This window comes from Gracilimonas sp. B-17, from assembly GCF_056857935.1.
On the sequence record NZ_JBSXOA010000009.1, the window covers coordinates 57,672 to 173,014 of the forward strand.

The 115,343-nt window shown below is 42.2% G+C and carries 87 protein-coding genes, 1 tRNA gene, 1 pseudogene and 1 riboswitch (2 of these 90 cut by a window edge); of the genes and pseudogenes, 44 read left to right on the forward strand and 45 right to left on the reverse strand.

Going from position 1 to position 115,343, the window contains the following annotated elements:
* Window positions 1–779, reverse strand: the beginning of a protein-coding gene (locus AC13FX_RS01980; RefSeq protein WP_482878741.1) for a TonB-dependent receptor. The gene continues 1,525 nt to the left of window position 1, outside the view; only the first 779 of its 2,304 coding nucleotides appear in the window; the start codon lies at window positions 777–779; its stop codon lies beyond the left edge, outside the window.
* Window positions 776–1,555 carry a hypothetical protein gene (locus AC13FX_RS01985; RefSeq protein WP_482878742.1) on the reverse strand — a complete coding sequence of 260 codons (780 nt, stop codon included), beginning with the start codon at window positions 1,553–1,555 and terminating at the stop codon, window positions 776–778. Before AC13FX_RS01985 ends, AC13FX_RS01980 begins: the two co-directional genes overlap by 4 nt.
* Window positions 1,556–1,779: 224 nt before the next feature.
* On the opposite strand from AC13FX_RS01985, the gene AC13FX_RS01990 reads away from it, so the two are divergent.
* Window positions 1,780–2,235 (forward strand): energy transducer TonB, encoded by a 456-nt coding sequence (locus AC13FX_RS01990; RefSeq protein ID WP_482878743.1) that lies wholly within the window; start codon window positions 1,780–1,782, stop codon window positions 2,233–2,235.
* Window positions 2,236–2,291: 56 nt separating this feature from the next.
* On the opposite strand, the gene AC13FX_RS01995 is transcribed toward AC13FX_RS01990, so the two are convergent.
* Complete coding sequence (locus AC13FX_RS01995) at window positions 2,292–3,749, reverse strand: glycine--tRNA ligase (RefSeq protein WP_482878744.1); 1,458 nt, start codon at window positions 3,747–3,749, stop codon at window positions 2,292–2,294.
* Between the two features lie 199 nt (window positions 3,750–3,948).
* Between AC13FX_RS01995 and nth the strand changes: the two genes are divergently transcribed.
* Complete coding sequence (nth, locus tag AC13FX_RS02000; protein WP_482878745.1) at window positions 3,949–4,653, forward strand: endonuclease III; 705 nt, start codon at window positions 3,949–3,951, stop codon at window positions 4,651–4,653.
* A 112-nt stretch (window positions 4,654–4,765) separates the two neighbouring features.
* Here the strand turns inward: nth and AC13FX_RS02005 are convergent, their stop codons facing one another.
* Entirely contained in the window at window positions 4,766–5,122 is a 357-nt protein-coding gene (locus AC13FX_RS02005) for a transposase (protein ID WP_482878746.1), read from the reverse strand.
* Between the two features lie 288 nt (window positions 5,123–5,410).
* Here AC13FX_RS02005 and amrB point away from each other — a divergent pair, with 288 nt between their 5' ends.
* Window positions 5,411–6,667, forward strand: a complete 1,257-nt coding sequence (amrB, locus tag AC13FX_RS02010) for an AmmeMemoRadiSam system protein B (protein WP_482878747.1) — start codon at window positions 5,411–5,413, stop codon at window positions 6,665–6,667.
* A 72-nt stretch (window positions 6,668–6,739) separates the two neighbouring features.
* A complete protein-coding gene (locus AC13FX_RS02015) occupies window positions 6,740–8,083 on the forward strand; it encodes a YfcC family protein (RefSeq protein ID WP_482878749.1) in 1,344 nt (447 codons plus the stop codon).
* A gap of 43 nt (window positions 8,084–8,126) precedes the next feature.
* Here AC13FX_RS02015 and gldC read toward each other — a convergent pair whose 3' ends face one another.
* Complete coding sequence (gene gldC, locus AC13FX_RS02020; protein ID WP_482878750.1) at window positions 8,127–8,456, reverse strand: gliding motility protein GldC; 330 nt, start codon at window positions 8,454–8,456, stop codon at window positions 8,127–8,129.
* 485 nt (window positions 8,457–8,941) lie between these two features.
* Between gldC and AC13FX_RS02025 the strand changes: the two genes are divergently transcribed.
* Both AC13FX_RS02025 and AC13FX_RS02030 read left to right on the forward strand, forming a co-directional pair.
* Entirely contained in the window at window positions 8,942–10,903 is a 1,962-nt protein-coding gene (locus AC13FX_RS02025) for an ABC-F family ATP-binding cassette domain-containing protein (RefSeq protein WP_482878752.1), read from the forward strand.
* Window positions 10,904–10,928: 25 nt separating this feature from the next.
* Window positions 10,929–11,468 carry a hypothetical protein gene (locus AC13FX_RS02030; RefSeq protein ID WP_482878753.1) on the forward strand — a complete coding sequence of 180 codons (540 nt, stop codon included), beginning with the start codon at window positions 10,929–10,931 and terminating at the stop codon, window positions 11,466–11,468.
* Between the two features lie 211 nt (window positions 11,469–11,679).
* Here AC13FX_RS02030 and AC13FX_RS02035 read toward each other — a convergent pair whose 3' ends face one another.
* Complete coding sequence (locus AC13FX_RS02035) at window positions 11,680–12,102, reverse strand: VOC family protein (protein ID WP_482878754.1); 423 nt, start codon at window positions 12,100–12,102, stop codon at window positions 11,680–11,682.
* 302 nt (window positions 12,103–12,404) lie between these two features.
* Between AC13FX_RS02035 and AC13FX_RS02040 the strand changes: the two genes are divergently transcribed.
* Genes AC13FX_RS02040 through AC13FX_RS02050 form a run of 3 tightly spaced genes read left to right on the forward strand, consistent with a single transcriptional unit; the run spans window position 12,405 to window position 15,182 of the window.
* Window positions 12,405–13,331 (forward strand): bile acid:sodium symporter family protein, encoded by a 927-nt coding sequence (locus tag AC13FX_RS02040; RefSeq protein ID WP_482878755.1) that lies wholly within the window; start codon window positions 12,405–12,407, stop codon window positions 13,329–13,331.
* Window positions 13,324–14,592 carry a lysophospholipid acyltransferase family protein gene (locus AC13FX_RS02045; protein ID WP_482878756.1) on the forward strand — a complete coding sequence of 423 codons (1,269 nt, stop codon included), beginning with the start codon at window positions 13,324–13,326 and terminating at the stop codon, window positions 14,590–14,592. Before AC13FX_RS02040 ends, AC13FX_RS02045 begins: the two co-directional genes overlap by 8 nt.
* Window positions 14,593–14,645: 53 nt before the next feature.
* The gene (locus tag AC13FX_RS02050; RefSeq protein WP_482878757.1) at window positions 14,646–15,182 is read left to right on the forward strand and encodes a superoxide dismutase family protein; all 537 of its coding nucleotides are present in this window, start codon (window positions 14,646–14,648) and stop codon (window positions 15,180–15,182) included.
* Between the two features lie 16 nt (window positions 15,183–15,198).
* Here AC13FX_RS02050 and ptsP read toward each other — a convergent pair whose 3' ends face one another.
* Window positions 15,199–16,926: a phosphoenolpyruvate--protein phosphotransferase gene (gene ptsP / locus AC13FX_RS02055; RefSeq protein WP_482878758.1), complete on the reverse strand. Its 1,728-nt coding sequence runs from the start codon at window positions 16,924–16,926 to the stop codon at window positions 15,199–15,201.
* A complete protein-coding gene (locus tag AC13FX_RS02060; RefSeq protein ID WP_482878759.1) occupies window positions 16,923–17,195 on the reverse strand; it encodes an HPr family phosphocarrier protein in 273 nt (90 codons plus the stop codon). Before AC13FX_RS02060 ends, ptsP begins: the two co-directional genes overlap by 4 nt.
* A gap of 181 nt (window positions 17,196–17,376) precedes the next feature.
* Here AC13FX_RS02060 and gatC point away from each other — a divergent pair, with 181 nt between their 5' ends.
* Both gatC and AC13FX_RS02070 read left to right on the forward strand, forming a co-directional pair.
* Window positions 17,377–17,664 carry an Asp-tRNA(Asn)/Glu-tRNA(Gln) amidotransferase subunit GatC gene (gene gatC / locus AC13FX_RS02065; protein ID WP_482878760.1) on the forward strand — a complete coding sequence of 96 codons (288 nt, stop codon included), beginning with the start codon at window positions 17,377–17,379 and terminating at the stop codon, window positions 17,662–17,664.
* A gap of 21 nt (window positions 17,665–17,685) precedes the next feature.
* Window positions 17,686–20,142, forward strand: coding sequence for a YfhO family protein (locus tag AC13FX_RS02070; protein WP_482878761.1), 2,457 nt, complete (start codon window positions 17,686–17,688; stop codon window positions 20,140–20,142).
* Window positions 20,143–20,149: 7 nt separating this feature from the next.
* On the opposite strand, the gene AC13FX_RS02075 is transcribed toward AC13FX_RS02070, so the two are convergent.
* Window positions 20,150–20,980 (reverse strand): glycosyltransferase, encoded by an 831-nt coding sequence (locus tag AC13FX_RS02075; protein ID WP_482878762.1) that lies wholly within the window; start codon window positions 20,978–20,980, stop codon window positions 20,150–20,152.
* Window positions 20,981–21,061: 81 nt separating this feature from the next.
* Here AC13FX_RS02075 and AC13FX_RS02080 point away from each other — a divergent pair, with 81 nt between their 5' ends.
* Both AC13FX_RS02080 and AC13FX_RS02085 read left to right on the forward strand, forming a co-directional pair.
* Window positions 21,062–21,994, forward strand: a complete 933-nt coding sequence (locus AC13FX_RS02080) for a glycosyltransferase family 2 protein (protein WP_482878763.1) — start codon at window positions 21,062–21,064, stop codon at window positions 21,992–21,994.
* A gap of 9 nt (window positions 21,995–22,003) precedes the next feature.
* Window positions 22,004–22,885: an ATP-grasp fold amidoligase family protein gene (locus AC13FX_RS02085; RefSeq protein ID WP_482878764.1), complete on the forward strand. Its 882-nt coding sequence runs from the start codon at window positions 22,004–22,006 to the stop codon at window positions 22,883–22,885.
* A gap of 12 nt (window positions 22,886–22,897) precedes the next feature.
* On the opposite strand, the gene AC13FX_RS02090 is transcribed toward AC13FX_RS02085, so the two are convergent.
* Complete coding sequence (locus tag AC13FX_RS02090; RefSeq protein ID WP_482878765.1) at window positions 22,898–23,569, reverse strand: O-methyltransferase; 672 nt, start codon at window positions 23,567–23,569, stop codon at window positions 22,898–22,900.
* A gap of 169 nt (window positions 23,570–23,738) precedes the next feature.
* Between AC13FX_RS02090 and AC13FX_RS02095 the strand changes: the two genes are divergently transcribed.
* Both AC13FX_RS02095 and hisS read left to right on the forward strand, forming a co-directional pair.
* Entirely contained in the window at window positions 23,739–25,211 is a 1,473-nt protein-coding gene (locus AC13FX_RS02095; protein WP_482878766.1) for a lipopolysaccharide biosynthesis protein, read from the forward strand.
* A gap of 65 nt (window positions 25,212–25,276) precedes the next feature.
* Window positions 25,277–26,533, forward strand: coding sequence for a histidine--tRNA ligase (hisS, locus tag AC13FX_RS02100; RefSeq protein WP_482878767.1), 1,257 nt, complete (start codon window positions 25,277–25,279; stop codon window positions 26,531–26,533).
* Window positions 26,534–26,723: 190 nt separating this feature from the next.
* On the opposite strand, the gene AC13FX_RS02105 is transcribed toward hisS, so the two are convergent.
* Both AC13FX_RS02105 and AC13FX_RS02110 read right to left on the reverse strand, forming a co-directional pair.
* Complete coding sequence (locus AC13FX_RS02105) at window positions 26,724–28,823, reverse strand: amino acid permease (protein WP_482878768.1); 2,100 nt, start codon at window positions 28,821–28,823, stop codon at window positions 26,724–26,726.
* Window positions 28,824–28,900: 77 nt separating this feature from the next.
* A complete protein-coding gene (locus AC13FX_RS02110) occupies window positions 28,901–29,149 on the reverse strand; it encodes a hypothetical protein (RefSeq protein WP_482878769.1) in 249 nt (82 codons plus the stop codon).
* A gap of 202 nt (window positions 29,150–29,351) precedes the next feature.
* Between AC13FX_RS02110 and AC13FX_RS02115 the strand changes: the two genes are divergently transcribed.
* Window positions 29,352–31,199, forward strand: coding sequence for a cation:proton antiporter (locus tag AC13FX_RS02115; protein WP_482878770.1), 1,848 nt, complete (start codon window positions 29,352–29,354; stop codon window positions 31,197–31,199).
* Window positions 31,200–31,216: 17 nt separating this feature from the next.
* Here the strand turns inward: AC13FX_RS02115 and AC13FX_RS02120 are convergent, their stop codons facing one another.
* Entirely contained in the window at window positions 31,217–33,694 is a 2,478-nt protein-coding gene (locus AC13FX_RS02120) for a cation:proton antiporter domain-containing protein (protein WP_482878771.1), read from the reverse strand.
* Between the two features lie 59 nt (window positions 33,695–33,753).
* Window positions 33,754–34,416: a hydrolase gene (locus AC13FX_RS02125; protein WP_482878772.1), complete on the reverse strand. Its 663-nt coding sequence runs from the start codon at window positions 34,414–34,416 to the stop codon at window positions 33,754–33,756.
* 61 nt (window positions 34,417–34,477) lie between these two features.
* Window positions 34,478–34,608, reverse strand: a riboswitch (cyclic di-AMP (ydaO/yuaA leader).
* A 170-nt stretch (window positions 34,609–34,778) separates the two neighbouring features.
* Here AC13FX_RS02125 and lysA point away from each other — a divergent pair.
* A complete protein-coding gene (gene lysA / locus AC13FX_RS02130) occupies window positions 34,779–35,936 on the forward strand; it encodes a diaminopimelate decarboxylase (RefSeq protein WP_482878773.1) in 1,158 nt (385 codons plus the stop codon).
* 14 nt (window positions 35,937–35,950) lie between these two features.
* Here lysA and AC13FX_RS02135 read toward each other — a convergent pair whose 3' ends face one another.
* A complete protein-coding gene (locus tag AC13FX_RS02135) occupies window positions 35,951–37,174 on the reverse strand; it encodes a BaiN/RdsA family NAD(P)/FAD-dependent oxidoreductase (RefSeq protein ID WP_482878774.1) in 1,224 nt (407 codons plus the stop codon).
* Between the two features lie 273 nt (window positions 37,175–37,447).
* Here AC13FX_RS02135 and AC13FX_RS02140 point away from each other — a divergent pair, with 273 nt between their 5' ends.
* Entirely contained in the window at window positions 37,448–38,812 is a 1,365-nt protein-coding gene (locus AC13FX_RS02140) for an aspartate kinase (protein WP_482878776.1), read from the forward strand.
* Here AC13FX_RS02140 and AC13FX_RS02145 read toward each other — a convergent pair.
* Together AC13FX_RS02145 and AC13FX_RS02150 are read right to left on the reverse strand one after the other, a co-directional pair.
* On the reverse strand, window positions 38,801–39,895 hold the full coding sequence (locus AC13FX_RS02145) for a CNNM domain-containing protein (protein ID WP_482878777.1): 1,095 nt from the start codon (window positions 39,893–39,895) through the stop codon (window positions 38,801–38,803). The genes AC13FX_RS02140 and AC13FX_RS02145 overlap by 12 nt on opposite strands.
* Window positions 39,896–39,950: 55 nt before the next feature.
* On the reverse strand, window positions 39,951–40,967 hold the full coding sequence (locus AC13FX_RS02150) for an RluA family pseudouridine synthase (protein WP_482878778.1): 1,017 nt from the start codon (window positions 40,965–40,967) through the stop codon (window positions 39,951–39,953).
* Window positions 40,968–41,090: 123 nt separating this feature from the next.
* On the opposite strand from AC13FX_RS02150, the gene AC13FX_RS02155 reads away from it, so the two are divergent.
* Window positions 41,091–41,441 (forward strand): four helix bundle protein, encoded by a 351-nt coding sequence (locus AC13FX_RS02155; protein WP_482878779.1) that lies wholly within the window; start codon window positions 41,091–41,093, stop codon window positions 41,439–41,441.
* Between the two features lie 35 nt (window positions 41,442–41,476).
* Window positions 41,477–43,183, forward strand: a complete 1,707-nt coding sequence (gene recN, locus AC13FX_RS02160; protein ID WP_482878780.1) for a DNA repair protein RecN — start codon at window positions 41,477–41,479, stop codon at window positions 43,181–43,183.
* Between the two features lie 97 nt (window positions 43,184–43,280).
* On the opposite strand, the gene AC13FX_RS02165 is transcribed toward recN, so the two are convergent.
* The 3 genes from AC13FX_RS02165 to lhgO all read right to left on the reverse strand — a co-directional run bounded on the left by AC13FX_RS02165 (window position 43,281) and on the right by lhgO (window position 48,233).
* Window positions 43,281–44,006, reverse strand: a complete 726-nt coding sequence (locus tag AC13FX_RS02165; protein ID WP_482878781.1) for a hypothetical protein — start codon at window positions 44,004–44,006, stop codon at window positions 43,281–43,283.
* Window positions 44,007–44,167: 161 nt separating this feature from the next.
* Window positions 44,168–47,023, reverse strand: a complete 2,856-nt coding sequence (locus tag AC13FX_RS02170; protein WP_482878782.1) for an FAD-binding and (Fe-S)-binding domain-containing protein — start codon at window positions 47,021–47,023, stop codon at window positions 44,168–44,170.
* Between the two features lies 1 nt (window position 47,024).
* The gene (gene lhgO, locus AC13FX_RS02175; protein WP_482878783.1) at window positions 47,025–48,233 is read right to left on the reverse strand and encodes an L-2-hydroxyglutarate oxidase; all 1,209 of its coding nucleotides are present in this window, start codon (window positions 48,231–48,233) and stop codon (window positions 47,025–47,027) included.
* Between the two features lie 154 nt (window positions 48,234–48,387).
* Here lhgO and AC13FX_RS02180 point away from each other — a divergent pair, with 154 nt between their 5' ends.
* Window positions 48,388–48,915 carry a TlpA family protein disulfide reductase gene (locus tag AC13FX_RS02180; RefSeq protein WP_482878784.1) on the forward strand — a complete coding sequence of 176 codons (528 nt, stop codon included), beginning with the start codon at window positions 48,388–48,390 and terminating at the stop codon, window positions 48,913–48,915.
* Window positions 48,916–48,920: 5 nt separating this feature from the next.
* Window positions 48,921–50,234, forward strand: a complete 1,314-nt coding sequence (ahcY, locus tag AC13FX_RS02185; RefSeq protein ID WP_482878785.1) for an adenosylhomocysteinase — start codon at window positions 48,921–48,923, stop codon at window positions 50,232–50,234.
* A gap of 102 nt (window positions 50,235–50,336) precedes the next feature.
* Here the strand turns inward: ahcY and AC13FX_RS02190 are convergent, their stop codons facing one another.
* Both AC13FX_RS02190 and AC13FX_RS02195 read right to left on the reverse strand, forming a co-directional pair.
* Window positions 50,337–50,681, reverse strand: coding sequence for an STAS domain-containing protein (locus AC13FX_RS02190; RefSeq protein ID WP_482878786.1), 345 nt, complete (start codon window positions 50,679–50,681; stop codon window positions 50,337–50,339).
* Window positions 50,682–50,850: 169 nt separating this feature from the next.
* On the reverse strand, window positions 50,851–52,407 hold the full coding sequence (locus tag AC13FX_RS02195; RefSeq protein ID WP_482878787.1) for a sugar porter family MFS transporter: 1,557 nt from the start codon (window positions 52,405–52,407) through the stop codon (window positions 50,851–50,853).
* A 647-nt stretch (window positions 52,408–53,054) separates the two neighbouring features.
* On the opposite strand from AC13FX_RS02195, the gene AC13FX_RS02200 reads away from it, so the two are divergent.
* From AC13FX_RS02200 to AC13FX_RS02245, 10 genes and pseudogenes are all read left to right on the forward strand, one after another.
* The gene (locus AC13FX_RS02200; protein WP_482878789.1) at window positions 53,055–56,540 is read left to right on the forward strand and encodes a GAF domain-containing protein; all 3,486 of its coding nucleotides are present in this window, start codon (window positions 53,055–53,057) and stop codon (window positions 56,538–56,540) included.
* A gap of 1 nt (window position 56,541) precedes the next feature.
* Window positions 56,542–59,961 carry a sensor histidine kinase gene (locus tag AC13FX_RS02205; RefSeq protein WP_482878790.1) on the forward strand — a complete coding sequence of 1,140 codons (3,420 nt, stop codon included), beginning with the start codon at window positions 56,542–56,544 and terminating at the stop codon, window positions 59,959–59,961.
* A gap of 72 nt (window positions 59,962–60,033) precedes the next feature.
* Window positions 60,034–64,173, forward strand: coding sequence for a two-component regulator propeller domain-containing protein (locus tag AC13FX_RS02210; RefSeq protein ID WP_482878792.1), 4,140 nt, complete (start codon window positions 60,034–60,036; stop codon window positions 64,171–64,173).
* 319 nt (window positions 64,174–64,492) lie between these two features.
* A complete protein-coding gene (locus AC13FX_RS02215; protein WP_482878793.1) occupies window positions 64,493–65,746 on the forward strand; it encodes a hypothetical protein in 1,254 nt (417 codons plus the stop codon).
* A gap of 352 nt (window positions 65,747–66,098) precedes the next feature.
* Window positions 66,099–66,617: a hypothetical protein gene (locus AC13FX_RS02220; RefSeq protein ID WP_482878795.1), complete on the forward strand. Its 519-nt coding sequence runs from the start codon at window positions 66,099–66,101 to the stop codon at window positions 66,615–66,617.
* A gap of 323 nt (window positions 66,618–66,940) precedes the next feature.
* Window positions 66,941–67,051, forward strand: a pseudogene (locus AC13FX_RS02225) (ATP-binding protein); the annotation flags it as partial.
* Window positions 67,052–67,063: 12 nt separating this feature from the next.
* Window positions 67,064–71,047, forward strand: coding sequence for a sensor histidine kinase (locus AC13FX_RS02230; RefSeq protein WP_482878796.1), 3,984 nt, complete (start codon window positions 67,064–67,066; stop codon window positions 71,045–71,047).
* A gap of 16 nt (window positions 71,048–71,063) precedes the next feature.
* Window positions 71,064–71,441, forward strand: coding sequence for a response regulator (locus AC13FX_RS02235; RefSeq protein WP_482878797.1), 378 nt, complete (start codon window positions 71,064–71,066; stop codon window positions 71,439–71,441).
* Window positions 71,442–71,465: 24 nt separating this feature from the next.
* On the forward strand, window positions 71,466–72,632 hold the full coding sequence (locus AC13FX_RS02240; protein WP_482878798.1) for a PP2C family protein-serine/threonine phosphatase: 1,167 nt from the start codon (window positions 71,466–71,468) through the stop codon (window positions 72,630–72,632).
* A gap of 153 nt (window positions 72,633–72,785) precedes the next feature.
* A complete protein-coding gene (locus tag AC13FX_RS02245) occupies window positions 72,786–73,877 on the forward strand; it encodes a PAS domain-containing sensor histidine kinase (RefSeq protein ID WP_482878799.1) in 1,092 nt (363 codons plus the stop codon).
* Window positions 73,878–73,946: 69 nt separating this feature from the next.
* Here AC13FX_RS02245 and AC13FX_RS02250 read toward each other — a convergent pair whose 3' ends face one another.
* The gene (locus AC13FX_RS02250) at window positions 73,947–76,547 is read right to left on the reverse strand and encodes a zinc-dependent metalloprotease (RefSeq protein WP_482878800.1); all 2,601 of its coding nucleotides are present in this window, start codon (window positions 76,545–76,547) and stop codon (window positions 73,947–73,949) included.
* Window positions 76,548–76,749: 202 nt separating this feature from the next.
* On the opposite strand from AC13FX_RS02250, the gene AC13FX_RS02255 reads away from it, so the two are divergent.
* The 6 genes from AC13FX_RS02255 to AC13FX_RS02280 all read left to right on the forward strand — a co-directional run bounded on the left by AC13FX_RS02255 (window position 76,750) and on the right by AC13FX_RS02280 (window position 86,403).
* A tRNA-Arg gene (locus tag AC13FX_RS02255) sits at window positions 76,750–76,823 on the forward strand.
* Between the two features lie 432 nt (window positions 76,824–77,255).
* On the forward strand, window positions 77,256–80,735 hold the full coding sequence (locus AC13FX_RS02260; protein WP_482878801.1) for a sensor histidine kinase: 3,480 nt from the start codon (window positions 77,256–77,258) through the stop codon (window positions 80,733–80,735).
* 16 nt (window positions 80,736–80,751) lie between these two features.
* A complete protein-coding gene (locus tag AC13FX_RS02265; RefSeq protein ID WP_482878802.1) occupies window positions 80,752–81,411 on the forward strand; it encodes a response regulator in 660 nt (219 codons plus the stop codon).
* A gap of 216 nt (window positions 81,412–81,627) precedes the next feature.
* The gene (locus AC13FX_RS02270) at window positions 81,628–82,020 is read left to right on the forward strand and encodes a hypothetical protein (protein ID WP_482878804.1); all 393 of its coding nucleotides are present in this window, start codon (window positions 81,628–81,630) and stop codon (window positions 82,018–82,020) included.
* Window positions 82,021–82,161: 141 nt separating this feature from the next.
* Window positions 82,162–85,146 carry a PAS domain S-box protein gene (locus tag AC13FX_RS02275; RefSeq protein WP_482878805.1) on the forward strand — a complete coding sequence of 995 codons (2,985 nt, stop codon included), beginning with the start codon at window positions 82,162–82,164 and terminating at the stop codon, window positions 85,144–85,146.
* 9 nt (window positions 85,147–85,155) lie between these two features.
* Window positions 85,156–86,403, forward strand: coding sequence for a GAF domain-containing sensor histidine kinase (locus AC13FX_RS02280; protein ID WP_482878806.1), 1,248 nt, complete (start codon window positions 85,156–85,158; stop codon window positions 86,401–86,403).
* A gap of 76 nt (window positions 86,404–86,479) precedes the next feature.
* Here the strand turns inward: AC13FX_RS02280 and AC13FX_RS02285 are convergent, their stop codons facing one another.
* The 3 genes from AC13FX_RS02285 to AC13FX_RS02295 form a co-directional block, all read right to left on the reverse strand.
* Window positions 86,480–88,321, reverse strand: coding sequence for a response regulator (locus AC13FX_RS02285; RefSeq protein ID WP_482878807.1), 1,842 nt, complete (start codon window positions 88,319–88,321; stop codon window positions 86,480–86,482).
* A 61-nt stretch (window positions 88,322–88,382) separates the two neighbouring features.
* Window positions 88,383–88,811: a SufE family protein gene (locus AC13FX_RS02290; RefSeq protein WP_482878808.1), complete on the reverse strand. Its 429-nt coding sequence runs from the start codon at window positions 88,809–88,811 to the stop codon at window positions 88,383–88,385.
* Window positions 88,812–88,902: 91 nt separating this feature from the next.
* Window positions 88,903–90,180, reverse strand: coding sequence for a PAS domain-containing protein (locus tag AC13FX_RS02295; RefSeq protein ID WP_482878809.1), 1,278 nt, complete (start codon window positions 90,178–90,180; stop codon window positions 88,903–88,905).
* Window positions 90,181–90,333: 153 nt separating this feature from the next.
* On the opposite strand from AC13FX_RS02295, the gene AC13FX_RS02300 reads away from it, so the two are divergent.
* The gene (locus AC13FX_RS02300; RefSeq protein WP_482878810.1) at window positions 90,334–91,077 is read left to right on the forward strand and encodes a formylglycine-generating enzyme family protein; all 744 of its coding nucleotides are present in this window, start codon (window positions 90,334–90,336) and stop codon (window positions 91,075–91,077) included.
* A 38-nt stretch (window positions 91,078–91,115) separates the two neighbouring features.
* Here AC13FX_RS02300 and AC13FX_RS02305 read toward each other — a convergent pair whose 3' ends face one another.
* Window positions 91,116–92,273, reverse strand: a complete 1,158-nt coding sequence (locus AC13FX_RS02305) for an acyl-CoA dehydrogenase (RefSeq protein ID WP_482878811.1) — start codon at window positions 92,271–92,273, stop codon at window positions 91,116–91,118.
* A 172-nt stretch (window positions 92,274–92,445) separates the two neighbouring features.
* Here AC13FX_RS02305 and AC13FX_RS02310 point away from each other — a divergent pair, with 172 nt between their 5' ends.
* Genes AC13FX_RS02310 through AC13FX_RS02325 form a run of 4 tightly spaced genes read left to right on the forward strand, consistent with a single transcriptional unit; the run spans window position 92,446 to window position 97,990 of the window.
* On the forward strand, window positions 92,446–93,852 hold the full coding sequence (locus AC13FX_RS02310; protein WP_482878812.1) for a methylmalonyl-CoA mutase family protein: 1,407 nt from the start codon (window positions 92,446–92,448) through the stop codon (window positions 93,850–93,852).
* The gene (scpA, locus tag AC13FX_RS02315) at window positions 93,852–95,996 is read left to right on the forward strand and encodes a methylmalonyl-CoA mutase (protein ID WP_482878813.1); all 2,145 of its coding nucleotides are present in this window, start codon (window positions 93,852–93,854) and stop codon (window positions 95,994–95,996) included. The genes AC13FX_RS02310 and scpA overlap by 1 nt, the downstream gene beginning before the upstream one ends.
* Entirely contained in the window at window positions 95,993–96,985 is a 993-nt protein-coding gene (gene meaB, locus AC13FX_RS02320) for a methylmalonyl Co-A mutase-associated GTPase MeaB (RefSeq protein WP_482878814.1), read from the forward strand. The genes scpA and meaB overlap by 4 nt, the downstream gene beginning before the upstream one ends.
* A 24-nt stretch (window positions 96,986–97,009) precedes the next feature.
* Window positions 97,010–97,990 carry an endonuclease/exonuclease/phosphatase family protein gene (locus AC13FX_RS02325; protein WP_482878815.1) on the forward strand — a complete coding sequence of 327 codons (981 nt, stop codon included), beginning with the start codon at window positions 97,010–97,012 and terminating at the stop codon, window positions 97,988–97,990.
* A gap of 27 nt (window positions 97,991–98,017) precedes the next feature.
* Here the strand turns inward: AC13FX_RS02325 and cdaA are convergent, their stop codons facing one another.
* From cdaA to AC13FX_RS02370, 9 genes are all read right to left on the reverse strand, one after another.
* Window positions 98,018–98,830: a diadenylate cyclase CdaA gene (gene cdaA, locus AC13FX_RS02330; protein ID WP_482878816.1), complete on the reverse strand. Its 813-nt coding sequence runs from the start codon at window positions 98,828–98,830 to the stop codon at window positions 98,018–98,020.
* 15 nt (window positions 98,831–98,845) lie between these two features.
* The gene (folP, locus tag AC13FX_RS02335; protein ID WP_482878817.1) at window positions 98,846–99,628 is read right to left on the reverse strand and encodes a dihydropteroate synthase; all 783 of its coding nucleotides are present in this window, start codon (window positions 99,626–99,628) and stop codon (window positions 98,846–98,848) included.
* 74 nt (window positions 99,629–99,702) lie between these two features.
* On the reverse strand, window positions 99,703–100,038 hold the full coding sequence (locus AC13FX_RS02340; RefSeq protein ID WP_482878818.1) for a ferredoxin family protein: 336 nt from the start codon (window positions 100,036–100,038) through the stop codon (window positions 99,703–99,705).
* A gap of 125 nt (window positions 100,039–100,163) precedes the next feature.
* Entirely contained in the window at window positions 100,164–101,393 is a 1,230-nt protein-coding gene (locus AC13FX_RS02345; RefSeq protein WP_482878820.1) for an alkaline phosphatase family protein, read from the reverse strand.
* An 81-nt stretch (window positions 101,394–101,474) separates the two neighbouring features.
* Window positions 101,475–104,141 carry a TonB-dependent receptor gene (locus AC13FX_RS02350; RefSeq protein WP_482878821.1) on the reverse strand — a complete coding sequence of 889 codons (2,667 nt, stop codon included), beginning with the start codon at window positions 104,139–104,141 and terminating at the stop codon, window positions 101,475–101,477.
* A gap of 194 nt (window positions 104,142–104,335) precedes the next feature.
* Window positions 104,336–105,031, reverse strand: coding sequence for a TIGR04283 family arsenosugar biosynthesis glycosyltransferase (locus tag AC13FX_RS02355; protein WP_482878822.1), 696 nt, complete (start codon window positions 105,029–105,031; stop codon window positions 104,336–104,338).
* On the reverse strand, window positions 105,024–105,644 hold the full coding sequence (locus AC13FX_RS02360; protein WP_482878823.1) for a TIGR04282 family arsenosugar biosynthesis glycosyltransferase: 621 nt from the start codon (window positions 105,642–105,644) through the stop codon (window positions 105,024–105,026). The genes AC13FX_RS02355 and AC13FX_RS02360 overlap by 8 nt, the downstream gene beginning before the upstream one ends.
* 141 nt (window positions 105,645–105,785) lie before the next feature.
* Window positions 105,786–106,832, reverse strand: a complete 1,047-nt coding sequence (gene arsS, locus AC13FX_RS02365) for an arsenosugar biosynthesis radical SAM (seleno)protein ArsS (RefSeq protein WP_482878825.1) — start codon at window positions 106,830–106,832, stop codon at window positions 105,786–105,788.
* Between the two features lie 43 nt (window positions 106,833–106,875).
* Window positions 106,876–107,211 (reverse strand): arsenosugar biosynthesis-associated peroxidase-like protein, encoded by a 336-nt coding sequence (locus tag AC13FX_RS02370; RefSeq protein WP_482878826.1) that lies wholly within the window; start codon window positions 107,209–107,211, stop codon window positions 106,876–106,878.
* Between the two features lie 177 nt (window positions 107,212–107,388).
* Here AC13FX_RS02370 and AC13FX_RS02375 point away from each other — a divergent pair, with 177 nt between their 5' ends.
* A complete protein-coding gene (locus tag AC13FX_RS02375) occupies window positions 107,389–107,868 on the forward strand; it encodes a hypothetical protein (RefSeq protein ID WP_482878827.1) in 480 nt (159 codons plus the stop codon).
* On the opposite strand, the gene AC13FX_RS02380 is transcribed toward AC13FX_RS02375, so the two are convergent.
* The 9 genes from AC13FX_RS02380 to AC13FX_RS02420 form a co-directional block, all read right to left on the reverse strand.
* Complete coding sequence (locus tag AC13FX_RS02380) at window positions 107,859–108,683, reverse strand: MBL fold metallo-hydrolase (RefSeq protein ID WP_482878829.1); 825 nt, start codon at window positions 108,681–108,683, stop codon at window positions 107,859–107,861. The two genes, AC13FX_RS02375 and AC13FX_RS02380, sit on opposite strands and share 10 nt — an antisense overlap.
* A gap of 178 nt (window positions 108,684–108,861) precedes the next feature.
* Window positions 108,862–110,871, reverse strand: coding sequence for a DUF349 domain-containing protein (locus AC13FX_RS02385; RefSeq protein WP_482878830.1), 2,010 nt, complete (start codon window positions 110,869–110,871; stop codon window positions 108,862–108,864).
* 222 nt (window positions 110,872–111,093) lie between these two features.
* A complete protein-coding gene (locus AC13FX_RS02390; RefSeq protein ID WP_482878831.1) occupies window positions 111,094–111,912 on the reverse strand; it encodes a mechanosensitive ion channel family protein in 819 nt (272 codons plus the stop codon).
* Window positions 111,913–112,030: 118 nt separating this feature from the next.
* Window positions 112,031–112,216 (reverse strand): CsbD family protein, encoded by a 186-nt coding sequence (locus tag AC13FX_RS02395; RefSeq protein WP_482878832.1) that lies wholly within the window; start codon window positions 112,214–112,216, stop codon window positions 112,031–112,033.
* Between the two features lie 83 nt (window positions 112,217–112,299).
* Complete coding sequence (locus AC13FX_RS02400; RefSeq protein ID WP_482878833.1) at window positions 112,300–112,803, reverse strand: Dps family protein; 504 nt, start codon at window positions 112,801–112,803, stop codon at window positions 112,300–112,302.
* 172 nt (window positions 112,804–112,975) lie between these two features.
* Complete coding sequence (locus tag AC13FX_RS02405; RefSeq protein ID WP_482878835.1) at window positions 112,976–113,326, reverse strand: hypothetical protein; 351 nt, start codon at window positions 113,324–113,326, stop codon at window positions 112,976–112,978.
* Between the two features lie 159 nt (window positions 113,327–113,485).
* The gene (locus AC13FX_RS02410; RefSeq protein ID WP_482878836.1) at window positions 113,486–113,992 is read right to left on the reverse strand and encodes a SixA phosphatase family protein; all 507 of its coding nucleotides are present in this window, start codon (window positions 113,990–113,992) and stop codon (window positions 113,486–113,488) included.
* A 9-nt stretch (window positions 113,993–114,001) separates the two neighbouring features.
* Window positions 114,002–114,910, reverse strand: a complete 909-nt coding sequence (locus AC13FX_RS02415) for a YihY/virulence factor BrkB family protein (protein ID WP_482878837.1) — start codon at window positions 114,908–114,910, stop codon at window positions 114,002–114,004.
* On the reverse strand, window positions 114,903–115,343 hold the 3' end of the coding sequence (locus AC13FX_RS02420; RefSeq protein ID WP_482878839.1) for an MATE family efflux transporter. Its footprint extends 873 nt past the window's final position; the window shows 441 of its 1,314 coding nt (coding positions 874–1,314); the start codon falls outside the window, past its right edge — the gene reads right to left on this strand; the stop codon is at window positions 114,903–114,905. The genes AC13FX_RS02415 and AC13FX_RS02420 overlap by 8 nt, the downstream gene beginning before the upstream one ends.

Here is a 115,343-nt window from a genome sequence, read left to right on the forward strand (position 1 = left end):
CTCAGGTTTCCGGGCCTCAGACTTATATCGATGACGGCAGACATGGCATTGGAATACTCAGCCCCGTAACCTCCGGCATAAACATCCGCGTTCTGTATGACTTCCTCTGAAAAGGCAGAGAACAGATTTGAAACGTGGAAGGGTTTTACAACCGGCAGATTATCCACCAGAACTAGGTTTTGATCCGGTGTACCTCCCCTGATGTATAGATCCCCGCCACGATCTCCTGTGGTCACGATCCCGGGTTCGGTTTGCAGGAATGAAACCAGGTCCCCATCCACCCCGGGCGTTGGAATTCGTGCGATATCATCTGAACTGACCCGCTGGACGCCGGCCCGTCCGGTTGTTACCACACGATCACCTATCACCACCGCTTCATCCTGCAGTGCACCAACTTCCGTGTCCAGTTCCACGCGAATGGTCCTTCTTTCTTCCGGTTCCAAAACAAATCGTTCAGCATGAGCCGCAAAACCCACATATGAAATTCGAAGTTCAAATTCTGTCTCGGGGGTAATACCTCGGATCTCACAAAAGCCCGTTGGATTGGTCACACAGTTGTAGAGCAGTTCACTTTCATCATCTACGGAGTATATCAGAACATTGGCTCCAACCATGGGGCTGCCGTCTTCTGAAGAGATCACCACGGTTCGGATCAGAGCGTCCTGAGCAAAGGATTTGATTGGCAGACCATTGAATAAAATTATTAGTGTCAATAAAAACACTCCTCTGAATTTTCTCAGGTGACCCAAACTATGATATTTGATTAATGTGGTTATCATGGTTTCGCCCTTATGCAATCCGGAGGACACACTCTGGAGGTATCTACAGGAACTATGAGCGTATCACGGTAAAACGATCCGAATCGCTGTGTACTTTCAAATGCATCAAAAGAGGATGCATTTAATTCCTCGTAAAACCCCTCTGCATAGTGGGTAAAGTAAAATTCAAAATAGGGCCGAATCAAATCCGAACATCTGCTCTGACCTGAAGATCCAAAGGCCATCTTAGTGAGATCCACAGGCATAAAGGTGAACTGTGCTCTCGAATCCGATTCTGAATTTTTCCTGATGACATAGGGACCTAATCTAGTTTTGAAACCACCTGCCTGGAATTCAATATAAAACTCAATAGTGCTTTCATAAACCGGATCAAAGGTTATGGTAACGGGGGTATAACATTTCTCATTCAAAGGTTCGGCAATGGGATCAGGTTTGGTTGGTGTTAAGGTTTTTACAGAAATATTTTCACCATCAGACCGGGTAACTGTAACCCTGTAATTTGTATTAGGTTCAATTGAATCAGGTACTATATAATTATGGTGTGTAACACCAGACTCCGTCAGTAATTGAAAATCCAATAGCCGCTGCATGCCTGAATCGACATTCTCAAACAATACCCGGGCATCTATTTGCTGAGTGGCCTCTGATGTAAAGGGAACATTGAGATCACGAACTCTGACATAATTCGTAGCTTTATTCAGATCCAAAGCACTGTAAACAGAATAAATTCCGGTATCATAATCCACCGGCTCCAACGTGTTATCACACGAATACACCAAACCTGTTAAAAAAAGAACAAGAAATATTCTGACGAATATGTTGTTGAGCCTCAATGAAACCTCATATTAGATAGCGTTCATCACATATATTTACGCCATAAAAATAGGCGAAATCTTCAAAAAAACAACAACATAACTGAAATATATTAACACCTTTTCCGGTTTTATTTGTACTATTATTATATATAATAATGACTCTGACAACAAACCCTCCCAGGTCTATGAATACTAAATTTTATACTCTGTTATTCCTTGTGTGTTTAATTTCAACATCATGTGCAGGGCCTAAAGTAGTTTTAGAATATCAGGGATCCTCACCCTATCCAAGAGTAGATTCTACCACAAGTGAATCACACAGTCCAAAAACTTCTCTGGATTCATCTGATGAAAACTACGTCATCATCTCTGCTTTCCCCGAAATAAGAGGCGGTAACAGAGCCCTGCGCAAGAAGATCGAATACCCTGAAGAAGCTATTGAGAACCGAATTGAGGGTACAGTTTCTGTTCAATTTTTTGTTGAGGAAAATGGGGAAACTTCAGGGTTTAAAATTATTGAAGGGATTGGACATGGATGTGACGAAGCTGTTATTTCAGCTATAGAGGAGATCAAATTTGATATGAACGGGCAAAATGATGCTCGCTTTCTTTGGTTGGCAACAGTTAATTTTGAACTATAAAAAAGGGCAGACCATTGGCCCGCCCTAATATCTGTCATTAACTTTGGAGTCCGATTTTATTCCGGCTTCCAGTCCTTCACTCCGTCACGGATAACCTCGGCTAATCTTGAAACCGGGACCCGATCCTGACTCATATCATCTCTGTACCGGATGGTAACAGTATCCTCACCTTCAGATTCCACCCCATCAAAATCAACGGTTACACAGAAAGGCGTTCCAGCCTCGTCTTGCCGGCGATAGCGTTTTCCAATAGAACCGGATTCATCATACAGCACCGAAAATTCTTCTCTAAGTTCTTCCTCTATCTTATGAGCCAGATCCTGCAGTTTATCCTTTTTGATGAGCGGGAAGATACCAACCTGAGTTGGGGCTAATTTCGGGTTCATTTTCAGTACGGTTCTGGTATCACCATCCACTTCTTCCTCACGGTAGGCATCACAAAGAACCATCAGAGTGAGTCGATCAAGACCCACTGAAGTTTCGATCACATAGGGCACAAAGCGCTCCTGATTTTTCTGATCATAGTAGTCCAGTTTCTTCCCGGAGAATTCAGCATGCTGAGTCAGATCAAAATCTGTTCGGTTGTGGATACCTTCCACTTCCTGCCAGCCGATGGGATATTTGTACTGAATATCGGCAGCAGCTCTTGCATAGTGAGCCAGTTTATCCTCAGGATGTGGAGCCGTTCGCAGGTTCTCCTCACGGATACCCATTCTCTTATGCCATTCCAGGCGTTTTTCCAGCCATTTTTCGTACTCACCTTCATCTGTTCCGGGCTTCACGAAATATTGCATTTCCATTTGCTCAAATTCCCGCATTCGGAATACAAACTGACGAGCCACCACTTCATTACGGAAGGCTTTACCGGTTTGGGCGATCCCAAAAGGAATCGTTACGCGAGCCGTATCCAGTACGTTCTTATAATTCACAAAAATACCCTGAGCGGTTTCAGGTCGCAGGTACACGCCATCCTCTTCTGACGATGTAGCCCCAAACTGTGTCTTAAACATCAGGTTGAATTGTCGCACTTCGGTCCAGTCAAAAGCACCGGATTCAGGGGCACGGATCTCATTTTCCATGATGATCTCATACAGATCTTCAGTCAGGCTTTTACGTGAACCGCAGGTATCCAGTTTTTCCTGAATAGCGTTAGCTTCTTCATGCTTCTCATCTTTACGCAGCTTTTCAATGTGCTGCTCGATGATCATATCCGCGCGGTAGCGTTTCTTGGACTGTTTGTCATCGATCATTGGGTCGTTGAATCCACCCACGTGACCACTCGCTTCCCACACTTTTGGATGCATGAAAATCGCAGCATCCACACCCACAATATTATCGTGGCGGCGGGTCATCTCTTTCCACCAGGCATCACGGATATTACGTTTGAGTTCTACACCGAGGGGTCCGTAATCATAAACGGCACTAAGACCGCCATAGATCTCTGATGATTGAAAGATGAAGCCCCGCGCTTTCGCCAGCGATACAATTTTATCCAGATTGTCCAAATTCGACATATGTGAGTGTGATGTTTACAATTCTAAATTTATTGAATACCAAAGATAAGGAAAATTTTAAGTGAGATAATTTTAAATGTTAAATGCATGAGAAGACCTTTTCCACTTAAAATTGATCCTTATTCCTGTATGCGTATCTACTCACAAAATCATACCTTCAAGCCCACTTATAACTGTTTACTGCTAACTGATCACTGTAATGTCAAAAGACAAGAATAAACTCCCTAAGCTTCCCAGAAAAACCAAAGCCCAAAAAGAACGGGCACTTGAGATTCTGAATGAGCTTTATAAGTATTACCCCAACCCACATTGTGAGCTCGATCACCGAAACCCTTTTGAGCTTTTGATCGCTACTATTTTGAGTGCACAGTGTACGGATGTGAGAGTCAACAAAACCACTCCGGCTCTTTTCGAAACTTACCCCACCCCTGAGTTGATGAAAGACGCTCCGCTGGAGGAATTGGAGGAATTGGTGAGATCCACCGGCTTTTATCGCAACAAAGCCAAATCTCTAAAAGAAACCTCCCAAATTTTGGTGGAGGAATTTGACGGGGAAGTTCCTCAAAACATGAAGGACTTGTTAAAGCTGCGTGGAGCCGCCCGCAAGACTGCGAATGTGGTATTGGGAAATGCCTTTGGGATCAATGTTGGGGTAGTTGTGGATACGCACGTCAAGCGATTTTCAAATCGATTCGGCCTCACCAAAGAAAAAAAGAACACCAATAAAATTGAAAAGGACCTGATGGCCTTATTCCCCCGAGAAAGCTGGACGGATCTCTCACACCTGATGATACACCACGGACGAGGCCCCTGCAAAGCCCGGATATCTGAAGCGCCGGATCATCCGTTATGCAAGAATTATGGTATCAAATGTAAGTGCCAGAAAATGCGGGATAACGGTTAATTTTAAATTATGAAATGTTGAATGTTAAATGATCATCATGCCATTTAACATCTTCAGGCGGGCGTATGGGCGAATCGCATTCGCCTTTTGTTCTAAATCAACAATATAGGTTTTACCTGTAATACCTGTCCTTATTCCACAACTGCGGATTCATTTCAATGTATTCCGTGATCTTATTTAAAGATCTCTGATCTCGAATGATATGTTCATGGTAATTTCGTTGCCATATTTTTGATCCAAAATTTCCCCGAATTCGATTGATCTGTTTTGTAACTGTCGATTTATAACCTCTAACGATCGCACCAACAGAATTCGACGGAGACTTGAAACCCCGAGGTAGGGGCGTATCGCGATACGCCCCTACTACGTTTTTTTCGGTAGCGACAATCTGAAATATGGCATGCATATGATTGGGCATGATCACAAAATTACCCAATTTAACATTTGGTCGAATATTCTGTGTATTCATCCAATTTCTTTTCGCCACCAAACCATAATGGTTTAAAATCATATGGCCATTAAAAACCTCACCGAAAATATGACGCTTCTTATGGGTGCAAATAGTAATGAAATAGTAACCGGGCTGTTTATAATCATAACATTGCAGACGAATAGATTTTCGTTTACGTTTGAAGGGATTCATTTTTTTGATCATTAAATACATTGGGCGAATGCGATTCGCCCTTACGATTAATATTTTGCTAGTTCGTATAGTTAGAGCCTCCACAAACCAACTCCTTACATTTAATTTTCTGACGTGACTGATAAACCTGATTCCATTTTTTCATCTTACACTGATCCCATCCCCCCGATTAGGTTTGACGTGCAGATCATACCGATCGACCAAGACGGGGAGACTTTTCTATATTTTCAGGACCAATATGGGTATGCCCCGGATAATTTTGCGGTTCCGTATTCAGCACGGAACATTTTTTCGATGTTTGATGGTCAGCGCAGTATTCAAGACCTGATGGAATTTACGGGCAATGGGGTTACCAAAGATCAGATCCTGGAATACGTTCAGTTTCTGGATGGGAATGCCCTGCTCCACTCTCCTTACTTCAGGGAATTTGCGGAAAAGACGGAGGCGGAGTACGAGAACTCGAAGGTTCATGAGTCCATCACGGCCGGACTGGCCTACCCGGATGATGCTGAAGAGATGTCTCATTTCCTGAATGAAGCGTTTAAAAAATTGCCTGCCTCAGATCCGGTTCAAACCGCAAAAGCCCTATATGCACCACATATCGATATTCGGGTGGGGATGAACAGCTATGTCAAAGCCTTTTCAGCCATTAAAGACCTGAAACCAAAACGGGTGGTAATACTGGCTACTTCTCATTATTCCGGCATGCACCCTGATATTTATGAGGAATCTCCGTTTGTGATATCAACCAAAGATTTCAAAATGGTAAACGGTACCGTTACAACGGATCACACCTCTATTCAGAAAATCAAAGAGCACGTTGAGGGCACTGAAGAGCATTATGGAGTCACCTTCAGGGACCGTGCGCACCGTGTTGAGCACAGTATTGAACAGCACCTGATCTTCCTCAATCATCTGTGGGATCATGATTTTTCGATGATCCCGATCCTTGTTGGCGGACTGGATGAACTCTTTTACAAAGCCGATGGATTTCAGGGGCAACAGGTGGAGAACTTCACCGGGTTACTGGCTGATCTGTTTGCAGAAGATATTGATACCTTTTTCCTGATCAGTGGCGACCTGGCCCATGTTGGTAAAAAATTCGGGGATGAAAAACCGGCTAAAGAGATGTTTGAAGACGTCCGAAACTTTGATGACTCCTTCCTGAGCCATGGCGCTTCCGGTTCACACCAACAATTACTGGATCTGATAAGTGAAAAATATGACCCTTACCGCATTTGCGGATATCCTCCCCTTTACTCCTTTCTTAAAACAAAACCTGATCTAAAAGGTGAGGTTCTGACCTACGATATCTGGGATGAATCGGAGCGGGAAAGCGGGGTGAGTTTTGGTTCGATTATATACCGCTGATCATAAGCCCAAAATTCTAATTTAATTCACCAACTGATTATTAGATATTCTGAGCCAACCTACCTACGGACTATGAAAAAATTTAATTTCCCGCACCCTTTAACGATCCTGTTATTCTTTATCGGCCTTTCAGCGGTTCTGACTCACCTCATACCGGCAGGGAGTTACGACCGTGTGACCGACCCGGAGACCGGCCGTGAGGTAGTGGTGAGTAACAGCTACGAACAAGTGGAGGCTGAACCGATCGGGGTCTTTGATGCCGTTATCAAGGTACCGGAGGGAATCATTTTTGGCGCTGACCTGGTCGTATTGATCCTCATTATCGGTGGTGCTTTCATTGTGGTGGATAAAACCGGGGCCTTCAATGATGGCATTTCGGCTCTCATACATCGATTTCAACATGCCAAATCCCGTGTTATGATCCTGGTCGGGATCGTGTTTGCAACTGCTGGGGCTTTGAATCATACCTTTGAGGAGATCATCGCAATGATCCCATTCCTGGTTGTAATGGCCGGTCGGCTTGGGTATACCAAGATCTCTGCCATTGCGATCAGTGCCGGGTGTGCCTCTATCGGGGCTGCTTTCAGCCCGATCAATCCGTTTGGAGTTTTAATAGCTCAGAAGATCTCAGAAGTCACTCCTTTCAGCGGCTCATGGTTCAGGATCATCGTCCTGCTGATCGTCCTTACTTTCTGGATCTGGTGGGTACTCCAGAATGGCCGGGATGAGCGGTCAGAACATGAGGTCAAAACGGAGGATCATTCAACTGAAAAACTGCCAACCCGCTCTGCGATCATCCTTTATCTGATCCTTTTTACCTTCGCATTTATGGTGTATGGCATCATGACCTGGGACTGGGGCTACAATGAAATGTCGGCCTTGTTTCTGGTAACCGGGTTTGCGGCGGGACTGATCGGCCAGCTTGGCCTTAACGGAACATCCAAAGCCTATGCCTTTGGCATCAATGAGATGGCCTTTGCAGCCATCATTGTTGGGCTTGCCCGAAGTATTTACCTGGTTCTTCAGGATGGGATGATCATAGACACCATCGTATATGGGTTATTCAATCCACTTCAGGACCTACCGGTTTATTTATCTGCCGCAGGGATGATGATCTCCCACCTTCTCATTCACATCCCGATACCGAGCAGCTCAGGTCACGCGGTGCTTACCATGCCACTGCTTACCCCCTTGTCTGACCTTATTGGCATGTCTCGGCAAGTGATGATCCTGTGCTATCAGTACGGTGGCATTATCATGGATATGATCACGCCAACCAATGGAGCTTTACTTGCCATTTTAACAGCCGCAGGGGTTTCCTACAAAGACTGGCTTCTTTACTGCTGGAGGCCATTCGGCATCATCCTGGGCATCTCTCTTACTTCCATCATGATCGCCATTTTTATAGGATTGTAGATGCGTTTTTTCTTCTTTTTTCTTTACTGAATATTCGAGGCTCTTACTCTTTGATCTCCATCTTCTCGGCAAAGTAGTGGCAGAAATCACGCATGTCGCCGGCAATGCGTTCGTCGTCAATGGAACTTTCAAGGGTATTTGCCATAGTGACCAGCGTTTGGTGGAAAAAGATCTTCATTTCGTCTACGGTCATGTCGCGTGTCCACAGATCCAGTTTAAGCGTGTCCTTGTTCTTGGCATCCCAGAAGGAAAGCAGCATGGCGCGGCAGTTCACGGTATCCACGTTCGGCATGTCATCGGCCTTGAAGGCAATATTGGATGCGATGTTCTGATCGTCTAATTCTACGGTAATGTTGATTTTTTTCTTTGGCATGAGATCGATTGTGTTGAATTTCTTTTCAAATTAAGGTTTTCTGCACTGAATTTGTGAAGGAATTGAAGCTGAAATATACAGCCGGTTTCATATTCTCTGTATAGAAAAAGTGAAATACTCGATGTGTGGTTTTTGATATGTTTTCCTTCGCTAACTCTTTGGACCGGAGGTCCGGGCAGGCATTCCGAACGGGACGTTCGGAACGAGCAGTACTGAGTTTGTGAAGGAATTGGGGTGCCAAAATGATCTTTGAGATTCCCGCCTTTGCGGGAATGACCTTTGGGGAGTTAGGAGATTATGACAAACTACAGAGCAACAACTATCCACTACCTCGTCATCCTCGTGAAAACGGGGATTTTATGGTTACCCACACCACCACCATTGCATAAAAGAGGTAAACAGCCCCAGGATTAATTTCATACCGCAGCAATTAATCCATATTTTCATCCCTCACTTTTACTTCTCATTCAGATAGTCATCACACATTGTTAGCACTCGAAAACATTACATTACACCTGGGCGACCGTGAACTGCTTGACGGCGTCAGTACTTTCATCAACCCCGGTGAGCGGATCGGGTTAGTGGGTCCTAATGGGGCGGGAAAATCCACTCTGCTTAAGATCATTATGGGGATACAGGAATCGGATGAAGGAACGGTCTCGCTGGCAAATGAAGAAACCCTTGGTTACCTGCCTCAGGATGGCGTTGACCCGGATTTCACACTGACCGTTCTGGAGGAAGTGGAAACAGCCTTTGCAGAACTTTTCGAGCTTGAAATGAAAGTGAAAGGCATTCAGGAAAAACTCTCACAGGTAGATCCTCAAAGTGATGAGTACGAAAAACTGATGGAGCGTTACGGCCTCCTGCAAACGGAACTTGAATCGTCCGGCCTTTATGAGTTGCGTTCACAAGTGGAAAAAGTATTGATGGGACTTGGGTTCACTGAGGAAGACTTTCACCGCAATACCTCCGAATTCAGCGGGGGCTGGCTGATGCGTATTGCCCTGGCCAAACTGTTACTTCGCTGCCCCACCTACCTCCTTCTGGATGAGCCCACCAACCACCTGGATATTGAATCGCTACAGTGGATGGAGAATTTCCTTAACAGTTATGAAGGGGCCGTAGTAGTGGTTTCTCACGATAAGGCCTTTCTGGATACCATTACCAACCGCACCCTTGCTCTCAGAAGCGGAGACATCTCTGATTATGCCGGTAACTACTCATTTTATGAAAAGAAGTGGGAAGAAGAACGGGAATTGCTCCTGAATGCCAAGAAGAATCAGGAAAAACAGATCAAGGAAACCCAGGAATTCATTGACCGCTTCCGTTACAAGGCCTCGAAAGCCAGGCAGGTGCAAAGCCGCGTAAAGCAGCTGGAAAAAATGGAGCAGATCGAGCTCGAGGATGAGCAAAGTAAGGTCTCATTCCGTTTTCCGGAACCTGAACGCAGCGGTCAGGTGGTCATGAAGCTGGAGGATCTCCATAAAAGTTATGATGATAATGTAGTGTTTGACGGGATCGATTACGAGATCGAACGAGGCGATAAGATCGCGGTAGTAGGTCCCAATGGTGCCGGAAAATCCACATTGATCCGTATTCTGGCCGGTAACGAACCTTATCAGAATGGTAAACGCATTGTAGGTCATAACGTAACCGTTAATTATTTCGCACAGCATCAGGCTGAAGAACTGGATCCCAAAAAAGATGCCCTGGAGTCCATGCATGATGCCGGCTCCGGAGAAAAAGAAAGTCGCCTCAGGACCATTCTGGGCTGCTTCCTTTTTCAGGGCGATGATGTCTTCAAGAAAGTGAAGGTCCTTTCAGGCGGAGAGAAAAGTAGGCTGGCGCTGGCAAAAATGCTTTTATCACCTGCTAATCTGCTGATCTTTGATGAGCCTACAAACCACCTGGATATGAGCAGTAAGAACATCCTGCAGCAAGCCATTCAGCAATATGAAGGCACCTGCCTCATCGTATCTCACGATCGTGATTTTCTCGATCCTATTGTCAACAAAGTTCTGGATGTGCAGCCCGGTTATATCAAGACCTATCTGGGTAATGTGTCTTATTATCTCGACAAAAAGAAAGAAGAGGCAGAACAGGAAGCTGCTTCAGAAACAGCTCTGCAATCCGAAGAAGAAAATTCACAACTATCCCGAAAAGAACAGCGCCGCATAGAAGCAGAACGACGCAATGAACGAAACCGGCGAACCAAACCGGTCCGTGACAACATTCAGGCGGTCGAGAAAGAGATCGAACAGATGGAAACCCGCAAAGGTGAGATCGAAGAGACCATGGCCCAGCCTGATTTTTATGACGATGCCGACAAGGTAAAGGAATTCTCATTGGAATATGATCAGCTCAAAGCCGACCTTACAGACCGATATTCGAAATGGGAAGAATATCAGCAACGCCTTGAAGCGATCGAACAAGAGTTTGATGACTGAGCTCGCATCTCTTAAGTAAACCTGTATGAAATCATATTTAGCGCCAATTGTCCTACTATTCTCACTTGTTATTTTAATAGCCGGTTGTTCGTCAACGAAGCATGCGAATGATTCCAATTCTACGGCTCAAACCGATGATACAGCAGAAGAATGGATCAAGGTGAATATCAATGAGGCGATCTATTTCCATTTTCAGAAGGAAAATTCTGAGTGGACAGGTACCTTCAGGACCTATACGCTGAATGCTGAAAATGAAAAGGTAGTGGATCAACAGTATGTGTCAGCCAATGACAGCAGCTGGTCTGATTTTCAGCAGTTCGTGGATTTTTTGAACATTTACGAGATCGGTCCACAGTATGAGATCGAAGACTGGGTTCCCGATTCCGGTACCCTGCCCCGGCGGGTGTATAATTTTGAAGTGTTTGACGGAGAAACCACTCACTTTTTCTCCTATCAGGACCCCATTGATGGGATTCGCGATTACTGGCAGGCTCAGAACCTGTTAACTTTCATGACCCTTGTTGAAAGTGACCTTCAATGGGTAGAATCCACCAGTGAACCTTAAGCTTCGCTCCAACGCTGAGCGTGTGGAGCGAGTCCGTATTAGGTTACAGATTCCCTATCCCAGCTTTCCTTCGCACCACCCATCTAAGATGTTGAACTCTAAGCTACAATGAGGATCTTCCCATAAGCTAACTGCCTTAGTAATTTCTCGAAGATCCAGTATTTAATAGCCCCGTTCCTACGCTCTGCGTCGGAACGGATCGCCACCGGCTCTACTTTGCAAAGATCTGGCTCTTATCCCCAAAGGCCTTGAATTCCAGGGCGTTTCCACTTGGATCGAGGAAGAACATGGTCGCTTGCTCTCCCGGTTCCCCCTTAAAACGAATATAAGGCTCGATCACAAATTCTATGCCTTCATTCTCCAGTTTTTCCGCAAGCGCTTTCCACTCGTCCATCTCAAGGATCACCCCAAAATGCCGAACCGGCACCCCTTTTCCATCCACCGCATTCATGGCCGATTCCTTGGCCTCATCCGGACTCAAATGCGCCACCACCTGATGTCCCCACATATTAAAGTCGATCCACGAATCTGAACTTCGTCCCGTTTCGCAGCCCAACAGATCATGGTAAAATTTATAGGCTTCATCCAGGTCTTTTACAGGAAAGGCCAGGTGGAATGGATTGATATCGCTCATGATAAATTGCTAGTATTAAGTTCAAATTTCATTCAAAAGTAACGGAAGTCAGGATTAGAAACCACCTCTCGACATTAGTTTTACAGCTTTAAAAACCAGCAACTTTATTCTAAATATTAAGACTCTTGCCATCATGTATTATTAGATCCCCGCGAAAGTGGGGATCAATATGTTCTCCTAAACTTCTGCCCATTTTCTAAAATGTAATCTCAAAAAATCTCTTATTCGAGTATCTAAAAGATTTTGTATCCTTGAGCACGCAATAAATATCATACACAGTCACTTACTTCATTAACTGAACTATGGGCGAATCGATAGATACGCTACAATTAAACCTGGATAGTGGCGGGCTTCATATCATGAATGTCTCGCTGGCTATTATCATGTTCGGTGTAGCCCTTGAACTCACCGTTGATGATTTCAAAAAAGTGGCAAAAAATCCAAAAAGCACACTGATCGGACTGGCTTCCCAGTTCTTCATGCTGCCCGCCTTAACCTATGTGATGGTGATCATCATGGAGCCTCATCCCAGTTTTGCGTTGGGAATGATGATGGTAGCTGCCTGCCCGGGCGGTAATATTTCTAACTTTTTTTCATTACTTGCACGTGGGAATGCTGCACTTTCAGTAAGCATGACGGCTTTTGCAACATTACTGTCCATATTCATGACACCTTTCAATTTTGCATTCTGGGCAAGTATGTATGGGCCAACCAATGCGATCTTAACAGAGATCCACCTTGACCTGTTTGAAGTATTTCGCATCATTATACTCATTTTGGGCATCCCCCTTCTGCTGGGTATGGTACTCAGGCACTTCAGAGATGCCCTTTCCCAAACAATTTCTCCTTATATAAAGAACTTTGGGATCCTCTTCTTTGCAGGATTTGTGATCGTTGCCTTCAGTATGAACTTTGAGAATTTTATCAGTTATGTACATCTTGTCATAGTATTGGTATTCATCCACAATGCGGTGGCTTTGGGCAGCGGATATGCCCTTGGAGTTATCTTCAAACTTCCCCGGAAAGATCGTAAATCAATATCCATTGAAACCGGAATTCAGAATTCAGGTTTGGGCTTATTACTGATCTTCAACTTCTTTGATGGTCTCGGAGGCATGGCTTTAGTAGCAGCCTGGTGGGGTATCTGGCATATTGTTGCCGGCTTAAGTATTGGATGGTATTGGTCAATAGGAAAATCAACTTTACACCGCGTTTTCAGCAATGCGTAGAAAAAACTATCTCTGGTATCGGTTTTGGCGACATACCATAGTCGCCAATGGGCTCAAATTCTTTTATAAAGAGATAAAAGCCGTAGGCAAAGAACATATTCCCAAAGATAAACCGGTCCTTTATATACCCAACCATCAAAACTCTTTCATGGACGCCCTCCATGTGGCCGTAACTACCAGGCCGGTGATCTATTTCCTCACTCGTGCACAGGCTTTTAATCCCGATATAGTCGGAAAGTTTCTATGGTCCATCAATATGATGCCGGTATACAGAGTCCGGGATGGTTTCAGTTCCATTCAAAAGAACAATGAAATATTTGAACTGTGTATCAGCTACCTGAAGAACAAGGATACGATTCTGGTATTTGCTGAAGCAAATCACAACCTAAAACGCAGAATTCGACCTTTGAGCAAGGGGTTTACCCGTATCGCATTTGGTGCGGAGGAGAAATATGACTGGAATCTTGATCTGCAGATCGTACCCGTGGGGGTAAATTATGCAAGACATCGAAAAGCAGGCAATACCGTTCAGGTGAATTATGGTAAACCCATTCCGGTAAAAACCTACCGCGAAACATATCTTGAGGATGAGCGGAAAGGAGTGGAATCGATGAAACGTGATGTTTCAGATGCCATGAAAGAACTTGTATTTCATGTTGATAACCTGAATGAATATACAATTCAAAAGATTCTTTGGGATGACCTTGAGCCAGATGAACACAAAACCATAGATCCCGAAATTGCCAATGCCCGTATCGCCAAGACAAAACCATACTTATCTGAGGATCTCATTGAAAGAGCAAAAGCATTAAATGAAAAAGCTGAAAAGGCAGGTATTGAACTACAAGACCTGATATCAGAAAATAAATTTGGATTCAAGAAGATCCTGTTATCTCCATTGTATCTGTTTTCATATATCAATAATGTGATCCCTTACCAACCAATCAGGCATATGATTGACAATGCCATTAAGGATCGTGCGTTTGATGCTTCCATCAAGTTTCTGCTATCTTTGATCACATTCCCTGTATTCTATATTATTGTTTCTGTTATACTCAGCCTATTTGGATTGGGTTGGAAATTCATTTTGGGCTACCTCCTGATAAGTATTTTAACTTCTCCACTTTTTGTACAAGCTAAGGACCTCTTTACCGGTTCAGTGAAAAAGAAATTCAAAAAGAATAACCCTCAATTGTATGCCGAAATTGAATCGGAGCTAAAAGAATTCATTCGTTTACGTGAAACCATATTAAATGAATGAAGCTCAGATATTTACTGTTTTAACCCTGAATCAACAAAAACCAATAAATACATATGAAGCTTACTAGTTTATTTACCGCTTTAATCTTAATAACCGTTGGATGTACACAAACGGTGGAAGAAGAAGTTATAACTACAAATTTTGAACATGAAGAACTTGTTGCTACTGTAATGCCGGTTGGTGACAGCGGTGTTGCCGGTTCTGTTACTTTTATGGAAGACAGTTCAGGCGTTCTTGTTGAAGGTGAATTTACAGGCCTGGAATCAGGAAAACATGGCTTTCATATTCACGAATTCGGTGATTGCCGTGCTGCTGACGGAACCAGCGCCGGGGGACATTTCAACCCTTCAGGCAGCGATCATGGTGCTCCAACCGACGAAATGCGTCATATGGGAGACATGGGTAACATTGAAGCCAACGAAGAAGGTGTAGCAGCTGTCAGTTATGTTGACGGCACTATTACTCTTGAAGAGATCATAGGCCGCGGTATTATTATTCACGCCGGCGAAGATGACCTGACTTCTCAGCCTACCGGAGCTGCCGGTGGCCGTATTGCCTGCGGAGTGATCGGCATAGCCCAAACTCAGTAATTATGAAAAGCAATTTTTAAGCTGTTCGACCTTTCCATTCTCTGAAGAGCTGTTCAAGTTCTTCGGAGGATGACAGGTCAACTGCTTTTTCAGCAAGCTCTTCAAAATCTTTCTTGTTCCTGTTGCTTATCAGATCATAAATGGCAGGCAATGAATTGGGAACCATACTCAACTCGTTGATCCCAAATCCTATCAGGCATGCGGCACCGATCTCATCTCCCGCAAGCTCTCCGCAAACACTTACATCCACCTCCGCTTTTTCTGCTCCCTTTATCGTCATTTTTATCAGTTTTAAAACAGCCGGATGATAATGTTGAAACAGGTTATGGATCTTTTCATTCCCCCGGTCAACAGCCAGAGTGTACTGCGTCAGATCATTGGACCCAATGCTTAAAAAATCCACTTTTTTTGCAAAATGAAAGGCAGATAATGCCACACTAGGAACTTCAACCATGATACCGATAGGCAGGTCTTCATCGATAGAGGCGCCGGAAGACAGCAATGCCCCCTGCATCTTTTCGATCTCCTCACGGATCAGGTCGACCTCATTCACTACAGAGATCATGGGTATCAGGAGTTTGACCCTGCCAGGATATTTACCGGCAATGGTCAAAATGGCTTTTAACTGAGAGCGAAGCAATTTCTTTTCATCCAGCAATAAACGGATTCCTCTCCATCCTAAAAATGGATTGGCTTCCTTATAAGGCCGGCGGGCATTTTTATCGCCTCCGATATCAAATAATCGAATAGTGACAGGTCCCTCTACATTCTCCAGCATGGATGTATAAAATGCTTCCTGATCTTCCACATCCTTACGCAGCTTTTTACCAAACAAAAGGCTTTCCGTTCTTAGTAATCCTATCCCCTGTGCATTCATCTCAGAAACACGCGGAAGTTCAGCCTCAAATTCAACGTTAGCCATCAATTTAAAAGGATGTCCATCCTTTGTTTCAAAACCGACAGTACGATCCGCTTTAACTGAAACCTGCGCCCCTTTCAGTTTTTCAGCATACTCCTTCAAGACATTATCAGAGGGGTTTAGGATCAGTCCTCCTTTATCAGCATCCAGAATCACCGTATCATTTGAAGATACTATCTTGGTCGCTTTATCTGCATTGATCAAACAAGGGATTCCGAGTGATTTGGCTATGATGACAGCATGAGAGGTGATCCCTCCCTTTTCAAGCACCAATCCAGCGGCTCCCTCTTCATAATAACTCACCAATTCGGTTGGGCTTATCTTACTGGCAATCAAAATGGCACCATCCGGAATCGAGACATCTGTCTTGTGATCACAGACTTTTGATACATACCGGTCCCTGATATCTTCGAGATCTATGATGCGCTGCCTGAATAATTCTGAACCACTTTCCTTAAGCTGCTCAATAAATGAGCTGAAAGTCTCATATACAGCAAAATCTACGCTCAGAAACTTTTTTTCAATGATCTCAAAAACCGATTTCTCTATCTCAGGATCCTTAATGATCTGCTGCTGAGCCTCGATGATCTCAGCCGTACTTTTATCCTGAATACCAACTGCCATTTTTTGAAGCTCTTGAATTAGCAGATCTCTGGCTGCACAGAATTTTTCCTTGTTAGAATCAATCTGATCTTCAGAGATTGCTTTAGGGCTTATCTCTTTTGAACCGGTTTTAATGACCACAGCAGGACCAATCGATAAACCCTTGGCAGCACTACGTGCCATAATAATATTTTCATTATTCTCATCGAAGGAAAAGCTCATTCCTCATCCATCCCGAATTTATTCTCAATAGCTTCTATAATGGCTTTGAGAGCTTCCTCTTCATCAGGCCCCTCCAGTTCGAGCTCTAATTCCGCTCCACTCTCTGCCGCAAGTGTCATTACCCCTAATATGCTTTTTCCGTTTACCCTGTACCCATAACTATGGATATAGAAATCCGATTTAAATTTACTGGCCAGTTTTACTAACTGCGCAGAAGGACGTGCATGAAGTCCTGCTGAATTTTTTATGGTTACTTTTTCTTTGATCATAGCAAAAATTTAGTCTCTTAAAATGAAAATAATATTATCAATATGCCAAGTTTTTGAACCTTAATTATTTGGGCATAATTCTATCCACCTATTCATATTCAGGTATTTTTCAAATAAGATTAATCTTTCACCTAATGTTTCTTAAATTCAGTCCATTAAAATAAATCCTTATTTAAATAATATGTCAGTTACCGAAAAAGAAGTTCAATACATCGCCAATCTAGCACGTCTTCAGCTGAATGAGGAAGAAGTGAAGTCGTTTGCTGACGATATGAATAAGATATTAGGCTACATGGAGCTGTTGAATGAGGTAGACACTGAGCATGTAGAACCATTGGAACATGTTATTGACCTGGAAAGCCGCCTTCGTAAGGATGAAGCCAAAAAGCCACTATCTCACGACGATGCACTCAAAAATGCCCCGGATGCTGACAGCGATTACTTCCGTGTCCCTAAAGTGATCGAATAACCTCCGTTCCAAAATTAATATATGACTGATCAAAAGAACCTCACCAACCAGGATTTCTTCACCAGCCTTTCTGAGACCAAGCAGCACTTCATTGCGCTGTTCATTCTGTTCATCATCCCCTTTTTTTTATTCACGGCCACTACAATTGGGGGCAAAGAATTCCAGCGGCATGATACAACACAATGGCGAGCAGCTACTGAATCAGTTTTTGAATATCGGGATACCTACGAAAAAGAACCCCTTTGGGTTAATAATATGTTCGGAGGAATGCCGTCCTATGTAGTTTCCCTGGCTAAACAGACACCACACCTTGATGAGCTTCGTAAGTTTTTTGATGGGATCTTTCCGGCTTTTCAATTTTGGGTTCTTTTCAGTGGAATGTACTTTTTGCTTGTGTTGATGAAATTCCGGCCTCTTACAGCCACTTTCGGCAGTTTGATGTTCGGACTTACCACATACATTCCCATCATTATAGCCGCCGGCCACAACACCAAATTCATTACCCTTACTTTTATACCGTGGGTGATCGCGGGGTATTGGCTTTTGACACGCAATAAAGAAAGCCGCCTTCCCGGCCTGCTTCTATTTACGGTAGCATTGGTGCTGAATCTCAGAGCGAACCATCCTCAGATCACCTATTATTTCATTTATCTGCTTGGGTTTCTCTGGATCTTTGACACCTGGTCTTCATATAAAAAAGAAGAGATCGTTGAATGGAGCAAAACTACCGGTTTGCTGGCATTGGCCGGCATTGTTGCACTGATGGGACACGCAGAAACCTTTCTACCATTACAAGAATACTCCAATTACAGTCTGCGTGGCGGTTCGGCTTTAGATAACTCTTCCGGTCTTACTGAAGGTTATGCCTTTGCATGGTCGCAGGGGATCAGGGAAACATGGACACTGTTAGTGCCAAATTATTTTGGAGGAGCCTCCCCCGATTATTGGGGTCCCAAGTCTTTCACTTCCGGGCCACATTATATTGGTGCCCTGGCACTGCCCTTTATTCTCTTGGCATTGATCCGTGAGCGATCCAGGATCATGTATGTCTTCTTTGCCGCCGGAACACTGGGTGTGATGTTCGCCTGGGGAGGAAATTTCAGATCTCTGAACGAATTCGCTTTCGATTACATCCCACTGTTCGATAAATTCCGAGCTCCTGAGACCTGGCTTACTTTAACAGCTTTTTGTTACACTGTTGTGGCTGTTTATGGCCTTGATTGGCTCATAAATTTTATCAGATCAAAAAATGCACAACTGAAACAACTGTACGTCCCTATAGGCGCGGGTGCAGCTGTGATCGTTCTGTTGTTTGTACAGCTGAATTCAACCGATTTCAAACGTCCGGGTGAAGTAGCCAACATTGCCAATCAGATCGCACAACAAAACCAGGTTAGCCCCAATAATCCGCAGGTTCAGCAGCGGGCTGAACAGTATGTGAATGCACAGATGGTTCCTCAGCGTGAGGAGAAGGCTAAAAGCGATCTTTTAAGACTATCTATTATCTTTGTTTTGGGAACCGGACTGATCTATCTCGCTTTCTCCAGTAAAATTCCTGTAACAGTCGCCCTCTTTGGGATTATTTTGATCACAGCTTATGACCTGATCAGCGTGGATAAACGCTACATCCCTGACGATGTGATCGTTGATAGTAACAGGAACACGGAGCGACTGCTCGAATCTCAAAGGACAGATCTCACTGATTACATAGTTGAGAATAATTCAAAGAATACAAACTATTCGTACCGAACTTTCCCATTGCTTGATAATCCATACAGCAATGCGATCCCATCTTATTTCTATCCCCAAATAGGAGGTTATACGGGGGCAAAACTCAGCGTCATTCAGGATGTGATGTATAACGGTGGGCCGCTGGATGTTCAAAGCAACAGTTTCAATCCTCAACTGCTGGATCTCTTTAATGTAAAATACCTGACCTATAGCAGCGGATTACCTCTTCCAGGTTTTGAACCTGTATTTGAAGGAGAACGGGGCGTGGTTTACGAAAATCAAAATGTACTGCCAAAAGCCTTTTTTGTGGATTCGGTTATTACCGTTGAATCGCCCCGACAGGCATTCAACTATATTCAACCTCAGCAGATCGACCTTGCTGAAACCGCTGTTGTTGAAACCAGGGATCAGATAACCACCTCAACCGATTCGACTACCAGGGTTGAAGTTACAAACTACACCGGGCCGGAGATCACCCTTGAAGTTTCACGCAATGAGCCGGGGTTTCTTGTTCTGAGTGAAGTATACTACCCTGCAGGGTGGTCTGCTACTTTGAACGGTGAGGAAATATCGATCTATAAAACAAATTACTTTCTAAGAGGATTACAGATACCGGCCGGAGAGCATCAGATCGAGTTGAAGTTTGAGCCTAGTTCATATTCAGTTGGTACAACTTTAGCCTGGATCTCATTAGGTTTTCAGTTTTTGCTGGCCGGATTTGTAGCGTTCAGGTTCTTCAAAAAATAATCCTGACCTAGCCAAGCTTCCTCAAAAGAAAGACCTTTAATTCTTTCCAGATGAATTTAACCGGTACCCACTTGATCAGGTCTGACAAGCTATTAGCTTTACCGGTTGCCTTTTGGATCGTATAGAGCTGATACCGTTTCTGGTCTCGGCTCATCAAGTGTTTATGCTTTTCATAAAATTGCAGATAGCCTTTAAGTTGATTTTTGGGTGAAGTGATCTGCTCCCCTTCATGTTCCAAATGAATTTTTTGCAATGGTTCCTGAACATTCCGGATCGGTCCATACCTCTCACATAACCGTACCCAAAGGTCATAATCCTGAGCTGAACTTAGCGATTCATCAAATCCACCCACCTCTATCAACCGTTCTCTTTTGATCAGACCCTGATTACCCACCTGATTGGAATATAACAGTCTTTCAAGGGTGATGAGCGTGTCTTTTTTCCAAACCAATTCCCTGTTTGGATATATGTGCAACACATCTGAGGTGACAAAAGCATCTTCATCCCTGTAAGAATTCACCAGTTTATGAATTCTCTCCGGCATCCATTCATCATCATCATCCAACCCGGCTATGAACTCCCCACCGGCCAGTTCGATCCCTTTGTTGCGTGCCGCGCATGCTCCTTTTGGCACATCATTTCTGTGAAAAATCACATTGTATATTGTTTTCTCATATTCAGAGACTATCTCTTTCACAGACTCCAATGACCCATCATCTACCACCACAAGCTCAAGATCCTGGTAAGTTTGTGCCTTTACAGAATCGAGGGCTCGCCTTAAAAGGTCTTTGCGGTTATGAGTAGTGACCACAGCCGAAACCAGAGGATAATCAGGCATGATCCTTCTCACTCACATTAGAGTTAGCATGTTTCTTCATAAAAAATGTATTTTCAAAGCCATAAATCGTCAGACCACAGTATGGATCCATCCCCAAATATAACTTTTATTATCTGTACTTATAACCGTGCAGAATATCTTGATGATACGCTTCATTCAATGAGGCATCAATCTGTTCAGAATGTAGTGGCAGAGCTTCTGGTCGTCAACAACAATTCGACTGATCACACAGATGAGATCGCAGCTAAACATCGCGAGAACGCTGAGTCCACTGCTTTTAAGGTCAGCTATTTTGTGGAAACCGAGCAAGGTCTTTCATTCGCACGGAATCGGGGAATCAAAGAAGCGGCATCAGAGAATATTGTTTTTGTGGATGATGACATCCGGGCCGACCAACATTTTATAGAAAACTGGATGAAATTTTTTGAGAACTATCCGAACTACAATGCTGCCGGGGGTAAGATCCTTGTTCAGTTTGATGACCATAAACCAAAATGGGTCTCTCATTATCTGCTTTCCTTATTTGGACATCATAACCTTGGGAAAAAAGTCAGGGAATATCCCGGAAATAAATATCCGTTTGGCGGAAATATGGGATTCAGGAAAAAGCTCTTTGATGAAGCCGGTTTGTTTGACACTGATCTCGGCCGAAAAGGAGATCAGCTTACCGCCAATGAGGAGAAAGACCTATTCAATAGAGTAAAGTCTCTGGGAGAACCCATTCTCTATCTTCCAAAAGCTCTGTTACACCACCGCATAGGACCTGAACGAGCGACACAAGATTATATCCGAAAACAAGCTGAAGGGATGGGTAAGAGTGTGGCAAGGCAAACCAAGGGATCCTTTAAGCTCAAGCTCACACATGTGTTTAAAGAGATCTTTAAAACAGCTGTGAGTTTGGGTCTGTTTTTGATCTATCTGATCGGTTTTACACCGGCCAAAGGTATCATGTTACTTAAGTTCAGGTACTGGATACTAAAGGGTTATACGTCCGAAACTAATAAATCAGAGTAGATCTTTATAATGCAAAAGATGATCCACTTTATTGTATCTAAACTGTTTTGGGGTATTCTGATACACTTCCTAAATGATAAGTGGTACGCCAAGATCCGATACTGGCTGGTCATGAATAAATGGGGAGATTTTGTGAACCCCCGACTTTTTACTGAAAAAATTCAGTACATCAAACTTTACGAACGTACATCCATCCGTAAAATGGCTGCAGACCGATTGAAAGTTCGTGATTACGTTTCAGAAAAGGTTGGAGCTACATATTTGATCCCGTTGCATGGCACATTCAAAATCCTGACCAGAGAAACATGGGACTCCTTCCCTGAGCAGTTAGTATTAAAAGCCAATCATGGTTGTGGTATGGTCAAAATCATTCGGCCGAAATCCGGGTTTTCCTTTCAAGAGATATTCAAGCTAACCGAAAGCTGGAAAAATATCGATTACTACAAAGTGGGCCACGAATGGGTATATAAGGGACTTTCCCGTGAAATAATTGCCGAAGAGCTTCTCACTAATTCTCAGGGACGGGTTCCCAAAGATTGGAAATTCTTTTGTTTTCATGGTGAGGTAAAGATCATTCAGGAGGACATTGATCGATATGGAAATCAACCTCAAAGAAGAAACCTGTATGATCGGGACTTCAACAAAATCGACGCCGAATTGTTATACCCAGCTAACCATCAGCACAGCAAGAAACCGACTCTATTGGATGAAGCTATAGGGGTTGCAGAGGCTTTGTCTCAGGAATTCAATTTTATACGTGTTGATCTATACATGACCGATGATCAGGTTTATTTTGGTGAACTCACGAATTATCCGGGTAATGGTTTTATCCCCTTTCAGCCAAGATCCTGGGAATATGAAATTGGGACGATGTTAGATCTCAATAAGTAATTTATAACTGGATCAAATACCCAACACATTGTTATTCCTATAAAACACCGTTGTTTTTTCAACTATCATACCGCCCGCCTTCAGCCCGGTAAAACTGATCTCTTTGAATCCCTTTCTCTGAAAATATTCAAAGACATCGTCAAATTTTTCTTTCCAGCTATCATCCAGTATTACAACTCCTGTATCACCCAGATAGGGAATAACATGTTTTATACACTCTTCCCTGTCCCGCCCATCTACAATGACAATATCATATATTTCTTCACCGTGTTCTTTGATCGCCACATTGTACTTTTCAGGAGCAGGGTAATAAAATACCTCACAATTATCCTTGTCATTTAAAGCCTCCTTCATCTTAATAAACCATTCATTGTCATATTCAATGGAAGTCACAGATTGAACTCTTTCAGCGAGATAAAGGGTGGAGTACCCTGAACCATATTCAAATACTCTCATCGAGCTATTCAACCGGGGTTCAATAAAATCAATGAACGAATAATTCATCCAGGGAATAGGTTTGCCTTTTTTATTTACCGGTTCCTTTCTTTTTATTGAATTGATATAACCTGTTTCCACCAGATAAGCACCATTTCGCATAGATAACTTCTGAAGGTGTCTTAAAACATACAGTCTTTCATATATGCTTTTGGGTAGTAATTTATCGGCTAGTTCATCTAAGGTCATGGGTATGATATTTTCCTTTCAAATATATCGGCAATAAAGTAACACATTTAATATTGGATTAGACCGAAAAACATATGCATTTTTATCGATCGAAAGTTTGGGTTAGTTAACACCTTACTGTAACTGCCCCGATCACCTTTTAAATTTTCAACGAACAATTTCAGATCACTTGGGTGTCATAAAACAACAAAGTATTGTTAATACCTTTATCACCTACATTGGTATTGTACTGGGTTTTATTTCCACTATTTATCTGTACCCCAATTTTCTTGAACCTGATCAATACGGGTTGACCCGCCTGCTGCTTTCAGTTTCATTTGTGTTTACTCAATTCGCCCATTTGGGGATGAACAATACAGCTATCCGGTTCTTCCCATATTTTGAAGATGACAACAATGACCATAATGGGTTCCTGTTCTTAGTATTAGTGGTTCCCATTACAGGTTTTATTTTATTTTTAGGGGTCATATTCCTCTTCGATGACCTACTGATATCTTACTACGATACGTCAACCTACTTCGGGGATTACTACTTATTGCTCATTCCCATTGTATTTGGCCTACTCTACTTTGAAGTGATCAACAGTTATGTAAGGGCTCGTTTACATTCTGTACCCGGATCGATCATAAGTGAGGTCATCCTTAGGGTGATTACTATTTTACTTCTTGTGCTTTTCTGGTATGAGTGGATCAATTTTGAACAGTTCATGGTAGCCTTTGCCTGTTCATACATCATTCAGCCACTCCTTCTCCTACTTTTCCTTTTTTTTAAAGGAGAATTGTTCCTAAAACCGAACTTTGCCTATCTAAAAACAACTCTTGTAAAAAGAATGGCCAACTATGGATTATTTGCAGTTTTAGGAGGAATGACCACTCTTATCGTGAATAATATCGATATCATCATGTTGGGTTCACTGGCCGGCCTGACGGAGACCGGAGTTTACGCTATCGCATTTTATATTGGCAGTGTGATCATAGTTCCTCAGAGATCTCTAGGCAAGATAGCACCTTCTGTAGTAGCCAAGCATCTGAAAGACAACAATTATGATGAGATCGAACGCATCTACAAAAGTTCATCCATAAACCAAATGGTGCCCGGGTTACTGATCTTCATAGGCGTGGTAGCTAATCTTCACAATCTGAATGATATTCTGCCTGATGCCTATGCTTCAGCCTCATCGGTCATCATCATCATTGGAATATCAAAATTGATAGATATGATGGCAGGTGTGAACGGGGCCATCATCCTAAATTCTAAATACTACCGATTCGATCTGATTTCCATGATCATACTGATCATATTTTCAATTAGTCTTAATTACTGGCTCATCCCGATCCTTGACATAACAGGAGCAGCCATCGCCACAGCTACTTCTTTATTCCTTTACAACCTTATCAAGGGCATCTACGTTTGGATCAAGTTTAAAATGCAGCCCTTTTCATCCAAGATCCTGGTTTTGATAGGCTTCAGTTCTATAGTCCTTTTTGGCAGCCTTCAAACAGGATACTTTGATAACACCTATCTTGATATTCTCATCAGGTCTGTAGCTATTACCCTTATCTATAGCTTTGGAGTTTTAAGCTTAAATATTTCAGAAGAGGTCAACTCTATCTGGAAAGATCTCAGATCAAAATTCCTCTGAGACATTCTCCCCCACTCCCCTTATCTTTGGGGCTGTAGATAATTGACTTCAAACAAATTTATATAATGGCAAAACCCAAGTACACCTCACACGTTGGAATGGTAGATATACTTCCTGATGAATCCCCAAAATGGAGGGCATTGGAAAATATCATCCATGAGGAAGCCGCCAGGTTCAACTTCGAGGAAATTCGCACACCCATCATGGAGCAAACGGAGCTGATCGTTCGGGGTATTGGTCAACTGACCGATATTGTATCCAAGGAGATCTTCGCCTTTGAGAAAGGGGACAGCCATTATGTATTACGGCCTGAGCTAACAGCTCCGGTTGTGCGTTCCTACGTTGAACATCACCTGGATCAGCGGGGTGGTTCACAAAAACTTTACTACATCGGACCTATGTTCCGAGCTGAAAAGCCACAGAAAGGACGCCAGCGTCAGTTCCATCAATTTGGAGTGGAAGTGATCGGGAGTGATGACCCGGTTGCAGATGTGGAAACCATTGCTTTTATGATGAGGATCTACGAACGGATCGGGATCAAAAATTTTGAACTGAAATTGAACTCAGTCGGTGACCCGGAAAGCCGTGAAGCTTATAAAGATGCCCTCCGTGAATATCTGAAGCCGAACCTTTCCAAATTGAGTGAGGTATCCCAAAACCGGTTCGAAAAGAACCCAATGCGCATCCTCGACTCGAAAGAACCGGAAGATCAGGAATTCATAAAAAATGCCCCGGTCATACAGGATTATCTGAACGAGGAAACGGCCGCCCATTTTGATAAGGTAACCAAGTATCTCGATGATCTTGGGATCAGCTACACCATCGATCCTTACCTGGTGCGAGGGATGGATTACTATACACGTACAGCTTTTGAGCTAACCTCACCTGATCTCGGCTCACAGGATGCCCTTGCCGGTGGAGGCCGCTATGATCTGCTAGTTGAAGAGATCGGTGGACAACCTTCACCTGCTGTTGGTTTTGCAGCCGGTATGGAGAGACTACTGATCGCCTGCGAAGAGCTGAATATTGAACTTGCAGAGGAAAAATCAGTGGACGTCTATTTTGTTACTCTTGGAGATGCTGCCAGATCTTTTGCCATTAGTCACTTACCCAAACTGCGAGAAGCCGGCATTTCAGCCACAATGGATTACATGAGTCGCTCCATGAAAGCACAGATGAAGGATGCCAATCGTGAAAATGCCCGATATACCATTATCATTGGTGATAATGAGTTGGCTGAAGGTAAATTCACGCTCCGCAATATGAAAGAAAGCGAGGAAGATTCACTTTCCTTTGATGAGATCCTTACAAAACTGAGTTGAGCTGATCGACTATCCCTACGCTCCGGCGCAGAGCGTCAGGAGCAAGATAGGTCTTAGTTTAATGGATACTTCACCGCTCGCTCAGACGCTCTGCGTCGGAGCGATAGTTAATTGTGTATATAGATAATAAAAACACTTAGCTGAAGGATTGATCTTTCTTATCACATCAATCCTTCTTCTGATCTTGACCTTACTTCTCCAGCATCTTCTTAAGCTCATCGATATCTTCAACTTCACCAATTATTGAAAGCTCATCCCCTTCCTGAAGTACTGTAATACCATGAGGGATCTTGATGTCGCCCCCCCTACGGATAATAGTGATCAGACTTTGACCCGGGAATGAGATCTCCTTGATCATTTTACCGATATACTGCTGGGTGTTATCATCAGGGTTGAGTGTGACCTTGATAAAGCGTTCATCACGAAGGAGTATTTCTCTGAGCTCTTCATCATTCTCAGCACTGCACCAACGTTGAAGGAAATTCTTGGAGCCAACCATTTCTGCAATGTGTGCCAGAATCCTTAAGTGCTGGCCTGTTTTAGCTTCTGAACTAATGAAAAATATAATACTGTGCAGTTTATTATCCTCTTCGCCATCCTCATCAAGTTTCTTCTTGCTGTATCCCTCACGAATACGCACAAGGACCAACTCCGGTGATACATCCTTCTTCAACCTGGCATGGTTAAGCGCAACACCTTCGGCAATCTGGATAGCCGAATTATCTGCTGAGTTCAGAAACAGGTCTCTCAGTTCTTCTACAGTGATATTAAGTTTTTCAGCTAAACTGTCAGCAGCCTTGCTGAAGATCTCTTCATATTCCGTATCGGGTGAAAAGTCCAATACATCGGCCCTGGAAACCAATTCTTCATAAGGATCTTCCTGTCGGAGGCCTTTTTCACGCAGAATACCACGCATCTCACTCTCTAAACCCTGATCTTTATTTTCACCTAACCGGGCATGAACATGAAAGATGGCTCCCTGACGTTCAACCTTATCCTGAGCGTAATATTTGTACCAGATGATGGATGCTGCCGTCACGGCCACTGTAAAAAGTATTGAAAGAATTCCCATCTCAAAGATCAGGATGATCGATAATATTATACCGGCGATCTGTACCCAGGGATACCACGGAGACTTAAAGCCGGGATCATATTCCTGAATACGACTTTCCCGCATAACTATGACTGCCAGGTTCAACAAACCAAATAATAATAACTGAAAAGCACTCGCGAGCTTGGCCACTTCAGAAACATTAAAAGCAAGCAGGAAGAATAACATAAGTGCTACGGTTCCAATTACCGACCAGTGCGGAGTTCCAAGCTTACTGATATTGGCAAAGTTCTTATTGATCAGTTTATCCCGTGCCATGGCCATTGGATATCTTGAAGCTGACATAATACCTGCATTCCCTGTGGAAGCAAACGCAGCTACAGCTGCTACCACAACTAAGATCAAACCACCCGGTTCCGGTAACCAATCAAGGAATACCTCTCCAGCTGTGGCAACCGGAGTCAGATCTTCCCGAAACGCATTTGGCTCTAGTAAAGCCACCATAATATAAACCCCAACAACATACACTGTCACAGCTGTACCAATTGCCAAGAACATACCCAGGGGAATATTACGATCCGGATTTTTCACCTCCTCTGCAATACTCGCAACTTTAGTCAAACCGGCATATGAAACAAAAACCATCCCTACCGTGGCGAAAAAACCAAATACCCCTTCTGTAAAGAACGGCTTAAACTGACTCTCAGTGATCACACCAATATCCATTGAGAATATCTCGAAGACCCCCTGGATAATATAGAAAAACATGATGGTGACGAGTGCTGCCACTAATATCTTTTGAAGCCAGGTTGTCTCCTTGGCCCCAACTATATTCAGTATTCCAAACACAATGGTCAGGAAAACTGCTACAAATAATATATTGACATCATAAAATATGGCGATATAGGCCCCCATACCGATAAGAGCAAATGCACTTTTCAGTACCAACGCCAGCCATGACCCAAATCCACCAATGGTTCCCAGCATAGGACCTAAACTTCGATCGATGATGTAGTAAGTACCTCCGGAACGAGGTAAGGCTGTAGCAAGCTCAGCTACACTGAACATGGTAGGTAACACAATGATACCGGAAACCAGATAAGCCAAAACCACTGAGGGACCGGTTTCAGCTGCAGCTAAACCGGGTAAAAGGAAAAATCCGGAACTGAACATAGCCCCGGTTGCGATCGCATACACATCCGAAAGACCTAATTCTTTCGCTAATTTTTTATGCTTCATATATTAGTTGAATAGAATCTGAGTATTATAAATTTTGAAGATTGGGTATTGGACAATATAAAGTGCCAACTATAAATTCAGTCAAATGATTCGGATTCTTCAGAATCAACATCTTCTGAGGAATTAAAAGTTTTCCATAATCTGGCAACCATTCTGATACCGTAACCAATAATTATTAACCCGATCAACCCTTGTAGCTTTATACTTAAAACTGCATGAAGATCGAAAGCCTCAATTATAGCAAATTCAACAAGTGCAGAAATGCCGATAATAGCGATCAGCCACATCAACTCTTTGATCAATATTTTAAATGCACTTTTGTCCACTGCTTTACATCCTCTTTTAAACCAATAATAACATAACGAGAGTTAAAAACCATAAACTTCTGGTCAAAACTACCTTCAATATTCGTTATCAGTGTTATTGATAATCTACTAATGTCTTCTGTTATAATTTGTTTATCTTCAAGAGCTTAACATTTACCTACAAACATTTAGTCGATTTACGTCACCCGCGTGAATTCTCCCTATGACAGAAAGTATTTTAATTGGAATAACGAGTGTTATTTTTTTCGGTGTTGGAGCACAGTGGGTTGGATGGAAGTTTAAGCTCCCTGCAATTCTTCTTTTGCTACTTTCCGGCCTTCTTGCCGGCCCCATACTTGGTCTGGTTAAACCTGATGAGTTAATGGGAGACCTATTAACCCCTTTTATCAATGTTTCTGTAGCTATCATTTTATTTGAGGGGGGGTTAAGTCTAAAATTTTCTGAATTAAAGAATGTAGGTGGTGCTATAGGGAACCTGGTTAGTATAGGAGCATTACTCACCTGGGTTTTGACCTCATTGACAGCCTATGTCATGTTTGGCTTTGGATGGGAACTGGCTGTTTTATTGGGTGCCATTTTAATAGTGACCGGCCCTACCGTTATTGTTCCCTTGTTGAGGCAGGTTAGGCCCTCAGGTCAGGTTGGTTCCATTTTAAAATGGGAAGGCATAGTGATCGACCCTATTGGCGCTATGATCGCCGTTCTGGTATATGAAGTGATCCTTACCAGCGGTTTTTCTGAAGCAACCAGCCTCGCATTTATGAGTATTTTCAAGACCATACTATTTGGCTCAGTTCTGGGTTTGGCCGGTGCCGGTGTCTTATATGGTTTGCTTAAAAAACACCTTTTACCTGATTTTCTTCAAAACCCTGTGAGCCTGATGATCGTCGTTCTCATCTTTACGATCTCTGATATTTTCCAGCATGAATCGGGTCTTTGGGCTACCACTTTGATGGGAGTTGTGTTAGCCAACCAGAAATCGGCACGCATTCATCACATCATTGAGTTCAAGGAAAACATCAGGCTTTTACTGTTGTCAGCACTTTTCATATTACTAGCAGCAAGAATTGAACTGTCAAACCTTCTGGGTAATCTGAATATGAACATGGTGGCATTTCTTGCCATTCTGATCTTTTTTATAAGACCCGCTGCCGTTTATCTTTCTACTATTTTTTCACCGCTGAGCTGGAAGGAAAAACTATTTCTTTGTTGGATGGCCCCAAGAGGAGTGGTTGCGGCTTCCATATCATCCATCTTTGCAATTTCACTGATGCAAAATGGTTTCCCTGAGGCGACGCAACTCATTTCTATTGTGTTCATTACGATAATTAGTACCGTAGCCATATACGGATTGACGGCTCCCTGGGTAGCCAGAAAACTTGGAGTTGCTAAACCCATTCCAAGGGGATTTCTAATAATTGGGGCTCATGATTGGGCTATCGAGTTAGCCACCGAATTAAAAAAACACGATGTTAAGGTGATGATCGCCGACTCAAACTGGCAAAATATAAGTAATGCCAAATCTCATAACCTTGATACCTATTATGGGAATGTTCTATCTGAATATGCTCTTGATCACCTGAACCTGGATGGTATTGGAAAACTTATATCGGTGACTCCAAATGACGAGGTTAACGCTCTTACTGCAATTCGGTTCTCTGAACTATTTGGCCGCTCCAGGGTGTATCAACTTTCACCAAGCATGAAAAAGAAAACGGATGACAATGAAGACGGGATCATACAAACCGGGCGGATTCTATTCCAAAAAAATGCAAATTTTGATACTCTCACCCAACAATACAAGGATGGTAAAGTTATAAAATCTACTCAGCTCACTGAAGCATTTACCTTTCAGAATTTTAAAGAAACACATGGTAATGAAGCTATTCCGTTATTCCTGGTTTCAAATGATAAATCCATAGAACCATTCACAACAGATAACCCTCCGGTTCCACAACCGGGAAATGTTCTCATCTCCATGACCAAGCCTGAAGTTGAAATTCAAAGAAAACCAGAAAAAACCACTCAGGAAAAGCTACAAGATGCTTAATTGTTAATTTCCTGACCTTACTGCTTCAACAAAATACTGTAAACCTCTTCAGGACTTTGTGCTGAAATTAATTTCTCTACATTTTCGCCCGGCCTGATCAAACGGGCAGCCCGATTCACCCCTCTTAAATGGTCTTTGACCGGCAATTGTTTAGGACTTAGCAACATTAGAACGACCCGGGCCTTATGGGCTGTTTTGGGGATCTGAATGCCTTCTTTAACAATCCCAACCAATAATAGCTGTTCCTGAATCAAGGATGTGTGGGCATCATACAGAACCACCCCTGCCATCATTTCAGGGGAATAATCAGATGAATTGGTTAAAAGCCGATGTATCAGTCTTTCAACATCTTTTTCATCAATGTTTTTATTGGCACTCAGCATCCGTACAAACTTATGCTCCAGGCTTTCCCCTGTTTCAGAGATCACTATATCAGTGGATTTCAGTAACTTCACTCCTGATTCCTGATCCCTATTCTTACCATCCTGCTCCACTTCTGATGGATATACCGTGATGAACCCTAGATCAGGATACCTTTGGGATATCACCCTCGGAAGCCGGTCCAACGCAGGTCGCCATGAAAGGGAGCCTTCGCGGGCACTCAGTAACACAAACAGATCATCTTTTAATATATGCTTGTCCATCCATGCCGGCAGGTCTCCCCAACCATCCATTGAAATAAAGTTCGTCTCTATATCCGGCTTCACCTTCTTAATTCTTTTCTCCACATTCTTCATTCGTTCTTTTGGTGCCAGTATCGTCAAGGTACCTCCGATCTGATCAACCATTAGTTTCAAGGACCTAATAGCTCCTGAAAAACCGGGTTCGAGCGATGCGTATGGAGGAACCGCGATCACAACCCTTTGAACGGTATTGATCGGTTTATGGATCTTGGAGACCATTACCATTTCATCGATCTTTTGCAGCAATTGATCCAGGATACTTCCAAAAATGCGTTGCGTAGCAGAGGTTGCCCCGTTCCATCCGATCACAACTACTGAAGCCAGTTTTTCATTAACTGATCTGGCAATTCCATTCGCGATGTTCAGGTCAATAGAAGTCACAGGATTGACTGGAACCTCTGCTGCTGCTGCATGAACCACAGCATGACTCAACATCTTTTCACCCCTTGCTACCTGAGTGTCCACATCCTTGCCATCACGGGCTACCGTCAATGGAAAAATGGGTTCATCCGATTTTTCGTCACGGATCATAAAGGCAATATCCATTAGCGCATCCGATGTTTCAGGGTTTGCAAGAGGAACAATGATCCTTTGTGGTGTCTGGGACGGCTCATAAGGCTTCTTCTCTTCCTGAAGCACCACATCACGGCCAAACTTTTCAACCAGCCAGGGACCAACCAAACAAGTAAACAGGATCATGATGACCACTGCATTTACAGCTGTCTGATCAAAGAACCCAAGATCAAAACCGAGCAAGGTGACAGCAAGGGTCGCGGCAGATTGAGGTGTGGTCAACCCGAAGATCACGAATCCCTCGGCATTGGAAAACCCTTTGATCAGCCGTACAACACCGGAGGCCAGCGCTTTCCCAACAAATACAAGCATTGTAAAGATCAGAGCAAATATCCATACATCAAGATTGCCAAGAACCTGCACATCCACCAACATCCCGACTGAGATCAAAAAGAATGGGATGAACAACGCATTACCCACAAATTGAATACGGCTCATCAATGTACCGTTGCCCGGCACCAATCGATTCAACAATAAACCTGCAATAAAGGCTCCAATGATAGACGCCAATCCTGCCATCTCAGCGATAAAAGCCGTGGCAAAAAGTACCGCCATCAGGAAAACGAAATCTACATCAGTCTCGTGCTTCATTGTCCGGAAAAACCATCTTCCAACGCGTGGCAGGGTCAGAATAGCCGCTGCCAAAAACACAGCAATGGAAGTGGCAAAGACCGTCCAATATCCCGGCCCCAGCTCATCACCTACCGTTCCGGCTATGATGGCCAGAATACCCAAAGAAAGAGTGTCAGTGACCAGCGTCCCTCCCATCGACATGGTTACCGCAGTATTTTTAGTGATCCCCAGTCTTTCAATGATCGGGTATGCAAGAAGTGTGTGTGAGCCAACTATTGCTCCAAGTAACAGAGAGCTTTCAGGAGAATAATTCAGCCAGTGAATACCAACAAAATATGCTCCTACAGCCGGAAACAAATATGAGATCAACCCAAAGCCAATACTCTGATTTCTCAGTTTCTCAAAGCGATTCAGGTCAATGGACAAACCCGCTGTGAACATCAGATATAACAATCCCACCGTTCCAAGCAGCTCTATGGTGCTGTCACGCTCCAGCAGGTGTAATACACTTGGGCCAATCAGCATCCCCGAAAGTATGATCCCCACGATTCCAGGTATCTTGATCTTTCTGGAAAGAATGGGAGCGATAAGTATGACCACCATTACCAATGCAAAGATCAGAACAGGGTTTGAAAATGGCAGTGACAGGTTCAGTATTTCATCCATATGGTATCAGGCTGTAAATTGCTTTCAGGTATCGTCAAATTGAAAATTGACGATAAAGATCACCGGTTATTATTTCTAAACCCTTCAAACACGGCCCGCATCATTTCCGTTGCGGTAGGTGGGTTGAAGACAATGGCATCTGTTCCTGCACGAATGGTTTCCCGGATCGTTGAGTTATGCGGTCCACCACTCGCCATGATAGGTATTTCCGGAAGTAAGTTACGTATAAGACTTACAGATTCTGCAGTAAATTCCCCGGTTGCCACATTAAAGATGTCTACCCCTGCCTCAGCCAGGTCTTTGACCGGTTCTGCTTCGAACATCACGGTATAGATCAACGATCCATCGATCTCTGACCTTATATTTCGGATGACCTCAGCCGGGGTCGGCTTTGAGATCACCACTGCTGACGCTCCAACGTCCAGCGACCTCTTTGCTGCTTCCGTAGCCTCATGTTCATGTAGTAAACCACCACCTATGTCGCAAAATACGGGATTGACACTAAAATCAATGATCACCTCATCCATATGTGATGATTTATCAAACGGGTGTACCGCCATCACAGAATCGGCTTGCAAGCTGTTGATGAACGCAAGATCGGTGGTTAACAAAACGGACCGTATCAGGTGCTCCCCAACTTGAATACCGCTGCACTCATCAATAGCATTCGGAATTTCATAGTTGCTTGCAGAAAGCAAGTAATCTTTCTGATCTATACTCATGTGCTTTTATCGGAATACTAAAATTAAAGATGTGAAGACCGATCACACAGGCAGGGCATGTTCAATCTCCTATCAATGCCTGCGAAGTTAGCTGACGGGCTCGAGCTGATAGATGCTCTTTTCTTGTAAGAAATTCGCCCCACTTCCGGGTCTTCCGCTCCCAATTACATTGAGATTAGGCTGATTTTTTTAAATCACCAACAATTATACCGGCTTTTTTCTGATTGGTCAAACACAAAATTTTTACCCGGCAAGATCAGTGTTTTGATTGTTTTGATCTATAATACCTATCAAACCCTGCTGTAAATTTACTTATCTTTGTTCTTCAATAACTCACTCAATCACTTTTAAACCGATCTTTAATGTTCCCTTCGGAAGTCACTGACTTTTTTAGAACCCAAAAAACGCCTTTCTATTATTACGATCTCGATGTTTTGAACACTACTTTGGATCAGATCAAACAACACGGCCTGTCCAAAGGATACCATATTCATTTTGCACTCAAAGCCAACAACCAACTCAAGATCCTCAAATTGATCAAAGAAGCAGGTTTTGGCGCAGATTGCGTAAGTGGCGGTGAAGTTCAAAGAGCTATAGATAGTGGATTCTCAGCCGATGAAATCGCCTTTGCAGGTGTGGGAAAAAGTGATGAAGAGATCAGGCTTGGGCTGAAACACGATATCTTTTGTTTTAACTGTGAATCTAAGCAGGAACTTGAAGTAATTGACGAGCTTGCCGGAAAGATGGGTAAAACCGCTCGAATAGCCCTTCGGCTCAACCCGAATGTAGAAGCCGATACCCATCGTTATATCACCACCGGACTAAAAGAAAATAAATTCGGAATAAACGCTTCAGACCTGGATGACGTACTTGATCAACTTCCTGCTCTTAAAAACTTAAAGCTTATCGGAATTCATTTTCATATCGGATCACAGATCGAAAATTTCACTCCCTTCGAAGAACTTTGTGCCCGGGCTAATATGTTAAATGATCATATTGAGAACCGGGGTTTTGAGCTTTCTGTGATCAATGTTGGGGGAGGATTTGGAATCAATTACGCCCATCCAAACGATAATGCCATTCCTGATTTTGAACGTTTTTTCGGATTGTTTGAAGACAGAATAAAACTGAAAGATCATCAACAACTGCATTTTGAACTTGGCCGGTCTGTAGTTGGTCAGTGTGGAAGCCTGATAACTAGGGTTCTTTACACCAAATATGGCGAAACCAAAAACTTTGCCATTGTTGATGCCGGCATGACCGAACTCATTCGTCCGGCTTTATATCAAGCGGCTCATAGGATCGATGTTCTGACCAGCAACAAGCGCAATAAAAATTACGATGTGGTAGGACCTATCTGTGAAAGTTCAGATACCTTCAGGACAGATATCTCCATTTCTGCAGTTGAACGCGGAGATCTTATCGCCATTCGAAGCGCCGGGGCCTATGGAGAGGTTATGCGAAGTGCTTATAATTTAAGAGAGGCAAATCCCTCTGTGTATTCGGACGAGATAGAGTAATTCAGAATTAAGAATTACTTCAGCATCCCTGCAATATACCCCGTCGTCCAGGCTGCCTGAAAGTTAAATCCACCGGTCACCCCATCTATATCCAGCACTTCACCGGCAAAATATAAGTTTGGGGAATGACGGCTTTGCATGGTTTTCATATCCACATCATGAAGACTGACCCCACCACAGGTTACAAACTCTTCTTTGAATGTAGTTTTACCCTGAACCTGATATTCATCGTTTGTAAGAAGGTGAACCAACCGGTTTATATTCTTCTTTCCCATATTTTGCCATATCATCTTTTCTCCGAACTCTTGCTTTCCGATCAGGAACTCCCACAAACGTCCGGGAAGTTGGAATGGATTTACATTAGAGACCTTTTTTAAACCATGATCATCCACTACCGTTTTCAGGGTTGACCTGACTTCCTGTTCTGTACTTTCACCGGTCCAGTTCACTAAAACCGTGAATTGATAATCTTTTTCACTTAGTTCCCTCGCACCGAAAGCTGAAAGTTTCAAGATCGCCGGACCGCTCATACCCCAATGCGTGATAAGTAACGGTCCACTGCTCTGAAGTTTCGATCCAATGATCTTCACCGAAACCGGATCGGCCACAACACCCATCAGTTCCCTGATCGGTTCATCCGGCATGTTAAAGGTGAAAAGAGAGGGAACCGGCTCCTCAATATGGTGATCCAGATTTCTAAGCCAGTCAAACCCGGAAGAACGCGGGCTACCACCCGTCGCCACGATCACCTTATTGGCTTCAACGCGACCGCCCCGATGAAAACCGAGTTCATACCCGTGTTCAGTTTTCTTCAGTTTTTTGATGTTGGATCTTGTCTTTATCCCTATCCCAAGCTTTCGGGTTTCATTCATCAGGCAGTTTATGATAGTTGAAGAATCATCCGTTACGGGGAACATCCTTCCATCAGATTCCGTCTTCAGTTCTACCCCGCGCTTTTCAAACCACTTTATGGTGTCGGTGGGTGAAAAGATCCCAAAGGCTTTTTTAAGCGGTCGCTCACCTCTTGGATAGTTCTTTACCAGCTCGCGAATATCGAAACAATGGTGAGTAACATTACACCGGCCACCTCCGGATATTCGAACTTTGGAAAGTAGTTTATCCGATTTCTCATAGATCGTGACTTTTGTATCAGGATGATGTGTTTTGGCTGATATAGCTGCAAAAAACCCAGCGGCACCTCCGCCGATAACAGCAATTTGTAATGGTTCATTATTCATCTTTGAAAGATACCGTTTCTTTTGGTGAGTCACGAAACGGAACGCGGATAAAGCGAATGATGCGGATGGTCGCAGAAATTATAAATATACCTTTGCTCATCTTTATGTTCGCAGCTTGGGCTTTTGGTTCTTATTGACGACCCAAATGAACAAAGGCATCGATCACGGGAACAATTCTCGTGGATAAAAGACCCGGAACATATTTCCGGATTTTGCATGGAATAGGACAATAATCCCCTTATTTTCCACTGCAATTTTTAAGCAATTTATTCTATGCGGATCAACGTTCTGAAATTTGGCGGTACTTCCATGGCCGATCATCAAACATGGAAAAAGGTTTTGGAGATCATTAAGGAATATGAATGGCCGGTTGTAGTTGTTTCAGCCACGGCAAGAACCACACGTCAGCTGGTCAAAGCCGCACAACTTGCCGCTTCAGACGATCTTGTTGGAGCCTTTGAAATTTCGGAATCCATCAAGAAGCGTCATCAGGAGATCGTTGAGAATTTTCTGAAGGAAAATCCCCATGCCAAGAATGGATTGATCAAAGAAAGCTGTTTTAAAAATATGGATGCCAAGATCGGCAAGCTCAACAAGCTGCTGACTTATACATCCAGGCAGGGAAAACTGTCTCCCCAGATGAATGATGCGATCTCAGCCATGGGCGAACAGATATCATCCTACCTGTTGGCTCAATGCGGACTTGCAATGGATATGATGACCCAGCATATTGAAGCCCGCAGGCTCATCAAAACTGATAATGAGTACGGCAAGGCGAATCCCAATAAAATGTTGATCAATCAGCATTGTGGGTCTCTGGAAACTGTGCTTGAAAACGGGTTCACTCCTATCATTGGAGGATTTTATGGTGAGGCTCCTGATAAAACGATCACAACCCTTGGCTTCGAGGGCTCCGATTATTCAGCTAGTTTGATCGGCGGTGCTGTTGGAGCCGAGACCATTGAGATCTGGACGGATGTCAGTGGTGTTTACACCGGCGACCCCCGTTTCATTCCCGAGGCCAAACCTTTGGCTGAGATCAGCTACTTTGACGCCACTGAAATGGCCTATTTTGGTGCAAAAGTATTGCATCCATCCACCCTTAAACCAGCTCAGGAAAGAAACATTCCGGTTTATGTCAAGAACATGTTCAGACCCAAAGATCCCGGGACCAAAATCGTAAGGGAAGCAGATCATGACTTGCCTGTGTTAGCCTTATCTTTCAAACAAAACATGTCGCTTTTAACGGTTAGTGCTTATGAGACATTAATGGGCTTTTCTTTTCTGCCAAAAGTGTTCAGTGTTCTTGAGTCCTACCGGTTACCTGTAGATGCCGTTAACACCACTGAAGCCTCCGTCACCATAGCCATTTCTGATACTGATATCCTGGATCAGCTTTCACAGGAATTTATTGAGATCGGTTCGGTATCAATAGAACGGGATAAAGGACTTCTCACCTTGATAGGTTGCTCAGTGCAAACGGCAGATGATTTCCGGAACCTCTTGTTGGAACCACTATCAAACCTGAAGATAGATATGATCTCTTATACTAAAGAAAAAAGGATCTTCAATTTGGTGATCAATGACAAGGAATTACTGCCAACCGCACAAAAAATTCACCGGGCTTTATTCAGCTGATTCTTTTTGCTCGGAAGTATTCACTTCCTTCAGTTTATCGGGAATCACAATGCCCAGTCGTTTAGCTCGCTCTCTCCATTTTTGGCGAGCCAGCTTCTGCATATCCTCGATCGCATCTATTTCATCCACGATCTCCATACCAAGCAGAGTCTCTACCACATCTTCCATGGTCACCACTCCGGCAAAGCCACCGTATTCGTCGACCACAACGGCTATGTGTTCCTGCTTTTCCAGGAGGCGTTCAAACAGGGTTTTCAGTGATATGGTCTCCGGTAAGATCAGCACTTCCCGTTTGATATCTTTGAGCTGTTTCTCACCATTCCCTTCCGAAAGGTTAAAGTACAGGTCATTTTTTAAAATATAGCCCGTAATGTCCTCTTCGTTCTCATCAAATACCGGCATTCGGGATACTCTTAGCTCTTCTTTATGCTGAAGGATCTCCTTAATAGTCTGATCTTCCTGGAATTTCACAACCACAATTCTTGGAGTCATGATATCTTTAACTCTGAGAGACCTAAACCTGATCAGGTTTTTGAAAATATTGGATTCCCCTTCCTCAAATACCCCTTCCTCAAAGCCAAGTTCAGCCATAGCACTGAATTCCTCCCGACTTACCGATGGTTGCTTTTCCTCACTTGACAACCATTTTGTGATCCACTGAGAGAGCACTACAAGCGGATATGTAACAAAAATAAGTAACCGGGTAGTTCTTGCTGCGAATCCTGATAGTTGTTTCCAATAGGTAGCTCCCAATGTTTTTGGAATGATCTCGGAAAGCACCAAAATGGCAAGCGTTAGTATTGCAGAAGTCAGGCTAACATACGCATTACCGAACACAACCTGAGCCTGGGCACCCACCCCGGCAGCGCCAACTGTATGGGCAATGGTATTCAAACTCAATATAGCAGAAAGCGGACGGTCTATATCTTTTTTCAGTTCCTTCAACAATTGGCCTGTTTGCGGGTCATTTTTTTCCTTGACCGCTACGAAGGAAGGAGAAATTGACAACAAAACAGCTTCCAGAATTGAACATAGAAATGATACGCCAATAGCCAGAATCAAATAAAAAATCAGTAATCCCATATACTTAATATACCATTATTGTTGATTTACAAAAGTGACTTGATGAATAGCAATTTTAGTATTCGGCTTTACAGTTCTCTCTTAACATGGTAAGTACATGCTGGAAATCATCCGGCAGCTCAGAATCAAATCGAACTATCTCGCCGGTTGTAGGATGTTCAAACCCCAGGGTTTTGGCATGCAGAGCCTGCCGGTCCAATCCTGTGATCAAATTATGGAACATAGATTTTCTGGAACCGGTGTTCGGGCCATAGCGTACGGAGGTTCCGCCATAGGTTGGGTCCCCAAACACGTGGTGACCAATATGTGCAAAATGAACGCGGATCTGATGGGTTCTTCCGGTTTCCAGCTTAACTTCCACCAGACTTAAATAATCAAAATATTCCAGAACCTTATAATGCGTAACCGCTGATTTCCCTTGGCCGGCCGGTTTCACGGTCATCAGTTTCCGGTCCCGTTTAGACCGACCGATATCGCCTTCAATTGTGCCTTCGGCATCGGGAGTTCCCCATACAATGGCCCAGTAAGTTCTTTCAACATCTTTTTCCTGAAACAAAGCACTCAATTTTGCCAGGGTCTCATCATTTTTAGCAACCACGAGCAAACCACTTGTATCCTTATCCAGGCGATGTACGATTCCCGGACGCAGGTTTTCGTCTTCATCCTCTCCGGCCAGTTCATCCACATGGTACATCAACCCATTGACCATGGTGCCACTCCAGTTTCCATATGCAGGGTGAACCACCATGCCGGCTTCTTTATTGACCATTATGATATCATCATCCTCATATATGATATTCAGGTCCAGTTTTTCGGGTTTAGCTTCAGGTGGCGGTGGTTGTGGGAGTTCAATGTAGATCTCATCCTCAGGCTGCATGATATAGGATGCTTTTTCCTTTTTCCCATTCACAGTCACATATCCATCCTTGATGGCTTTTTGCACCTTAGATCGGGAGGCATTCTCCACAAATGAAGTGATGTAAACATCCAATCTTATATCCGAATTTTGCCCTTCGGGTACGGTATGTTCGTAGATCGTTGACTGTCGGTCTTTTCCGGCTTTCTTTTTCATAGCCTAAAGGTACGGAGATTGTGCATTCTTTTTAGACCCATATAAATTTTGTAAGGAATTCAATTCTAATTGCTCTAACTGTATAATTCAAAGTGAAAAATTCAAAATTAAAAATGGAGCTTCATGAAAGAAAACGTTGTTCAAATAAAAAGTTTCGAGTTTGCACTGACTATTATATCATTATATAAATTATTGCAGGATGAAAGAGAATATGTCATTTCAAAACAACTTTTGCGTGCTGGGACTAGTATTGGTGCCAATGTTGAAGAAGCAATTGCTGGTCAATCAAAAAAAGACTTCCTGTCTAAAATATCTATCTCTTTAAATGAAGCTCGTGAAACACGATATTGGCTTCGACTATTAAAAGAAAGTGAGCTGATAAATATCAATGTTGATACTTACCTTATGGATTCCTTTGAATTGATCAGCATTCTATCTGCAATTGTTAAAACCACAAAGCTGAAGCTGAAATAAATTTTTCATTTTGAATTTTAAATTTTGAATTTCTGATGATCAAATCTCTCTACATAAAAGATTTTGCCCTGATCGATGAACTTGAAGTGGGTTTCGAGGAAGGACTGAATATTCTGACAGGTCAGACCGGGGCGGGTAAATCGATCATTATTGGTGCACTGAATATGATCCTCGGGGAACGAGCCGACACAGATGTTATTCGCAGAGGTGCAGACAAAGCTATTTCTGAAGCTACCATTCGCGTTGAGGATTCTGCTGAGCTGAAAGAATTACTGAAAGATAACGAAGTCGAATTCAGTGAATATTTGATCCTGAGACGGGAGATCCGAAATACCGGAAGCCGGGCTTTCATCAATGATACACCGGTTAACATCAGTGTACTGAAAGCAGCGGGTGATCTTTTGGTGGACTTACACGGACAGCATGATCACCAACTTTTACTCAAGGAAGAAAATCACCTTGGGGTGATCGATGGTTTTGGGGAAGTGGAGCCTGTACTGAAGGCTTACAAAACAGAATACCGTAAAATGACGGAGCTCCAAAAAGAATTGCGTTCACTAAAAAAAAGGGAGAACGAGCTGCTGGAAAAAACAGAACTCTATCGATTCCAGGTGCAAGAACTTCAAGAGGCCCGATTAGACGAAATTGATCTTGAGCAACTTGAGTCTGAGATGAACCTATTGGATAATGCCGAAGTCTTGGATCAAAAAGCTGCGGCAATTTCTGAAATGGCTGAGTCGGATGATGGAAACATAATACAGCTACTAAATTTCCTTAAACTGAATCTGGAAGACCTGGCACGGATCGAACCCGAGTTCAATAATTACCTCGAAGAGATCAATGCAGCCCGCGTAAGTGTCAATGAAGCCATAGCATTTGCAGAGCGATACAGAAACAGTATTGAGTTCAACCCAAACCGCCTGGAAGAACTTCGACAGCGGCAATCTGAGCTGAACCGGCTTCAGAAAAAATATCAGCGTGACCTGCCTGAATTGATCAAATACTTGCATGAGATACAAAGAGAATTATCCCTGGCAGATAACTTTGATCTTGAGATCGAAAAGATCGAACAATCCATTCAAAAGCAATCTGATATCCTGAAAGAACATGCTATCACTCTTCATGAAAAACGGAATGATATCGGTGAGAAACTGGCCGTTCAGATTCAGGAAGAACTCAGTAAAGTTGGAATTCCACATTCCAAACTGGATGTACGAGTCGATTGGTTGTTATCAGACAATGGATGGATCGAAATTGAAGGCAAGACCATCGAATGTACAGAAAGGGGTTGCGATGATGTCAGAATGTTCATCTCCACCAATAAAGGAGAGGAACCCAAACCACTTGCTAAAATTGCATCCGGTGGTGAGATCAGTCGCGTGATGCTGGCCCTGAAATCCATTCTTGCTAAAGAGCAAAGCCTGCCGGTTATGATCTTCGATGAGATCGATACAGGTATCAGTGGGGAGATCTCGGAAAAAGTGGGGGCTTCAATGCGTAAGCTATCGGAGCACTGTCAGATCGTGGCGATCACACACCAGCCGCAAATTGCGAGTCAGGCTCATAAGCACTATAAGGTGGCCAAAGTGGAAGAAGATGAGCGAACAGTTACGCGTATCCTCCCGCTTTCAGATGAAGAGCACATTCACGAGATCGCCAGCCTGATGAGCGGTTCACAGATCACTGATTCTGCCTTGAACAGTGCGCGTGAATTGATCGAAAAGAATACGTTTAAGAATTGATCTAACTTAATGTAGAGATACAAAATTTTATCTTACTACATTAACTAATCACGGTCATAAAATCGTACTGACAAGCAACGTCGCTGGATCTGATGCTCTAAAAGCCATTGGACTGATTCCATTCCTGAAACCACTCTTTATCATTCAGTTCATCCTTTTGACCCAAAATTCCAATTTTTACCTCAGGTGTTATACCGTAGTACCATCCTTTTGCCACTGTAATATGAGCGGGGCCGGTTTTCCTTCTGTACATCATAAGAATATCAGTTGATGTAGGATATGGAGACACTGAATTTATACTTTTACTGATCTTGGTACGAGTTAGAATATCTGGATAAAATACATCTATCCTTTTGTTAAGCATTTTCCATTTTATGATCTTCTTTTCCTTCACATCGATCACAAAATGAAACTCACCTCCAAGATAGTAGGGCTCGCCTTCCTTCCATTTTGGCAAAAGATAAACAGAATACTCATTAAGTCGGTAGAAATTGACAATTACCTCATATTCAAATTTTGAGTCAGGCACATCTACTTCCTGTATTGCCAATTTTGCCGCAGTGGCCATTTCAAAAACTTTAGTAGTATCAGTTCCGTTAGCTTCTATCTTTTGGATTGGGGATCTGTTTGTATCAAAAACAACTTCTGTATTGAAATAAAAGTGATCTGATTTTAGCTCCCCAAAGTATACTTTCCAAGTCTCCCAATCCATTTCACCAGTTTCATCTTCCTCATAAACAGAAATACACGTCTTGTATCCCTCAATGGTATTGGTCTTACCTGTAAATGCTTCTGCCCTTTTACAGGTACTATCATGGAGCATGAGACTCGATGCCTCGTTATGTAAATATTGAAGCCATTTTTCCTCAGGTTTATCTGAGCTTAGACGCTCAGGAACCCAAGTTTGAGCAAGTAACATTGATGAAATAAAATGCATTAGAACAATCAAAAGTAACAGCTTTGTGATAAACCGGATTTTCATATTTAAGATTGTTTAGTAATCATTCTATGAATAAGTGTTACCGGATGCAAAGCCTTCCTATCCACCCCATCTTTGATCTGATGTCGGCATGAAAATCCGGGGGCACAAACCTCATCTTCCTGATTATTCCGTAATGCCGGAAACAGAACCAACTCTCCAATATCCTGTGAGACTTCATAATGATCTTTTTCGTACCCAAAGCTTCCGGCCATTCCACAGCAACCTGTTTCAAGGACCTCCACCATATACCCGGCTGATTCCAGGGCCTCTATCGTAGGCTCATTTCCAACCAGCGCCTTGGCATGGCAATGCCCATGCAGCATGATCTTTTTGGTTTTATCTGACTTTGGAAGACGCTGGTTATTTTCTGCTATAAACTCTTCGAAGGTATAGGATAACTCTGCAAGCTTGTTTGCAAGAGGCAGCTGATCTTCCTTGCATAACTCAAGGAATTCATCCCGAAGGGTAAGTATCTCTGAAGGTTCAATGCCGATCACTGGTATACCTTGGTCAACATACTCCTCAAATTCAGTCAGTACATTCAAAGCTATGGCTTTCGCCTCCTCGAGAAACCCTTTCGAGAGTTGGGGGCGGCCGGATTCCATAGCTTTTGGAATGATCACCTCATACCCCATTTTTTCAAGTACTAGCACGGCATCCATTCCGATCTTTGGGTCATTGTAGTTCGTGAACAGATCGACAAACAACACCACTTTTTCATCAGATCTCAAAGCTCCATTTTTCTGATGCTTTTTGAATAGAGAGCGAAAAGGCTTTTGGGCAAACTTCGGAAGATCCCTGCGGGAATCGATACCAAACACCGTCTCAAAGATCCATTTTCCCGGAGCGGATCCGGTAAAAAAGTTAGACAGTGACGGCGTAATTGAAGCAAGAGGAAATAGTTTACCGGCGTTTGCGAAGAATTTTTCCTTTAGCATGGAGCCATTCTCCTTGTGCCAACCATTCATGAACTCAGCCTTCATTTTGCCCATGTCCACGTTGGCCGGACATTCACTTTTGCAGGCCTTACAACTCAGGCAAAGATCCAGTGCCTGTCGCAATTCTTCTGAAGCATAACCGCGAGGGTCATCTCCGGAAAACACTTGCCTGAACAAATTTGCCCTGCCTCGTGTTGAATCTCTTTCCTCTTTTGTTGCCATATATGAGGGGCACATAGTTCCACCACTCTCAGCCAACTTGCGACATACTCCGGCTCCGTTGCACAATTCCATGGCGCTCCCAAAATCACCTTCCTTACGCCATGCAAAGACCGTATCAGGTTCCGGCCTTTTGTAACCAGGCGAAAACCTCAGATCAGCATCAATAGGTTTGGGATCCACGATCTTTCCGGGGTTGAAAATGTACTGCGGATCCCAGATCTCTTTTACCTGCTTCAGCACCGGCACCATTTCATCCCCTAAGATCTTATGAATATAGGGAGCCCGAACCCGACCGTCACCATGTTCACCGGATAGCGACCCGTTATATTTTTTCACCAGATCTGCAATCTCTTCTGCCATGACTTTCATGGTTTGCAAACCGGATTCCGTATTAATATCAATTTGAGGTCGCAGGTGTAACTCCCCTACAGAAGCATGGGCATAGAACACACAATTTGTATCATGATTATCCAGGATAGCCCGAAATTCCTTCACATATTCAGGCAAGTCTTTCACCCGAACCGCGGTATCTTCGCAGAAAGAAGGAGAACGACCGTCTTCTCCCAAACCCATTAGCAGACCTAATCCGGCTTTACGCAGATCCCAGACTCTCCTCATCTGGTCTGATTCTGTGATAACAGGATACGCGTAACCCAAATTTTTCTTCTGTAAAACACTGGTTAATTCCTTTGCCTTGCTCTGAAGTTTAGCAGGATCATTCCCTTCAAATTGAGTGATCAAAATGTAGCGTGGTTCATCTTCCAGAAAGAACCGATTCTTACGCTGTTCAATATTTCCCTTGGTGGCATCCATGATAATATGGTCGACCAGTTCTACCGCGGCAGGCTCAAAATTCACGATCTCAACTGCTGCCCTCATTGTATCTTCAAGTGAATTGAACTGAGGTACCACGACCAGTTTATGCTCGTCTTTTGGAACCAGATTCAATTTTGCTGAAGCTGTTAAAGCGAGTGTCCCCTCACTCCCACACAATATCTCGCAGAGGTTGAATTTTCTACCATCGGGTTCAAAAGGCTGCATCTCCAATAATTTATCCAACGCATACCCGGTATTTCTGCGGATGATCTCCTTATGCGGATAACTTATTTCAATAAGTTCCCGGTTTTGCTCAAGCAGATTTAGCATAGACCGGTATATATGGCCCTCCAGATCATTTTGCTGTTTTCTGATTTCCAGTTCTTCAGCAGTGAGAGGCTTGAATACAGCTAGTGACCCATCACTAAGAATGGCCTCGATCTCAACGGTATGTTCGCGCGTAGTTTGGTACTTGATAGAGAATGACCCGGATGAATTATTCCCGATCATCCCACCGATCATACAGCGATTGGTCGTAGCGGTATCAGGCCCAAACAGCAGTTGATGTTTATCGGCTTCACGGTTCAACGTATCACGGATCACACCCGATTGAACATGTGCTGTATTTGATTCGGGATCCAGCTTTATAATATCCGTCATATAGCGAGATACATCCATAATGACCCCACCACCGGTTGTTTGCCCGGCTAAACTTGTGCCTGCACTCCTGGCAGTAATACTGAAATTTTCCTGATTGGCTTGTTTAACGAGAGCCTGGATATCCTCAATGGTTTTGGGGAAGGAAACACCCTCGGGAACCTCCTGATACAAAGAAGCATCCTGCGCATATAATTTACGGGTAAGGGAGTCACGACTGATCATTCTAGTTTCCGTAATCAAAATTATCTTCTACTTTTCTAACGATCTCATCCCCTATGGCCAATCCAGCCGTTGCGGCAGGACTCGGTGCATTTAACACATGAATTTGTCGGCCGGCTACTTCAAAATAGAAATCATCCAGGATCTCCCCATTGCGTTGAAGTGCCATTGCGCGAATACCCGAAGGGGACACTTTAAGGTGTTCCTCCCGAACTTCAGGGATCAGTTTCTGGAGTCCCTTTACAAAAGCTTTTTTTGAGAATGAACGACGGTACTCATCCAATCCCATTCGCCAGTGTTCTTTTGCCATTTTCCAGAATCCCGGGAAATTCAACGTTTCAATAGTATCTCTCAGGTCGAATGAGAGCTTGTTATAACCTTCTCTCTTGAACGCGAATACTGCGTTGGGGCCGCATTCGATCCCGCCTAAAGCCATCCTTGTAAAGTGAACACCTAAAAATGGGAATTCAGGGTTTGGTAATGGATAGATGAGATCGTTGACCAAATATTCGGCTTCCGGTTTCAGGTCATAGTATTCACCTTTGAAGGGCACGATCTTAACCGGGGATTTTACCCCACCACTTTTTGCAACATGATCAGAGTACAAACCCGCACAATTTATCAGGTAGGATGATCTGATCTCTTCCTCTCCAGCACTGACTATAAGTTCCGTTCCTTGTTCGGCTATCCCTGTAACCTTTCGATTGAATCTTACTTCACCATTACCGGCTTCAAGCAACTTCTGAAGAACTCTACAAACACCGGCATAATCCACGATACCGGAACATGGGACATGGATCGCAGCGACTCCATTAACATGTGGTTCCAATTCATTCAGCCGATCTTCACCTATCAATTCAATCCCTTCGATCTTATTTTGAAGTCCCCTCTCGTAGATCTCTTTCAACTTAGGAACTTCAGACACATCCGTGGCAACGATCACTTTCCCGCAAATATCTATTGCTACATCATTCGCATGGCAAAATTCTACCAATTGATGCCGGCCATCTACACAATTTTTAGCCTTATAACTTCCGGGTTTATAGTAGATACCGGAATGAATGACACCAGAATTCTTACCGGTCTGATGAGCTGCAACCCTGTCCTCTTTTTCAAGAACTAGTATTTTGCAGTCAGGATATTTGAGTGAGAGTTTATATGCCGTCGAGAGGCCTACAATGCCGGCCCCTACAATTGTAAAATCGTACTTCATATCACTAAAGATATGATTATTAAATCAAAAATTGACCCTTCTTTATTCATTTACCCTAATCGACCAGTTTGTGGTTTTAGTTCATAATTCACGAAACTAAACCTTATCTTAATTTGGTTATAATCGCAACAAAGCTACTCAAACAACATTCTGTATGGAAAAACTTATTTTACCAATCTTTGGATTGATCTTAATAGGGCTATTATCTGCATGCGATGCACGAAAAAACCCCAGGGACCTGAGTCAACAGGATACTCATATTGATGAGGTGATCTGGAATGCCACCTTTTATGACCTGGAAGGAAATGAAGTCTCCATTAAAGATTTTGCAGGAAAAGTAGTCATGGTCGATTTCTGGGAAACGTGGTGTAGTCCGTGTTTACAGGTTTTTCCTGCTATGGATTCTCTGCAAAGAGAGTATAACGATGATTTTGTCATGCTTGCAGTGAATCTCAATAATTCCGATTCTGAGGAGGATGTTGTTAATTTCAAGAACAACAATGATTATACATTTAAATATATATTGGATAAAAACAGAGTTGGAGCCGAGGTTATCACGTTAGGTATTCCCTTTAAGGTCTTTATTGATCCTGAAGGATACTTGATAAAATCTGAGTTGGGACTATCCGGTAATGATTATAACGATGCAAAAGAAATTATTGAACAACATAAAACATCATAAACAACATGCCTGAAGTAAAAGAAGAGAAACTACCATATAAAGTTAAAGACATATCTCAGGCCCATTATGGTCGGCAGGAGATCGAACTGGCTGAAGCAGAAATGCCAGGATTAATGGCACTGCGTGAGGAGTACAAAGATGAACAACCATTGAAAGGGGCCCGTATCGCAGGTTGCCTTCATATGACCATACAAACGGCTGTTTTGATCGAAACTTTGATCGAGCTCGGAGCTGATGTCACATGGTCATCCTGTAACATCTATTCCACTCAGGATCATGCCGCTGCCGCAATGGCAGAAGCCGGTGTTCCGGTTTATGCCTGGAAAGGTATGACTGAAGAAGAATTTGACTGGGCAATCGAACAAACCCTCTACTTCCCCGATGGTCAGCCATTGAATATGATTCTTGATGACGGCGGAGACCTAACAAACATGGTGCTTGATCGATATCCGGAATTGGTGGATGGTATCAATGGTATTTCTGAGGAAACTACAACAGGCGTTCTGCGTTTAGTAGAGCGTGAGCGAAAAGGAACCCTCACTCTACCTGCCATCAACGTGAATGATTCAGTAACCAAGTCAAAATTTGACAACAAATACGGCTGTAAGGAATCAGCAGCTGATGCTATACGCCGTGCCACAGATGTAATGATGGCCGGAAAAGTAGCCGTTGTTGCCGGTTATGGTGATGTAGGTAAAGGTACTGCAGCCTCACTCAAAGGTGCCGGCGCCCGCGTGATCGTGACCGAGATAGACCCGATCTGTGCATTGCAAGCCGCGATGGATGGCTTTGAGGTCAAAAAAATGGACGATGCCGCTGAGGAAGGTGATATCTTTGTTACTGCAACCGGTAATAAGGACATCATCAAAGACCGACACTTCAAGAAAATGAAGGATAAAGCCATTGTGGGTAACATTGGTCACTTTGATAACGAGATCGATGTTGCATGGCTGAAAAAGAATTCAAAAGAAGAGAACATCAAGCCACAGGTTGACATATTTACACTTAACGACAGTGGCAAACAAGTGGTTCTGCTTTCACAAGGTAGATTGATGAATCTCGGTAATGCTACCGGACATCCATCATTCGTAATGAGTAACAGTTTCACCAACCAGACACTGGCTCAGATCGCACTTTGGAATCGGCCTGAAGAGTTTGCCCCAGGTGTTCACGTACTACCGAAATCACTGGATGAAAAAGTTGCCCGGCTGCATCTATCCAAGATCGGTGTAGAACTGGAAACACTGACTGAAGACCAGGCTGAATATATTGGTGTTCCGATCACCGGACCCTACAAGTCTGATCAGTATCGCTACTAGTTAATTAAAAATAAAAAAACCGTTTGGTAAATTATCCAAACGGTTGATCCAATATAATCTGGATCCTGCATTGGTCATACAGTGCAGGATTTTTTTATATATTTATTTTTTCTCGAAATGAGCCACAGCCTGATCCAGAGTCCGGAAATGATTGAACACCTTAATTAACTGTGTTACCATTAATAAGCTCTCGATCTTTTTATCTGCCTGGCAGATCACCAATTCTCCGCCTGCATTTTTCATTGTGGTCAGGCCTCCAATGAGTATCCCCAGCCCGGAAGAATTCATAAACTTCACTTTACCCAGGTCTACCACTACTTCCTTTTTGCCTTGCTCAATAAGTTTATGGAGTTCATCCCGGAAAATCTCAGCATCAGGTCCCCCCATAACATTACCTTTTAGTTCGATAATGACGCAATTATATTTTTCCGAAATATTGTAATTCATACTATTCCTATTTGATTTAATTGAATGGCAACAAAATAAAAAGCTGAATTAAAATCCACCTACAACTCCGCTCTTCGATTTGATAATACAAAAAATCTGCTATTTTAATCGGGTAAAATGTGGGTATTCATTAAGTATCCTTTTTTGAAGCATAAACCAACTCACTTAATTATTTAGCCAGATAGATCTCTAATTCCTCCAGAGATTTGCCTTTTGTTTCAGGTACGATCCAGATCACAAATAGCAATCCCGCGGCTGCAAATACACCGTAGATCAAAAAAGTAAGGGAACTGCCAAGGTTTGCCAGCTCCCAGGGGAATACCAGTTGCACTCCAAAGCTAACTCCTGAGTTGATCAGCCCGACAAATGAAATAGCTAATCCCCTTATGTAATTAGGGAATATTTCAGAGAACAGCACCCACATCACCGGACCAATTGATATGGCAAAAGAAGCCACAAACCCAATAATTCCGATCAATATAAGGGTCGCATTGATATCTGTTGCCTGAGTGATAAGCTGTGACTCATAGCTTTGAGCCATATCTTCTCCTAAGGTGTTTGCAAGAGCCTCTTTAAACGCCAGGTCACTTTCATAGGTCACCCCTACCATTGGGCTTATCTGCTGCTGGTTGATGGCTTCAGGGAGCTCGATCACCGTTTCAGGCTGAAGCGTATAGGTGGCTTTATCGAACTCGTAGGAAAGAATAAACATGCACAGAGCAATGCCCGCTAACCCAAATATAAGTAACGGCTTACGCCCTACCCTGTCAATAAAGAGTATGGCAAGAACTGTAAACACCAGGTTGGTCAGTCCAACAAGAATAGCCTGCACAAAAGAAGCATCGGTCCCGATCCCCGATTGTTCAAATATCATAGGGGCATAAAAGAAAACCGCATTGATCCCTGTTATTTGTTGAAGGATCCCTATTACTACGCCCACCAGAAGGACCAGCTTGAGCGCCGGTTTGAACAGATCAAGTATGGAGCGTTTATTCTGATCTTTCTCAGCCTCAAAACTTTCTTTAACGGCGGAAAAGGCCTCCTGAGCCTTTTCTTTGTTGTTTACTTTATTCAATACTACCTGAGCTTCTTCGTCTTCTCCTTTCATGATCAGCCAACGTGGACTTCGAGGTACAAAAAACAGTCCGACGAAATACAAGACCGCAGGCACAGTTTCCAGGCCTAACATCCATCGCCAGTTGTAGGCGTCGATCTGCAGGGTCTGCACCCAGGATAGATCAGACTTGCCCAGCTGCAGGATCATATAATTGGTAAAAAAGGCTACCGATATACCCAATACAATATTCAATTGGTTCAATGAGACCAGACTCCCCCTGTTTTTAGCCGGAGCCATTTCAGCAATATACATGGGCGCCACTATTAGTGAGGCGCCAACTCCCAATCCACCGATCATTCGCGCGATCACTAAAAACATAAACGAGGGAGCCAAAGCAGAACCGATCGCTGAGATGGTGTAAAGAATAGCTGCAGCACTCAAAACGCGTTTTCTGCTGAACTTATCACTTAAAGGACCTGCTATGAACATTGCAACTGTAGAGCTTAGTGTAAGGGAAGCAACGGCCCAACCTAATTCTATCTTAGAAAGATCAAATTCAAGTTCTATGAATCGGTTTACTCCCGATATAACGGAAGCATCAAACCCCATGAGAAAGCCGCCCAATGCCACAACCAATGATACCGCATAAACATATTTTTTATCTCGCATACCGAAAAATCTATTATCGCTGATTATGAGTTGAGAGTGATTCTGCTGAAAGTATTTGTTTTAGTAAAAGAAATGAAATATAAATACCTGAGAAGCAGCGTATTCAAATTAATGCAAATTATTGATCGCAAATAAATTGTTGATGAAGTTAATTTATTTAAGGGTCGCCTCTTGTCATCTGGCCTTACCCAAATTCAAGAGTGATTTCTGATAACACTTACTTTTAAATTAGCCTTTTAACTCATTTTAGCTATATTCATCACATAATTACTTTCCGTCAGTTACCATGGGTATGATTCAAAAAGCTTTCTCCTGAATCTTTTTTGAGCCTTTCTACCGTAGTCATGATAATTCAAAATGGGTATTTAAATGAAGTTGCTATGGTTTCTATCCAAACGGATAGAGATGAAACCGGGTAAGACCCCTCGTTTTGTTAGGGTTTATATGTAAATGAAAACGATTCTGCACCAGGAGTATACTATGAAGTCTCTTATGAGATAAATAGTAAATAAAGGAACCGGCTTTGGGCCTAGTAACACCAGGGACATCATAAAAGCACATGGAGGCAAACTACTTATAGATACCAAGATCGATAAGGGTTCTACTTTTACAGTGGTACTCTAAAACCATCATTTTTTCCAAAAGCCATGTCAAATAATCAACAAATTGCTGAACAACTAAAGCAACGTGAGGCTGAACTCGCTGTCATCAATAGTGTACAGGAAGCGCTGGTAGCTGAAAAAGAACTGGATGACATATACACCCTGGTTGGGGAGCGTCTTCGAAAGTTATTTGACGCTCAGGTAACCGGCATCTATTCGTTTGACCATGAGACTGAACTCGAACATTTTAAATATCTGTTTGAAGATGGTGAAAGATTATATCCTGAATCACGCCCCCTGAATAATATTAGAAAGTGGATCATTTATAATAAATCCATTTTACATATCAGGGAAAATGCGGATGACGCCATCTTTAAGATCACCGGGGATAAACATGTGGCCGTTCCCGGAACACGTTTGCCAAAGACCTTACTATTTGTTCCTCTAACCATCGGCAATACGGTTATGGGGTGCGTCAGCTTGCAAAACCTGGATCGTGAACATGCATTTTCAGACTCAGATGTTCAGTTGTTAAGCACCTTATCCAACAGCATGAGTGTAGCCCTTGAAAACGCCCGCCTGTTTAACGAGACTGAGCAACGTAATGCCGAGCTGGCTGTGATCAACAGTGTACAACAAGGCCTGGTTGCCGAAATGGATATGCAGGGCATCTATGACCTGGTTGGAATCAAAGTCCGGGATCTCTTTGATTCTCAGGTCACGGCTATTGCCACCTTCAACCATGAAAATCATACCGAAAGCTTTAAATACTTATTTGAAAATGGCGAAAGGTTATACCCAAGTTCCAGACCCTACGACAAAATCCGGCAACGTCTGATCAATACCCGAAAGTTGATCAATGTAGAAGAGAATGCCCGGGAGGCTTACACAACCATTACAGGCCAGTCACCTACAGCAGTCCCCGGCACAAAGTTTCCGAAATCAATGGTCTTCGTTCCCCTGGTTGTCGGTGAAACGGTTCGGGGTTATGTCAGTCTTCAAAACCTGGATCGTGAACATGCGTTTAGTAGCGGTGACGTACGGCTATTGAGTACGCTGGCAAATAGTATGAGCGTGGCTTTGGAAAATGCCCGCCTGTTTAACGAGACTGAGCAACGCAATGCCGAATTGGCTGTGATCAATAGCGTGCAGCAGGGCTTGGTTGCTGAAATGGACATGCAGGGCATCTATGATCTGGTTGGAAATAGAATACATCAATTATTTGATGCTCAGGTGACCGGTATTGTGACTTTTGACCATGAGGCCAAGACAGAGGATTGGAAATACCTATTTGAAGACGGGGCGAGAATGTACCCCAAAGTAAGGTCATATGATAAGATCAGAGAAAAGATCATTCATGAAAAAACCGTCCTGAATATTCAGGAAAATGCTGCTGAGATACTCTCTAAGATCAAAGGAGAAAGAATTAAACCGGTACCCGGTACCAGGTTGGCAAAATCAGCTTTATATGTTCCAATGACTGTGGGTGAAGTAGTAAGAGGTTATCTGACTCTTCAAAATAATGACCGTGAACATGCTTTCAGCGATTCTGATGTTAGGCTATTGAGTACTCTGGCAAATAGCATGAGTGTAGCTATTGAGAATGCGAGGTTATTCAATGAAACTACACGTCTTTTGGCCGAGACCGAGCAACGTAATGCCGAACTGGCTGTGATCAACAGTGTGCAGGAAGGGTTGGTTCGCGAAATGGATATGGAAGCTATTTATACCCTGGTAGGAGACCGAATTTGTGATGTCCTGAATACCTCAACCATGTTGATCCGCACTTTTGACCACGAAAAAAGTCTGGAAAACTGGGAATATGCCATCGAAAACGGTAAACGGCTTTATATGGAGCCAAGGCCCTTCATTTGGGCCAACAAACATATGATAGAACATCAGAAACCAATCTTTATAAATGAAGATTACATAGAGACAGCAAAAAAATACGGAGATACTGAGGCCGGTATAAGTAAGGGCTTACCACCAAAGTCAGCCATTTTTGTCCCAATGATCGTTGGTGATCAGGTCGTCGGTTCTATCAGCTTGCAAAATGTGGATGAGGAACACGCCTTTTCAGAGTCTGACATTCGCTTGCTCACCACACTAACCAACAGTATGAGCGTGGCCATCGAAAATGCACGTTTGTTCAATGAAACATCCAGACTCTTACAGGAAACGGAACAACGTGCCGCTGAACTTCAAACCGTAAATAGTATCAGTAAGGCTATTGTATCACAATTAGAAGTGGATGCCTTATTCAAACTGGTAGGTGATAAAATGAAGGATACCTTCAAGGCTGATATTGTCTATCTGGCTATTCATGACCAGAAAACCAATATGCTTCACTTCCCCTACTATTACGGTGATAAAGCAGAATCCCGACCATTTGGTAATGGGATCACTGAAAAGATCATCACAAGTAAAGAGCCGCTTCTGGTAAATCAAAACCTTGATGAAACCTATGATAAGATAAAGGCAGAGAAAAAAGGAAAGATGGTAGAATCTTATCTTGGAGTTCCTATTCGGGCGGGTAAACATTCACTGGGTGTGATAAGTGTACAGAGCAAAGAGCAGGAAAACAGGTTCAGTGAATCTGATCAAAGGCTGCTTTCAACCATTGCGGCCAATGTGGGTATCGCGATCCAGAATGCAGAAGCCTACCAGAAGTTACAGTCAGCCCTTGAAGAGCTGAGAGCTGCGCAGGAACAACTGGTTCAACAGGAAAAACTAGCGTCTCTTGGTCAGCTTACTGCCGGCATCGCACATGAGATCAAGAATCCCCTCAACTTTGTAAATAATTTCTCAGAGCTATGTATAGAACTGATCGATGAAACAAAAGAAGAACTTTCAGCACTTAGCGATCAACTCACCACAAAGGATACCGAAAGAATCAGTGAAGCTTTTGATATTCTTGGTGACATTGATACAAACCTCAGGAAGATCCATGAACATGGAACGAGGGCTGACTCTATCGTAAAATCCATGCTTGAGCACAGCCGTGGGGGAACAGGCAAGGTAGCTCCGAGTGACCTGAACGCATTGGTCAAAGAATATGTAAACCTTTCCTTCCATGGAATGCGGGCCTCCAAAAAGCCTATCAATGTAGACCTGAAATATGACCTGGATGATGATATTGGAATGGTGCCGCTTATTGCAGAAGATTTTTCCCGGGTGATCGTAAACCTTTGCAACAATGCCTTTGATGCGATGCGTGAAAAACTGAATTCTGAATCCGAATTTCAACATTCAGAAGAATACACACCGCAGCTAAAGATCCGAACAAAACAGTCTGATACAAGCGTGATCCTTGAAATTGAAGACAATGGGCCCGGCATTGCCAAAGAAGTGAAGGATAAAATTCTACAACCGTTCTTTACCACAAAGAAAGGTACCCAGGGAACAGGTCTTGGACTTAGTATAACGAACGATATCATCAAAGCCCATGCGGGTAACTTATCCATCTATACCACACCAAATAAAGGAAGTACATTTAGTATCATACTACCGGGAGAAACTCGTAATGATTGAAATGTCTAGCATAAATAGAAATCTGAAGTTTCTCGCTTACCTGATTTTAGCTCTCCAATCCCCCGACTTGGTAGCTCAAAGTATGCCATTTACTCACTATACTCCTGACCGTGAGGTAAATCCCCTGCCTTCTGCTGAGGTTCATAACATATATCAGGACAAGATTGGTTACTTATGGTTTTCTGTTTACTCCTCTGGATTGGTCAGATATAATAGCAGTAGCATGGAGTTATATGGTATACAAGATGGGCTTCGAGATCTGTCAGTGTGGGAAGTTAGTGAGGATTCAAAAGGCAGGCTTTGGGTTACTTCAAATGCCGGATTGGTTGCTTCTGAAAAACCACTAACAGACTATGAAACGGGGGAATCTGTTAATTTTGTAACAGAAATTGACGGAATTGGACTTTTTGATCGCTCCGTGAATCTTAATAAAATGTCTCTTGATAGTCAGGGCAGACTGTGGGTGGGTACAGATAACCTGGGGATAATTAGATATAGCTATTCATTATCTGGAACATTTACCGCTGATACCATATCTACTGTGATGCCGGAGAAGAGTGAGAATTCTCCTGTACGTGCAATTGAGGCTGCCGGCAATGGGAATGTTTGGGTTTCTTTACCAGATGGTGTATTGCTTCTTTATGACAAATCCGGAGAATACGCTGCATATAAAACCGAAGACTCAGCAACTATAAATGCATTATACATAGACTCTGAGTACAATGTTATGGGAGGCGACCAAAAGGGACGACTGTGGTACAAGAATAATACTGAAAACAGGTTAGCCTTTGAAATAATAGATTCGACTCTCTCAAGTAGTATTATAGATATAACAGCAGATTCCAGAGGAAATATTTGGGTTTCAAGTGAGGGCGATGGAATACTTAAGATGTCTCAAATTAATGAAAGCCTGCCATCAAAAGAGCGGATCGAAATTTTAGATGGCCTTCTTAGCAATGTTGTATATAATGTGTTTGAAGACCGGGAAAAAAATATCTGGATCGCACAGTCAGGTGGTGCTTCGAAACTTAGATACAATTATGGTGCCTTCAAAAACCTAACATCGACCTCCTTTTCCGGAGAAGAACCAATACTACCGGGATCATCAATAGGGAGTGTCCATTATGCAGAAATAAGCTCGTTTGATTGTAACTTTTTTGCCGGAACAAGTGAGGGTGGGGTTGCCTGTATAACAGATGAATATCATTCAGTGGCCATTGATCAGAATATGGGATTGCCAAATAATTGGGTCAATGGATTAGAATCTGATGATTCCGGTCGGATATGGATCGGTACTACCAGAGGCCTTAGCAGTATTTCATCAGTAGAAAAGCCTCCACTCAATGACATAGCTTCTACGAATGAAATTCAACTCTTTGAACAACCAGCTGTATTAACCAATTACAATACCTCAAGCATTCTTGCCGCTGAAAAAATTAAACTCAGGCTTAAAAGTACAGAACCGAATGCTGTTTCTACACTTTGGTTTCCCGGATACCATGAAGTGTATGTGGTAGCTGAAGAAACACTTTACACGATTGGGCAATCAGTTGGACTTCCTCCGGTGATCTATCATTCTGTAATTACAGATGATAAAGGATATCTTTGGTTAGGAACACGAGATCGTGGCATATACCGTTCTAAAGAGCCTTTTTCCCTTCAAGTTCTTAAAATGGTAACAACTACAGACGATCCGCTGGATCTTTTTGATCAGGTATGGTCTACTGAAAACGGTGCTCCAAATAATCAGATCGAAAAAATGCTATGGACAAACGACCTGGTTTGGGCTGGTAACTCTGCTGGTCTTCATGCATTAGATCCAACCACTTTGGAGATAAAATATTTAGTAAATGTTGAAGATGGATTGCCCGCCAACAATGCCACCAGCTTTGAAATTTCACCTACCAGCCAAAACTTATGGGTTGGAACAAACTTTGGGCTCGCCGAGATAAACCCTGCTTCCGGAAAAGTTTTAAGAACTGTGACCCGGCGAGATGGACTCATTGATAATGAAGTATGGTACTACGGTTCCGTAGATATTGATCAAAGTGGTGTTGTTTATTATGGAACAGCCAAAGGAGTAGCAATTTATGATCCTGAAATGGACTACAGAAATGTCGAACCTCCGATGGTAATAATTGAAAAAGTTGTAACAGAAGAAGAGCAGGGCGAGCGCAATCAATTTACTTTTCATTATTCAGCATTAAGCTTTGGTAACGAGCGTGGCATCAGTTATCAGACCCGTTTGCTTGGATTTGAAGACGAATGGTCTTCTATGAGAGACCAAACACGAATAAATTATACCAACTTGCCAGCTGTTTTCCTGCCGAAAGAGTATACCTTTGAGGTTCGCGCTGTTAATGAAAGTAATATAGCTTCGCTTTCGCCGGCAACCTACTCATTTTTTGTATCCCCTCCGATGCTTCTTCAATGGTGGGCTTTTTTACTTTATACGATCGTTTTAATCAGCGGAGTTTGGACTGTAGATCGATATCAAAGGAAAAGATTAGTTCAAAAAGAAAGGGAAAAAGTCCGGGAAAAAGAATTGGAACAGGCAAAATCTATAGAAGAAGCGTATAAAAAACTGGAAGTGACCCATCAGAACCTGAAAGAGGCTCAAGACCAACTGGTACAACAGGAAAAACTCGCCTCCCTTGGCCAGCTCACCGCCGGTATTGCCCACGAGATAAAGAACCCGCTGAACTTCGTGAACAATTTTTCGGAGCTGTCAGTAGAATTGATCGAGGAAATCAGAGATGAGGTAATGGCGTATCGCAATGTGCCCTTACAGGACCAAGGCATAGAAGAGATATTGGAGTTGTTAAAAGGCATCGAAGTCAACCTTAAAACCATCCACAAGCACGGAAGTCGTGCCGATTCCATTGTCAAATCGATGCTGGAACACAGCCGGGGCGGTTCGGGAAAAATGGAGCCGACCAATTTGAATGCCTTGGTAAAAGAATTTGTCAATCTCACCTTTCATGGAATGCGGGCCAACAAAGATGCTATCAATGTAGATATCGTCTACCAACTGGATGAAAATACTGGGACCGTGCCACTCATCGCTGAAGATTTTTCCCGTGTCGTCATAAATCTAACCAACAATGCATTTGATGCAATGCGGGAAAAGCTGTCAACTTTCAGCGATCAGGCTTCAGATGGTTATGAACCTGAACTTACGGTTCGAACTAAGGCTGAAAGAGGGGAAGTCTTTATCGACATTGAAGACAACGGGCCCGGAATTCCCAAAGAAGTAAAGGATAAAATTTTGCAGCCATTCTTTACCACAAAAAAAGGTACCCAGGGAACGGGGCTTGGACTTAGTATAACGAATGATATCATTAAAGCTCATGGGGGGAACTTAACCATCAATACCACACCAGATAAGGGAAGTACGTTTAGAATTTCAATACCGCGGTAGCAGCAAAGTTGAAGGACCTCCTCTAAGGAAGTTAAACAAGCTTATATCGAAATTTAAATCCAAATGCAGTTTATGAAAGTGATTTTCATGTTAATATTCTGCTTGCTTGCAAGGGAAGGTTTTTCGCAGCAAGTAACCTTCCGTCATCTTTCTATTGATGACGGCCTTTCTCAGAACGCCGTTTATTCAATGCTGCAGGATAAGCAGGGTTTCATGTGGTTTGGCACAAAAGATGGACTTAATCGGTACGATGGGCGTAATTTTGTTGTTTATCAGCACGATCCGTTCGATTCAACCACAATTTCAGATGCGTATGTATCACGGTTGCTTGAAGACAGCCGGGGAGTTATCTGGACCGGTTCATTATCGGGTGATATAAATGTTTTTCAAAGGGAAAGTGGGGTCTTCTGTAAAATTTCAATGGTTAATAAGTTGGGTGAGAATGTGATAACCAACGAAATTACGGATATTGCTGAAGGTCCAGATGGAAGTATATGGATAGCAACCAAAGGTGACGGACTATTTAACGTCCTCGTTGATGACAGCAAAAGCTGCAATTATAACTTTAGGAGGTTTCTGCATGATCCGGCCGACGATCTTAGCTTGAACAGTAACCGAATTGGCAATCTGTTTTTTGATGAAAATCAAACATTTTGGGTTGGTACAGAGGAAGGTCTCAATCAATTTCATGAATCCAGTGCAACATTTACCCGAACTGTTTTTGAAACCAAACACCCGGAAGCACCTGCAGGATCAGGTGAGCACAAAATTACTTCAATGCATTTAAGCCGTGCTGGAGATTTTTGGATCGGAGCGCCTAGTGGCCTTATAAAGTTTGACCGAAATTCCGGTGATTACGAATTCTATCCCAATAAGTATGAGATACTCGAATATGGCTGGGGAAGCATTCATATCATTGTAGAAGATCATACAGGTCATCTTTGGTTGGGAACAGTCGCTGGATTGATGAAATTTGATCCGTCAACGAAACAATACAGCTATTACAGGCACGATCCGCTTAACTCTCGATCCCTCAGCTATAATATTATTTCTAGCCTATTAATTGATAAAACCGGAATTCTATGGGCAGGCACATCAGGGCTCGGAATTAATATCCTCGATTTTAAGGCAAACCGATTTAACACCCTTGTCAGAACTCCGGATCCCTCCTCCAGGATTGCTGGTTTTAGTATTCGTTCAATCCTTGAGGATAATTCCGGAGATGTATGGATCAGCGCCGATGTCCTCTACCACTGGGATCGGGAAACAGGAAAACTCAAAAGCTTTGAAACAACCTCTGATCAGATAGATGAATTTGGTAATACCGGTGCCTATTCCATGATCCAGGCATCAAATGGGTTGCTTTGGTTTGCAACCTCCCAGGGTTTATTCAGTTATGAACCGTCTACAAACGAACAAAGGCATTATAAATATACTCCGGGAATTGAATCTGGTTTGAAGTATCAGGAGGTCAATGCTGTTTTTGAAGACAGGGACAATTCCATCTGGATTGCCACACACAACTACTTTAGCATATTGACCAACGAACAAACGGGTACATTTAAACACTTCCGATATAAGTTATCGGATCACTCAATCGGAATACCAAGACCTGTAATTTTCCAGGATATAGGCGGGATATTCTGGTTAGGAACGGCTGACGGCCTGGTACGATTTGATCCCGAGACTGAAACTTTTAAAAAATTTCTAAATAATCCTGATCAATCCAATAGCCTGAGCAATAATCATATTAAATCCATTATTGAAGATCCTGTTCAACCAAAAAAATATCTTTGGGTAGGTACCTCCGGCGGACTCAATAAATTTGATTACAGGGCCGGAACATTTGAACATTTTACCGTAAAGCAGGGCTTACCGAATGAGGTAGTTTATGGCATACTGCCGGATGATGATGGCAACCTTTGGTTTAGCACCAATAAAGGACTCTCTCGGTTCAAACCAGAAACAGGAAGGTTTCGGAATTTTGATGTGTTTGATGGCCTTCAAAGCAATGAATTTAATACCGGCGCTTATTTCAAAAGTAAAAGCGGGGAACTGTTCTTTGGGGGAATACAAGGCCTAAATTATTTTTACCCAAATCAAATAAAAGATAATTCGCACCAGCCCCCCGTGGTACTTACTGGCATAAAGCTGGGTAACCGAGCGATCTCTAACAGATCAGATCCCGAAATGTTACACGCTGCAATTCCTGCCCTTGATCACATCACCTTATCCCATCATGATGATGTGATTACCTTTGAATTTGCTGCACTCGATTTTTCGGCACCTGGAAAAAATCAGTATGCCTATATGCTTGAAGGTCTAAATGAAGACTGGATCTTATCCGGGAATCTAGCTTCCGCAACCTTCACAAACCTCCCATCTGGAGAGTATACATTCAGAGCAAAAGGCTCTAATAATGATGGAATTTATAATGAGGAGGGTTTATCTCTTTCTGTAATTGTAACTCCACCCTGGTGGCACACATGGTGGGCCTATATCATGTACTCTTTCCTGTTCTTGATCGGGCTTTATTTATTGAGACGTTATGAACTGAACAGGTTCAATCTGAAAAATCAGCTGGAGTTTGAAAGAGTTAACACAGAATCTCTCAGAAAACTCCATCTGGAGAAAAACAAATTTATAGCAAACATCAGCCATGAGTTCCGAACACCACTAACCCTGACTCTTGGGCCTTTACAGGATCTTAAAAATGGAGCTTATGGGGAACTCCCGACAAATGCTCTCGATCAAATCGATCTCGCCATTCGTAATTCGCGCCGGCTTCTTCGACTGGTTGGACAACTTATGGACCTGACACGGCTCGAAAATAAGAAATTTGAACTGCACATGAAGTCAGGGAATCTGTCAAACTATCTAAAAACTTTGTCCGAACCTTTTGTACCGACAGCAAAGCGAAGGGGTATCAGTTTTGTTCTGGATCTGCCTCCAAAACCCATAAATGCCCTTTTTGATGACGCACATTTTGACAAAGTTATCGCCAACTTACTCTCAAACGCTTTTAAATTTACTCACAAAACTGGTACAGTTACCTTACAACTAACAGAAGTGAACGGAATGGCCGAAATAAGCATCCGTGACACCGGCGATGGAATTTCAGAGGAACATCAGAAACAGTTATTTGATAGGTTTTATCAGGTTCAAAAATCAGAACTGCAGCCTGGTACTGGAATCGGGCTTTCCATTGCAAAAGAACTGACTCTCTTGCATGGTGGTGAAATTGAAGTCAGAAGTGAAATTGGTAAAGGAAGTAATTTTATTGTCAGGATTTCATTAACCGGGTCTACAGAGAAAGCGAATGATGTTACCAATCCTTATACGACTGATTTGACGTCAATTGACGGAATGATCCGTAAACAGAATTCCAAAATACCACCCCAAACTTTTGATAAAGGACCTGACTCTGAAAATACCATTCGTAAAACGATATTAGTTGTTGATGATCATTCGGATATACGTTCCTATCTGCACACTCATCTCAGTAAAACTTATAACGTGATGGAAGCAACAAATGGAACAGAAGCAATATCAATCATTGAGAAAGAATTGCCGGATCTTATTATTTCAGATGTTATGATGCCTGATGGTGATGGGTTTGATTTATTAAAGCAAATCAGAAAAAATCCAGAGATCAATTTCCTCCCTGTCATCCTGCTAACAGCAAAGGTTGAAGCTGAAGATAAGCTTTCAGGACTTGGCATTGGGGCAAACGATTATATCACAAAACCTTTTAACATCCGTGAAATCCTAGTACGGATCGAGAATATATTTAAATATCAAAAGCGATTACAGCATTACTTCAAACTGCCACCAACTTTAAATGGTCACGCAAAAATTCACCACGATAAGGTAGAAATAAAATCTGCAGATGAGATCTACCTTGAGGCCGTAAAGCATCAGATACAGAATCATTTAAGCAACGAAGATTTTTCTGTTGAAATACTGGCTGATAAACTAAACCAAAGTCGCTCTAACCTTCATCGCCGCCTGACTAAACTTACAGGTGAAAGTCCAAGCTCCATGATTCGCCGAATCCGAATTGAACTTGGTGCACAACTATTGATGCAGAATACCGGAACTATAAGTGAAGTTGCTTACTCTACCGGCTTTAAAAGCGTAGCTCATTTCTCTCGCGTCTTCCGGGATTATTTTGACCAAACTCCCACTGAGTTTATGAATTCACAGAAATAACGCATTTCTGAACTCTGCACTTCTTCACTGACTATTCAAAAGACCTAAATGCAACAAATTGCGACACAGATATAATGCCATCTGGTTCAGATGAAGTACATTGGCACCTCAAATACAGCCGTAAATAATTGAAAACGGCTCAAACTAATATATGGGTGCTTAAATGAATACTTTAAATCAAGTACAGTTCAATTTTTTGGGATTTTTTAGTAAAAAAATCACACCGCTGTCAATCTTATTTATGCTGGGGTTTTTGTTCTACGGATGTAATGAATATCAAAACCCTGTTTCAGAAGTGTCGAAGTCGGAAAATCTTGTTTTGCAATCTTCGTCCGCATCTTCTGTAATAGGTGTAGATGAATCAGAGATAATTCAGATCCTGAATTTTAATATTAAATTCAATGGAAATAATTACGATTCAGTTTCTAATACCTCGACCTTTTCTTATACCGTAAGTAGAAGTGACGATGCAACGGGGTTTAATTACTTATCTTTTGAAACCCCTGCATGTGCAGATTTGGTTGACTACTCTCCCCGAGAATCCAGTACTATGAATAGTGCCAATATTACCTGGACAAATTCAATTGGTTCAAATAATAGCCGAGATTACAGCTTTACTTACAGTGGTAATCAACCTACAGGAATGGTAGATGCAACGATTCAGGATAGTGGTACAGGTAACATCGTAACAAAAAAGGTTCCCGGTGCATGTAAAGGAATCTATACTCTTTCCGGCATTATTTATGTGGATGAAAATGGAAATCAAACCAAGGACCTGGGTGAAGATGGCATAGATGACGTGACTGTTTACCTTCTAGAAGGCAATAATGAAGTATCAGTGAATGAAAGTTCTGCAGACGGATCATATTCATTTAGTGTTTATACTGGCAGTGCTTCAAAAGACTTTTCTGTTAAACTTAAACCAGAAAGTGATCCTGTCCTTTTTGAGAATTTCAGTCCAACAACTAATCCCCCTGAGATCAACTTTACTGTTGATAACGGTAACGTATCCGGGTTAAACCTGGGCTTTAAGGCTGAAACACAAAAGATCATAAGTGATTTTGAGCAAGAAATCATCAAACTGAGAACGGAAGACCCTGAGTTTTGGGCAGACGAACTTAAATTTTCAGACAAAGGAAAGCAGTCCATCTTCACAAGAACCAGGTTATTAGGTTTTCTTGTGGAAATTGAAAATTTAGGGCTTACCTATTCATTTCAATTCGGAACGGATAAAATAGCTAAGGCACAAGAAATACTCACGATCCGAAATAAAAGTACAGAATATGAAATACTACTTGCTGAATTACTTGCAGCCAAACTTAATGTGGTAAGTGGTAACGGAGCAGTTGACGAGAATGGTGTCCCAATTGATGAATTTAACACCCTGATACTTAAATCAGGATCAGCAGCAGCAGTATCATCAAATCCAATTATTGGTAACTCCATATTAATGAACAGCGCTACAACTGAAGCTGCTGCAGTAACAAATTTATCGTTTGAGTCTGATACCAGCCTGCTTCTTTCATCATTTAATAGATCTGGCGGTGGTGGTGGAACAGTAGGGTCAAATTAAACCCTGCTACAAAGAATCGAAGGTAGATTTATTTCATAAACAGAAGTATAGCTTTTAAAAACTGTTTTCAAATTGCTGATACCGGGTGTATCGGAAGGTCAGGTTCTTCCGATCACCCATTATTAAACCTTAAATATTTTCTTCTGAGCTGTTAACTGTGGAAAGATTTTCGAACCTATTATAAACACAAAATCAGCAACCGAACGCACCAGCCTGAGACTGAGCCATAACTACAATACTGTGACTAAACACTCAACGGAATATTTAAAAGTGGGATCTCTGAGCTGAAAGGCACACCATTATATTTTCCCATTACCTGCAAACATGTAAGGTAATGCCTAATCCTGACTTCATGAAATATAAGATACATAACGGATCATGGTCTTTGATTCAGAACCTGAGTACAAAAGGATCAAAAGCGGAAGATTACAAAGCGTCTGAATATGTGAGGCTGGAAGCAGATTTTTTTACTGAATCATACTGTAGTCCTACATTTGAGGATTCGGTTGAAACATCTCGTAATAGAACAATATTGGTGATTTCCTTCCCTCATCCACTACTCAATGGAATCGTATCGGAACTTCAAAATAACCTTGGAGATAAGGTGATGGTATTAATAGCCTCTGACCAACAATCTGTTCAAACAATTTTAAATAATAAGGAAGTAGGCCTTGTACTATACACCTCAAAACCTGATGTAATTGGCGGGTCTTCAATTTTAAAGGCACTACAATCTGATGGTAATTTCAGCCTTAAATCCACTCTTATTTTGATCAGGAAATCTGATCCAGAGATTCAGAGCTGGATACAAAATTCATTGCGATCTAAACATATCATGAAAACGATAAATCAGCTTAATGAACTAACCTAAATTTTACTGATCCCGGCGGTATAAGTTAATACAAAGAGTGATTTAGGCCTATCACTAAACTTTATTCTTGCAGTTTATGGAAAGCTAGATACAATGACCTACGCGAAGCATTATTTAACAGTCCACTTTTTTGAAAATCGATTATGGACCCATATGACTTGTATCTATCACTAAATATTTTAGTGAAAAATATTTTACAGGATCAACTATTAAGTCTTTTAAGAAGAAACAAGCAACTTTCATAGAAATTACTGATAATGTCCTTAGCAAGCATAAAGAAGGTATAGACAAAACCCTTTTGCCTCTTTAAAGGCAAGAAAGGAACCGGGTTGGGGTTAAGCATTACCAACGATATTATAAAAGCGCACAGTGGTTTTCTAGATGTTTCCACTAAACCTGATGAAGGTACCTGTTTTACTTTAAAACTATCATAACGTGGAATGTCAATGAAACTACAAAAACACCGCATCTGCTATTTTTTCTGCATCATCATATTGTTTTGTTGCTTTAATATGATAGCTCTTGCGCAAGTAGAGCAGGAAATTAAGCCTACCATATTGCAAAGTGAGGCCCCATCGCTTCGTTTTGAACATATCGGTCTAAATGATGGAATGGCTCAGGCAAGTGCCAATACAATCATGCAGGACAGTAAAGGGTTTCTTTGGGTTGCAACACAGGGTGGCCTTCACCGTTATGATGGCCATGTATTCAAAGTATACAAACAAACACCGTTTGATACGACTTCCCTATCGGAAAATTGGGTATGGGGAATGGCTGAATCAAAGAATGGTGATATATGGGTAACTACCGAAGGAGGCGGATTAAATCGTTTAGATCAGGCTACCGGTACATTTAAGAAATATCTACACGATCCTGAAGATTCTACGAGTATTTCAAGTAACCGGGGATTCATGCCTTTTGAGGATAGCCGTGGAGATCTCTGGGTTGGGACTTTTGGAGCAGGTATAAATCGAATGCCTGCGGGTAAAGATGGTTCTTTTATCCGTTATACTCATGTTCATGATGACCCAAAAACGATCTCAAGCCATACCGCCTACTGGTTCAACGAAGATGAAGAAGGGTTCATATGGGCGGGTGGTAATAATGGCCTCACAAGAATTAGCCTTGATACTGATGAGATCACACGCTTTCTTTTTGACCCAGAAGCACGTGGTTTTTATGGAGAATCCAGCAATGTTTTAGACCAATATTTAAATCCTGATCAACCGGGTATTCTTTGGCTGGCGACAGGAAATGGATTGGTTCGCTTAGACAGTAAAACAGGTGATTATGAACGCTTTCTTATTGCGCCCAATGAGGAAGATAATGTCAATCCGTTAAACTTTCTCCATCAGGTTGTTCCCGATCCCGATAATCCAAACGTCCTGTGGGTAGGCGGTCCGGGTACCGGAGTATCACGTTTCGACATATCATCTGAGTCTTTTACCTCCTACCGTGCCAATCAGCGCGACCCCAATAGTCTAGGGGAGAACTTTGTTACTGCTCTATATGCAGATCGATCAGGAACCATATGGGTAGGAACTGCTACTAAAGGACTGGCAGCGTTTAACCCGGGAGCTGTAAATTTTTCACATTTAAAGAACGACCCTGAAGACGACCAGACAATAGCCGGTGGTATAGTCTGGGGGGTGTATGAGGACAAGGAAGGCACCCTTTGGGTTGGCAGTGAGCTGGGAGCTGCAGGACATGTACTAACTGAATTTGAAATTACCTCAGGAAGAACTAATCGCTATACCTTTGATCCTGATGATTCTACCAGCATTCTATTTGGTTCCATTAGGGTATTTGCTGAAGATCCTGAAGGAAATTTCTGGGTCGGTGGGGGCGGAGGCCTCAATAAATTCAATAGGCAAACAAAAAAATCTATTCGTTTTCGACATCCTCAGCTTGAAGAAAATCGTGGACGGAATTCATTATTCGCTCTTAAACCCACTGCATCAGACTCAAGCATATTCTGGGTTGCAAGCATTGGTGGTTTAGATCGCTTTGATACAAAAAACGAACAATTCACTCACATTCCATTACCACTTAAAGAATTAGGCTTGGAGTATAATCCCGCCATTTTAAGTTTATATCAAGATACAGACCAAGTTTTATGGGCCGGAACAAATAATGGACTATTAAAAATTACCCCTGAAGGAAATGCTACAGTAGCTTCTGTATATGATCCCAATGACACTACCACCATAAATCACAATCAAATTTCTACTATTACACAACTCGAAGATCAACCGGATATCCTCTGGATAGGTATGCAAAACGGTGGATTGAATCGCTTTGATACCAAATCGAATACAGCTACTCATTATACAGAAGATCATGGCTTGCCAAGTAACACGATATATGGGTTACTGGTCGACCAAAACAATACCCTTTGGATGAGTACCAACCGAGGAATATCTAATTTTGATCCTGTAACTGAAACCTTTCGTAATTATGGGCTTGATGATGGCCTTATGGCATTAGAATACAGTCAAAACGCTTATTTTAAAGCAAGAAACGGGGTATTCTACTTTGGAAGCGGTGAAGGAGTAACTGCTTTTGTTCCTGAGCAGTTACATATCAATGAAATTCCCCCGCAGGTAGTTCTTTCAGATTTTAAGATCTTCAATAAGTCAGTCTCAATTGGTCCCGATTCGCCGCTTACCAGACCTTTGAGTGAAACCGAAATCATAAAGTTGCCATACAGACAAAATGAAGTTACGTTTGATTACGTTGCACTCCATTTTACCAACTCTAAGAGCAATACCTATGCCTATCAGCTTGAAGGGTATGATCCTGACTGGATAGACGCAGGGAATAAACGATCTTCCAGTTACACCAACCTGCCTGAGGGTGAGTACACGTTCAAAGTGAAGGCAGCTAATTCTGATGGTATCTGGAATAACGAAGGTGCCTCGATTGGTTTGACCATCCTCCCCCCCTGGTACCGAACTCTATGGGCTTACGGACTTGGTATTTGTCTGCTGGGATTTATGGTATTTGGCGTAGACCGGTTCCAAAGAACCCGCATTTCCAAGAAAGAGGAAGAACGGCAGGCATTAAGAGAAGCAGAACTACGGGCAGAGGCTGAAAACAGACGGCGGGCCGATACGGAACAACTGAGTCAGATAGGGCGAGCCATTACCTCCACCCTTTCAGTCGACAAGATCATTGAAACCGTATATGAACATGTAAATACATTAATGGATGCAGCCGTTTTTGGGGTTGGAATTTATAACAAAGAAAAAAACCGGATTGACTTCCCTGCAACTAAAGAAAAGGGGAAAATGCTGCCTCCTTTTGCCAATTATCTTCACGAAGATGACAGACTAGCTGTTTATTGTTTTAAGAATCAGGAAGAGATCATCATAGGTGATTATGAGAAAGAGTATGATAAATACGTTAAATCTTACAAACCTCCGATAGCAGGAGAAGCATCACTTTCCATTTTATACCTCCCCCTTATTCACCAGAATGAGGTAATTGGGGTAATTACTACCCAAAGTTTTAAAAAGGATGCCTACACCGGTTATCACGTAAACCTGATCCGCAACCTGGCCACATACGCTGCCATTGCGCTGGATAACGCATCGGCTTACCGCCAATTGAATGCAACCCTGAGTGAACTGCAAAATATGCAACAACAGTTGGTTCAACAGGAAAAACTGGCCTCACTTGGACAACTTACGGCCGGTATTGCCCATGAGATCAAGAACCCACTGAACTTCGTGAATAACTTCTCGGATCTTAGCATCGAATTGCTGGATGAGGCACGGGTGGAACTACGTAAAGCCAATAATGGCAAAGAGGCCCCTTGTTTTGAAATTTTGAACGACATTGAGGTTAACCTGAAAAAGATCTATGAGCATGGCACACGGGCCGATAATATTGTCAAATCTATGCTCGAACACAGTCGTGGTGGAACCGGCAAAAAAGAACCAACAGACCTTAATGCCCTCCTTAAGGAATACGTCAATCTCAGTTTTCATGGTATGAGAGCCAGCAAGAACCCGATCAATGTTGGGCTGGACTATGATTTCAGTGATGCTATTGGTCAGGTTCCTCTTAAAAGTGAAGATTTTTCTCGGGTCATAGTGAATCTGAGTAATAATGCCTTTGATGCCATGAGGGATAAACTTGAAAGTTCAGATAGTAACTCAGAGGTATATAAACCAAAACTAACAGCTCGTTCATATACAAAAGACGGGAAAGTGGTCATTGAAATTGAAGATAATGGTCCCGGTATCCCAGATGACCTAAGAGATAAGATCATGCAACCTTTTTTCACCACTAAAAAAGGCACAGAGGGAACCGGATTGGGACTCAGTATCACCAATGATATAATCAAGGCCCATGGAGGGACCTTAGAAATCGAAACTGAACCGGGAACATATACCCGTTTCAGAATAATTTTAAATCATCAATAATTGTTATGGGGATGTTATGAAAGTATTAGTAGTAGACGATGAACAAGATGTAGAAATGTTATTCAGGCAAAAATTCAGGAAGGAGATCCGAAATGGAATACTTTCATTGGTATTTGCTTTCTCAGGATCAGAAGCCATAGAAGTTCTAAAGAGTAATGACCCACCTGAGGTTGTTTATATATTTTCAGATATAAATATGCCCGGTATGTCAGGTTTAGAATTGCTTTCGAAGGTTAATGGGGAGTTTCCTGACATTAAGGTAAGTATGATCTCAGCCTATGGCGACCAGGGAAATTATGACAAAGCTATGGAATCGGGCGCAAAAGCATTTTTTACAAAACCAATCGATTTTGATGCTTTAAAAGCCGAGATAAATCAACTTCTTATCAATTAATTTTTTAAATCAACGCCCTGAATCATGGAACAGCACAGAATTTTAGTAGTAGACGACGAGCCTGATCTGCAAATGCTGATCTTACAGCGTTTTCGCAAACAGATCAAAGACGATACCTACGATTTCTGCTTTGCTGAAAACGGAGAAGATGCTCTTGATATGCTCAAAGACAGAGATGACATCTCCCTGGTGCTGTCTGATATCAACATGCCAAAAATGGACGGACTCACCTTCCTGACAGAGGCTCAGAAACTGAATAATCCCATGTTTAAAACCGTTATTGTATCAGCCTATGGTGATATGGATAACATTCGTACAGCTATGAACCGGGGGGCATTTGATTTCGTGACCAAACCCATAGATTTCAGTGATCTTTCAACCACCATCGAAAAAACCCTTCGCGAAATTCAGCTGATCTATGATGGTGTTCAGCACAAAAAAACATTGGAGGCTGTTCAAACCGACCTTGAGACGGCCGCTCGTATCCAAAAGAAAATGTTACCACAGACCTTCCCTCCATTTCCTGATCGTAAGGAGTTCGGCATTTACGGTGAAATGCATACTGCTAAACAGGTAGGAGGTGATTTCTTTGATTTTTTCCTGCTGGATGACCATCATCTGGGATTTGTGATCGCTGATGTATCGGGAAAAGGAGTTCCGGCTTCTTTATACATGGCAGTTTCGCGGACCATGCTCAAGGCTATTGCTTCACAAATTGACGACCCTTCACTGTGCCTTTCCACCGTAAACTCCATGTTGATCCCGGAAAGCGACCTCACCACTTTTGTTACTGCTTTTTATGGAGTATTGGATACACGCACCGGTACCGTACGGTATTGCAATGGCGGCCACAATCTTCCTTATATAATCCGTAAAAACGGAACCGTTGAAGAGATCGAAAACACCAATGGATTGTTATTGGGCAAGATCGAACCCATAGAATTCGAAACCAAGGAGTTTACTTTATCACCGGGTGAAAAGATCATGATGTTTACTGATGGCGTAACGGAAGCAACGGACCAAAACGGCGATATGTATGAAGAACCCCGCCTCGAAGCTTTCCTTGCCAAACATGCTGATGATGACCTTAATAAGTTGGTCAGGAGCCTGATAGTTGATGTCCTGAAATTTATGGGTAAAGCAGATCAATCAGATGATATAACCGTTCTTTCTGTTGGTTACAATGGTTAATAAACATCGATCTGGGCTGTTTTCATGAATAATTTATGTAACAAATTGCAATCTCTTCCTTTCTGAAAGCAATTTCTAAGATCAGGTTGTAAATAATAGGATTATATATACTACATTTGTTATTTCCACGCTCCTATTAACTTCATATTCAACATGCATTTTCAGAAACCGATCAATGAATTAGATGAACAATACTCATTATCTCCCTTCTTTGAGTTGTCATCTGACCTGCTGTGTATAGCTGGTTTTGATGGCTATTTCAAAAAAGTAAATCCTGCACTCTGTAAACTGCTGGGGTATTCTAACAAGGAGCTTCTTGATCGACCCATCAACTCGTTCATTCATCCGGATGACCGCATCCTGACAGAGAAACACAGGGAAAACATCAGAAACGGCAAACCTCTTCTGAATTTTGAAAACAGATACCTTTCAAAAGATGGAAAAACTGTTTGGTTTTCATGGACATCGATGCCGGTTCACAACCGTAAGTTGGTTTACGCGATCGCAAAAAACATCACTTACATCAAAAAACATGAATCGGAAAGAAATCAATTGCTTACTGAAGCTACTGAGATCAATCAGCGCTTAAAACAACTCAATTACACTACAGCGCATGATTTGCGGTCTCCCGTCAACAATCTGTTAGCCGTATTCAGTATGCTGGACACTGAAAACATCAAGGATGAAGAAACACTGGAGTTTATTGGAATATTGCGGTCTGCTTCAGAAAACTTAAAAAATACCCTCGATAATTATGTTGATGACCTCCAAAGTGATGATATGCTCCAAATCCAGAAAAAAGAACTGGACCTTAAAGTCGTGTTAAATAAAGTCACTGACTCCCTCGGCTCATTACTCAAGGATGCCAATGCAAAGATCATCACAAACTTCGATTCCTTTGAGACCATTAATTTCAGTCAAAACTATCTTGAGAGTATTTTTCTGAACCTGATCACAAATTCAGTTAAGTATGCCCATCCTGACCGGAACCCCGAGATCATCCTTTCCACTAGCTTTAAAGACGAAACAAAACAACTGACTTTTTCAGACAATGGGCAAGGATTTGACAGTAATAATAATCAGGAAAAGGTTTTTGGACTCCATCAAAAATTCCATGATCACAAAGACAGCAAAGGGATCGGTTTATATCTGGTGTATAATCACATGACAAATTTAGGTGGACATATCAGTGTTGAAAGTGCCATAAATATTGGAACTACATTCACTCTCACTTTTTCTGATTAAAATATAATCCAAAAAAAGGCCCCGGTGCATAGCATCGAGGCCAGTTAATTTTTTAACACGTGAGCTTCATTAGTTTTCTAAACTAAGGCCTGCTTCCAGTGCTTTTCCGATACGTACCTGAACCTCACGCAAATGGGCTTCAGTATAAGCGTCAAAATTGTATGGCGGTGACAAGCGTCGGTTGATCCGCTCATTTAGGTCATTTAACTGAAAACGGGCTACAGCACGGGCATCTGCAGGCATATTAGCCGGAGCATCAGTCACTATTCCGATCATTTCATCCAGGTATGCACGCTGAAGGTCACGCCGATTACTATCTATGTTACTACCGGGGGCAGACCATACTTCACTCCAAACCGCATTAGTAATGGTTCCCATCAGTTCAGGAATAGTAAGTGTGTTGGCTTCACCGAATTTTACTTCTGTATCACGGATCCTTTCCAAACGGGTTCCATTCAATAGCTGAGAAAGCAGTGAAGATTGTATTCCCAGAAGCTGTGAATGAAGTGGGTAATCTATACGGCCGTTATAGGTATTGGAATTTCCCCAATGACTCCAACGATCGGCTCCCATTTTCTGGAACACATCCTGTGGAAGTTCAAAAGCATCAGCATCAAGTGCGTAGTCGATGATCATATCAAGTGCTTCCTTTTGCTTGGTTTTCGGGATCGCAACAAAAGGCATTCGTCCATCAGGATCTCCCACATGGTCTCGGTACTGATACTGCCCACCTATATATTTGATTGCCGGGGCCAGGGTTCTTGAATACTGGAAGAAATAAGTATTGAACAGATCCGTGGCTTCAAAATAAGGCATGTTATCAGCCAGTACGATCTCAGGAATTTCAGGGATCAAACCTTTTAGCAGTTGTGCCCTGTCTTTACCCCAGGCCAAAGGGTCCTCTCCAAGGTCATAGACATTGATCAACGGATCAACCGCCCCGGCACCACGAGCATCCTCATCAGTACCATAAGCGTGTCCCGGTTGAGCTGCCTGCCTTGCGATCTCCCTGGCTTTCTGGGCATCAGGAGTGTAACCATAACTGATCACCCATCGGTCATAACTCCCCACGCTGGGATTATAGTAATATCCATCTGCCGATCTCCCCTCATTTGAAAGATTTACGGTAGGATATTCCATAGCTGAACTGAATACACCATTTTCTTCCGCCCATTCCTCATTATGTAATTTATCAAGTGGGGTATCAACAGATGATCGGAAGTTATGGCGAAGCCCAAGCGTATGGCCCACTTCGTGCATGGTTACCCACCGCAAAGCCTGATCCACAAATTCCTTGGGAACCGGATCACCGGGTTTCATCATGCCCCTTGCTAATAATACACTTTTCACGATATCTAACTGCATCGACATTTCCGCAAAGAAGGAACTTGTTTCTCCAAAGCTCATACTTCTGATCTCAGCCTCAGATACATTGAATATTTCATCAATCGCAGATCGTGGCTCTACCATTTCACGATATTCATTTTTATCGCCCAAAAGCATATTGGCCTCAAACAGGATATCTGCATCCAGGATCTCGCCGGTTCTTGGATCGACCACGGAAGGGCCAATAGCCCCATATCCCGGCTGATCCGATACATTCCACCGCAAAGTAGCAAAACGAATATCCTCAGCTTCAGCATCCTCCGGCAACATCTCTGCACGGACAGCATTTCGAAATCCGGCTGCCTCAAAAGCATTACTCCACTCTGTCACCCCTTCCATCATGGCCTTGCGATATCTCACAGGAACCGTGTGATCGATATAATAAGTTATCGGTTCAATAGGATCACATAAACCATCAGCTCCGGGTTCACCATCACATTCCAGTCTCCATTTGTTTACATAGCGCTGAAAGAATTCTTCATTGTCATTGGAAAAATCTTTATGAACGGTCATAAAGTAGCCGGTTCTGTCATCTGCCATTCTCGGCAACATTGGGTTTTCAGGTAATGCAGCCATCGTATAATGAATTGAGACAGGAATAAATCGGCCATCGGCCACTGTACGAGGGGCTCCTCGTTCCCCATTATTGAATGTTAAACTTGCAACAATATTGGTATTCATTGGAAAAGACTTCACTGATCTGATGTAACTTTTATCCTTATCAAGGGATGCACGTCCCGGTTGACCCGGCTGGGATGAAACAGCTGACTGAACCCTTTGGGAAATATTGGACAGATCACTGACGAACCAGCTATATACATCCAACAACATGACATTCTCTTCATTTGTTGCTTCTACTTTAGCTGTTTCCAATACGGAATTACCATAGGTAAGCTCAACAGCTCTTGCTTCAGGAGTTCCTTCTTCAGCCTTATAACGGTGGGGTAACTGAACTAAAAAGATCTTTCCCTCTCGTTTTTCCAATTTTACCAGAAGTCCTTCAAATATATTTAGCATAGTGCCTCCATATAGTCCGGAAGAACCTATCCCCTGAGACAATTCAAAATTCATCAGAAATTCTTTGTTCAGATCACTTTCTGTTACCGCCATATATAGTTTATCATCTGTTCTGTACAGATCGAAAAACCCTTCCAGATGCTCTGCATCCTTAATAAGCTCTGTGAATTTATCTTTGTCATCTGATTGCTCATCTTTTCCCTCTTGAGCAAACAGTACTGAGCTCGATAGAAAGAGTAATGTTGTTAATAGTAAAAGTCTTTTCATACTACACTCCCATAAATTAATGTTGAAGGATACATTATAATTCTTTTTACCAAGAAATGAACCGGTATGTTTGGCCTAAGACGAAGCTTCAACTGTATATTGAACCGATTGCATCAGGCAGGTTAGGGAATTTGAAACTACACACTTAAAATAAATTGCCCTGCTGTATATAACTTCTTATCTTTAGTGCTCTCAAATAATTGCACCCGTAGCTCAATTGGATAGAGTACCTGACTACGAATCAGGCGGTTGGAGGTTCGAATCCCCCCGGGTGTACTTCAAAGGTCTTGAAAGCCATCCCTTTTTGGGGATGGCTTTTTCTTTTTTATTCCTTTTGCTCTCAGCCGCGCACAATTACGCTTCCTTTTTTATACCAGTCTATTCTATTCATTTACCGTAATGCAAATTAATGTACCTTCAATCGCATTTAAACGGCTATTTTAGGCGAGATAAATTTTTTCACTTTTTTTGTAAGGAATTGCTTTGAGATTGCTCTGACTATATGGTCAAGAGAACCAATTTGGGTAATCGTGGGTGCAAGTACAACCACCCTCGCCTTTTAAAGGTGGGGGTGGTTTTTTTATTGAAATTAAATTCCTGTCATTTGTTTTCACATCTTTTTCATAATCTGAAGAGATATTGCTTGTTGTTTGCACAATAAAGCATTTAGTTTATCCAAAAGGTTAACTTTTTAATGCATTTAATATCATGCTGCGGGTCCCGGATCTACTGAAGCCAAACGCTTTTTCTATTACGGTCTACTATCTTGTTTTTGCCATGCTATGGATCCTGCTCTCAGATCAGTTGCTCATATGGCTGACCAATGATGCCCGGCTTATCTCACAATATCAAACCATTAAAGGCCTCTTCTATGTTGCCGTAACGGCATTGTTTCTTTACTACCTGATATACCTTAGTAATGACCGCATCTCAACTGAAAAAGATCGGATCGACACGGCTTTATATGCGGCCGGAATGGCTACCTGGAGTATTGACCTTAAAACAAATAAGATACAGCGTTCAAAATTTCATCATAAACTATTCGGCATTTCTAGAAACCCCTCGAAGTGGAGTCTAAATGATTTTTATAATGCCATTCATCCAAAAGATCGTGACAATGTTCGTAATGAACTTGAAAAGACCATAAACAAAGAGAATGTAAACTTTGAGGTTAAATACAGGGTCCACCCCAAGGCTAACGATCTACAGTGGATGCATAGCCGTGGAAACCTGGTCTACGATTTAAATGGCAATGCCACGCATTTAGCAGGAGTAGTAGCCGACATTACCGAGCAAAAAAAGCTGGAGGATGAATATCAACGGGAAAAAGAATTATTTGAAAGTGTTTTTAAAAACATTCCCGTCATGATCGATATTACCTCAAAAGATGGAAAAACAATCCGGGTAAATAAGGCTTATAAGGATATTACCGGGTTTACTGAAGACGATCTTGAACGATCAGGTATCATGGAGTTCGTATATCCTGATGATGAGATGCGAAAAAAAGCCTGGAGGTCGATCGAGAAAGCAGATGGCACATTCAAAGAATTTGAGACGGTCACAAAAAGCGGGCAAAAGCGAATTCAGCGATGGGCCAATATCAGGATCTCTGACGGCAGTACTATTGGAATTGGTATTGACATTACAGAGCAAAAAGAACTGGAACGCAAGCATGAGCAAGACCGGCTCGAACTGCAGAAGGTGTACAATAATATTCCCATTCTCATAAATCTCCATAACGAACAAGAGAAGGTCTACCGAATTAATAATTTCTTTGAGGAACGTGCCGGTTATAGCAATGAAGACCTCAAGGAGATCGATCTGATCGACACTATGATTCCGGATGATGAGAAAGAAAAAGTAGTTCAGCATATGTTAACAGCTGACGGCAGTTGGGAAGACTTCAGGATCATCACAAAATCAGGTGAGGTCATTAACACCTCCTGGTCTAATATCAAAGTGACGAACGATCTATCTATTGGTATTGGAATTGACACGACCGACCTAAAAGAAAAAGAGCGCAAACTTCAGGACCTAACAAATCAATACAGAAATGCTGAAAAACTTGCCAATTTTGGGCACTGGAAACGAGACCTGATCACTAATGTATCAGATGTCTCAGACGGATTCTACGAGATCGTAGAAGTGGACCCGGCAGTTCAGGAATTTAACTTTGATTTATTGAAACGTGTTATCCATCCGGATGATTTTGATTTCTTTTTAAAGGCTGTTGAAAAGTCATATACCACCGGTAAGCTGGATATCCATTACCGGATCATCAAGCAAAAAAGCGGTGATATTGCCCACATTCATGAATTGGGGCGTGTGGATTTTGATGAGAACGGTGAGCCTTATTTGATAAGTGGAACGGTTCAGGACATCACTGAAATGGTGGAGTATCAAACCCAGCTTCAAGAACTTGCTGAACGATACCGTAAAGCAGAAGAGATCGCTGACTTTGGGCATTGGTGGAGAGATCTGAAAAACGACACTGCCGTATTTTCACAGGGTTATTACGACATTGTTGGGCTGAAAAAAGGACAAAGAGATAGCAGTTTTGATACCTCAGTTAACCTTATTCATCCGGAAGACAGGGAACAATATCGCAATGCCTTCAAAGAAGCTCTTGATACAGGCTCCCTAAATGTCCGGTTTCGCATCAAAAAGCCTGATACCGGTGAGGTAGGTTACTTTCAGGAACTTGCTGAAACAGAATATGATGCTGATGGTGATCCCGTTGCCATCAGTGGTACCATTCAGGATACAACGCAACGTGAAGAATTTCAGATCGCACTGAGCCAGCGGAATAAATTTATTGAAGCAACTCTTGAAAACCTGCCTATTGGTGTGGCGGTCAATCTGATAGATACCGGAGAAGTTACGATCATGAATAAGAAATTTGCCGAGATCTATGGTTGGCCAAAAGAGGTTCTGACTAATGTCGATACATTTTTCAAAAAGATCTACCCGGATGATGAACACCGAAAACGCATGATCGAGATGGTGATGGCTGATATGGCTTCCCAAAATCCTGAACGCATGAATTGGGAACACCTGAGGATCACCACTCAGCAGGGAGCCGAAAAACTCATCAATGCCAAGAACATTCCATTGTATGAACAGAACCTTATGATATCGACTGTGGTTGACGTTACCGCTCAGGTGGAAGCAGAGGAACGGCTGGCTGAATCTGAACATAACTACAGATTACTGTTTCAGAAAAGTCCCCTGCCAATGTGGATCTACGATCCTGAAACCCTCAAGATCATTGAAGTGAATGATGCTGCCATAAAACATTATGGTTACTCCCGTAAAGACTTTTACGGCATGACCCTCCTTGATATCCGGCCTAAAGAAGAACGAAAAGAATTCCTGGACACTGTTAAACTCCATGTTGAGAAAAACATAACTGAAACCACGGAATGGCGCCATATCAAAAAGAATAAGGAAGTTATTAACGTTCGCGTCACAGGCTCATCCATTAACTATTTTGGCAATCAGTACCGGTTGATCTTGGTCAACGATATCACAGAGCAGAAAAAAGCCGAAGAAATGGTACTTGCCTCACTGGTAGAAGGTGAAAATAAAGAGCGAGCCCGCATTGCTCAGGAACTACATGACGGATTGGGGCAATATCTTGCAGCTGCTAATATGAACCTTAATTCTGTAAAGGATGAAGCTGACGCATTGAGTGAACGCAAACAAGAGCAGTTAGAAAACGGCCTGAACCTATTGCAATATGCTGTTACGGAAACAGCCCAGATCTCAAGGAATCTTCTTCCCCGTGTTGTTGACGATTACGGTCTTGCCCTGGCAATAAAATCTCTTGTGGAGAACTATAAAGGGACCTCAGGCATGGAGATCAAATATTATCACAATATTGGTGAGCTGGACCTTGGGAGGGAATTGCAGTTCAATTTATATAGGATCTCCCAGGAAGGATTGTCAAATGCTGTTAAGTATTCAAACGCAAGTGAGATCAATATTCAACTTATTAAGGATGAACTTGATTTGATTCTTTCAATTGATGATAATGGTAAAGGTTTTGATGTGAACTCAGAAGATTTCAAGCCGGGTTTGGGCCTTCAAACCATAAAGACCAGAGCCGGAGCCCTTGGGGGAACTTTTGAATTTGACAGCAAACCCAACAGGGGTACTTTCCTGAGTGTGGTAGTACCGATCAAATGAAACTAATTACGGGACTATGGCAAATATTAAAATAGGTATTGTTGACGATCATAAGATCGTGCGTGATGGCATCAAGATCATGGTTGAGGATCATCCCGGCTTTGATATTTTATGTGAAGCAGAGAACGGAAAAGAAGCCATCGACCACTGTGCCGAGAAATCACCCGATATTATAATCATGGACATTACTATGCCGGTAATGGATGGTATTGAAGCTACACGGATCATCAAGGAAAACCATCCTGATATCAAGATCCTGGCATTAACCATGCTTAGTGAAGACCAGCATATTCGCAAGATGATCAAAGCCGGTGCTTCAGGTTATATTCTTAAGAGTTCGGGGAAGCAGGAACTCATCAAAGCCATTGAAACCATCATTGAGGGTAAACATTACTTCAGTAATGATGCTACTCAAGCTATTCTTCAAGAACTCGTAACTCCGGATGTAAACAAGGTGAATGATGACGATGAAGTTCATATCACCGAACGCGAGCATGAAGTACTAAAGCTGATCGTTAATGAATTCACAAATCAGGAGATCGCTGAAAAATTATTTGTCAGTGTTAGAACCATTGATGCCCACCGAAGAAACCTACTCCAAAAGACCGGAGCTAAAAACACGGCCGGATTAGTAAAATATGCGCTAAAAAATAAATTATTCAGCAACAACGGTTAAATTCAGCGAACCAAAAACAAAACTGATCTTACAATCTCTCACCTGTTTTTTCAGAAAATTGCCGTACTGATCAATTAAAAATTGGTTTTACGCCTAGGTAAAAACACCTACCCATTTTTATTAAAATTAGGGCTTAATACCTATTCACCTTTACTCTTGTTTAAATTAGATTTATAAAAAGCAGAAGATAGTCCCAAAACAGTGAGGGGTAGGGTGTTGAAAATTGCATATATCGGAAAAGCTAATCAAACTAATAGCTTTATTTGTGATACCATTCAGTCGAACTATTCCGCTGCCATTACTTTTCATAAACCCGATGAACTGTTAAAAAAACCCGAAATACTCGATGATGGTGCACTGGACTTAGCAATCCTTGATCTCAATTCATCCTATGGAATTGGTACTGCCCCTCAAAGTATCAAAAAGATCAATCAACATTTAGTGACTTCTCCCCTTTTGGTAATGTATCCATCCAACTTTAACCTCATTGAACCATTGGTTGAAGCCGGTGCAAATGGAGTTATTTCCAACACACCAACAGAACCTGAAATTACCGGGGCAATAGATAATCTGTTAAATGGGGAAAATTATTTCATTGACCCAAAGTAGGCATATTTACCTAAGTGAATTAATCATGAATTACAGTTTTATACGTAATTTCAAAATTAGGCTTTTCACGTCATTCAAATGCACTAAATGTGTCCTATCTTGCCATTCAACAATTATGGTTTAGTACCGGGTCTAAAGAAAATGAAAAGAGATCAAGACATATTTACGACAACTGAGATTGACAGCCTCTCTGCAGGCCTGCTCAATGCATTTGATTCTCAGATAGCAATTCTGGATGAACAGGGTAAGGTTGTAGCTTTCAATCAACAATGGAATAATTTCAGGGAACGTCTTGAAAACAGATGGTGCCATCCTGCACTTGATGTTAATATATTACAAAACCTTCAGGCTCCCCTGGCCGATGGTAATGATTTTGCTCTTCGTTTTTTGATTGGCTTAAAAGAAGTACTTGCACAGGAAGTTACTTCATTTGAAAGCAAGTGCTTTTTTAAAGACAGTAGCAATGACCAATACTGGTTCAGGGTAAAAGTCACTCAATTGCACAGCCAAAGTGGTGCCATCATCATGTATGATGATATCAGTGATCAGATCAAAAGCACCCGATATCTAAAAGAGACCCAGCAAAAATTTGAAAGCCATTTTCATAATAGCCTTTACGGTATTCTTGTAGCAGATCAAAACAAAGTGATCATTGAAGCGAACAAGGTTGCTTGTAATCTCCTTGAAACAACGGTCGAAGATATTTCCTTTTCAAATATCACCAATTTCCTGAACCTGGATATGGATATCGATCATCTTCAGAAAAAGATCAATCGTGATGGAAACATATTAGGAGAAGTTGATATCACCACGGCTAATGGGAAATCCATACCTGTTGAAATGAGTGTGACCCTATTCAGAAATGAAGACGGGAATTATATCACCAGCTGGGCCTTCAATGATATCTCGGAAAAAAAGACCACTGAAAAAGCGTTAAGACAGACTGAACAACAGTATAAGCTTCAATTTAACAATACCCTGGAAGGAATCATCATAGGCAGGCCGAATGGCCAGATCTTAAAGGTCAATCCGGCTGCCTGTGATATCCTGGGTTTTAATAAAGAGGAACTCGAGGGTAAGCACCGGGATATAGTTTTTGATGCTGAAGACCCAATAAATAAAAAGGCTCTAAGAAAAAGGCGAAAAGATGGAAGTGTTGTCGGTGAAGTAACTTTCACACATAAAAATGGACAACCTATTCATGTAGAAGTCAGCAGTGTAATCTTTACAGGCGAAGACGGTACAGAGAAAACCATTGTAAATATTAAAGATATATCAGAACGAAAGTCTGTTCAGCAACAGCTCATTGAAGAAAAAGAGTTTACTGAATCAGCCATATCAAGCCTTCCAACGGCCTTTTTCGTGTTTTCTACTGAGGGTGAGATGATCCGATGGAATGATATACTTGAAGAAGATCTGGGTTACAGCGCCAGAGAACTTGCTCGAATAAATGTCATGAAGCTTGTACATCCTGATGATAGATACAAGTTGAGAGACATTCTAAATGATGAATTGTCAGGTAAAAAAGTACGCGTTGACGTTCGGTGTATGACCAAGGATGGAAAGGTGGTAAACTACCTCCTTAGAGGTACGAGTTTTGAGCAACACGGAAAAACTTACATTGTAGGCGGTGGACTGAATCAAAACGACTTTATCGAAATTGAAAGTGAGCGTAAACGGAATGCAGAATTACTTAGTCAGCTTTTTCATAATTCCCCAATAGGCATCATCCTAGTTGATGCGGATGGTAATATTTTGAGTTCCAACGATAGTTTTGAAAAAACCTTCGAGTATAGAAAGAAGGAATTGGAAGGAATGACGTTAACCGAGGCTATAGTGCCAGATTATATGGACAGACAGGCCCAGGTATTTTCCGAGCAGGGTTTTACCGGAGAGTCGTTCCAAACGGAAGCTGTCAGAATCACTAAGAACGGCAATGAAGTACCGGTCCTGATTGGTGGTGTACCTGTCGAAGTTGACGGTGAGATCATAGCCATATACGGCATGTATGTTGATATATCTGAGCGAAAGAAATTAGAGGATCAGATCCTTGACCTGCTGGAGACCGAAAAGAAAGCTCGATTACACATGCAGGATATGTTTGAAGAAGCGCCTACTGCTATAGCAGTATTGGAAGGTGAAGATCACAAATTTACGTTCGTCAACGATAAATACCAGGAATTGATCGGAAAGGAAAATGTAACCGGTAAGACAATGGATGAGGTCTCACCTGAATTAAGCGATCAGGGCCTTACCAAAATGCTTGACACTTGCTTCAAGGAAGGTAAAGCCTTTACGTTCAATGAAAGAGCTGTCTATTTTCGCAAAAAGAATAGCCTGGAAAAAGAAACACACTACCTGAATTTTGTGTATAAACCACTCCATGATGATAATGGAGATACTTATGGCATCTTCGTTCAGGCCGTTGATGTAACCGAACAGGTTGAGGCAAGAAACCTGATCGAGAGATCTCTTCAGGAAAAAGAAATTCTATTGACTGAAGTGCACCACCGCGTAAAAAATAATCTGGCTATCATATCCGGGTTACTGGAACTTGAGATCATGAGCGTGAATGACGAGCAAGTCACTAAACACCTCGATTCCACACAATCACGGATCAAAACAATAGCAAAAGTACATGAGTTGTTATATCAAAATGACAGCTTATCACACGTTAGTTTCAAAGAATATATCGAGAGTGTACTTGGCAAGACCAGCAAACTTATGAAAGGTGAGTATCCTTTGATTTCTGAATTCGATCTCGGGGAAGTTCACCTTAATGTAAATCAGGCCATTCCTGCCGGTATGCTGCTGAATGAGATCCTGGAATACCTGCATGATACCTGTACCGGTGAAACCAAGAGTAACGCTGAAGGTCAGATCTCATTCAGGATGCGAGAGGAGGATAATAAAGTGATGATCGATCTATTGGATCCCAAACACCGTGTTCTTGATTTTCAAAAATCAGATTCAGGATTAAGAAATACATTGCGAAACGACCTTATTGAAGTACTGTTAACCCAGATCTACGGCGACATTAAGATCACCCACGGAGATCGTAGCATATTAACGGTCTCTTTTCCGAAAAGAGAAGCTAAAGGACCACATAATGCCTTATATAATTAGGAAAGGAGAATGAAAAACATGTATTTGCTTAGACAACAAGATCAGGAAATTGCAGAGAATACTCCGGTTTCTGCCAATGAAGCGGAAAGGCAGGCTAAGCTTGAGGAATATGATATCCTGGATACTCTTCCCGAAGACGAGTTTGATTCTCTGGTCGAACTGGCTGCCATGATCACCGGCTCACCCATTTCTCTTATGAATCTGTTGTCTTATGACCGCCAGTGGTCTAAAGCTGCACATGGCATGGAAATTCAATCTACACCAAGATCAGAATCCGTTTGTCAATACACTATTCTTGATGAAACGAACTTTGAGGTCGAAAATCTGGCTGAAGATAATAGATTTTTACACATGCCCTATGTGATAAATGAACCCAATTTACGTTATTATAGCGGTCATCCACTACGCACATCAGATGGATACAATATTGGTGCCTTGTGTGTACTTGATACAAAGCCAAAGAAATTAACGGAGGAACAAAAACGGGGACTTCAGACTATTGCTAATGAGATCATGGCAAGGCTGGAACTCAGGAAGAAGCAACATGAGCTTGAACAGCTTAACAGAGAAAAGGATCATTTTCTGCGCGCTGTGAATCATGACATTAAAAGCCCCTTAAATGGGATCGTCAGTTCTACACATTATTTAATGAATATGTGGGATGGTGATAAAGAAGAATTGAATCAGATTCTATCTATGATAGAACTGAGCGGAAGGAAATTAATTAACTATACCAGCGAACTAGTTTCTAACTCTATGGAACAAGGTGAATCTAAACTCATTCTTGATGAAGTTGAGATCGAAGGTCTGGTCCAAGACCTGATCGACATATATAACCCGCTTGCAAATGCCAAAGGGGTTAATATAAATTCCCATTTCAGCACCCCCGGCACTTTTCACCTGGATAGCGAAAAGTTCAAGCTCGTTGTAAGTAACCTTCTCTCTAATGCACTCAAATTTTGCCGCGAAGGTGACAACATTACTTTAGATATTAAGATATCCGGTACTGACGATAAAACACTATATATCTATCTCTCTGATACTGGAATTGGAATTCCTGCAGAGTTCCTGCCAAATATATTTGATAAGAAAAAAGAACATCAACGTCAGGGGACCAAAGGTGAAATTAGTACCGGTATGGGGCTACCCATCGTTAAAAAATATGTGGATCTCCACAACGGTGAGATAAGAGTTGAGAGCATTGTAGGAATGGGAACCACATTCCATATAAACATCCCGGAGAACCTACCCGGGTAAAGAGTTTCATTTGTACCCCGAAAAACCCAAGAGTCGCTCCCTGATACGGAGCGGCTCTTATTATTTCTGATAGTGATCAGGCTTTATTCTGTACGATCTGTGCAAGTTTTTGCTCAAGTTCTGCCGGATTAAAGGGCTTGGTCACAAAATCATTCATCCCGGCTGCATAAACATGTTCACGTACTTCTTTCAATGCTGCGGCAGTCAAGGCTACTATAGGCACTTTACGCTTATAGGGGTCATCCAGCTTTCTGATACGTTCTGTAGCCTCATAACCGTCCATTTCAGGCATTTGAAGGTCCATCAGGATCATATCAAAATTGCTTTCCTGTATAGCATCAACGGCTTCTTTACCATTATTGACTACCTTCATTTCCACTTCCCAGCGTTCAAGGAACCGCTTCATCACCTTCTGATTCACAAGGTTGTCTTCTGCCAGCAGGATCTTCATTCCTTTTAACAGACTTACGTCATGGTCATTTTTTTGGGTTCCGTTATTCCCCAGGTCAATGCTCTCTGCAATGCCAAATTCCAACTCAACAGTGAAGGTGCTTCCAACTCCCTCTTCACTTTCCACAAGGATCTCTCCTCCCTGCAACTCGGTTAACTGTTTACTGATAGTAAGTCCAAGCCCTGTTCCACCGAACAAACGCTTCGTATTTTGGCTTGCCTGAGTAAAACTGTCAAATATAGTATTGATTCGTTCCTCATCTATTCCAATCCCGGTATCCCTAATTGCGAACTGAAGAGTAACAACATCAGCATTTTGTTCTTTTGCGCTAACCTCAAGTTTGACCTCGCCTTCTTCAGTAAATTTAAGGGCGTTGCTGAATAGGTTATTTAAGATCTGTGTGAGGCGAGCCGGGTCTCCGATCAAACGGTTAGGAATATCATCATCTGTCTTCACCACCAAATCGATCCCTTTGTTCTTGGCAGTGGTCCTGAAGCTTTCCAGGATCACATTTACAAGGTTATGTAAGTCAAACTCGATATGCTCAAATTCGATCTTGCCGGCTTCTATCTTTGAGAAATCCAACACATCGTCAATCAGTGATAACAGTGTCTTACCAGAAAAATCCAGAATATTTATAGGTTCAAGCTGGTCTTTTCTTGGGTCATCCTGTTTTAAAAGGTGCGTCATCCCAAGAATAGCATTCATGGGAGTTCTTATTTCATGGCTCATTGTAGCCAAAAACTCTGATTTTGCTTTGGTGCTTTTTTCAAGCTCAGCCGTTGTCTCTTCCAGCTGATTGATATAATTCTCCAGTTTCTCCTGTTTCACACTCAATTCTTCATTGAGTTCTTTCTCTTTCTTAAGAAGTTCGAGCGTTTGCTGTTCAGCATTTTCCTTGAACTGTGAAAAGGTATTGAAGATAAGCCATGTCGTTACAAATGAACCCGTCAAAACAGCCCATCGGACCAGGGAAAATCCACTGGCTGACATATTGATCCTTTCAAAAATAATGTAATCCAGTATGAAATAAGAAAGTATTGATAATAGGATCCCAATATTTCTAAGATGTATCTGAGTATTATCAAATAGTAATATGGAAAGCCCCATGGCAGGAATAAAGAATGCTTGTATCATGGCATCATTCCCGAATACTGAACTCAGAATTATGATACCGATATCGGCATAGGCAATCAGTAAAATCTTGGATGCCTTTTCAAAGCCTTGCCTTGCCAGCAACGGTATTAAAAGAAATGCGATGGCTTCAGACAGGAAGAACCAGGTGAGTGAGACCGATTCATTGATCTGAAAAGCCACAAGAAAAAGGATAGAAACTCCGGCAAGGAAAAATGAGACAGAGTTGAGTATAGACATACTGGCTTTAGATCCAATAACTTCATTTTCAGCTCTCAGATCTTTTCCCAGAGCAATATCTGAGATACCTGTCAAAGAAAACTTTTTACTCATATCCATAGTATTTCCAATTAGGATATGAATTAAAGCAAATTATGGAAGTCTAACAATTAGATTACGATAACTTTTCACTTGATTTAAAGGCCATAGCATAGATCTTCATCTGTTTGATCATAGACGCCAATCCATTTGCCCGCGTAGGAGAAAGGTGGCTTGCCATGCCAATTTTTTCAATGAATTCAGGTTTCGTATTCAATATCACATCCGGCTCTCTTTCCGAATAAAAACGGATCATCAGTGAAACGAGTCCCTTGGTTATCGCTGCATCGCTGTCTGCATTAAAGATCACTTTCCCGTTCTCCATTTTGGCCGTTAGCCAAACCTGGCTTTGGCACCCTTTCACCAAATTATCCTCAATTCTATCCCCTTCAGGAAGCGGGTCTAATTTCGTACCAAGCTTGATGATATACTTATACCTCTCCTGCCAATCTTGAAGAAGCTCAAATTCTCTAATGATCCGATCTTCTGTTTCCTTTATATCCATTTTTATTTTAAATATAAGGGTTCAATAATTCCTTAAAAAGAAAAAGCCCGTACATACGGGCTTTTTCGAAGATAAATTCAGAGTGAAGCTTCTATTTTTCAACTTCGAGTTTTATCATGGCTACACTCTTTACACTCTCTACTACTTTACCATTGGCCCCATAATCGGGTTTAAATGATTGCACAACTGATACATAATTTCCATCAGATGTTTTATATCTGCATTGTACACTTGTAGACTTACCTTCAAAGGCTTCCTCAAGAGCCGCCTCAACATCACGCAGATCATCAGCATGAACTGCATCCTTAACACCGCTTTCAATAACTGAATCAGGATCCAAACCTGTAATGGCAGTGTATCCGTCAGAAACAAATTTACATCCGGTTTGCCCATTTTCTTTGATCACAAAACGCAGCGTAAATTCATCCTTCTTTTCTACAATGTTTTCCAGATCTTTTTTCTTTTTCTTGAGAGTCTCTATGATCCTATCCCGTAATGAGATATTGTCAAAATGAATCCTGATAATGGTTTCTTCATTATTCACAAAATAATTCACTTTTCCTTCCAAACGAACACTTTCGCCATCTTTTTGAATAAATTCCCAGGGATAAGGCTCGTCTTCTAATTTTTCTGCATCAAAATCTCCGAAGAGTTCCTTCATCTCTTCTTTGTCTTCATCAACTACAAGATCCCAAACCTTGATCGTTTTGAATTCATCAGCATCATATCCAAGCAGGTTTTTGAATGAGCTGTTTGAAGAAATGATATTACCCTGTACGTCAAGATCAACAAAGGTCTTTTTAGACTCCTCAACCAGGTTGTCAAAATCGAGATTGGCATCAAATACAAGTTTACTGGATTCTTTACGGTCGGTAATATCTCTTTGGTAGGAAACCCAATGCGTGATCTCACCGTTTTTATTAGTTAATGGGTGAATATCCCACTGGTTGATAAATTCACTGCCATCTTTCTTATAGTTCACGGTATGACCAAAAAATGCCTGCCCTTCGATCAATCTTTCTTTTAGACGATCCAATACATGCCTGTCAGTCTTTTCACCCTGTAACATTCGAGGAGTATTACCGAGAGCCTCTTCTTTGGAATAACCTGTCATCTTAGTGAAACCATCATTGACATAAACAATTTTTGGTCCCGGCTTCTCAAGATCTAATTCCGTGATCAAAATGGAATCATAATCATGTTTGATTGCCTGCTCAAGAAGTGAAAGCTGCTTGTTCACTTTCAAATACCTGTTTTCCAATTCGGTATAGAGCTCCTTAAGCTTTGAATAGGAAGCTTCATCCTTACTACATTGTTTTAGCTGATCTAAAATCTTTTGGTCCATTACTACATTATTTATTTGATCCATGGGTCTTATCTGCCAAGTAAAAACTCTGTATGTAGCAACATCATTCCAAAATTCCCAAAATATTTTATTTATTACTACTATATTAGTAATATTATGATGAAGTTCATACACACAATGTTTATTGTGGCATTCTTATCGTTTATAGGGTGCTCAATGTTACATAAAAACCCACCAAAGATGAAACCGGAAATGGTTTTTGTTAAAGGCGGGTCGTTTTTTATGGGGGATGTTTTTGATTCCAGCAACTCCGATGCACTTCCAGCACATCAGGTAACCGTTAAGGATTTTTATATTGGAAAGTTTGAGGTCACCTTCAAACAATATGATGATTTTGCTTTGAATACTGACAGATCTCTGCCGAACGACAGGGGTTTTGGCAGAGGTGAACGAGCCGTTGTTTATATCAACTGGGAGGAAGCAAACGCCTTTTGTAATTATTGGGGGTGGCGTTTACCCACAGAAACTGAATGGGAATATGCAGCACGATCGGGAGGAAAATCATACAGGTTTGCAGGCACCAATGACCAGGATTCTCTTGATCAATTTGCCATTTCAGTTAACTCGAACATAGAATTCTCTTACCTGGTTGGCAGTAAAGAACCAAATGGCATCGGTCTTTTTGATATGAGCGGCAATGTACTTGAAATGGTCAGCTCATTCTATCAGGACTACTCAAAACCCGATCAGCTGCATGATCTTGATGAAAGCTCTTTAAGGATAATTCGGGGAGGTAGTTTTGATGAAGAGATCGAAACCAATCAAACGTTCTGGAGAGTGGGCACTTACGACCTGATGATCCATAACGATGTTGGTTTTCGTTGTGCCATTTCCAGGGAAGAGGTTGAGAATAATGGGCTGTTTAATGGCTTTTTCAACATTGGTAAAAAGAAGCCTTAAAATAAAAAGGGGGCCGAAGCCCCCTTTTTCTCACTCACTCATCGAAGTAGCAGCTTTGCAATAGTGCTAAGCTGCATGTTCGTTGTACCCTCGTAGATCTTACCGATCTTAGAATCACGGTAATATTTCTCTACGGGATATTCTTTGACATATCCATAACCTCCAAAAAGATCAACAGCCTGAGAGCTTACACTTTCTGCAACCTCTGAGGAATAGAACTTGGCCATTGCGGCTTCTTTCAGGAAGTTTTGCCCTGCCATTTTCTTTCTTGCTGCGTTGTACACCAGTAACCTGGCGGTTTCAATATCTGTTGCCATTCTTGCCAGCTGAAACTGAACACCCTGGAATTCTCCAATCGCCTTACCGAACTGTTTACGTTCCTGCACATAGGCTAAAGCTGCATCAAAGGCTCCTTGAGCAATCCCGATCATTTGGGCTCCAATACCAACCCGACCTTCATTCAAGGTTTCAATGGCAACTTTATATCCTTTTCCAACTTCACCTAATACGTTCTCTTTTGGTACCCGAACATCTTCAAGCAAGATCTCACAAGTGGAACTGGCTCTGATACCTAATTTATTTTCTTTCTTCGCGATTGAGAATCCATCCATTCCGCGTTCAACCACAAATGCCGTAATTCCTTTATACCCGGCATCCGGATCTACCGTTGCCATTACGAGGAAGATATCCGCCTCATTTGCATTGGTGATCCATAACTTTGCCCCGTTCAGAACATAGTCATCACCGTCTTCCTTAGCGGTTGCTTTCAGGGCAAAAGCATCGCTACCTGAACCGGCCTCAGAAAGGCAATATGCACCTACTTTTTCAGTCGCCAGTTGTGGCAGATATTTATCCTTTAAATGATCTGATGCAAAATTCACAAAGGCATTGTTCACAAGAGTATTTTGAACATCCATAAAAACACCTGCCGATGCATCCACTCTTGAGATCTGCTCGATGGCAACAATAGACATCATAAAGGTACCGCCACCACCAGAGTACTTCTCAGGTATATCGATCCCCATCAAGCCCATTTCAAAAAATTGCTTCACAAGTTCCGGATCCAGTTTTGCTTTCTCATCCATCTCTTCAACCAAAGGCTTGATCGAAGCTTCTGCAAAATCTGCCGCAGCATCCTTTAACATTTGTTCGTCTTCGGTAAGCTGAGTTAGTGGGGCAATTAATTGATCCGTCATGTGCTTCTAAGTACTTCGTTATTATAGTTTATGTGAGTAGGGCTAGGAATATACAAATTGTAAGCGCTTTTTTACTAATCAAAACGGTATTTTTTAACACTGGTTAGTAAAGAACTTCTGACCTCTTTATTTTGTGACTCCATAATCAATCCCAACACTCAACCTGTTTATTTTGAAAGACCTGAATTTCGAAGGTGAACTTAATTTTAATGAGTTTCCACCGGTAACCACTGAAGAATGGGAAGAAGTAATCCATAAAGACCTTAAGGGTAAAGATTACAAGGAAACGCTTCGATGGGATACGCGCGAAGGCTTTGAATCTCTCCCATTTTACCGAAGTGAGGACCTGAATAAACTGGATCATACGGTTCAACCATTGGCAAGCTCAGCAAACTGGAGTATTCTTGAGATCGTTGAGGATGCGCATCCTTCTGAAGCGAACAAACAGGCTTTACTTGCCTTGGAAAATGGGGCTGGTGGACTTGATATCAGATTGACATCTGAACGAATTGCTTCTAAAGAAGATCTGGAATCATTACTGAATAACATTCAGTTAGAGATCATTACGCTTGTTTTTTCTACTTCCATGTCCTCTCAAAAGGTCATCGAGTGGGTTCAAGAGATCATTTCTGATCGTAATTTAAACCCCGGATCCCTCGACATTCACTTTTCAGTCGATATCTTCAGTCATGCTGCTCAATCTGGTCACTTGCCTTCAAAAGGATGGGAAGAGGATGTTACAGATCGACTGTCATCCAATGCCGGTTATTTATTGGTCGACATATCAATTTATGCAAATGCCGGGGCTTCTCTGGTACAGCAACTGGCTTTTGCCCTGGCAGCAGGAAATGAATACCTGGGAGTATCTTCTGAGCTTGGAACATCACTATCATTTCGTTTTTCAACAGGTCCCCTGTACTTCCCTGAGATCGCCAAATACAGAGCATTCAGACTACTCTGGGGAAAAGTACTTGAAGAATACGGGGTCAAGGATCAAACCGTGAACATCCTGTCTGAAACCGCATCATGGAACAAGACCCAAAATGACGCCCATAATAATATGCTCAGAGCAACCACTGAAGCCATGTCTTCGGCAATAGGCGGATGCAACGGGATCAGTATTCACAGGTTTGATGAACACTTTAACGAACAAACCCCTTTTGCCTCACGGATCGCCAGAAATACTCAGCTTATTTTACAGGAAGAATCCTACCTGAGTAAGGTTTCTGATCCTGGTGCAGGATCCTATTACATTGAGGTACTGAGCGAAAAAATAGCAAATATAAGCTGGGACCTATTCCAGGAGATCGAGGCAAATAAAGGTTTTTATGAAGGTCTCAAGTCAGGTTTCCTTCAGCAAATGATCTCGGAATCCAGAGATAGAAAGATCCGGGCCTACAAAAAAGAGGAAGAATCTTTGATCGGTGTGAATAAATATCAACCAGATGATGAGACCGACATCTCACCCCGTGAGGTAAAACAGAGTGATATAACCCATCTTGATTTGAATGATTTTGTTGAGATCACACCTGTCAAACCCCTATACCTTGAAGCCGAACTCCAAATGGGAGATGCATAATGAAAAAGGATTTTTCAAACATTGATCTGAAATTAGACGGTATAAACAAAAAGAAAACCGCCAAAGACAGTACCTGGGAAACACCTGAGCAGATCCCGGTCAAACCTCAGTTTTCCAAAGAGGATATTGAATCGCTTGAACACCTTGAGTATGCGGCCGGAATTCCTCCCTACCTCAGAGGCCCCTACTCGACCATGTATGCCGTGCGCCCATGGACCATAAGGCAGTATGCCGGGTTCTCGACAGCTGAGGAGTCTAACGCTTTTTATCGGCGAAATCTGGCTGCTGGGCAGCGCGGGCTTTCTGTGGCATTTGATCTTGCCACTCATCGCGGATATGATTCAGATCACCCCAGAGTATCCGGTGATGTAGGCAAGGCCGGAGTAGCTATAGATTCTGTGGAAGACATGAAGATCCTGTTCGATCAGATCCCCCTTGATAAAATGTCTGTTTCAATGACCATGAATGGAGCTGTGATCCCTGTTATGGCGTTCTACATTGTAGCAGCCGAAGAACAGGGCGTATCCCTTGAAAAGCTATCCGGTACTATACAGAATGATATTCTGAAAGAGTTCATGGTTCGCAATACTTATATCTATCCACCGGTACCATCCATGAAGATCATTGGTGATATCTTCGAATTTACATCACAAAATATGCCGCGCTTCAATTCTATTTCAGTGAGTGGCTATCATATGCAGGAAGCAGGTGCTACCTCGGATATTGAATTGGCATATACCTTAGCCGATGGGCTCGAATATCTCCGTACAGGCATTGAAGCCGGCATGGATATCGATGAATTCGCACCCCGCATTTCTTTTTTCTGGGCTATTGGCATGAACCACTTTATGGAGATCGCAAAAATGCGGGCGGCCCGACTTTTATGGGCCAAGATCGTAAAATCATTCAACCCAAAAAATCCAAAATCACTTTCCTTAAGAACCCATTCTCAAACTTCAGGATGGAGCCTTACTGAACAGGACCCTTACAATAACGTAGCAAGAACGACCATAGAAGCCATGGCTGCTGCTCTCGGTCACACACAGTCGCTGCATACAAATGCTTTGGATGAAGCTATCGCCTTACCGACCGATTTCTCAGCTCGCATTGCTCGTAATACCCAGATCTTCTTACAAGAAGAAACAGGTATAACCAAAGCGGTGGATCCCTGGGCCGGGTCACACTATGTGGAATTTCTCACAGATAAAATCGCACGTCGTGCATGGTCCCTGATCGGAGAGGTTGAAGAATTGGGAGGAATGGCAAAGGCCATAGAGACCGGTGTCCCCAAAATGAGGATTGAGGAAGCTGCCGCCCGCAAACAAGCCAGAATTGATTCAGGAAAAGACACTATTGTTGGGATCAATAAGTTTGTTACCGATGAAAAATCTGAGATCGATATACTGGAAGTTGATAATGATAAGGTCCGGCGCTCACAGATCGAACGCCTTAACAAAACCAAGGCTGAACGGAATGATGAAAAGGTTCGGCAATGTCTGAATAAAATTACCACGTGTGCTGAAACCGGTGATGGAAATTTATTAGCTTTAGCTGTGGATGCGGCTCGTGAGAGAGCCACTCTTGGTGAGATCTCTGATGCTATGGAGGAGGCGTTCGGCCGTTATAAAGCAACAATAAAATCAATTTCAGGTGTGTATTCTTCAGAATTAAAAAATGACGACCAATTCAAGGCCGCACTTAAACGCGCAGATGATTTTGCTGAGATCGATGGCCGCCGCCCGCGCATAATGGTTGCCAAAATGGGACAAGATGGACATGATAGAGGGGCTAAAGTGATCTCTACCAGTTTTGCTGACCTTGGCTTTGATGTGGATATCGGGCCGCTGTTCCAGACCCCGGAAGAAGCCGCACGACAGGCCGTGGAAAATGACGTCCATATTCTGGGTGTTTCGAGCCTTGCCGGTGGACATAAAACTTTAGTTCCTCAGGTAATTGAGGAACTAAAAAAACACGGACGGGACGACATTATGGTGATCGCCGGCGGTGTTATTCCCCAACAAGATTATGACTTTTTATACAATGCCGGTGTGTCTGCTGTCTTCGGGCCCGGCACAGTTATTCCAAGAGCTGCAAAACAGATCCTGGATACACTTATTCAAAATTACTCAGACAACGGTTCATGAGTCGAAACCTCCCCTCAAAGAATGAATTCATAGACGGCATTCTCTCCGGCAACCGCATGTTGCTTAGCAGAGCTATTACCCTCATCGAAAGTACTAAAAGGGATCATCATGAACTGGCACAGGATATCATTGAAGGATGTCTTCCCCATGCCGGAAACTCTGTGAGGATCGGCATAACCGGGGTGCCAGGAGTTGGAAAAAGCACCTTTATTGAAGCCTTCGGGAATCATATTATAACCGAGGAAGAACGCACGCTTGCCGTTCTCGCTGTTGATCCAAGCAGTTCAAGAACCAAAGGCAGTATTTTAGGTGACAAAACCCGCATGGATACATTATCCAACAATCCTAAGGCTTATATTCGTCCAACTCCCACTTCAGGCTCGTTGGGTGGTGTGGCACAAAGTACCCGTGAAACCATCACATTATGTGAAGCCGCAGGCTTTGATACCATTTTGATAGAAACGGTTGGAGTTGGACAATCAGAAACGGCCGTCCACTCCATGGTTGATTTCTTTTTATTACTGATGCTTGCCGGTGCCGGCGATGAACTACAAGGTATCAAACGGGGTATCATGGAGATGGCCGATGCAATTGCCATCAACAAAGCAGATTCAGGTAATGAGGATTCTGCAATGAGGGCTATGACCGAATACAAAAATGCACTGCATCTTTTCCCACCCACTGAGTCGGGCTGGATACCAAAGGTCACTACTTGTTCAGCCTATCATAACAAAGGCATTGATAATGTATGGGATATTGTGGCTGAATATATCCGACATTCAAAATCCAAAGGATATTTTGACAATAAAAGGAAAGAGCAGGCAGTTTATTGGCTGGAAGAAAGCATTAATCATGAGCTTCACCGTAAATTCTATGAAAATGATGACCTGAAGCAAATGCTAGAATCCTTTCGGGAACAGGTTCAGCGGGGTGAAGTTTCAACCCAAAAAGCCGCCACGTTACTCATTGAAAAGTTTTTTAATAAATAAATACAACCAGATTCTAATATTGATATGATCTTCAATAACAAATTATTTACCCTCATACTATTTTGTTCAACTTTAATACTTGGAGCCTGTGGAAGTGACTCCACCCCAACTCCAATCGTTCCTGACGAACCTGAACCAAATACGGAATTCGATCCTGTTGGCACCACCTCTACTCTTGATTTTGGAACCTGGAATCTTGAATGGTTCGGTGACACCGGTAATGGCCCTACTAATGAAGACCTTCAATTAAATAATGCCAGCTTTATCATTTCAGGTCTTGATATGGATATCTGGTCGGTTCAGGAGGTAACATCCACTTCTCATTTTAATGATCTTATTGATAGTCTTGAAGGTTATGAGGGAATTTTAGCTAATGCCCCCGTGGTTCAAAGTGATTCTGCATATTATGAGGATTTTGGCGGCAATGAGCAGAAACTTGGATTGATCTATAAAACTGATATCATAACTGTCAACAGTGCTCAGGTCATCCTTACTGACTATGACTATGAATTTGCAGGCCGTCCTCCTGTTGAGATTCAGCTTACAGCAAATGTGGATGATCAATCGGCCGACATTGTGGCGATCCTGATACATGCTAAATGCTGTACAGATGACGAATCTTACAACAGAAAAGAAGCCGGTGCTAATGCATTGAAATCATACCTTGACACCACCTGGCCTGATGCTAATGTGATCGTTTTCGGTGATTTCAATGATGATGTGGATACGTCAATTTCTTCAGGCAGGGAATCTGTTTATAAAACATTTGTAGATGACGCACAAAATTACACTTTCCCAACCATGACACTTTCCGAAAATAATATCTCTTCCACTACTGGATATCCGGACGTGATCGATCATCACCTGAATTCTAATGAATTGTATGCTTTCTACGTAAGCGAATCGGTTATGTCTTTTCAACCTGAAGACTATGTACCGAACTATGCTTCAACTACCAGTGACCATTACCCCGTGTTAACCCGATATTCGCTGAATCAGAATTAAAAGCCTTATTTAGAGAAGTGAGCCTGATCAGCTGAGATTCATATCGGCTTGGGAGCTGAACGCAACGTCTTCCTCAAATTTCTGATTTCCAAAGGATTCTTCCATCTCAGCTCTTAGTTTCTGAATGGTGAGTCCACTGGTCAGGGCTCCGTTTCTGGCAATTGAGATACGTCCCGTTTCCTCTGAAACGACGATCACAAACACATTATTGGATTCACTGATGCCAACAGCAGCTCGGTGTCTTGTACCGAAGGATGTAGAAATATTTGGGTTTTGCGAGATGGGCAAATAACAGCTTGCAGCAACGATCCGATTACCCCTGATCACTACTGCTCCATCATGCAGTGGAGTTTCTTTTTTGAAGATAGTGACCAACAGCTCGCTTCTGATCTCGGCATCAATATTAACACCTGCATCCACAAGGTCTTGTAATGAAGATGTTCGTGCAAACACGATCAGTGCTCCGATCTTGTTTTTTGACATTTCCTTGACGGCCTCCACTACTTCATCTATGGTTTTATCTGAATTGTTGGTGGTAAAAAATCGATCAAGGCTGGTATTAGTACCCAGACGGTAAAGCAGCTTCCGGATCTCGGGTTGAAATAAAATGATCAGGGCAATGATACCCACATCAAGGATCTGACTCAAGATCGAGTTCAGGGTTGTGAAGCCCAGTAATCCGATCACTACATTCAGGATCACAACAAATAAAATACCAAGAGCTGCCTGAATGGCAAAGGTACCCTTTACCCACCGGTATAGGTATACCAATACGAGCGCTATTATAAGCGTCTCGGCAAAATCTTTAATTCCGAATTCGAGAAAACCGATCGGGAACAAAGTTGCTCCTTTATGTTACTGTTGGGATTGAATTGCGTTGAATATACGAATAGAATCGGAAGCTTCCTCCACATCATGCACTCTCAGTATATTTGCCCCTTTCATAAGTGCATGATAGTGTAGAGCAACGGTTCCGGCTACACGTCCGTCTGTTGGCCGCCCGTTTAATATAGTACCTATCATTGATTTTCGGGAAGCCCCTATCAATATAGGTAAATCAAATTTCTTAAAAATCTCAAGACCATCGATCAATTTCAGATTGTGCTGCAGGGTTTTACCAAATCCTATACCGGGATCTAGAATGATCTTGTGCACCCCTTTTGTTCTGAGCACTTCCAGCTTTTCTTCAAAAAAACTAAAGATATCCTCCAATACGTCATCATACTGTGGATCCTTTTGCATTGTTTTTGGATCTCCCTGGGAATGCATCAGGATGTACCCCGCTTCAAATTCCGCGCATAGATCGGCTAATTTCGGCTCCTTTTGCAGACCACTGACATCGTTGACTATGTGAGTCCCACTCTCCAGTGCAGCTTTAGCGACTTCATATTTTGTTGTGTCTATCGAAAATTCAACATCTTTAAAGATGGGTATTGCCTTTTCGATGACAGGTATTACCCGGTCCATTTCTTCCTGAACGGATACCGGATCTGAACCGGGGCGCGTTGATTCCCCTCCAATATCAATGATCTCTGCACCATGCCTGATCATGATATGTATACGATCCAAAGCCCTGTCCACCTCTAAATACTTGCCTCCGTCACTAAAGGAATCAGGGGTTGCATTCAGTATTCCCATCACTCTGGGACCACTTTTTGTATGTAAATTCGGATCTTTTAGGGGCAAATGTTCAGATCTTTGAACAGTTTAAATTACCAGTTCTCAACCAGCTTGTCTTTCTTGTCTTCTACTTCAGCCCACTCATCAGCATCATCCAATGCATCCTGTGTTTCATTGATGATCCGGTCTGCCCAGGTATCAGCAAGGCGTTCATTAATATCAATGTAGTCTTCCCATTTTTCAGGTACTTCATCATCCGGATAGATCGCTTCTACCGGACACTCAGATACACAAGCGTCACAATCAATGCATTCCATTGGATCGATGACCAGGAAATTTGGCCCCTCGCGGAAAGCATCCACAGGGCAGACAGCAGCGCAGTTAGTATATTTACATTGAATACATGGTTCAGTTACAACGTATGCCATTTTATATAATCAGTTTATTCAAATAATGGGGTAAATTTTTGCAGATTGGAATATCCCCTCACTTTAGGATAGATGCAATCTTTATAGCATTTAAGAAATGCTTTTTTTGGTGAACCGTTCCTTCCTTAGTTCAGCATTACAGAAACACTATCTACTGATCCATCTGTTTTAACCGGTTCAATATTCAATAAGTGCGTTATCATTTCGTAAATGTGAATATTTTCGAATGCCTTCATCTTGTAACCACTTTTGAAATCCGGGCCGGAAGCAACAAACAATGCGTGCATTTCTTTTTCCATATTATCAAAACCATGAGCACCACCGCTTGGATAACCCGGACGAGCTTCAAATACTTCCTGTGTATTGATAGTATATCCAAGATCAGCAACAATGGTCAATTCCGGAATCCTGGGGTGATTCTTAAGGTGATACCTGGCCGGAATTTCATCTTTCAGATAGACCTTATAATGTTCTTCATTTTCTTTTAGTGAACGGTAAATCTCTTCTAAGTTGGCCCCTTCCTTTACATTTGCCATAATGACCGGACTGAATGCTATCATTTCCAGATCATTCGGGTCTATGATATCATCAAGCACCACGATCCTTTCCCTCGATACGGAAGCCATTCCATGATCGGAAACGATCATAAGATTTGTGATATCAGTCAGACCTGATTCCTCCATTCTTTTTTTAAGATAACCAACGAGATCATCAGCTCTTTCAACAGCCGATTCCAATTCCGGAGAATCCGGGCCAAATCGATGCCCTTGTGTATCAATAAAATGAAAATATAAGGTAGCCAGATCAACTTCTTTTTCATTATTAAGGGTCATCCATGAAATTACCGAATCTATGCGTGCTGAATCACCCATCGACTCATCGTATTGTTTCCAGAAAGTTGGGCGTATATCCTGAATGGGGGCCTCAGATCCAACCCAAAACATGGTTCCTGCATTCTTTCCTGCTTTTTCAACTGTATTCCAGATCGGCTCACCCTGATACCATGCAGGGTTTTCAACGGCATCCCGATCCCGGATTGCAAAATTTGCGTCCATCTCAGGATCATACATATTGTTCCCTACAAACCCGTTGTTTTCAGGATACAAACCGGTGGCGATCGCGTAATGATTAGGGAAGGTCTTGGATGGGAATATGGGAATAAGACCTTCGCTGATCACCCCGTCTACTACCAGCTTGTCAAAATTCGGTGTTTCAGTTTTGTTGAGGTAATCGTACCTGAAACCATCGAAAGAGATCAGCAACATCTTCTCTCCTTTAGGTTCATTTGTAGGTGATTGGTTTGAACAGCCAATAGCTGTCGCTAAGATAATGAGTGTAAAGATCAGGTTTTTCATAATGCTTGAAAATAAAAAAGCAGCCTGTCAGAAACAGGCTGCTTATAAAAGTTTACTTAGTTTTTACTTTGGTGTGTAAGCTTAGAAGTTTACACGGATACCAAAGTTATAACGTCTTGGAAGACCTAAGAATACCTCAGCGTCATCCGCATCGTGGTCATCATCGTAACCGTTGAATCTACTGTTATCGGTAGCATCCTGAATATATGTTTCATCAAGTACGTTGAACAGGTTCAGGAAGAGTGTAGAACCTTCTAGAATATTGTCCAGTTTATAGTTCAGGTGCAGATTGAAAACGGTGTAGTTAGGTGCTTGCCATGTTTGCGCTCTATCATTAGGGTCGTCTCTGCTAATTGGATCGAAATCTGACCAGTGACGGTAGAATGAAGTACCTACTACTTGAACATCGAAATTGTCCACCGGCTGTAATCCTAATACATAAGCAAGCTGTGCTTGTGGAGCATTACCAACTTTAAGACCATCTAGATAAAGGTTCAGGTTGGTTGCACTGTTAGGATCGCCCTGATCGGCTAGGTATGTAGCAGAAACATCGCTTTGATATTCCCATAGGTTATAAGAACCGGAAACATCTAAACGAACCCAGTCGTTTGGCTTGTAAGAAGTTTCAACCTCAACACCGGTATGCATTTGGTCAAGACCGGAAATATTGATAAGTCCTTCATCACCATTTGGCTGATCAACACCACGTGTGAACGAACGGTCACGGCGGTCAGTCAGATAATAGTTTGCATTAAAACCAAACTGTCCACTTGGGTCACGGTAACGCACACCTGCTTCGTAGAAGTAGAACTTCTCGTTTTGTGGATCCTCATTGATCGCACCGTTAAAGTCACTGATCACGTTGTCAAAGATAGGTACTTTAGAAATGTAACCTACGTTCAGGTAAATACCTGTATTGTCAGTAACGTTGTAAAGACCACCGGCTTTTGCCTGGTAACCAACGATGTTATCAGACTCACGTGTCAGCGGACTTCCACCTTCATTGATAAAGAAGTTTTCATGAGAATACTTAATAGTTGAAATACCACCGGTTGCATACACACTGTATTTGTCGGTTACGTATTCACCCTGAACATATCCACCATACCAATCAACGGTGTTGGTAAAGTTATAGTCAACAACATCACCAAGACCGGCTCTGTAATTAGGGTTGAATGGGTCACCCGTTTCAACGTAATACTGCCCACCAAGTAGATCACGAACTTCGCGATAGTGCTCGATCTCAGCAGTTCTCCAATCTAAACCGGCTTGCAGCTCAAAATTTTCACTTGCCTGGTAAGACAATTTAAGAATATCACCAATGGTCCATTGGTTGTTACGGCTGTTACGCAGGATACCGTTTGACTCACCATTTGGATCATTATCTGCAATGGTAGCATCCCAGTCAGCAATTCGCTGGTTGTGTGTGTAATCCCATTCGATATCTCCAAGAGTACCGGTACCACCACCTTGTCCACCTGAGTAGTAAAGTACGTTGGTCAGAGTCAGATTTTCGCTAAGCTCGCTATACCAGTTCAGGTTTATTTGAGGCTTATGGAAAAAGTTTTCACGTTCGTTAATGAAATCTTTGCTGTAACGGTTTTGGATCGAAGAACCGTACCATGCACCGTCACCTACGTATTGATTCCCATCATATGAATTGTTGACACCTGCAACGTTTGCGTTGAAAAAACGACCTCTTTCCCCGTGAACATCTGCAGCAGCTGCGTCATAACCGTCTAAGCTAAGGGCATAATCGCGATCATAAGTAGCTGTATTCATTTTGTACAGGTTCTGTCCGTGACGCTGAGGAGCGCCAAGAGCAAAAAGATCTAATCGGTTAGACTCATTCACTTGGTAAGAAGCGGCTAAGTGGTAAGCCCATTCGTCAGCCCAGGTTCCTTCAACAATTCCATCAGCTGTTTTTCTTACACCAACAGCGCTAAAGGCAAATTTATCGTTGATCATACCTGAGTTCAACTGAAGAGTGGTTTTGTTCAGAGCACCACTTCCGTTCTCAAACTTGATAGAACCACCGGCTTTATTTTGAGTCGGGTCAGTAATAATGTTCAGCGTACCACCTACAGAAGGAACTGCAAGGTTTACGTTTGAAATACCTCTCTGTACCTGAATAGAACGAGCAGCATCACCAACACCACTCCAGTTAGACCAGTATACCCAGCCATTTTCCATATCGTTCACAGGTACACCGTTGATCATAACGGCTACGTTACGCTGGCTAAATCCACGCACGTTAATTCTTGCATCACCAGAACCACCACCTTCTCCGGTTGAATAAACAGAAGGTGTGATATTCAGAACTTCAGGAAGGTTACGGGAACCAAGCTGAGTTTGAATAGCTTCCTGATCTACATCAGAGAAAGCAACAGGTGTTGTTTGATCTGAACGGGAAGCAAATACCTCAAGTGCCGTCAAGGAAGCACTGGTAAGTTCCAGTTCAAAATCCAGTTCCAGATCGCTGGAACCAACAGTAATTTCTTCAGTAATAGTAATGTAACCAACACTGGAAACACGGATGGTGTATGTACCTGGCTCAACGCCTCTGATTACATAATCACCGTTCAGGTCAGTAGCATTACCCTGGGCTGTGCCCATTAGGATCAAGTTGGCACCAATAATAGGTTCCCCGGATCCTTGCTCTGTCACGGTACCTCGGATGGCAGATTGCGCAAATGCTGCCCCTGAAATACCAAGAATTAAAAATACAGTGGATAGATATTTTAACATGGTGTTTGTTTTTTGTTGTGAGGTTTTGTTATAAAACGACTTTTGAAACATTCTTAATTATTCCAAGTCATAGACTTAGGGCTCTAGTTAGATCTTACAAGATTGAAACAGGCTTATAAGTTCTATGCTCAAGCATCGTTAAGATAGGGATAATGAAACCCAACATCCCCGACTTTTTGCTATTTAACACTAACTTAATACGTGTTGCTGATCATTTGTGACCGATAAAAATTAACGATCGTCTTTTGTTGTACACCTAAGTAATACAACAGCACAATAATAGTAAAAATTAGCTGTAATTTGAAGACACCTATTCGCTCGTATCGCCGTCCTGATGTAGTTACTGCCTTATGTATTATTTGAAATTGCGTATGCTTTTTGATCCGTTTTACTATTTCCTGATCTTCCATGACAATTAGCGATTCATCAAATCCACCGATCTTATCGAATAGCGTTCCTTCGATGAGTAAGCTCTGGTCCCCAAACCTGAAAAGGTCAACATCAAACCTGGTGAACCACGCATAGGTTTTTAGGGCCCAATGATCGATATCAAATTTAAGCCTGAAACAGCCACTTTTTACCCCGCTGTTAACCAATCCTTTAAGATCTTCAATAAATGATACAGGGGGAATAGTATCCGCATGAAGAAAGTACAACCATTCTCCCCCTGCCTGACTTGCCCCATAATTCATTTGGCTGGCTCGACCCTTTTTTGGTGATATCAATGCTTTTGCACCTGCATGCTCCGCTTTTTCAACCGTACCATCTGTACTGCCACCATCAATTACCAGAATTTCTATTTCTTCCGAACCGGCACACTCAGTTAGGTACCGGGCCAATTCACCGATCTTTTTTTCTTCGTTGTAAGTCGGAATGACGATACTAAACATGATCTTTGAGCTTATTTAACAAAACATCCTTTACTTCCAACCAATCCTCAATGGTGTCCACGTCATTTAATGCTTTTAACCTGGTGTATGACAAACCAAGCTGTTCAATGATATTAATTGTAGTCTGAAGAACTACTTCGGTACTCCATTCCACACCTTTAAATACCTTAGGGTAAAACTGATTCATGCCCAATAAATAGTAACCGCCATCTCTGGCAGGCCCGATAACAAAATCATTGTCATCCAGCGATCTAAAAGCGTCTTCAATTATTCCTGCCCGGATCTCTGCACTATCGCTTCCAATGATCACTGCTTTATTTATACCGCTATCAAAAGCAGTTTTAAAAGCGTACTTCATTCTTTGTCCAAGACCACCTCCTTTCTGAAGCTTTTTTGTGAACCGGTCATTTTCCCAAATATCATCTTTCTTGATATAAGAAGAGTACCATACTTCCTTATTCATTTTTAGGGAACCTGTTTCAGCATATGTATGCTTAACCAGTTTTTGATACACTTTTAGTGCTTCTTCATCCCCAATACTTTTAGCCAGCCTTGTTTTAACCTTGCCGACTTCTTCGTTCTTTACAAAAATGATGAGCTTGTTTTCAGGCATTAATTTGTTGGCTTTTATGAATGACTTTAGAACATTTTCATTTCACAGATTTGTAATACCTAGGGCGTATGCGATACGCCCTTACTGCTACTTGTCTATCTACACTTCAAAATTCGATGTTCAATGTTCCTTGTTGAATGTTCAAGCGGTTGCCCCGCCACAACTGCTGCCGGCCCCGGCTGTACAACCAAAACAGTGTTGATTCACTCTGATCTCCCTGTTGTTGAGTGATGCAAGATCGAAATCTTTGATGTGCTGAGCACTGTCTTGATGAGTTTCCATTTCCAGCATTTGGTTGAAATCACAGTCATATAACTTTCCATCCCAACCGATCGATATGGTATTACGGCACATCACTCCCTCGGCGGCCGACGGATTAAATGACTCCACCAGTTTTTCCATATAATCTTCAAGATTACCTGACATCAGTAAGAAATTCAGAAATCGGCTGATCGGTAAATTGGTTATGGTAAAGAGATCATTGAACTCAATATCATGTGTCCGCTTCAGTTCTTTTTTAAATTCCTGTTTGATCTCTTCCTGATCTCCGGGCAAAAAAGCTCCAACTGGATTGTATACCAGGTTCAATTTTAAACCTGATCCCTCTTTACCATAACCGATATCATTCAGTCTTTTCAATGCAACAATGGATTTATCATAGGTCCCCTTCCCTCGCTGTCTGTCTGTCCTAGATTTACTGTAAAAGGGAAGTGAACAGGTCACCTCAACCTTATGCTTTTTGAAAAACGCGGGCAGGTCGCTGAATTTATTTGTGGTTAGGATGGTAAGGTTAGATCGAACAATGATATGTTTTCCAAGCTTGGAAGCCTTCTCAACAAACCATCTGAAATGTGGGTTCATTTCCGGAGCACCGCCCGTCAGATCCACTGTATCTATATTTGACTCTTGCAATGCATTCAGGCAATATTCAAAAGTTTCCCTGCTCATGATCTCCTCCCGATCCGGTCCTGCATCTACATGGCAATGCTTACAGGTCATATTACACATATAACCTACATTCATTTGAAAGATCTCGATCCCTGTAGGTTTAAGGGGGAATAATCCTATACTGTCCAATGTATTTTCAAACCTGGAAAGTGATCTTATCATTGAATTATGGTTGTTAATGATATCAAGCTGCACTTCAGGCTTTGAAAGCTCGTGCGTTTCTGCTTTAAGAGTCTTCATAATGTATTGAGTGTTAGTAATTTAATAAGGCGATGAGATGAAACTACATTGATAGATCCTTCACCTTATTCATCATCTGAACGCCATGTACCAACGACGAACCGCCCCGAATGGCTGCAGAAACATGTACCGCCTCCATCATCTGCTCCTCACTGGCTCCGTTTTCCAGACTTTCTGTGGTGTAAGCGTCAATACAGTATGGGCATTGAACGGTATGGGAAACTGCCAAGGCTATCAATGCTTTTTCCCGTTTTGTTAATGCACCTTCCTCAAATACTTCTCCATAGTACTCAAAAAATTTATTGCCTAATTTTTCCTGGAAATCAGTGATATCACCAAATTTCTTAAGATCTTCTTTTATATAATAGGATTTATCCATGCGAAACAGCTTTGATTTATAATATTTATTTGACGTAATCTTTAACCCGATTCTTACCAATTTCATTTAGACTTGAACCTAAGCATCGGCATAAGAACTAATTATTTTACTTAAATATGAAACCATTCACCGTATTTTTCCTTTAAGTACATATAAACACTAATAAAAAATCTTCCAATGAAACTAACAAAACTACTTACACTACTAATTGTCACATCCGGCTTCGTACTGCTTTCCAACCCGAGGGCCCATGCACAGGTTAATGGAAATGGTGGCAACCTTGGTATTGGAGCCATGCTTGGTGAGCCAACGGGTATATCTGTTAAAGTATGGAATAACTCACGGAATGCCTTTGATGCCGGAGTGGCCTGGTCTTTCGGCGACAATGATGCGCTACACCTGCACGGAGATTATCTGATGCATAAATGGTTCAGCGATATCGATCAGGGAGCTCTTGCTTTTTATTATGGTATTGGGGGAAGACTAGCACTAAGCGATCCCGATGCAGAAATAGGGATCAGGATACCTTTTGGCTTAAATTACATTATACCAGATTCACAGATCGACTTGTTTATTGAAGCTGTTCCAATTCTGAATCTTGCTCCTGATACCGACTTTGACGGCAATGGTGCCGTAGGTATCCGCTATTACTTCTGAGTTAGATCAAAAAATGGGCAGGTCGGTTCAATTGAGATGGCCTGTCCTTCTTTTGCCAAACTGATGTATTTGAATTTTGAAGCATGCTCTTTTTGGATCTTCTTATCCACACTATCCAAGACATCATCATCCTTATCAGGGTCGTGATGTATAAGGCATAACCGTTTTACTTTAGCTTTTTCAGCAAGCTTTATTACCTCTTCCCAGGCTGAATGCCCCCATCCCTTACGTCCCAGATATTCATCACTGCTATATTGGGAATCATGCATTAAAATATCTGCATCCTTAACAAACTCTACAAATTCCTCTCTGAAGTCATGAACATCCTTACTGTTACCTATCATGATCTCATTATCCGGAGCATACACAATTGTAATTTCACCGGCTGTTAATTTATAAATCGCTGTTGGCACAGTATGAACCGCCCACATATACTCTACCTGGTAGGCTCCGAAATCTATAGGGTCCGGATCAGTTGTCACACAATTAATGTCTGCTTCCAGCATATCCATTGACACAGGGAAGAATGTCTTGGACATGTGGCCCTGTAAGATCTCCTGACAACCCATATCACCGTTTGGAGGCATATATATCCGGAAACTGTTTTCAGAATCATAAAAAGGCTTAAAGAATGGAAATCCTTGCAAATGATCCCAATGTGGATGTGTTATAAATACGCGCCCTTTGTGGCCGGCTCCATTACTGTGTAACTCATTACCCAGGTTTCTAAAACCGGTACCACTATCAAAGACCACTAATGCGTCCTCGCCGGGTATCTCAACCTGAACACAGGACGTATTTCCACCATATCGCATATTTTCTGCGTTAGCGCATGGTGTAGAGCCTCTGACTCCCCAGAATTTTATTTGTATGGGATTTGAGTTCAAATGATTGTGATGATATTTCAGCCAGAATGTCCTTCCGGGATGATAAAATGTTGTATGACAAAGATATCGCCAAATCTACTACTTGGCTATTATAATAAAGTAATATTTACTCCTCTTCGTCATTAGTCTCATCATCACTGCCTGAAGACCGTTTCAATTGGTCGATCTCTTTTTTCAGCTCTGCAATGCGGTCTTGTTTATTCTCAATGGTCTGATCTGCCTTATCAATTTTTTCCTGAAGCTCATCTAAAAGGGCGTTCCCTCTGTTAGTCGGCTTAAAATAGGTCTTTGCTTCCTGAAATTGGATCATTTCACTTTCTAACCTGGAAACCTCTTTCTTAAGTTTGTCCCTTTCTTTCTGAAATTTGATGATATCTTTTCTGGTATCCGGATCAATTCCCTGGTTGGCAAGTTTTTTCTCCATCCCAAGATCAGATCCAAGTGCCCGATATCGGTCATATATTACATCACAGGCTTCTCGGTATTGTTTCCAGATCTTATTTTTCATTTTGATCGGTACATACCCAATATCCTTGAATTCCTGTTGCAGCTCTTTTGCTTCCTGAACTGCCAGCGCGGGGTCTTCATGTTCACCAAGTTCCCTTAGCTTTTCCAGGATCTCTTCTTTTTTAGCAAGGTTTTCCTTCTGATCTTTTCTTTGCCCCTTGAATGCTTCACGGCGCCGGTCATAAAACTCATCCATGGCCCCCTTGAACTGTTTCCAGATCTTAGATGACTTCTTTCGCGGAACAGGGCCGATCTTTTTCCATTGCCCCATAAGACTTTGCATGGTCTGATGACCCTTGTCAAAATCGTCAGTTTCTTTAACTTCGTTAGCCTTGTCGATCAGTTTGAACTTCTTCTCGAGATTTTCTTCTTCTTGTTCCCTTAATAGATCAAGATTATCAGATTTCACCTCGTTGAACTTATCTGTGGCTGCTTTGAACTTATCCCACATTTCGTTCTCATCTTTCTGCGGAAGATTACCGGCCTTTTTCCAGGCTTTATGAAGCTTATTAACTTTTCGTGCTGCCTTGGCGATATTTTCCTGATCGACCAGTGCCTCAGCCTCCTTTACCAGTTTCTTTTTCTTTTCAAGGGCCTTTTCGATCACCTCTCGATATTTCTTATCAACCTTGAAACGGATCTCATTGAATGTATCCTGTACTTTATTGAAGCGATCCCACAAAGGCTGATTCTTTTCTGAAGGAACCCTACCTACCTTTCTCCACTGTGAGATCAGTTTATTGAATTCATCTTCAAGCTCATCAAAATCAGGACTTTCATCTTCCAGCTTTTTGACCAAAGCATCCATTTTATCTAATAGGAGAAGCTTTAACTCTAAATTCTCTTCTTCTTTTTGGAGTTTTTTAACAAGTCGATCAACTTTATGGTCCTCGAATTCATTCATCAATTCCTTGAACCGCTCATCGAGAGTCTCTCCTTCGCCCTGCGGAAGAAGTTTAATGGATTCCCACTGACCTTTAATTTTGCCTACTTGCTTGGTAGCCGTCCAGTTTTCCTCATTTATGATCTCAGAAAGTGACTTCAGCAGTTCTTTTTTCCTGGCCAGATTCGCTTCTTTCTTGCGATTCAGTTCTTCATAATGGGCTTTCTTCTTTTCCTCAAACTTCTCCCGGATTTCCTCAAATTCACTTATCAGTGACTGAACCTTCTCATTGGTTGATTCCGGCCCCTCAGTGATATTTTGAGCAAGATTGGCTAATTCTGTTGTTACAAAAGGCCAGTCAGTTTGTTGAACAAGTTCTTTTGCCCTGTCTACGATATCTGAATAGAACTCCTCGGCTGATTCCTCATCGTCTTCAACAGACTCACCTTCACTGGGATCTTCATCTGCTACATCCTCAGTTTCAGCTTCAGGCTCATTAGTTTCTTCAGATGTGCCAGAGTCATCCGCTTCTTCCGGCAGATCCTCTTTACCCTCAACAACTTCTTCTAAATCTCCTGACTCAGGCTCACTATCCGTCTCTTTGCCGGAACCTGACTGATCTTCCTCAGTTTCTGCACTTTCAGTGTTTTCAACCTGCTCTATTTCATCAGCAGTTTTTTCTTCTTTCTTCTCAGAATCGATATTGTTTTGCTCCAGGTTCTCCACAGTAACCTTCCTTTCCTCGTAGTTCTTTTTGATTTACGGCTCTAAGCCTGCTATTTATTTTAGTGAAGATAATATATCTGTCTATTCTTTGGCAATTGAAAGGGAAATCTAACCAAATTTGTTACAGACAGGTCAGATCTCTATTCCCTAAACTCGATCAATAAAAAAAGGTGCATTCTCATGCACCTTTTAATGTGGTTGATCTAATTGCAGGTTATAAAATCATTTCTCCTGAAACATGTGAACATCTCTTTGTGGATATGGCATTTCAATATCTGCTTTATCCAGCTCCTCTTTTATCTTTTCCATGTTATCCCAGAAGAAACCCCAATATTCGCTCGATTGGGTCCAGGCTCGTGCAGACAGATCCAGTGAGCTATCACCGAGATTGGTCAACACGACTATGGGCTCCGGCTCTTTTAAAGTCCTTTCGTCACTATTAAGCACATTAAGAATTACCTCTCGAGCCTGCTTTATATCATCATCATAGCTTATCCCGATCGAAAAATCAGCTCTTCTTGTATCTTTAGCTGAATAATTTTTGACCGGGGAATTTGCCAGCTGTCCGTTTGGTATAACGATACTTTGATTGTTTGGCGTATTCAAAATAGTATGCAGAATGTCGATTCTTTCTACTGTACCCGACTCGCTTCCTCTTTCGATAAAATCTCCAACCTTAAATGGTTTAAAGAACAGGATCAAAACTCCTCCTGCGAAGTTTGCAAGGCTTCCCTGTAACGCCAAACCTACAGCTAAACCGGCAGCACCTAATACAGCAATGAATGAGGTCATTTCTATACCCAGCATTCCAAGAGCCGTGATGTAGACCATTACTTTCAATAAAATGGACACCAGGCTTTTAAGAAAAGATTTCAGAGCTGTATCAACACTGCTCTTTTCAAGTCCTTTTCCTACTCCTCTAACTATTAGCTTAACGATCCAAAGTCCAATAACCAGCGTTGCTATTGCTGCTAAAAGTTTTGGGCCATACGTGGTCACAATGCTGATGAGATCATCAGGTGAGATATTGAAGTTTTCCATTGGCTATATACCCTTTTTGTTTATTTGATGATTAAAAATAATATGAACAAAATATTTAACTATTTCTCATAGAAAAAGGGAGGGGTTAACCTCCCTTAATTTTTAAAAAGTGTCTTACTTAAAGTTCAGCAAGCTCTTTCTTTATTTCATCTTTTGTTTTACCCAGTTTCTTTTGAAGCCGACCAATAAGTTCGTCTTCCTTTCCTTCTGTGAAAGACAGGTCATCATCGGTCAGTTCTGAGAATTTTTGCTTCAGTTTACCTTTTATTTCGTTCCAGTTACCCTTAATTGTTAGATCATTCATTTTTATCTCTCTGTGGTTTATGAACTTTTCTTTGCTGATTCGAAATTACATTTGCGATTCAGAAAGATCTGATTAATGTATTTTTAGTTTTCCAAATGGCTTCTCAGCATCCATGCTGTTTTGGAATGCACTGTAAGTCGTTCTGTTAAAAGATCAATGGTTGCTTCGTCTTCAGCAGCATTTGCCGGTTTTAAGGCCTCTCGTGCTGTTCGTATCACCTGTTCATTTGCAGTTGTCAGGCGCCGTACCATTTCCAGTGCTTTCGGTCGATCCGTATCCTCTTCAATTGAAGCCAGCTCGTTAAACTCTTTGAACGTACCCGGTGCCCTGAAACCAAGAGCCCTGATCCGCTCTGCGATCTCATCGATGGCTTCAGCAAGCTCACTATACTGCTCTTCAAATTGTTCATGTAGCTGATGGAATAACTCCCCTGTTACATTCCAGTGATAGTTATGGGTCTTTAGGTATAACAGGTATGAATCAGCCAAGACCTTGGATAAACCTTCAGCGATCTTCTCTCTATGCTCTTCTGAAATTCCAATATTTACTTTCATTGGTTCTACTCCGTTTAATGTATCAATACTCATGATTTACTTTTTTCTGAATATTCATCTATTAAAACACTCCGTAGCACAAATAATTCCAATGGTTAAGTGCTTATTTAAAAGGATTTACAATAAACCTTATCGAGAGTCTCGATCAAAAAAAAGCCCCGTGTTTGTTAAACCACGGGGCTCGAAATATATTAGGAAGGGTCTGCTATTCCTCAACTCCGTAAACCTCTTTAAGAATACCTTTGGCATTGGCATCCCCATCCTGCATTACACGATGCTGTAAATTGGTGATGATCTCCTGCTCAGCCTTTTCATAAGCCAGTTCCTTGGCACTTTTCTCTGTATTGGTTCGGATCAGCTCATAGATATCATCGGCGCGAACCACACTGTAGATCTTGTCATCATTAAATGCATGGGATCTCAGATCTTCAAACTCTTTGAATACCCGTGGAAAATCTTCACTGTCTTCAGCCCGTGTGACCACCTCAACATGTTCAGGTCCTTCCGCACTTAAAGGGGTTTTGCAGAGATAAAAAAAGTTTTGTTGGTATTGCATCTGCTATGTATTTGTAGATTGAATTTTTTTGCTGCGTCAATATAACAAATAGTGTGTTAAATGTGCCATTTTAGGTGACAGGTTTTATTGGTGAGGTGTTAGGTATTAGGCGATAGGTGTTAGAGGCAAGCCTAAAACCTAACACCTAAAAACTTGCACCTATGTTCTTAAAATTTTCGGGATCATCATCCACTTGATCTGACAGGTGCCCGGTGCCACTTCCTCCCAGGTGTCAGCAAAACATTCAAGGCAAACCAAGGCTGCTGTTGGCATTCGAACTGCGATCTTGTGTTCGGAACCTGCAAGCAATCCTGCTGTATTCTCCATGATCGGATTATGACCTACCACCATAACCCTTTCATGATCATCTGAAGCCGCCTGGATCTGCTCGATGTAATCTTTCATTGAGCCATAGTACAGATCTTCATTCCATTGAATGTTATCCACCTCAATTCCGGCAGCATCTGAAAAAAGTTTGGTCGTTTGCTCAGCTCTTTTAGCCGGAGAACTGTAAATAACAGCCGGACTATATCCTGCTTTGTTGACAAACTGACCCATTAAGGGAGCGTCATTTAACCCACGTTCAGCTAACGGCCGGTCAAAATCATTCAACCCGGGATCATCCCAACTTGACTTAGCGTGTCTTAATAACAAGATCTGTTTCATTTCTACCCTTTAATCTTCAGTTTCGATTTCTACAATTTTTACTTTCCGGGCATACTTTCCCGTTTCAATTTTTCCCTCTGTAAATTTTGCTAAGGTTCCAACCAATTCTATCCCAAAAAAGATGATAATACCCGAATAATAAACCCACAACATCAAAATGATAATTGATGATGAAGCCCCCGTGAGTTGAGTCAAAGAACTGTTTCCAATCACAATTCCCACTAGAAATTTACCCAAGAAAAGTAACAATGCGGTTATCAAACTACCCCAAAGCAGCGCCTTTATTGGCACTTTGACGTCAGGAAGTAAATAAAACATGGCCATTACGGCTAGCATGACCATTAATAGTGAAAATAAACTACCGGCTATTCCGATGAATAAAACCTGATCAGCTAAAGCACCAACGGGTATGATGTTCATTACTGCGGTCATTATGGAATCAAGGACGAGCGAAAAGATCATAGCCGCACCCAATAATAATATCATCCCAAATGCTAACACACGGTCTCGAAACACCTTTACGACAGCAGCTTCAGGATGTGCCTTTACCCTAAATATCTGATTGAAAGAATACTGCAGCTGAATCAGGATACTTGTTGAAGAGACCATCAGGAAGAAAATGCTAATAATTAAGAAAAATCTATTCTCAGTATTTGTCTGGATGGTCTCAGCCAATGCCATGACTCCCCTGGTACTTTCTTCACCCAAATTAGAATTTAGAAATCCTCTCAACTCAGCAAGGGCGCTTTCACTTCCAAAAAAGATTCCGGCAACATAAACTGAAATAACTACAATAGGGGCCAGCGAAAAAAGCGTGTAGAATGCTGTTGAAGCACTATACTGAAAACAATTGTCCTTTATAAAGGAATTGACCGTCACTAAGAGTATTCGTCCAAAATTTTTCAGCTGCTCAACCATTATAGTCTGTTTGCTTTGAAAAGATTCGGCTTGGGGCATACAATGTGAGTATTACCCCTCGCGCCACCATAAATGCTGTCATCGCCATCCACAACGCATGAACACCTGCAAAGGATTCGCTCACGTAATATACCGGGATAAACACCAGTATGGTTGCCACGAGCATTGAATTTCTCATGGCAGCTGTGGCTGTTGCTCCAATATAGACTCCATCCCATATAAAACACACACTGTTAACAACGGGTGCCACTATTAGCCATATAACAACAGCCATGGCCACCTCTATCACATTTTCCTTATCTGTGAACAGAGAAAGTATTTCCGCATCAAATACTGCGTAACTGATGGTTCCTAACAATCCGAGCCCCAATCCCCATAACATATTAGCCTTTACGGCCAGCCTGAGACTGTCCTTATCATTGGCCCCCTTAAA

Bases quoted from the DNA above. Each gene is read 5' to 3' on its own strand.
- nth (WP_482878745.1), top strand. From the start codon at position 3,949: ATGTCAAAAGACAAGAATAAACTCCCTAAGCTTCCCAGAAAAACCAAA.
- AC13FX_RS02190 (WP_482878786.1), bottom strand. From the start codon at position 50,681: ATGAATTACAATATTTCGGAAAAATATAATTGCGTCATTATCGAACTA.
- AC13FX_RS02325 (WP_482878815.1), top strand. From the start codon at position 97,010: ATGATCTTCAATAACAAATTATTTACCCTCATACTATTTTGTTCAACT.
- lysA (WP_482878773.1), top strand. From the start codon at position 34,779: ATGTTCCCTTCGGAAGTCACTGACTTTTTTAGAACCCAAAAAACGCCT.
- AC13FX_RS02035 (WP_482878754.1), bottom strand. From the start codon at position 12,102: ATGAGCGATATCAATCCATTCCACCTGGCCTTTCCTGTAAAAGACCTG.
- AC13FX_RS02300 (WP_482878810.1), top strand. From the start codon at position 90,334: ATGTTACATAAAAACCCACCAAAGATGAAACCGGAAATGGTTTTTGTT.
- AC13FX_RS02280 (WP_482878806.1), top strand. From the start codon at position 85,156: ATGAAAAACATGTATTTGCTTAGACAACAAGATCAGGAAATTGCAGAG.
- AC13FX_RS02285 (WP_482878807.1), bottom strand. From the start codon at position 88,321: ATGAGTAAAAAGTTTTCTTTGACAGGTATCTCAGATATTGCTCTGGGA.
- AC13FX_RS02405 (WP_482878835.1), bottom strand. From the start codon at position 113,326: ATGCAATACCAACAAAACTTTTTTTATCTCTGCAAAACCCCTTTAAGT.
- AC13FX_RS02220 (WP_482878795.1), top strand. From the start codon at position 66,099: ATGAAATATAAGATACATAACGGATCATGGTCTTTGATTCAGAACCTG.
- AC13FX_RS02045 (WP_482878756.1), top strand. From the start codon at position 13,324: ATGCGTAGAAAAAACTATCTCTGGTATCGGTTTTGGCGACATACCATA.
- AC13FX_RS02115 (WP_482878770.1), top strand. From the start codon at position 29,352: ATGACAGAAAGTATTTTAATTGGAATAACGAGTGTTATTTTTTTCGGT.
- AC13FX_RS02195 (WP_482878787.1), bottom strand. From the start codon at position 52,407: ATGCGAGATAAAAAATATGTTTATGCGGTATCATTGGTTGTGGCATTG.
- AC13FX_RS02265 (WP_482878802.1), top strand. From the start codon at position 80,752: ATGGCAAATATTAAAATAGGTATTGTTGACGATCATAAGATCGTGCGT.
- AC13FX_RS02245 (WP_482878799.1), top strand. From the start codon at position 72,786: ATGCATTTTCAGAAACCGATCAATGAATTAGATGAACAATACTCATTA.
- AC13FX_RS02400 (WP_482878833.1), bottom strand. From the start codon at position 112,803: ATGAGTATTGATACATTAAACGGAGTAGAACCAATGAAAGTAAATATT.
- AC13FX_RS02340 (WP_482878818.1), bottom strand. From the start codon at position 100,038: ATGGCATACGTTGTAACTGAACCATGTATTCAATGTAAATATACTAAC.
- AC13FX_RS02375 (WP_482878827.1), top strand. From the start codon at position 107,389: ATGAAACTAACAAAACTACTTACACTACTAATTGTCACATCCGGCTTC.
- gatC (WP_482878760.1), top strand. From the start codon at position 17,377: ATGTCAGTTACCGAAAAAGAAGTTCAATACATCGCCAATCTAGCACGT.
- AC13FX_RS02390 (WP_482878831.1), bottom strand. From the start codon at position 111,912: ATGGAAAACTTCAATATCTCACCTGATGATCTCATCAGCATTGTGACC.
- AC13FX_RS02015 (WP_482878749.1), top strand. From the start codon at position 6,740: ATGAAAAAATTTAATTTCCCGCACCCTTTAACGATCCTGTTATTCTTT.
- AC13FX_RS02040 (WP_482878755.1), top strand. From the start codon at position 12,405: ATGGGCGAATCGATAGATACGCTACAATTAAACCTGGATAGTGGCGGG.
- AC13FX_RS02395 (WP_482878832.1), bottom strand. From the start codon at position 112,216: ATGAATGATCTAACAATTAAGGGTAACTGGAACGAAATAAAAGGTAAA.
- AC13FX_RS01990 (WP_482878743.1), top strand. From the start codon at position 1,780: ATGAATACTAAATTTTATACTCTGTTATTCCTTGTGTGTTTAATTTCA.
- AC13FX_RS02240 (WP_482878798.1), top strand. From the start codon at position 71,466: ATGGAACAGCACAGAATTTTAGTAGTAGACGACGAGCCTGATCTGCAA.
- AC13FX_RS02005 (WP_482878746.1), bottom strand. From the start codon at position 5,122: ATGAATACACAGAATATTCGACCAAATGTTAAATTGGGTAATTTTGTG.
- AC13FX_RS02170 (WP_482878782.1), bottom strand. From the start codon at position 47,023: ATGATCAGTCGTGACTCCCTTACCCGTAAATTATATGCGCAGGATGCT.
- scpA (WP_482878813.1), top strand. From the start codon at position 93,852: ATGAAAAAGGATTTTTCAAACATTGATCTGAAATTAGACGGTATAAAC.
- AC13FX_RS02060 (WP_482878759.1), bottom strand. From the start codon at position 17,195: ATGATCAAAGAAAAAGTAACCATAAAAAATTCAGCAGGACTTCATGCA.
- AC13FX_RS02135 (WP_482878774.1), bottom strand. From the start codon at position 37,174: ATGAATAATGAACCATTACAAATTGCTGTTATCGGCGGAGGTGCCGCT.
- ahcY (WP_482878785.1), top strand. From the start codon at position 48,921: ATGCCTGAAGTAAAAGAAGAGAAACTACCATATAAAGTTAAAGACATA.
- ptsP (WP_482878758.1), bottom strand. From the start codon at position 16,926: ATGAGCTTTTCCTTCGATGAGAATAATGAAAATATTATTATGGCACGT.
- lhgO (WP_482878783.1), bottom strand. From the start codon at position 48,233: ATGAAGTACGATTTTACAATTGTAGGGGCCGGCATTGTAGGCCTCTCG.
- meaB (WP_482878814.1), top strand. From the start codon at position 95,993: ATGAGTCGAAACCTCCCCTCAAAGAATGAATTCATAGACGGCATTCTC.
- AC13FX_RS02075 (WP_482878762.1), bottom strand. From the start codon at position 20,980: ATGCCTGATTATCCTCTGGTTTCGGCTGTGGTCACTACTCATAACCGC.
- AC13FX_RS02355 (WP_482878822.1), bottom strand. From the start codon at position 105,031: ATGTTTAGTATCGTCATTCCGACTTACAACGAAGAAAAAAAGATCGGT.
- AC13FX_RS02370 (WP_482878826.1), bottom strand. From the start codon at position 107,211: ATGGATAAATCCTATTATATAAAAGAAGATCTTAAGAAATTTGGTGAT.
- AC13FX_RS02205 (WP_482878790.1), top strand. From the start codon at position 56,542: ATGTCTAGCATAAATAGAAATCTGAAGTTTCTCGCTTACCTGATTTTA.
- AC13FX_RS02070 (WP_482878761.1), top strand. From the start codon at position 17,686: ATGACTGATCAAAAGAACCTCACCAACCAGGATTTCTTCACCAGCCTT.
- AC13FX_RS02210 (WP_482878792.1), top strand. From the start codon at position 60,034: ATGAAAGTGATTTTCATGTTAATATTCTGCTTGCTTGCAAGGGAAGGT.
- AC13FX_RS02050 (WP_482878757.1), top strand. From the start codon at position 14,646: ATGAAGCTTACTAGTTTATTTACCGCTTTAATCTTAATAACCGTTGGA.
- AC13FX_RS02250 (WP_482878800.1), bottom strand. From the start codon at position 76,547: ATGAAAAGACTTTTACTATTAACAACATTACTCTTTCTATCGAGCTCA.
- AC13FX_RS02085 (WP_482878764.1), top strand. From the start codon at position 22,004: ATGCAAAAGATGATCCACTTTATTGTATCTAAACTGTTTTGGGGTATT.
- AC13FX_RS02165 (WP_482878781.1), bottom strand. From the start codon at position 44,006: ATGCTCCATGATAGTACCTGTAAAAGGGCAGAAGCATTTACAGGTAAG.
- recN (WP_482878780.1), top strand. From the start codon at position 41,477: ATGATCAAATCTCTCTACATAAAAGATTTTGCCCTGATCGATGAACTT.
- AC13FX_RS02200 (WP_482878789.1), top strand. From the start codon at position 53,055: ATGTCAAATAATCAACAAATTGCTGAACAACTAAAGCAACGTGAGGCT.
- AC13FX_RS02380 (WP_482878829.1), bottom strand. From the start codon at position 108,683: ATGCGATATGGTGGAAATACGTCCTGTGTTCAGGTTGAGATACCCGGC.
- AC13FX_RS02155 (WP_482878779.1), top strand. From the start codon at position 41,091: ATGAAAGAAAACGTTGTTCAAATAAAAAGTTTCGAGTTTGCACTGACT.
- arsS (WP_482878825.1), bottom strand. From the start codon at position 106,832: ATGAAGACTCTTAAAGCAGAAACGCACGAGCTTTCAAAGCCTGAAGTG.
- gldC (WP_482878750.1), bottom strand. From the start codon at position 8,456: ATGCCAAAGAAAAAAATCAACATTACCGTAGAATTAGACGATCAGAAC.
- AC13FX_RS02295 (WP_482878809.1), bottom strand. From the start codon at position 90,180: ATGGATCAAATAAATAATGTAGTAATGGACCAAAAGATTTTAGATCAG.
- AC13FX_RS02140 (WP_482878776.1), top strand. From the start codon at position 37,448: ATGCGGATCAACGTTCTGAAATTTGGCGGTACTTCCATGGCCGATCAT.
- AC13FX_RS02080 (WP_482878763.1), top strand. From the start codon at position 21,062: ATGGATCCATCCCCAAATATAACTTTTATTATCTGTACTTATAACCGT.
- AC13FX_RS02290 (WP_482878808.1), bottom strand. From the start codon at position 88,811: ATGGATATAAAGGAAACAGAAGATCGGATCATTAGAGAATTTGAGCTT.
- AC13FX_RS02305 (WP_482878811.1), bottom strand. From the start codon at position 92,273: ATGACGGATCAATTAATTGCCCCACTAACTCAGCTTACCGAAGACGAA.
- AC13FX_RS02150 (WP_482878778.1), bottom strand. From the start codon at position 40,967: ATGAAAAAGAAAGCCGGAAAAGACCGACAGTCAACGATCTACGAACAT.
- AC13FX_RS02260 (WP_482878801.1), top strand. From the start codon at position 77,256: ATGCTGCGGGTCCCGGATCTACTGAAGCCAAACGCTTTTTCTATTACG.
- AC13FX_RS01995 (WP_482878744.1), bottom strand. From the start codon at position 3,749: ATGTCGAATTTGGACAATCTGGATAAAATTGTATCGCTGGCGAAAGCG.
- AC13FX_RS02350 (WP_482878821.1), bottom strand. From the start codon at position 104,141: ATGTTAAAATATCTATCCACTGTATTTTTAATTCTTGGTATTTCAGGG.
- AC13FX_RS02235 (WP_482878797.1), top strand. From the start codon at position 71,064: ATGAAAGTATTAGTAGTAGACGATGAACAAGATGTAGAAATGTTATTC.
- AC13FX_RS02410 (WP_482878836.1), bottom strand. From the start codon at position 113,992: ATGAAACAGATCTTGTTATTAAGACACGCTAAGTCAAGTTGGGATGAT.
- AC13FX_RS02030 (WP_482878753.1), top strand. From the start codon at position 10,929: ATGAAATCATATTTAGCGCCAATTGTCCTACTATTCTCACTTGTTATT.
- hisS (WP_482878767.1), top strand. From the start codon at position 25,277: ATGGCAAAACCCAAGTACACCTCACACGTTGGAATGGTAGATATACTT.
- AC13FX_RS02090 (WP_482878765.1), bottom strand. From the start codon at position 23,569: ATGACCTTAGATGAACTAGCCGATAAATTACTACCCAAAAGCATATAT.
- AC13FX_RS02230 (WP_482878796.1), top strand. From the start codon at position 67,064: ATGAAACTACAAAAACACCGCATCTGCTATTTTTTCTGCATCATCATA.
- AC13FX_RS02125 (WP_482878772.1), bottom strand. From the start codon at position 34,416: ATGAGTATAGATCAGAAAGATTACTTGCTTTCTGCAAGCAACTATGAA.
- AC13FX_RS02275 (WP_482878805.1), top strand. From the start codon at position 82,162: ATGAAAAGAGATCAAGACATATTTACGACAACTGAGATTGACAGCCTC.
- AC13FX_RS02345 (WP_482878820.1), bottom strand. From the start codon at position 101,393: ATGAAAAACCTGATCTTTACACTCATTATCTTAGCGACAGCTATTGGC.
- AC13FX_RS02415 (WP_482878837.1), bottom strand. From the start codon at position 114,910: ATGGTTGAGCAGCTGAAAAATTTTGGACGAATACTCTTAGTGACGGTC.
- AC13FX_RS02120 (WP_482878771.1), bottom strand. From the start codon at position 33,694: ATGGATGAAATACTGAACCTGTCACTGCCATTTTCAAACCCTGTTCTG.
- AC13FX_RS02105 (WP_482878768.1), bottom strand. From the start codon at position 28,823: ATGAAGCATAAAAAATTAGCGAAAGAATTAGGTCTTTCGGATGTGTAT.
- AC13FX_RS02145 (WP_482878777.1), bottom strand. From the start codon at position 39,895: ATGGGATTACTGATTTTTTATTTGATTCTGGCTATTGGCGTATCATTT.
- AC13FX_RS02180 (WP_482878784.1), top strand. From the start codon at position 48,388: ATGGAAAAACTTATTTTACCAATCTTTGGATTGATCTTAATAGGGCTA.
- folP (WP_482878817.1), bottom strand. From the start codon at position 99,628: ATGGGAATACTGAATGCAACCCCTGATTCCTTTAGTGACGGAGGCAAG.
- AC13FX_RS02360 (WP_482878823.1), bottom strand. From the start codon at position 105,644: ATGCCTGAAAACAAGCTCATCATTTTTGTAAAGAACGAAGAAGTCGGC.